Here is a 115343-nt window from a genome sequence, read left to right as displayed (position 1 = left end):
AATCATTATGTTTGGGTGGTGCTGCTGGTCACATTAGGCTTCGGGGCTATTGGCTGGGTCGACGATTATCGCAAGGTTGTTGAAAAGAACCCGCGTGGATTACCCGCTCGTTGGAAGTATTTCTGGCAGTCGGTGGTGGGTATTGGCGCTGCATTGGTGCTTTATCTCACGGCCGCGACACCGGCTGAAACTAGCTTATTGATCCCGATGTTTAAAGATGTCGCGTTGCCGCTTGGCGTGTTCTATATCGTGTTGACCTATTTTGTGATCGTTGGCAGCTCTAACGCAGTCAATCTCACGGATGGCCTTGATGGCCTGGCGATCATGCCCACTGTGCTGGTGGCGATGGGCTTGTCCGTATTTGCCTATGCAAGCGGGAATGCTGTGTTTGCCAACTATTTACATATTCCTTTTATTCATGGGACCGGCGAATTGGCTGTTTTCTGTGCCACTATTGCTGGTGCGGGCCTGGGCTTCTTATGGTTCAACACTTATCCCGCTCAAGTGTTTATGGGCGATGTAGGGGCGCTGGCGCTAGGTGCCGCACTAGGCGTTGTCGCCGTTATTGTGCGCCAAGAAATTGTGCTGTTTATTATGGGCGGTATCTTTGTACTTGAAACGGTCTCGGTGATTCTTCAAGTTGGCTCTTATAAGCTTACCGGTCGGCGTATTTTCCGTATGGCGCCGTTGCATCACCACTACGAGTTGAAAGGTTGGCCAGAGCCGCGGGTAATTGTGCGTTTCTGGATTATTACCGTCGTACTGGTGCTGTTAGGGTTGGCTACGCTTAAAGTTCGATGATTAGCAAAGTAATAGCGGCAGTGTTGCCACTATTAGCGTGATGCACAAAGGAGCCGGTCATCGTGCGAGTCGCAAATGGAATCACCGTTGTTATTGGCCTGGGAATTTCTGGGCAAGCTATTTGTCGGCATTTGGCGCGTCAAGGCGTGCCATTTATGGTGGCAGATACGCGAGCTGAACCTCCGGGGCTACACGCTTTTCAGAACGAAAACCCCAATGTTGAGGTTTATTGTGGTCCGTTAACGGCGCTTGATTTTACCGATGCCTACGAAGTGGTGGTCAGCCCTGGTGTCGATCCTCATTCGCCAGGGCTTGATGGCTTGCTAGAGCGTTATAATCCAGCAACGGGGGAGCCCGTACTGGTAGGTGAGATTGCTTTGTTTGTTCGCGCGGTGAATGCGCCGATCGCCGCTATTACTGGCTCTAATGCCAAGTCAACTGTTACGACATTACTCGGCGAGATGGCTAGAGTGGCTGGTGTTAAAGCTGCGGTGGGGGGAAATTTGGGTACGGCTGCATTGGATTTATTAGCTGAATACCCAGATGCCGAGCTTTACATCCTTGAACTCTCAAGCTTTCAGCTGGAAACAACGCCTCATTTGGGTGCTAAAGCGGCTGCTTTTTTAAACCTCTGTGAAGATCATTTAGATCGTCACGGAGATATGATGGGTTACCGCCGCGCTAAGCAGCGTATTTTTCGCGGTGCACAATCAGTCATTGTCAACGCGGATGACGCGCTCACTTGGCCAGAGTCGTCTGTGGATCATATAGAGCGTTTCACGGCCTTCGCACCCGCAGGTAATGACTGGGGGGTAGTTGAAAAAGGCGGCGAGTTAACGCTGTTCCAAGGTGATACTGCTTGGCTTAGCACAGCAGCTCTCAGCATGGCAGGGCGGCATAACTATGCCAATGCACTTGCAGCATTGGCAATGGGCAAGGCGTTGGGCTTTGCAAAAGCACCGATGTGCCAAGCATTAACTGCTTTTAAGGGGCTGCCCCATCGTAGTGAAGTCATCGCTCGTATCAATGACGTTATGTGGGTGAATGATTCAAAAGGTACTAACGTTGGCGCTACGCTGGCCGCCATTCAAGGCATCAGCGCATCGCTGACAGGGAAAGTAATATTATTGGCCGGTGGTGTCGGCAAAGGTGCTGACTTTACCCCTCTGGCGATGCCTCTGGCAGAGAGCGCTAAAACTGCGGTGCTATTTGGTGCTGACGCACGCCGTCTTGAGGCCGCTATCTCATCTGCTGTTCCAGTGCATCTAGTCAACGATTTAACTCAAGCGATGGAAGTGGCCTGGGAAATAGCTGAACCCGGCGACTGTGTATTGCTGTCACCCGCCTGCGCAAGCCTAGATCAGTTTGTCAATTACCAGGCGAGAGGCGATGCCTTTCGGGATTGGGTTGAGCAAAAGCATAAACAGCATAATCACTCAGGAGAGAGGTTATGAGTCGAGTGCAGCGTATCCGCGATACTTTGACAACGCGGCATTTACCCTCCGATGTGTGGTTGATCGTCGCCGCCGTAGCGTTAGCTGGGTTAGGCTGGGTGATGGTAAGTTCGGCATCGGTAGGTCTGCTTGAAAATACCTATCACTACTCTCGGCAGCATGGCATTTTTCTATTTCTGGCTATATTGGCTTGTTTTTTTATGCTGTGTGTTCCTTTGGAAGCATGGCGGCAAAACGCAGCGCTGATTTTGCTAGTGAGCATCATCATGCTAGTGCTGGTGCTCGTGGTTGGTCAGGAAGTTAACGGCAGTAAACGCTGGATTTCACTACCTGGTCCCTTGCCTAGCCTGCAAGTTTCCGAGCTTGGAAAAATCGGTTTGATTTTTTACATGGCGGCTTTCATGTCCCGCTTTACCTATGACCTACGCCAACGGGCATTCAGTATGTGGCGACCTTTAGCGGTGCTTGCCGTTCCGGCGGGGCTGCTTTTTCTTGCTCCCGATTTTGGCGGCATGGTGGTATATACCGTGTGCGTTATTGGTATGTTAATGATGAGCGGCGCTTCACTTACCTTACTATTTGGTAGTGGTGGCGTATTGGCTGTTGGCGCCGTCATGATGGTCGTTATGGAGCCTTACCGATTAGCGCGGTGGACGAGCTTTTTGGACCCATGGGCTGATCAGTTTGCCACTGGCTATCAGCTTACTCAGGCGCTGATTGCTTTCGGTCGTGGGCATGTGACCGGTACTGGTTTAGGTAATAGTGTTCAAAAACTTCACTACCTGCCTGAAGCTCACACCGACTTTATTTTTGCTGTCATCGCAGAAGAGCTCGGCATGATGGGGGCCATTCTCGTTGTGCTGCTATTTACCTTGCTCATTACCAGGGCAATGTTGATTGGTCGTCGTGCAGAATTGGCAGGCCATTTATTTGGTGCCTATGTCAGCTATGGCATAGGTTTCGTTATCGCAGCTCAGGCATTTATTAATATGGCGGTAAGCTCGGGGCTGTTGCCAACGAAAGGGCTAACATTGCCGTTGATTAGCTATGGCGGTTCAAGTTTATTGGTAACCGGTATGATGATTGGCTTGTTGTTGCGCGTAGATGCGGAGACGCGTCACCGTCCGCGTCGTGTATCGACACCCTATAAATCACGCCATGAACCTCGGTTACCGTAACTACTCAAGGAGTTGTTTGTGACGACGAACGCACGTCGACGCATTTTAATTATGGCCGGAGGTACCGGAGGTCATGTTATTCCGGCGCTTTCGCTAGCACGTTCGCTCAAAGCCCACAATGTCGACGTTGAGTGGCTGGGAAGCCCAAGAGGGATCGAAAATCGCCTAGTACCAGAAGCAGGTATTACGCTTCATACCATCGACATAAGCGGTCTGCGTGGCAACGGAGTAACTGGCTGGCTGAAGGCACCGCTGAACCTTTCCCAAGCCGTACTGCAAGCTCGAAAGGTAATTCGCCGCTTCAATCCTGATGTGGTGGTTGGGTTAGGCGGGTTTGCCAGTGGCCCAGGTGGGCTGGCAGCGTGGCTTTCCAGGGTGCCATTGGTGATACATGAACAAAATGCTATTGCTGGGCTGACCAATAAAGTGCTCTCAAAATTGGCGACTCGCACTTACGCGGCGTTTGCCGAGGCTTTTGGTGACAAGGCAGAAGTGATTGGCAATCCGGTGCGAGAAGATATTGCTGCACTGGGTGAGCATCCAAGGAGTGCGTCTGAACTGGCCGTTCGCCCGCTGCGGTTATTAGTTGTTGGTGGTTCGCTAGGAGCGGTCGCACTGAATGAGCGTTTACCGCCCGGGCTGGCGGGCTTGCCGCCAGAGCGACGCCCTGATGTTCGCCATCAAGCGGGCAAAGACCGAGATGTGGCGACGGCAAGCGCCTATGTCGAGCATGGCATTGTGGCAGATGTTACTCCCTTTATTGACGATATGGCGGCTGCGTATAAGTGGGCAGATTTAGTCGTTTGTCGTGCCGGAGCGCTAACAGTGGCAGAGCTTGCCGCAGCTGCAAAGCCCGCCTTGCTAGTGCCGTTTCCATTTGCTGTTGATGATCATCAGCGGGTCAATGCTGACGTTTTAGTAAAGGCCGGGGCAGCACTTTGTGTCACACAGTCTGAGCTGACCCCCGAGCGATTAACACACTATTTAGATGAGCTATTAGTCCCTAGCGTTTTGTCAGACATGGCTTCTAAAGCCCGCCAGGCGGCCTACTTAGAGGCGACTGAGCGTCTTACAAAGGGATGTTTAGCGCTGATTAAACAAGGAGAGACTGCGTGACCGACTCTATTAATAATGCGTTGCACTCGGGTGTCCGTCCAAGCGGCCCTGGTATGCGCCGTATTAAGCGTTTGCACTTTGTTGGCATCGGTGGCGCAGGTATGTGTGGAATCGCTGAAGTGCTCGCAAATCAGGGTTACAGCGTCAGCGGTAGCGATATGAAGGCATCGACTGTTGTTGAGCGCCTTCGACAGTGTGGCGTTAACGTTGCTATCGGTCATGCTGAAGAGAATGTGGTAGGCGCTGACGTCGTGGTTGTCTCCAGCGCCATTGATGCAACAAATCCTGAAATCCGTTGGGCTCATGAGCATCGTGTGCCCGTGGTTAGGCGTGCTGAAATGCTGGCCGAACTAATGCGCTTTCGCCATGGCATTGCTGTCGCAGGAACCCATGGAAAGACGACCACAACCAGTTTGACGGCAACGTTGCTGGCGGAAGGCGGATTGGATCCCACCTTTGTGATTGGTGGAAAACTTACCAGTGCTGGCGCTAACGCTCGGTTGGGTGAGGGTGATTATCTAGTCGCTGAGGCAGATGAATCGGATGCGTCGTTTCTTCATCTGCAGCCAATGGTCTCTATTGTGACGAACATAGATGCAGACCATATGGCGACCTATGGTGGGGATTTTGAGCGCTTAAAAAGCACATTCATCGAGTTTCTGCATAATTTGCCGTTTTACGGGCTGGCAGTGCTGTGTATTGATGACGCTAACATTCGGTCGATGCGTGACCAGGTAAAACGTCAGTTTGTCACCTACGGTTTCGATGAAGATGCTGACTACCGCATTGTGGACTTTACTCAGCAAGGCGGTGAAGTCTCGTTCACCGCAGTGCGTCCTGGGGAAGCTGCTCCATTGGCTATTCGGCTAGCAATGCCCGGTCGCCACAATGCGTTAAACGCGATGGCGGCGATTGTTGTAGCAACGGATGCTGGGGTAAGTGACGATGCCATTCTTCGTGGGCTGGCAAGTTTTGCCGGTGTAGGGCGCCGCTTTCAAGTGCATGGCCACTTCAGCGCCCCCAATGCTGATGGCGATATCATGTTAGTAGACGATTACGGACACCACCCCCGTGAAGTTGACATGGTTATCCAGGCAGTTCGTGCAGGTTGGCCCGAACGTCGATTGGTCATGTTGTACCAGCCGCATCGCTACAGTCGCACCCGCGATCTTTATGAAGATTTCGTTCGTGTGCTTTCTCAAGTGGATACGCTCGTTCTATTGGATGTTTATAGCGCTGGGGAAGCTGTGATTCCAGGCGCGGAGGGTCGCACCCTTGCTGGGTCTATTCGTCAGCGAGGAGAAGTCGATCCATTGTTCGTTGAGCATAAGCAGGAGCTACCTGCGCTGTTAAGCAAGCTGCTGCGTCCTGGGGATATTTTTATTACTCAAGGCGCTGGTGATGTGGGTGGTATTTCGCTTCGTTTCGCGCATGCCAAATTATCGCTAGATAAGGTAGAGCTATGAGTACAGCAATGTCATTGAATGACCCCTTGGCACGCGTTGTTGTTGTTTATGGTGGTACTTCAGCAGAGCGCGAAGTGTCGCTTAAAAGCGGTGCGGCTGTGCTTGACGCGTTAAAGCGTCAAGGTGTCGATGCCATTGGCTATGATCCAAAAGAAGAGGGTTTGGTAGGGTTAGAACGCCTTGCCCCAACGGCTATTTTTGTGGCTCTTCATGGTCGTGGTGGCGAAGATGGTACGCTGCAGGGAGCGCTAGAGCTTTTAGGGCTGCCTTACACTGGCAGTGGGGTGCTGGCGTCAGCGTTAGCAATGGATAAGCAGCGTACGAAGCAAGTCTGGCAAGCCGTAGGGTTACCCACCCCTCAAAGCATCATGCTCAGCGAGACATCTGATTGGTCTATGGTGGTGTCGCAATTAGGTTTACCAATGATGGTAAAGCCTGTTCACGAAGGTTCCACGCTGGGGATTAGTATCGTTAAAAGCCAGGAGGCACTAGAAGCGGCCTATCACGAGGCGGCGAACTATGACGCCCGTGTCATGGCTGAGCGGTTCATTGTAGGTGAAGAGTATACCGTTGCTCTGCTTGATAATGACGTGTTGCCGGCAATTCGTGTCGAAGTCCCAGGCGGTTTTTATGATTACGAAGCGAAATACATTGCTAACACTACTCAGTATCACCTGCCCAGTGGCTTAGCATCTAGTGACGAGCAGGCCTTGGCAGAACTATGCAAGAAAGCGTTTGATGCTGTAGGTGGCGAAGGCTGGGGGCGTGTAGATGTGATGCGCGATGCGATAGGCAAGTTTTGGCTGATTGAAGTTAATACTGTGCCAGGAATGACGGATCATAGTTTAGTGCCTCAAGCGGCGGCGCATGCGGGCATAGAGTTTGATCAGTTGGTGTTGCGTATACTGAATACTGCGGTTCAACGCAGCTGCTCATGAAGAAGCGTAATGCGTGGTTAGGCCTCATATTGCTGGCACTGTTACTAGGTGCTGGTGGGCGTGCCTTATGGCTATGGTTAGATAAGCCTATTGAGCGTGTGTCTATTCGTGGCGAGTGGGAATATGTGAGTGCTGATTACCTCCGTACTCAGCTAGCGCCACTCGTTCAAGAGGCAACTTGGCTCTCGGCAGATTTAGGTGAGCTACGTAGGCGTGCATTGAAAATTGGCTGGCTGGATGAAGTTAGAATTTCCAGAGAGTGGCCAAATGCACTTGTATTTGAGCTGGTAGAGCAAACGCCAGTGGCCCGCTGGAACGATGATTTTCTACTTAACCCCAAAGGTGAGTCGTTTGCGTTTGCGCCACTAGGTGTGCCTCAAGGGCTCCCTGATTTGGCTGGGCCGACGGGAAGTGGCGAAGAAGTGCTTACTTATTATCGCCGCTTAACGCCTCATTTCCAGGGATTATCGTTGTCACTTTCTCAATTACGCCTAGAGCCCCGTGGTGCATGGCGGCTCCAGTTAAGTAATGGTGCCTGGGTAATGTTAGGAAGACGTCAGCATGAAATCCGATTAGCTCGTTTGTCGGCATCGTGGCAGCGTGAGCTTGCTCAGGTTGGTGAGCATATTCGCTATATCGATTTGCGCTACCCCAATGGGGTTGCAGTTGCCTGGCACGGAGAAAGTGACTTTGCAGAAGAGGATGAGTAATAAGCGACTTACAATGTGCAAAAAGTAGGTAAATGTAAGTGGTTGCCAACAGCGAAAAGCCATGAATAGGGTTTAAATCGCACACAAAGGCGATTATCGTAGGCGTGCGCTAGTCGTATTGTCAGTATTGTTTCTATACTATGTTATAGCTGATGCTTTTTTATGGGCTTTTTTATTTAATCATGATCAGCATTTGGCTTGATATTACGGTAGCCGTCAATGTTATTCAGCGTGATTTTGTATCGCCGTTTTAACAATGTTGGCGCAGTTACGACTAACAAGTTTCTTTTAAAATTTTTCTAGGAGATTATCCGACTCATGGCAGGCTCACCCAACGCATCCAATATGGTTGTCGGGCTGGACATTGGAACGTCCAAAGTCGTCGCGATAGTCGGTCAACCCACCGATGACGGCGGGATTGAGATAGCGGGTATCGGCTCTCATCCATCACGCGGCATGAAGCGCGGTGTGGTCATTAATATCGAATCAACAGTGCAATCTATTCAGCGTGCTGTTGAAGAAGCGGAATTAATGGCTGGTTGTGATATTCATTCTGTCTATGTCGGCGTTGCTGGTAGCCATATCAGTTCAATGAACTCAGATGGTGTGGTTGCTATTAAAGAAAGGGAAGTCACACCATCCGATATCGAGCGCGTTATTGACTCAGCCCGCGCACGTGCGGTCTCGGAAGGGCAGCGTGTATTACATGTATTGCCCCAAGAGTTCTCAATCGATGCTCAAGGTGGTATCCGTGAACCTTTAGGAATGTCAGGCGTTCGTTTAGAGGCGCAGGTTCACCTTGTGACAGCGGCATTGAACGCCGTTCAAAATATTGAGAAATGTGTTAGGCGATGTGGTCTGGACGTTGACGCAATCATTCTTGAACAGCTAGCTTCTAGTATGGCGGTGCTTACCGAAGACGAGCGAGAATTAGGCGTTTGCATGGTGGATATTGGTGGGGGAACCACTGATATGGCCATTTTCAGTGAAGGTGCCATTCGCCATACTGCCGTTATACCGATAGCGGGCGACCAAGTCACTAATGACATAGCAATGGCATTGCGCACACCAACGCAGCATGCCGAAGAGATTAAAGTTAAATACGCTTGCGCACTGACACAGCTGGCGGCAAGCGATGAAATGATTAAAGTTCCCAGCGTAGGAGATCGTCCGGCTCGTGATTTATCGCGACAGGCACTTGCTGAAGTGGTTGAGCCGCGTTACGAGGAACTATTTACGTTGGTGAGAGACGAATTACGCCGTAGTGGCTATGAAGATATGGTGGCTGCTGGTGTTGTGCTCACTGGTGGCACCTCGCGTATGGAAGGGGTTAGCGAATTGGCAGAAGAGATTTTTCATATGCCTGTTCGTATTGCATGTCCGCAAAATGTCAAAGGGTTGGCTGATGTGGTACGCAATCCAATTTATGCAACAGGTGTGGGTTTACTGCATTATGCATTGCAAGAAGCGCGACATGGGCAAGGCCTAGAAAGCCACGGGGAAGTCGTTGCTGCGCATAAAGGACGCAACGAAGTCGTCAGGCGTGATATCAAGGAAGGTCAATCGGCGCTGGTAAGAATTAAAGGCTGGTTCAAAGGAAATTTCTGACAGGGCCGCAAGCGCGGTTCAGGAGACGGGGCTTATGTTCGAATTGGTAGATAACGCACCCTCGAGCAGTGCGGTCATCAAAGTGGTCGGTGTTGGCGGTGGCGGTGGCAACGCGGTCAACCACATGGTCGAAAGTAATATCGAAGGCGTTGAGTTTATCTGCGCTAACACCGACGCTCAAGCGCTTAAGCGAGTGTCTGCAAAAACAGTCTTGCAGCTTGGTGGTGAAATCACCAAGGGGCTTGGGGCCGGTGCCAATCCTGAAGTCGGCCGCCAAGCCGCCATGGAAGACCGTGACCGCATCGCTGAGTTATTAACCGGTGCAGATATGGTATTCATCACGGCTGGCATGGGTGGTGGTACAGGTACCGGCGGTGCGCCTGTTGTTGCTCAGGTTGCCAAAGAGTTAGGTATTTTGACGGTTGCCGTGGTAACTCGCCCCTTCCCGTTTGAAGGGCCGAAGCGCATGCGCGCCGCTGAAGAAGGTATGAAAGAGCTTTCTGAGCACGTTGATTCGTTGATCACTATTCCCAACGAAAAACTGCTTTCTGTGCTAGGTAAGAACGCCACGCTGCTAACCGCCTTCAGCGCTGCTAACGATGTGTTGTTGGGGGCCGTTCAAGGTATCGCAGAGCTGATTACCAGCCCAGGCATTATTAACGTCGATTTTGCTGATGTTCGCACCGTTATGTCCGAAATGGGCATGGCGATGATGGGTACCGGTGGAGCAACTGGCGAGAATCGTGCTCGCGAAGCGGCTGAAAAAGCCATTCGTAGCCCGCTACTTGAAGACATTGATCTGCACGGTGCTCGCGGTATTTTGGTTAATATTACTGCTGGCCCTGACTTGTCGATCGGTGAGTTCAATGACGTAGGTGCTACAGTTCAAGAGTTTGCTTCTCAGGAAGCAACTATTGTGGTGGGTACCTCTATCGACATGGAAATGTCCGATGAGCTACGTGTGACCGTGGTGGCTGCTGGGCTGGATGGTAACAAAGGCAAAGTTGCCTCACGTGAGCCAGTGCGTCGGTCTGCTGCTGAAGCGTCCTCAGATTACCGCAAGTTGCAACAGCCAACTGTCATGCGTCAGCAGGCAACGGCGCGTAAAGAAGCGCCTGAGCCCGCTGCAAAACCTCGGGCCGAGAAGCGTCGCGCCCCTGATGCAGATGACTATTTGGACATTCCCGCATTTTTACGCCGTCAGGCAGATTAACTGACGCTATCGGGGTCATTGAAACAGCAAACGAGAGTTTTATTGGTTAAAACGCTCGTTTGCTGTTAAAGTGAACACTGTTTCTTAACTTTCTTTCCCCTAGCGGTACTTGTCGGCACTTTTGCCGGTGACCGCCGTCATTAGAGTTCGACCACTGCCCATGATCAGACAACGCACATTACAAAACGTCATTCGCGCCACCGGAGTGGGTCTGCACTCTGGCAAAAAAGTCCACTTGGCTTTGCGCCCGGCGCCAGCTAATACCGGAATTGTATTTATCCGGACCGACCTGGAGCCTGTGGTTCACGTGCCGGCTCGTGCCGAATTGGTGGAAGACACCACATTATGCACCGCGCTTTCTTACCGCGGTGTGAAAGTCGCGACGGTCGAACATTTGATGTCGGCATTTGCTGGATTGGGCATTGATAATGCCTATGTCGATGTAAGTGCGCCTGAAGTGCCTATCATGGACGGCAGCGCCAGTCCATTTGTGTTCTTAATTCAGTCAGCGGGCATTTTAGAGCAAGATGCACCTAAGCAATTTATCCGCATTAAGCGCCGTGTTGCCGTCAGTGATGGCGACAAAGAAGCCGTCTTTTTGCCTCATCAAGGGTTTAAAGTCTCCTTTTCAATCGACTTTAATCACCCTGTATTTGAGCAACAAAAACAAACCGCGTTAATCGATTTTTCAACAACGTCGTTTGTGAAAGAGGTTTCTCGTGCACGTACCTTCGGGTTTATGCGCGATCTGGAATTTTTGCGATCCAATAATCTTGCGCTTGGCGGTAGCTTAGACAATGCCATTGTTGTCGATGATTACCGCATCGTTAACGAAGGTGGCTTGCGCTATGACGATGAGTTCGTCAAGCATAAAGTGCTGGATGCTATTGGTGATCTGTACCAACTTGGCCACAGTTTGATTGGTGAGTTCCAGGGGGTTAAATCAGGCCATGCGCTCAACAATCGGTTGTGCCGAGAGTTGTTAGCGCAGCCCGACGCCTATGAAATCGTCACCTTTGAAGAAGACAAAGCGGTTGCACCTATCTCTTACTCGGCACCTGCAATGGCATAGATTGCACGCTTGTTGGGCGGGTGAGTGGCATGTGGCAATAGTAAAAAGCACCGCTAAAGCGGTGCTTTTTTGCGTATTGGCGCTGGCAGTGCATGGCTATGAATGTTCGTCATCTGAATGATTGGGTGCATGCGCCGCAAGACGCTCCAGGGCGTTTCTAAGCGAGGGGTTGTCAGTGTCTTTAGCGCATTCAGTTAGCGTTTTTCCTGCGTTTTCTGAGAGGATGCGCGTGTAGCGCTTGGGGCTTTCAATCGGCCGAACGGGCCGCACTTTCAAAGTAAAGCCAGTAACGCTTTCAAACCCTGGCAACTGATGCAGTAGGGTTAGCAATCGCGGCTGTTCATAGCGTAACCACGTTAGCCAGCTTGCTTGGCCACTTATTAGCGTCAATCGTCCGTCCCGAAAGCCCCCGACGAAAATATGCTCACGCATTGCTTCAGGAAGGTGGGCGCGTAAATGGCGCTGAGCCTGATCAATTAAGCGGGACTGTCGCATAAGCTGTCCAGCGCTGCCCGACTTAGTCAGCAGTTGGGTAATGGGCTGTGCGCGGGATCGCTTAACCTTTATACTCATTAACTTGATTCCTGGAACGTTGCTGGCTGCGCCACACTCGCGGATGCGACCAGCGTTCTGTATTGTCTTTTAATTGATAGAGCCTAACACGCTCGGGAGCCAGTCCACAGCATGTCATCAACGCCAGATGTTTTGTCTGCTTCGCCGCGGCGGCAACGCCGAAACGGCCTAGCGCGTTGGTGGCTGGCAGGCCTCTTAGTGAGCTGTTTGTTACCTGCTAGTTTACATCCTTCAGATGCATTTCGTAGTGGTGAACGCGGCGTCATCATCTGTTTTTGGGTGCCCGCGATGCTGCGTGCCCAATCTGAATGGATCGCCAAGAAGCGCTGTGCGCTGCGCCGCTGGGTACGAAAAAAAGCGCGCATCCATCCTGTCGTCTTGCACGGTTCCCGCTATTTTCTTCATATCCCACGTCGATTGGTTGCCGCGATTGATGTGCTGACCCCTCGTGGTCCGCCAGCTCAGCTGTCTGTTTACTAAATTTACCCTTATTTGCCTTATATAAAAGGGCGTGCCTGAATGGGGCGCTCGTGAAGATTTGGAACTTTCATGATTAATAATTTGTTACGTAAAGTTGTTGGCTCTAAAAATGATCGCGACGTTAAACGCATGCAAAAAAGTGTGCTCAGTATTAACGTTTTAGAGCAGGCGCTTGAAGGGGTGAGTGACGCTGAGTTGCAGGAAAAAACAGGGCTGCTCCGTCAAAAATTAGCAGAAGGCGCGTCTGTTGATAGTTTGTTGCCTGAAGCATTTGCCGTCGTGCGAGAGGCCAGTAAGCGGGTAATGAAAATGCGCCACTTTGACGTCCAGATGGTCGGTGGCATGACGTTGCATCGTGGCCGTATTGCGGAAATGAAAACCGGTGAGGGTAAAACCCTGGTGGCGACGCTTGCCGTCTATTTAAATGCGCTGCCAAGCAAGGGTGTGCATGTTGTCACCGTGAACGACTACCTTGCTCGTCGTGATGCTGAGTGGATGCGGCCCTTGTATGAGTTCCTTGGGCTATCGGTAGGCGTTATCTATGCTGGTCAAACGGGTGAAGAGAAGCGCCATGCCTATCAGTGTGACATCACTTACGGTACTAACAATGAGTTTGGTTTCGACTATCTGCGCGACAACATGGCGTTCTCGCTTGAGGATAAAGTGCAGCGTGGCCTGCATTACGCCATTGTCGATGAAGTCGACTCTATTTTAATTGATGAGGCCCGTACGCCGTTAATTATCTCGGGCGCAGTGGATGAAAACACTGATTTGTATGGCATTGTGAATCGTCTGGCTCAACAGTTAGAGCAAGGTGAAGCCTCTGAAGACAGCGATGCGCCGGTTACGGGAGATTTCCTGCTTGATGAAAAACAAAAGCAGGTAGAGCTTACCGAGCAGGGACATAACAAAGTTGAAGAGCTAATGCGTGCCGAAGGGCTGTTGGGCGAGGGCGAATCGCTTTATGCCGCACAAAACCTAAACTTGCTTCAGCATATGCATTCCGCGCTGCGCGCACGGCATCTTTATCATTTAGACGTTGATTACATCGTGTCTGAAGGCCAGGTCGTCATCGTTGATGAGCATACTGGGCGTAGTATGCCGGGACGCCGTTGGTCAGAAGGGCTGCACCAAGCGGTTGAAGCGAAAGAAGGGGTGACGGTTCAGCGAGAGAGCCAGACACTGGCATCGACTACTTTCCAGAACTATTTCCGTTTGTATGAAAAGCTCGCAGGTATGACCGGTACCGCTGATACCGAAGCGTTCGAATTTCGGCAAATTTATGGCCTGGATGTGGTCGTCATTCCAACGAATCGACCGCTTGCTCGTAAAGATCTGAATGATTTGGTTTATTTGAGTGCGGAAGAGAAATACGAAGCGATTATTAAAGATGTGAGGGCCGAAACCGAGGCAGGGCGCCCCGTGCTCGTCGGTACGGCATCGATTGAAACCTCTGAGTACCTAGCTCGCCTTATGCGCGAAGCTGGCCTGGCGTTTAATGTGCTGAATGCTAAACAGCACCAAAGCGAAGCAGAAATCATCGCTCAAGCAGGTCGTCCTGGCGCCATTACTATTGCAACGAATATGGCGGGTCGTGGTACCGATATCGTTCTGGGGGGGAACTGGGAAGCAGAAGCAGCTAAGCTGCAGAATCCCACTCAAGAACAGATTGATGCTCTAAAGGCAGAGTGGCAGAAGCGTCATGATGGTGTTTTAGAAGCGGGTGGCTTGCATGTAATTGGTTCTGAGCGCCATGAGTCCCGTCGTATTGATAACCAGTTGCGTGGCCGTGCGGGACGTCAAGGTGACCCAGGCTCTACACGCTTCTTCCTCTCGTTAGAAGACAGTTTGATGCGCTTGTTTGGTTCTGACCGAGTGAAGCGCTTGATGCTGGCTCTTGGGCTAGAGCGCGGTGAGGCGATTGAGCACAAGATGGTGTCTAACGCTGTCGAGCGCGCCCAGAAAAAAGTAGAGGGGCGCAACTTTGATATCCGCAAGCAGTTGCTCGAATACGATGATGTCGCTAACGACCAGCGTCGAGTTATCTACGAACAGCGTAATGAAATTCTTTCCGCTGACGAGGTTTCCGACGCCGTTATCGGTATTCGTGAAGAAGTCATGGAAGATGCCATCAGTGATTATGTGCCACCTCAGAGCTTGGCTGAGCAGTGGGATTTGCCTGGGTTAGAGGCGCATCTTAAAACTGAATTCAATCTTGATGCTCCTGTTACGCAGTGGGCGGCAGAGGATGAGCGTTTCAGTGAAGAGAAGCTGCGTGAGCGTTTACAAACGATGCACCGCGATGCGTATCAAGCCAAAATTGAGGCTGCTGGTGCCACGTTGATTCGTCGTTTTGAAAAACAAGTCATGCTCCAGGTATTGGATACCCGTTGGAAAGAGCATCTTCAGTCGATGGATCACTTGCGTCGCGGTATTCATTTGCGTGGTTACGCCCAGAAGAACCCTAAGCAAGAGTACAAGCGAGAGTCCTTCGAGTTGTTCCAGCATCTGCTAACGAACATCAAAGCTGACGTTACGCGTATTTTAAGCCACGTTCAGGTTCGTCAGCCTGAAGAGGTTGATGCGTTAGAGCAAAAACGCCGCGAAGAGTCAGTGCGTGAACGTGCGACAGCAGCAAGCCGCCACGATGACCCTAGCGCCCAGCAGGACGATGTTTCACAGGACGCGCCAGGGGCTGATGGTCGTCCGCTGCGTCGTGAAGGACCGAAAGTAGGGCGCAATGATCCGTGCTCATGTGGGTCCGGTAAAAAATATAAGCAGTGCTGCGGAAAACTAAGCTAATCACGCGTGGCGAAATTCAGCGCAAAGGAGAAAAACATGGCGGTGGGAAATCTTGCTTTTCCGGAATTGCCACCCCTTAATGGGGTGCGCCTGGGTAGTGCAATGGCAGGTATTAAAAAGCCGGATCGCCGTGATGTTGTGGTGATTGAGCTACCTGAAACTGCCACGGTAGCTGGGGTTTTTACTCGTAATGCGTTTTGTGCTGCCCCAGTAGTCGTTGCGAAAGCGCATCTTGAAGCGTGTACAAGCGCAGGGCGTGTGCCTCGCTACTGGCTGGTAAATACTGGCAATGCCAATGCTGGTACTGGCGCATCAGGCTTGCAGGATGCTTATGCCAGCTGTGAAGCGCTTGCTAAGCAAATGGGCGTTGATAAAAGCCAGGTCTTGCCCTTTTCAACCGGCGTGATTGGCGAACCTCTGCCCATGACGCGCCTGCTTGCCGGTATGCCCCATGCGCTAAATTCCTTAACGGATACTAGCCTTGCATGGCAGCAAGCGGGTGAGGGAATTCTAACCACGGATACCCGTGCCAAGGGCGCAACGGCAACCGTTTCAATTGGCGATCAGCAGGTCACGATCAACGGTATTACCAAAGGTTCAGGCATGATTAAGCCTAATATGGCGACCATGTTGGGCTTTGTAGTAACAGATGCGGCAATTGCGCAGCCGTTGTTAGCAAGTTTGTTACGTGAAACGGTGGATCACTCCTTTAACTGCATCACTGTCGATAGCGATACATCAACCAACGATGCGTGCATGTTGGCAGCGACAGGTACCGGCGCTCGCATCGAAAACGAAGAGCAGGTGGCCATTTTCCGCAATGCGCTGCAATGCGTCATGACCGAGCTTGCTCAAGCGATTATTCGTGATGGCGAAGGGGCAACTAAGTTTGTGACGCTCCAGGTGGATGAAGCGACCACTCGGCAGGAAGCCTTGGATGTCGCTTTTACCGTTGCTCATTCGCCGCTGGTGAAGACTGCGCTCTACGCTTCTGATGCTAACTGGGGGCGTATTCTAGCCGCTGTTGGGCGCGCGCCGGTTGAGGCATTCGATGTTAACCAAGTCGTGATTGATTTGGGTGACGTTCGCTTGGTTGAACAGGGTGGCCGTGCCGACAGTTATACAGAGGCTGCGGGCAGTGCCGTCATGGCGCAGGAAGAGATCATCATTCGCATTAATTTGGGCCGTGGTGAAGAGAGTGCCACTGTGTGGACCTCGGACCTATCTCATGACTATGTGACTATCAACGCGGATTACCGTAGCTGAAGTGCACTGAAAAGTAGCCAAAAACAGTTGCAGTGACGTGCTAATGCAGCGAGATAGCGTCGTCTTTGGTTAGGGCGGCGCGCAAAAAGTGGGTAAAGACGTAATGAGTGTAATGGTAAAACGACGAGTTCATGTCGCGGCGGCTGCAATGATCAGCGCCGATCAGAAGCGGGTGCTGATTGCGCGTCGGCCCTCTAATGTCGATCAAGGGGGCCTATGGGAGTTTCCTGGGGGTAAGCTGGCGCCTTATGAAACAGGCTTGGAAGGTCTCAAGCGTGAGCTTCACGAAGAGCTTGGCGTCGAAATTGTACGGGCCCGGCCTCTTATCCGTGTTCATCATGAGTATCCTGATAAGCACATCCTGCTAGATGTTTGGCAAGTCCAAGAGTTTGCAGGTGAGCCGTTTGGCCGTGAGGGGCAGGCTGTGCGCTGGGTGCCTATGGAAGAGTTGGTGAACTATCCTTTCCCTGCCGCTAACTTGCCTATTTTGCGTGCGGTGATGTTGCCCACCGATTATCTGATTACCGGCGAAGAAGCTGACGAAGAGCGTTTCGATAGCTTGTTAGAAAGAGCGCTTAGTGAAGACGGTGTCAGACTCGTACAGCTACGGGCAAAAAATCTTGATGAAGCGGCATACATTGCTCGTGCTGAGCGCGCGCTGCGCCTTTGCCGTCAGTATGATGCAAAGCTGTTGCTGAATGGCGAGCCTGCATTGCTTGACGCTGTTGATGCTGACGGTATTCATTTAACCAGCGCACGGTTAATGGACCTTGAGCGTCGCCCGATCGCTGAAAATAAGTGGCTCTCAGCGTCGACTCACGATCAAAAGCAACTTTCTCAGGCTGCGGTTTTGGGTTGTGATTTTGTCACGCTGTCGCCGTTGCGCACTACGCCTTCTCATCCTGAAGTGGCGCCACTGGGGTGGCATGACTTCCAGCAGCTAGTGGAACGTGCTGGTATGCCGGTATTTGCACTGGGTGGTATGACACGTTTTGATGCTAACCATGCACGCGCTGTTGGCGCTCAGGGAATTGCGTCTATTCGTGATTTTTGGAAATAAAGCCAATCGCCACACGTTGGCTTTTTGAATGCTGCGCCTGCTCTCGATGAGAGCAGGCGTCTATGTTTTTATCAATCGCGATAGCGGCGTGTTAAGTCACCGTAAGCATCAATACGGCGGTCGCGCAAATAAGGCCAAATACGCCGAGTGTTCTCGCTACGCGCCATATCGATGTTGACGACTAATTGCTGCGTCTCTTCACCTGCATGCGCTAGCATTTCTCCCTGTGGGCCGCATACAAAGCTTCCTCCCCAAAACGCAATGCCGTTACCAACGCCAGAGTGGTCGGGTTCAAAGCCGACTCGGTTAGCGACCAGCACGGGCAGCCCGTTAGCGACGCCATGGGAGCGCTGTATAATTGTCCAAGCATCTTTCTGACGGGCTTTTTCAGCGTCATCATCACTTGGATCCCAGCCGATGGCCGTGGGATAGAGAAGCAGCTCCGCACCGCTTAGTGCCATTAAGCGTGCCGCTTCCGGGTACCATTGATCCCAACAAACCAGGATGCCTAGCCGCCCAACAGATGTGTCAATAGGCGTGAAGCCTTGGCCACGTCCGTCGTCAGAATCACCAGGGGTAAAGTAAAACTTTTCGTAAAAGGCCGGATCATCCGGGATATGCATTTTACGGTACTGTCCTACACGTCCTTTTGCGCGGTCATAAACGACGGCTGTATTGTGGTAAAGCCCTGCCGCCCGCTTTTCAAACAGCGACCCCACCAGCACAATATTCAGCTCCTTGGCTAGTTCGGCCAGGTGCTGACCAGTAGGGCCATCTAATGGTTCAGCCAAATCAAACAGTGCAGGGTCTTCGTACTGGCAAAAGTAGTGCGTGGCATGCAGCTCCTGAAGCAACACTAATTGTGCGCCTTGGCTAGCAACTGAGCGTATGCCTGCTTCGCTGGCAGCAAGACTACGTGCTTTATCTGGCCACGCGGGCTGTTGAACAACACCGACGGTTAAGCTGTTAGACATGATGGCTCCTTAGGATTGACTAAGCGCAGGGGCAAGGGTGCCTTTCGGTAGCTGCATGGTTAAGCAGTGAAGGCTGCCATGCTGGCGAATGACGCTATTACACTCGATAGGAATCAGGGTGTGTTCTGGAAAGGCAATACTTAACGCTTGCAGCGCGACCAGGTCGGCGGGATCGCCGTAAGTGGGCACCAGTACGGCATTATTGATAATTAAAAAATTCGCATAGGTAGCCGGGAGGCGATGACCATCTTCAGGATCAAAGCAGGCCTGTGGCCACGGCAAGGCGATTAACTGGTAGGGCTCACCGTTGCGCTGGCGAAACGCCATGAGCTCTTGTTCCATTGCGTTTAGCGCTGGATAGTGAGGATCAGTCGGGTCGTCGCAACGCACATACGCAATGGTAGAGGGATTGCAAAAACGCGCGAGCGTATCAACATGACTGTCAGTATCGTCACCTTCAAGATGCCCATTTGCTAACCATAGGACTCTATCGACGCCAAAATCTTCCGCTAACTGGGCTTCAACATCCGTACGCGAAAGTGACGGATTGCGGTTGGGGTTCAGTAAGCAGGCTTCAGTGGTTAGCAGCGTGCCCTCTCCGTCGGTTTCAATCGCGCCGCCTTCTAGCACCATGCTGCGTGGAGCGATGGGGCAGGTCCACACCCCTGCATCGTTCAGCCACTGAGTGAGGCGATTGTCATGCTCGGCAGGAAATTTACCGCCCCAGCCAGTAAACGTGTAATCCAGCATGAGTGGCTGCTGCGTTTCGTCCACCACGGTGATCGGCCCATGGTCTCGGGCCCAAGTATCATCCGTGGGAGCGACAATGAGCATCAGTTGTTGTTGGGCAATGCCATAGGCCTCAAACGTCGCAGCCAAGCGACGCTGGGTGGTGTCATCAGGAACGCTGATTAACACGCGCTGATACCGTGTCGTGGCAATCACGATACGCTCAAGTGTTGCTTCGATGCGCGATAACAGCGGTGCCCAGTCGCCGTCTGGGCGGGGCCAAGTCAGTTGCAAGCCGTCTTGGGGGGACCACTCGGGCAATAAACGGTAAGTCTTGTTAGCCAACGTCACGAATGCTCTTAATAGTCGAAAAAATCCTTGCCCTAAAGACAAGCAGAATGGGCGCAATTTAGGGGCTCGCTTAGCAACATGCAAGCGTTACCGTGCTTGAGGGAACGCTAGGCAGACTTGTTACTCTAACGCAGCGTTCGTACATGCACCCATGCTAAAAAAACCGTACCATGGACGCTTATTACTAAGGAATGATGCCATGCTTGATCGTTTGCCTTTTCTGGTGGGGCTGCGCTACGTGCGCGCTAAACGCCGGAACCACTTTATTTCATTTATTTCGCTAACTTCCATGTTGGGGTTAATGCTTGGCGTGGCAGTGCTCATTCTTGTGCTGTCGGTGATGAATGGTTTTGATCACGAACTCCGTACTCGAATTTTGGGCATGGTGCCTCACACTAAAATTGAATCACAAGCAGGGTTAGTTGAGTGGCAGGCGTTAGCAGAGCAGCTTGTTGAGCGGGAGCGAGTCATTGGTGCAGCGCCTTATGTTGAACAGCAAGGTATGTTTTCAGCGGGTGGCAGAAACCAAGGTGCTATGGTGAATGGCATTCACCCAGACTGGGAAGATCAAGTGTCGATTATTGGTGAGCATATGCGCCAAGGTCAGCTTTCTGATCTGGTGCCTGGTGAGTGGCACGTAGTGCTGGGGTCTATGCTGGCACGCCGCTTGGGCGTTGGGGTAGGTGATCGAGTCACGCTACTTGTTCCAGAGGCATCGATTACGCCCGCAGGGGTTTTCCCAAGACTCAAGCGATTTACTGTTAGCGGTATCTTTAGTGTAGGCGCTGATTTAGACGCTAATCTGGCCTATGCCAATATTGAAGATATGCAAACGTTAGCGCGTCTGGGCGACGCGGTGGGTGGCTTACGGCTGGAGCTAGATGACCTGTTCGTGGCTGGCAGTGAAACGCAAGCGATCGTTAACGAACTTGGCGCAGGGTACCGCGGTACGGATTGGACTGCTTCCCATGGCAGTCTATTTCAAGCGATACAGATGGAAAAGCGCATGATTGCATTGCTGCTGACGGTCATTATTGCCGTTGCCGCGTTTAATATAGTGTCTACGCTAGTGATGGTAGTGACCGATAAGCGAGCGGATATTGCCATTTTACGCACCATAGGCGCCACCCCACGTTCGATCATGGGGATTTTTATCGTGCAAGGGCTCACCATCGGTCTGATAGGTATTGCGATTGGCGTTACTGTGGGTGTTCTCCTGGCACTGACTGTCTCTGATTTGATCAGTTGGTTTGAAACAACTTTCGGTATTCAGTTCTTGGATGCCGGGGTTTACTTTATAAGTGACTTGCCCTCACAACTGCAGTGGGGTGATGTACGCGATATTGTCATCGCTGCCTTTGGTCTGACCTTCCTCTCGACGCTTTATCCCGCTTGGCGGGCCGCTCGGGTTCAGCCTGCCGATGTACTGCGTTATGAATAAGGAAGCAACGATGACCTCAAGTACCCAGCACTCAACCACAGTTATGTTGGAATGTAACAGCCTGACACGGGTATATAGTGAAGGCCCTCAAGATCTTACCGTATTAGATCAGCTTGAGCTTAAGGTACATGCTGGAGAGCGTGTTGCCATTGTAGGGAGTTCAGGCTCGGGTAAAACAACGCTGTTAAACCTGCTAGGAGGGCTTGATCGGCCTAGTGCTGGTAGCGTAGTGATTGCTGGCGAGACGTTGGCCGGTCTTAACGAAGCGGCACTAGGTCGTTTTCGGAACCGCTATATCGGCTTTGTCTACCAGTTTCATCACCTGCTAGCTGAATTCACTGCGCTAGAGAACGCCGCGCTGCCGTTAATTATTCGCGGCCAGTCTAAAAAGGCAGCGGAGCAGCGGGCTATGCAGTTGCTCGAACGGGTGGGCATGAAGGCGCGAGCAGATCATAAACCGGGCGAACTTTCAGGGGGGGAACGTCAGCGGGTGGCCATTGCCCGTGCATTAGTGACAGATCCCCGTCTTGTGCTAATGGATGAGCCTACCGGGAACCTTGATCAAACCACGGCAGGTACCATTTTAGCGCTGATGGATGAATTGGCTAAAGAGAGTGCCTGCGCGTTTGTTATTGTGACTCATGATGTCAGTTTGGCTGCCCATCAGGATCGGGTGTTAAGGCTGGATAGTGGGCAGTTAATTGAGCAGAACAGCGACTAATGCCCCAGGGGGTTAGTCGTCGAACTCTGATTCAATACAAGCCCGGCGCTGCCGTCTCTTCAGGCGGCGGCGCTTCCAGTGATGGGAAACATGCCAGCGCCAAATTAGCCGTATGACGATATTGGCAATCATGGCTAATAGTAAGGCAGAAATTAACGATCCAAGCATTAGCGGTGGCAGGATGTCGTGCATTTGTTCTGCAATCCAGCGCGTGGATATACGCGATGGCGCCTCTCTAACTGGTGCTTCTAACAGAAACGTGCCAATTCGATAATTAAAATAAAAAATGACCGGCATGGTAAGTGGATTGGTAATCCACACCAATCCTACTGAAAGTGCCAGGTTACAACGGCTAAATCTAGCTCCCAGTGCCGCAACTACCATTTGAAACGGTATAGGCAGCATGGCGCAAAAAAGCCCCACGCTGAATGCGTTTGCAACGCTTCGACGTGTTAAAAGCCATAACCCGGGGTCCGCAATTAACGGCGCAATAAAGCGTAGTGAGCGCTGTCGCCTTAATGTGTCGGGTTTGGGCATGTAGCGCTGCAGGAAACGGCGCGGCATGTCAGGTACTCTTTCAATTGGTACATCCTATTATCCATATAGCAGCGTGCTTCGGCTATGGCGTGGGTATGAATGACCCAGTTCCAAGGAGGGGATATGCAACTAGGCGCTGCACTACCGGCTGCCTTGGCAGTATTGATGGGGGCGCTAGCGGCGTGGATCAGCGGCCCCGAGGCGCGCCTGCAGGTTTTGTTGCCAGGTGTGCTTGTGGTGCTGCTTTGCTTGGTTGTATATCGGCGTAGCCTATTAATTTGGCTGGTTATTTCAAGCTGGGTTTTTATCAGCGTGCAGCAGGAGTGGGGACACCGTTTACCACCTGGGCTCAGTGGAGAAGATGTCACTCTGGAGGCCCGAGTAATCAATGTTCAAACGCAAGCGGAGTCGTCACGAGTGCGCTTGGCAGTGGAATCTTGCCGCTCTCCCGAGGGACTGCCAAGCTGTAGCGCACTACGTAGCGTGCGAGTAAGTGCCTATGGCAACCAGCGCTACCTCGTTGGTGAGCGCTGGCGGATGACGCTGCGGCTCCGCCCGCCCAGTGGCTTTTCTAATCCAAATACATTTGATTTTCAGCAATGGTTATGGCGTGAAGGCATACATGCGACGGGCTATGTGCGCCAGGAGCCTACGCCCGAACGCCTGTCGGGGGCTGCGCCGACACTTCGTCAGCGAGCAATGGCGACGCTGGCTAGCCAACCGTTGCAAGAGCGAACCCGGCGCTGGCTTGCGACGCTAACGCTGGGAGATAGTGAGCAGTTGACCCAAGATGATTGGACCTTGCTCAATGCAACGGGTACGACGCATTTAGTGGTCATTTCTGGGTTGCATGTTGGGCTTGTCGCTTCATTTGTGCTGTTGTTGGCACGTTTTACTGCCAGGCTGATAATGCCCACCAATTGGCGTCTGCGTGCTTGGCCCTGGTGGTTAGCAGGGGTGGCGGCTGTGGGTTACGCCATGTTAGCCGGACTAGCACCTCCTGCCATGCGCGCCATGATCATGACGCTGTTAGGCTTGTGGGTGCTTAGCGGACGCCATGCGCCAGGAGCTTGGCAAGCTTGGTGGCTTGCGCTCGGGATAGTGTTAGTGGTTGATCCGCTTGCACTGTGGAGGCCTGGTCTGTGGCTATCGTTTATTGCGGTAGGCTGGTTGATTATTATTTGGCAAGGCCGCCCCCGCCCACAGGGTCTAAAAGGGTGGTGCTGGGCGCTACTGCGTTCTCAACTACTCATTGCACCGCTGATGGCGGCTGCAGTGCTATTGGCTTTTGGAAGAGTAGCCCCTGCGGCCCCGCTGATTAATCTTGTTGCTGTACCTTGGGTAAGCTCCGTTATGGTGCCCAGTGCGCTATTGGGGTGGGTGCTTTCGCCACTGCCTGGAATAGGGCTTTTTGTGTGGTGGTGTTTTGAGCAGGCACTGCAGGTTTTTCATCAGTTACTCGTCATTGCCGTGCAGTGGGCACCGCTTTTGCAGCCACCGTCAATACTGGTGTTTCCGCTAGTAGGTGCACTGTTATTGATGTCGCTGTGTTGGGGGCTTCCCTATGTCCCAGGATGGTTGCGTGTTAGTGCGACATTACTGCTATTAAGCTTTCCGTGGTGGTCAGCGGACGAACAGTTTAACCAAGGTGAGCTGCGTGTCATTGTTTATGATGTCGGGCAAGGCCAGCTGATTGAATTACGTAGCGCCAACTATCGATTGCTATACGACACAGGACCTCGCTTTCGCAGTGGTTTTATGCCGCTGCAAACCCTTTGGCCCCCAGGTCAATCGTTCGATCACGTTATTATCAGCCATGCCGATACTGATCATGCCGGGGGAGTTAGTGCGCTTTTAAAAGACCATCAAGTAACGCAATGGTGGGTTCCCAGTGGAGAGCTTCTGCCTGTTGCGAGTACAGAGTGTGTTCAAGGGCAGCAGTGGCGACGTGATGGCATTGACTACCAGATACTATGGCCCCCAAAAGGGGAGAACGTGCTCTCCTCAAATGATCGCTCCTGTGTACTTCAAATAAGCGCGGGTGGGCAGCGTTTGTTGATCACGGGTGACGTTGGTAAGGACGTTGAAAGGAGAATCTTAGCGAATGTTATTACGCCGATTGAAGTGTTAGTGGCTGGGCATCATGGGAGTAATACAAGTTCGGGTGTTCAGTTCGTTCAAGTAAGTCGTCCTCAGCATGTTATTTTTAGTGCCGGGAAAGATAATCCCTTTGACCATCCGGTCGACGCGGTGGTGCGCCGCTTTCGACAACAACAGAGCTGCTTATGGAGTACCGCCCAGGATGGTGCTCTCGAATTTAGCCTCACAGCGACTCAGCCAATTCAGATCATTCCCATGCGAAAGCAACAGGGCGTTCGTAAGCGGTGTTGATGCGCGTCACCATAAGGTAGAATTCTCGCAACTGCACACTATGGCCGGGAGCGCGTGTGACTGATTCAGGTTGGGTTCTCTACAAGCGATTATTAACTTACGTCAAACCTCACTGGCGCGCATTCGCGTTAGCGATCGTTGGTTTTATCATTTATGCCGCCTCCAGTACGGCACTAGCTGAAATGATGAAACAACTGATTGATGGCATTCAAAACCCTGATGCTGCCTTCCGTTTACTGCTTCCTCTGTTTGTGGTGATCATGTTCGCTTCGCGTGGGCTGGGGACATTTTTAAGCACTTACTTTATGTCTTATGTCGGACGTTATGTGATTCACACGCTGCGCTGCGATGTATTTGCGCACTTGCTGCATTTGCCTGGGCGTTTTTTCGACCACCATTCCAGTGGCCATTTGGTATCTCGAGTAACGTATCACGTAGAGCAGGTCGCGGGTGCTGCCACGAAAGCGGTCACTATTATTCTGCGTGAAGGTCTGTTCGTTATCGGGCTGGTCGGTTATCTGTTCTGGACCAACTGGATGCTAACGCTGCTATTTCTGGGCGTAACGCCGGTGATTGCTGTTGTGGTGAGCTATGCCAGCAAACGTTTTCGGCGTATCTCTAAGCGTATTCAACACTCCATGGGGGATGTGACACACGTCGCTTCTGAAGCGCTCTCCGGCTATCGCGTCGTGCGCACGCATGGTGCTGAAGAGTATGAAAAACAACGTTTTGAACGGGTAAGTGAAGAAAATCGTCGTCAGAGTATGAAAGAGGCGATGACGCGTGCTGTGAGTTCACCAGTGATCTTGATGCTGGTGGCGATTTCCATGGCTATTCTGGTTTGGCTTGCCATGGCGCCTGCGCTTATGGAAAACATGACGCCGGGGGAGTTTGTTGCCTTTATTACCGCAGCAGCGCTAATGATCAAGCCTGTACGCCAGCTCACCGAAGTGAATAGTGAGATTCAAAAAGGTATTGCGGCGGCGTCTGAGCTATTTGGCTTGCTTGATTTGACCCCTGAGCAGGATGAAGGTAAGACCATTCCACGCCAGCTAACCGGCAGCGTGGTGATTGATAATGTCAGTTTCCGCTACGCTGATGACCAGCCTAATGTATTGCACGGTATTAATATTGGTGTTGCCCCTGGTGAGCTAGTGGCGATTGTTGGGCGCTCTGGTAGCGGTAAATCAACATTGGTCAGCCTGCTGCCGCGTTTTTATCGTCCTAGTGAAGGGCGCATTGTGATTGATGGGGTAAATGCCGATGATTATGCGTTGGGCCCTTTGCGTCAGCAAATTGCATTAGTATCGCAACAAGTCACGCTGTTTAATGCAACCATTGCTGACAACATTGGCTATGGCGTTACCAACCCAGACCCAGCCGCCATTGAAGCGGCCGCTCAGGCGGCTTACGCCAGTGAGTTTATTGAAAAGCTGCCTCAGGGCTATGCCACGCTAGTGGGTGAAAACGGCGTGATGTTATCCGGTGGGCAACGCCAGCGCTTAGCAATCGCTCGGGCGATTTTTAAAGATGCGCCGATTCTTATCTTGGACGAAGCGACATCGGCACTGGATACCGAATCTGAGCGCTATATCCAGAAAGCGCTGGAGCATGTGTGTGAAGGGCGTACCACATTGGTCATTGCCCACCGTCTATCCACCATTGAACGGGCTGACCGTATTTTGGTGATGGATCAAGGGCGCATTATTGAGCAGGGTACCCACCAAGCGTTGCTAGAAGCGGGAGGTGCCTATGCGGCGCTGCATCAGCTTCAGTTTCAGGAGAGTGAATGAGCCTGGAACAGCGCTGGCTTAAGGCGGCTTACCAGGGGAGCCGATGGCTAACGCCGCTGTATCCGTTGGGTGCTTTATACCGTTATCTTATGGCGCGCCATAGCTCTCACTATCACGCTGGTAAAAAGCTAGCTGTTAAAGCATCCGTACCCGTTATCGTGGTGGGTAATATCACTCTTGGTGGAACCGGTAAATCGCCGCTAGTTGCGTGGCTGGTCAACTGGCTGAGGAAGCAGGGGTGGTCGCCGGGTATTATTACCCGTGGTTACGGTGGTAAAGCATCGCACTATCCGTTACTGGTAACTGCAATCACTGATCCTGCGCAAAGCGGCGATGAGCCATTAATGTTGGCGCAACAAACGGGCTGCCCGGTCATGGCTGATCCGCGCCGCGCGCGAGGCGTTCAAGCCCTGGTTGATAGTGGGTGCGACATTATTGTCAGTGATGATGGGTTACAGCATCTGGCGTTAGGACGTGATATTGAATTAGTCGTTGTTGATGGCGCGCGAGGGCTAGGCAATGGACGTTGCTTACCTGCTGGGCCGCTGAGAGAATCGCCCGGTAGATTAGCTCAAGTTGATGCTGTGATTATTAATGGTGAGCAGCGTCGCCCTCTGCCTATAGAGGGAGTGGCGATGCAACTAGCGCCGCTCAGCTGGCGCCGAATGCAGGATGGTCAACGTGTGCCACTCACTCCTCTGCCATTTACGCTACCTGTGAATGCTGTGGCAGGTATTGGCCATCCTGAGCGTTTTTTTAATACGCTGCGAAGTTTAGGGGTGGAGGGCGAGATGCGTCCGCTAGCAGATCATCAGCGCTTTGATGACCAGACTTTCCGTTTTAGTCATCAGCGCCCCGTTGTAATGACCGCCAAAGACGCAGTGAAGTGCCAAGCGTTAGCGCCACCCGATAGCTGGGTGTTAGAGGTAGAAGCCGTGCTTCCGCCAGAGTTTGAACACTGGCTGGCAGCTAAATTGTCAGCGCTTTCTGAAAAGGGATACACCGATGGATAAAGAACTACTGGCAATGCTGGTTTGCCCGCTTTGCAATGGCAAGCTCAAGTATAATCGTGAAGCCCAGGAACTTTGCTGCCACTACGACGGTTTGGCGTACCCTATTCAAGCAGGCATCCCTGTGATGCTTCCTGAAGAGGCGCGCGCGATGGATGCCGATGAAAAGCTACCTATCTCGCCTGGTCGTACCGGAGAGGTGTAATGTCAGTCGCTAAGACCGAATTTATTGCCGTTGTTCCCGCGCGTTTTGGCTCGTCCCGCTTGCCGGGTAAGCCACTGCTGGATATCGCGGGTGAGCCTATGGTTGCCCATGTCTGGCGAAGAGCCTGTCAAAGCCAAGCAAGTCGTGTCGTGGTAGCCACTGACGATCCTCGTATACGTGATGCGATGTTGCCCTACGGTGCGGATGTCGTTATGACTCGCGCGGATCATCCTTCTGGTACGGACCGGCTGGCCGAAGTGGCAGAGCAGCTCGGGCTAAGCGACGACACTTTAGTGGTGAATGTGCAAGGCGATGAGCCGCTTATCCCCCCGGCCTTAATTGACCAAGTGGCGATGCGTTTAGCCGAAGATCGAGAAGCGGCCATTGCGACGCTTGCTGAGCCTATTACTGATGTTGAAACGTTATTTAACGCTAACGTCGTCAAAGTTGTTCGCTCCTTGCAGGGGCGTGCTCTGTACTTTTCTCGTGCTCCCATTCCTTGGGATCGAGAGCAATTTAAAGTCCAGCCCGCGCTTTTAGCCACCGATGCGTGGTTGCGTCATATTGGTATATACGCCTACCGTGCCAGTTTCCTTGCCGCTTATCGTGAGCTGGCGCCGTCGAGCCTTGAGCAGTTGGAGCAGCTAGAACAGCTGCGTGCGCTACAGCATGGCTATGCCATTCAAGTTGCGCTAGCCAGCACTATCAATCCTCCTGGTGTGGATACGCCGGAAGACTTAGCCAGGGTGAGAGCGCTTCTGGCGAGTGAAAGTGAAGGTGGAAGCGAATGAAGCGCGTCCTATTTGTCTGTTTGGGCAATATTTGTCGTTCGCCAACGGCCGAAGGCGTCTTTTGGCACGCTGTTGAAGAGGCTGGCTTAAGTCGTCATATCAACGTTGACTCTTGTGGTGTAGGTAGCTGGCATGTTGGAAAAGCGCCAGACAGCCGTGCCCAGGCAGCTGCTTTGCAGCGTGGTATCGATATTAGTCATTTGCGCGCTCGTCAGCTAAGCGCCAGTGACTTTCTTGAATTCGACTATGTGCTAGGCATGGATCGCGACAACCTCAAGGCAATGCGAGCGCTACAGCCGAGTACCAGTCGTGCCCATGTGGGGCTCTTGCTAGATTTTGCCGACTTGCCTGATGCTGAAGTGCCTGACCCTTATTACGGTGGTGATGAGGGCTTTGAACATGTCCTGAATTTAATTGAGGCGGCTTCTACAGGGCTAATTGCCCAGCTGAGAAATGACGGGCTGAGAAATGACAGGTTGTGAAATCACGAGTTGTGAAAGAACTGATAATGATTTGCTTAGTCGTTGCCAGTCAGTCGATTTAACCTCTGCGAACACGCTGCGTTTACCCTGTCAGGCGGAGCGGTATGTTGCCCCTAAAACGCTAAGTGCACTCCAGCATGTGGTGCGTGAAGCCGTTGCTAAGCAGTGGCACATTACGCTCTTGGGAGGTGGCAGTAATGTGCTGCTTCCCGCTAAGCTGAAAGGCATTGCGATTCGGCCTGCTATGCAGCAGTGGTGGCTAGAAAGTTGCGGAGAGTCTGTTGTTGCTCATGTGGGAGCAGGCGTTAATTGGCATTCGTTAGTAATGACGCTATCGGCTCGCGGCCTGTGGGGCATTGAAAACTTAGCGCTGATTCCTGGTGATTGCGGCGCAGCACCAGTACAGAACATTGGTGCATACGGTGTCGAGCTTAAAGACGTTCTGGTAGGGGTGCAGGTAGTAGAGTTGGCGTCGGGTAATGTACGTTGGTTAAGCGCCGATGCTTGCCAATTTGGTTACCGAGATAGCATCTTCAAAAAATCGCTAGCGGATAAAGTCGTCATTACTCAGTTGGCGCTTCGGCTATCAAAAACGCCGCTGCCAAGACTGGGTTATGGAGATTTAGCTGCCCGAGTAGCCGCTTCGGCGAGTTGCTTGGCGGTGGCTCAGGCAGTGTGTGCTATTCGTCAGGAAAAACTACCGGACCCTCAGGTGCTTGCAAATGCGGGTAGCTTCTTTAAAAACCCGCTAGTTAGCAGCGATCAGCTATCTCGCTTGTTACAGGCATACCCTAGCATGCCATATTTTCCGCAGGTTAACGGTCAATCCAAACTGGCAGCGGGGTGGTTAATTGATCAATGCGGGCTGAAAGGGATTCGGCAGGGGGCTTTCGGTGTTCACGCGCGGCAGGCCTTGGTGCTTGTGCATTTTGGCGGTGGCGATCGGTGTGAGCTACTGCAGTTTGCAGAGCATATTGCCCACCAGGTCTATGACCAATTTGGTGTTGAGTTAGAGCCTGAGCCACGCTTGGTACAAGCATAAAAAAACCCCGCTTAGCGGGGTTTTTAGTGCTAGTGTCGAGTACTAGCGATCACTCATTAGTCGTGTTCTGTGCTTGTTTACGCAGTTCACGAGGATCGTTATGAGCACGACGGCGGCGGCGTGGCTTAGGTGCCTCGTCTTGGGTAGAAGTAGCAGGCGCTTGCTTTGCTTCTTCAGGTGCCACTGTTTCAACGGGGGCCTCTGGTGAAGGCGTTTGAACCTCTTCATTAGTCGCCAATGTAGGCTGTGGCTCTGTGCTTTCTTGAGCAGCAGCGCTGTCATTCGCGGTTTCTGAAGCAGCGCTCGTGTCTGAAACAGTTGTATTGCTCACTGCGTCGCTGTCTAAAGAAGATGCTTCCGGCTGCTCAGCAAACTCTGGTGAGCTTGCTTCAATGCTAGCTGCTACGCTTTGCGACGGTGTCTGAGTGTTAGCGTCACTGTCGACAGTCTCAGCAGTCTCAGCAGTCTCAGCAGTCTCAGCAGTCTCAGCAGTCTCAGCAGTCTCAGCAGTCTCAGCAGCTTTCGGCGCTTCTGCATGTGTGTCGACGTCTGCGGGTGTCTCTTGTGCCGTCTCCTGAGGTTCTTGAGGCAATACAGGTTCCTGAGACTCAGAAGGTTCTTGAGGCTCAGCAGCTTGAGATAGCGACTGCTGGGGCTTGTCGGTCTCTTTTGCAGTTTCTTCGTCACGTGAGCTTACTGATTCGCTGTTGGCGGTATCAAGCTCTTTCACGTTTGAAGTGCTCTCTTCCTCCAGCTCTACTCCCGCATCAGCTTTCACGACCTCAGACGAACCGCTAGCCGCCTCTTGGGGCGCTTCTTGAGCAGTTGCATCATAAGTTGGCTGTTGAGGTTTGGCCTCAGCGCTTTTCTCTACACCTTCCTCTGCTTCAGGTTCCGCTTTCTCTGCCGCTTGCTGAGGTTGGCGACGCTGGCGCGTAGCCTTGCGTGCTTTCTCCGCCTTTTCGGCAGGGCGCTCAGCCGTTGTTCCATCGGCAGCTGCTGATTCCTCTACCGCTGGTTCAGGCGCTTCAGTGGCTACTTCAACGCTTGGTGTGGCAGCTGTGCTGGCCTCATCTTGTAAAGAGGGGCTGGCCGGCGTTGCTTTACTGCTGTTCACTTCAACAGCAGGCGCTTCTACCGCCGGTGATTCAACAGCAGCTTCAGCAGAAGGAGCGTCTGCAGAAGGAGCTTCAGCCGCTGCGGCTTGCAGTTTCAGCTGTTCCGCTTCGGCTTGAGGATTAACGGCCTGTTTACGCGTGCGGTTGCGCGGATTGTTACGCGTGCGTTTCGGCTTGCCGTCATCCTGTTTGTCGTCCGTTTGTGATGCAGGCTCACGGGCAGCTTCGTTTTTCGGCTTGGCATCACGTGGTTTATCGCGACGATTTTCTGGTTGAGCAGTAGGTTTAGCCGCCTCATCTTTAGATGACTCTTTGGCCGCTAGGTTTGTCTGCTGCTCTTTTTGACGACTGCTCTTTTGATCATTGTCCTGGAGCTTGGCCTCGTCTTGCTGAGGGTGGCGTCGACGGTTGCGAGTACGACTAGGACCGCTACGTTTATCGTTAGCGTCGTCGTTATTATCAGCGTTGCGCGGTTGGCTAGGCTGCTGGTTACTCGGCTGTTGATTGCTCGATTGCTGCTGACTGCGCTGCTCGTTTCTGCTGGCGCTTTCGCCACGTTCACGGGCAGGCTTTGGCTTGCTTTCGCTGCGCTGTGAGCGATTTTTGCTCGTTCTCTCAGGCTGCTTGCGGGCAACAGGAGCTTCCGGTTCGGGCTGGCTCGTGCTGGTATCTTCACCGCCTAGCAGTTTGGCAAAGCCTCTGATAAAGCGGCCAATCACACTGGGTTGCTCTTCAGTGACGGTGGGAGTCGCTGTAACGGCTTTATCTGCTTTGGCAGCTCTCTCTGCCTTTTCTTCAGTCTGAAGAGAGGCGGGCGCTGGTGCATTATGTACAACGCTTTTAACCGCTGCTTCAGCGCGCATGGCGGGCGGAGTGAAGCTAGGATCGGGTTCTTTGCCTACTTCAGTATCAGTCGAAAGTTCGAAGCTGGATAGCGTCAGGCTTTCATCATCGTCTAGGTGGTCATCACGTAGTCGCTGAACGTCGTAATGCGGCGTATCCATTTCGGGATTCGGCAGGAGAACTACGCGTACGCCTTGACGTGATTCGATGTCTGCCAGAACGCTGCGCTTTTCATTCAGCAAGTAGGTGGCGACAGGTACTGGAAGAATGGCGCGGATTTGTGCGCTGCGCTCTTTCATGGCTTCTTCTTCAATCAGGCGCATGATAGAGAGCGAAAGCGAGCGAACATCACGAATAGTGCCTTGGCCGTTACAGCGCGGACAAACAACGCCGCTGGTTTCGCCTAGCGAGGGGCGCAGCCGCTGGCGTGACATTTCCATCAAGCCAAAGCGAGAAATCCGACCAATCTGAACGCGTGCACGATCCAGCTTCAGGGCATCGCGCATGCGGTTTTCAACCTCACGCTGATTGCGCGCAGGGCCCATATCGATAAAGTCGATAACGACGAGACCACCGATATCACGCAGGCGCAACTGTCGCGCAATCTCATCGGCTGCTTCAGAGTTGGTTTGCAGCGCGGTTTCTTCAATATCGCTGCCGCGTGTGGCCCGGGCAGAGTTAATATCAATCGAGACTAGCGCTTCGGTATGATCGATAACAATAGAGCCACCAGAGGGAAGCTTTACTTCGCGCTGGTAAGCAGTTTCGATCTGCGACTCAATTTGGAAGCGCGAGAAAAGAGGGACTTCATCGGCGTAAAGTTTAATTTTCTGCTGATAAGAGGGCATTACCTGACGAATAAAGCCCAGCGCTTCTGCATGAATCTCGGGGCTGTCAATTAACACCTCGCCAATGTCTTGGCGCAGGTAATCGCGCATGGCGCGGATAATGACATTAGATTCGCGGTAAATCAGGAATGGGGCTGAGCGCTTGCCAGCTTCAGTGGTAATGGACTCCCACACTTGGACAAGGTAATCCAAGTCCCACTGCAGCTCTTCTGGGCTACGGCCGATACCGGCGGTGCGAACGATCAGGCCCATTTTGTCTGGCACTGTCAGTTGGCCCATGGCATCTTTCAGCTGGCTGCGGTCATCACCTTCAATGCGGCGTGAAATACCACCTGCACGGGGATTGTTCGGCATCAGAACAAGAAAGCGGCCCGCTAAGCTAATAAAGGTAGTCAGTGCTGCCCCTTTATTGCCACGCTCTTCTTTATCAACTTGGACGATGACTTCCTGGCCCTCTTTCAGCACCTCTTTGATGCTAGGGCGACCAGACACATCTTTGATAAAATATTCGCGGGAAATTTCTTTTAGTGGCAGGAAACCATGGCGTTCGGCGCCAAAATCAACAAAAGCGGCTTCAAGGGAAGGTTCTACCCGGGTGATTTTGCCCCGGTAAATATTGGCTTTCTTCTGTTCTCGAGCGCCAGATTCGATGTCTAAATCGTAAAGGCGTTGCCCGTCTACCAGCGCAACCCGCAGCTCTTCTGGCTGGGTTGCGTTAATCAGCATCCGTTTCATATTGTCTCACATAGCATTGCGAGCCGACGAGCCGTCTAGGCGTGGCGTAGACGAATCGCTGGGTGCTGCGTGCTTGTGCTCGGCGCATTGCTATGCTGACGCATTAAGCCGGGAAGGCAATCATGCCGACCCGGCCGAAAGGGCGTTGAGTACGTGGCGGAGGCAGAACATGTTTCGGTGGCTGTCACGTCCATCCGGCTCTGCTGACACCGCCAACACCTGGCATTCATCGATTCGTCAACGCCGGTCATCGGCACAGCGTTGAACTTGGCGCCCCAAGTCAAGCAGCACCTTGTGACGAACAGGATAGGCTGCTTGGGGCGTGACGTTTGTTAATTCAATTGCCTGCCATTGCGGGCGAAGCAAAAGTGTCTCTGCCGTCAAAAAGCATGCGACAGAGTAACTGTATATCCAGTACGTAAGGCGTGTGGGTAATGCGTACACTACGCCATTTTGCCTGTGCTCTGGCCTGCGTGTTTGTCGGGCAGGCGCTTGGCAAGAGTGGTAGTGCTCCCGTTACGACGTGTCTGTTTACGGGTAAGCCACACTTGGCCGCTGAACGTTTTGGAATATAACAGTAAAGACAACTACCAGCAATTGACGCAATGCGCATTGGTCTACGCTAGAATGCCGTTTTTAGCCTGTCGCTATTAGATCACACCAGGAGTGAGCGTTAATGTCCGAAGGGCGGGAAGTACAGTGGGTGGATATCGCCCCGGAACAAGCAGGTCAGCGAATCGATAATTTTCTGATGACGCGTTTAAAAGGCGCTCCTCGTGCATTGATTTATCGCATTGTGCGGAAAGGCGAAGTAAGGGTTAATAAAAAGCGCGTCAAAGTAGATTATCGACTTCAAGCGGGTGATCTAGTGCGTGTGCCGCCGCTGCGATTAGCACCGAGAGAAGCGGTTAAAGAGGTGAGTGACAACTTACGTGATTTATTAATTGGTAGCGTCATTATGGAAGGACCCGATTGGATGGTGATTAACAAACCATCCGGATTGGCCGTCCATGGAGGAAGTGGCGTCAAAATTGGCCTCATTGAAGCGCTTCGGCAAGTGCGCGATGACCTTACTTTTTTAGAGCTTGTCCACCGATTGGATCGTGATACATCGGGCTGCTTACTGTTGGCAAAATCTCGTGATGCGCTCGTCACACTTAACGAATCGCTGAAAAAGCATGCAATGGACAAGCGCTACTTGGCGTTAGTGGCTGGGCGCTGGCCTGCTCGGAAGAGCTATGTGAGTGCCCGCTTAGACCGCTTTGATGCGGGTAACGGTGAAAGGCGAGTGCGGGTAGATCCAAATGGCAAGGTTTCACGGACTCACTTTTCGGTAGTGGAAACCTTTGAAAAGGTCACGCTGATAGAGGCGGAGCCTGTGACAGGCCGCACCCACCAGATTCGTGTCCATGCGGCTCATGCTGGGCACGCCTTATTGGGCGACGACAAATACGGTACCCGCGAAAGTAATCATATGGCGCAGCGCCTTGGTTTGGGGCGTCTATTTCTTCATGCCCGTGCATTAACGTTTCCTGAGCCTGGCAATGGTCGACCCGTTACGGTGAAAGCACCGCTGCCTGAAGCATTGGAAGAAGCGTTAAAACGTGCTCGTAAATAAGGAAGCGACATGCGCTATGAGCTAATTATCTTTGATTGGGATGGCACATTGATGAACTCCGTGCCAAAAATTGTTGCCTGCATGCAGGCAGCCGCTTCTGATGCCGAGTGGAGTGAGTTAGACGTCAGTGCTATCGAGAATATTATTGGCTTGGGCCTGCCTGAGGCGATAGCGACGTTATGTCCTGGTATTGAAGCGGTTCAGGCCGAGCGCTTGCGTCAACGCTATGCCTACCATTTCGTTCATGGTGATTCGACGCCCATGCCTTTTTTTGAAGGCGTTAAAGAGCAAGTTGCCCGGCTGCGTGAACGTCCTTATCAGCGTTTAGCGGTGGCGACGGGGAAGAGCCGTCGTGGTCTAGATCGGGTTTTTGCCGAAACAGAGTCAGGTGGTTGGTTTAATGCCAGCCGAACAGCAGATGAAACGCGCTCTAAGCCTCATCCGCAGATGCTGCTTGAACTGCTCGAAGAGCTAAAAGTGCCCGTTGAGCGCGCTGTAATGGTGGGTGATACCGAGTATGACCTTGAAATGGCAAGGTCTATTAATATGGATCGTGTGGGCGTTACTTACGGTGTGCATGCCCCCGCTCGGTTGGCGGCTAGTCAGCCTGTGTGGCTGGCGGATGATGTAGATAGCCTGTTCGACTGGCTTCACGGTTAGCGGCGTTAGCAACCCCTGTGGGTAGTGGTTGTACGATCAAGCGAACACTAGGAATCGTATATGAGTGATGAGCAGCAGCGCGATGGAAGCGGTGATGGTAGAGGCGCTCAGGCGGGTGATGATTTTCCTGGCCAGGAGAGTGGTGACCGTTGGACCGATGGGCCGGAGGTTGTCCGGCAGGCCAAAAAGCAACCGCTCCCGGGAGCGGAGAGTGATGATGCCGAAACACTGCGCGAGCGCCAGCGCTTAGCGCAGTTGGAAATGATGGACCGCTGGGTTGGCGGTGTTTTAACGGAACAGCGCAGAACCCGGCGCTGGAAGCTGTTCTTTCGTTTGATGTTGCTAGCGATTGTATTGATATCGTTAACAGCAATGCTATACCGCGTGTTTCTCGCTGAGCCAACGGCCTCATTGCCCACCGAGAGCCACGTAGCACTGGTGGAAGTACATGGTGTGATTGCCAGTGATGCACCAGCAAATGCTGAACGCATCATTAAAGGGTTGAATCGTGCATGGTCATCAGAGAGCGCTGCTGCTGTTGTGTTGCACATTGATAGTCCTGGTGGAAGCCCTGTGCAATCGCAGCGTATTTACGACGAAATGATGCGGCTGCGTGATCAGGGCGACAAGCCCATTATTGCCGTGATAGAGGATATTGGTGCGAGCGGCGCTTACTACGTTGCTTCAGCTGCCGATAGCATCGTGGCGTCTCGTGCAAGCTTGGTTGGCTCTATTGGTGTTATCTATGCTGGCTTTGGCTTCCAGGAAGCGATCAACCAGATTGGCGTAGAGCGTCGCGTAATGACTGCCGGTGAAAACAAAGCCTTTTTGGATCCTTTTCAGCCGCTTGATGAAGAGGCTGCTGATTTCTGGCAGGGCGTTCTGACTCAAACCCATGAGCAGTTTATAGACGATGTGAAGGCAGGGCGTGGTGATCGTTTGAGCAACAGCCCTGAAATTTTCTCAGGGCTTATCTGGAGCGGTGAACAAGCGTTAGAGCTAGGTTTGATAGATGAGCTGGCCAGTCTTGAGCAAGTCGCTCGTGAGCAGGTAGGCGAGGCTGAATGGGAGAACTATACGCCCAGCTTAGACCCCTTCGAGCGTTTGACACGCCGCTTTACGCAAACAGCTGCCGAAGTGCTGGGGCTTCAGCATGCGCATGCTCCTTTGCGTTTTCAGGCTCAGTAACGACTAAGCGTCGCCGAGTGGGTTCATACCTGCTTGGCGAAGCATGTCGCATAGTGCGATGAGTGGGAGCCCTATGAGTGCGTTTGGGTCTCGGCCTTCGAGTTTTTCAAACAAGCTAATCCCCAGTCCTTCCATGCGGAAGCTGCCAGCGCTGTCTAAAGGTTGCTCAAGGGCAACATATCGTGCAATTTCTTGCTGGCTCAGTGAGCGAAAAACCACCTCAAACGGCTCGATATGGACGTGATGCCGTTGGTGGCGGGTATCAACTAATGCTAAGCCCGTCAAAAAAGTCACTTTTTGGCCAGAAAAGCGCGCCAGATTCTCCCGAGCGCGCTCTTCTGTATGAGGTTTGCCGAGAATGTCACCCTCAAACAGAGCTATTTGATCAGAGCCAATGATGCAATGATTGGGGAAGCGCTCAGCAACGGCGTTGGCTTTGCTGAGTGCCAGGCGGTGCACTAAGGCGTTGGGCGTCTCATTAGGATAGGGCGTTTCGTCGATGTCTGGAGAGCAGCACTGATAGGGCAGTAGTAGCTTGTCCAGTAGCGCTTGGCGGAAGCGAGAGCTTGATGCCAGGACAAGCGGCGCGTTATCGGTTTGAGGCACAGTGTTCTCCTTAATAGGCCTGGTTGAGCATTAAACGGCGTTCAAAGGAGTGTAACGAAACCTTGGTAGCCTGCCTATTTACGTGGTTTTGGGAGATAATCTCATAAGAATTGCACCGACAGCTTTGACAGCGGGGGGGCGAGTGCCTATCATTGCGCGCCTATGTTGACCTCACAAATCCCCAGCCGGGTTGAGCCTTATAAGCTTGCAGCCCGCCGCGAACGACTAGAAGGCATTGTGGCGCTGAACAAGCTGCCACGCCTAGCTGAAGAAGCAGGTGACCAAACCGGCGACTGTCATGTCGTACTCGAGTTTGGCGTTGATGCCCAAGGCCGTCGCGAAATTCGTGGCCATTTGCAAGCGACCCTGGCGTTGCCTTGTCGCCGTTGTCTAGTGCCGCTAAGCCAAGACGTTTCCAGTGATTTCTTATTAGGAATGATTGCAGACGAAGCTTTGGCTGCCGAGCTACCTGCTAGTCATGAGCCGGTGCTGGTGGAAAATGAACAGCTGGACTTGCTGACGGTAATAGAGGATGAACTTATCCTTAGCTTGCCGCAGGTGGTCTATCACGATGAGACCGAATGCCATGTCTCGGCGGAGCAGCTGGTCAGCAAGACCGAAGGCACGGCGGAAGACTCCGCTCCGGCCAAGAACCCTTTCGCAGTGCTTAATGCTTTGAAAAGCAGTGGCGCTTTGAAAGGCAAAAAGTAAGCATCACTTACCTTAATTACCTTGGAGTAAACACCCATGGCAGTTCAACAGAACCGTAAAACTCGTTCCAAGCGCGGTATGCGTCGTAGCCACGATGCGCTGAGCGCACCGACTCTGTCTCAGGACAAAGAAACCGGTACTACTCACCTGCGTCACCACGTTTCTCCCGACGGTTTCTACCGCGGTCGTAAAGTGGTCGAAGTTTAAGCCTTAGCGCTTTTATGAGCGGCAAAACAGGGTGGGTGCTGTGTGCGCCTAGCGATTGATGTAATGGGGGGTGACCAAGGCCCCCGTGCCATTATCGAAGGCTCCGCAAGGGCGGTTGTTGAACGCCCCGACCTAGCATTAACTCTGTTTGGTCCGCGTCAGCAGATTGATGCTGAACTTTCGCGTTTGCCGCAGCCTTTGGCTGCGGCAACGTCACGTTTGGTGGCAGCCGATGCTCCAGAAAGTGTTTCTCAAGCGGCAACTGCTGCCTGGGCAATGCGCCGCGGAGATGCTACCAGCATGGCGTGTATGCTGCGCAGCCTGTCTTCAGGTGAAGCAGTTGCAGGCGTGAGTGCGGGAAATACCGGAGCCTTGGTCGCTTTGGCGAGGCGCGAGCTTGGTATGTTGCCTGGTATCTCCAGGCCTGCAATCAGTACCGCAATCCCCGCGCGTGGAGGGCGACGCTGTTATTTGCTTGATTTAGGGGCAAATGTAGATTCGCCTGCATCCCGGCTGTTTGATTTTGCCATGATGGGTGCCGCCATGGCTCAGTGTATGGATCGCATTAAGCGGCCTCGTGTTGCCTTGTTGAATGTGGGCTCTGAAGCCACGAAAGGAAGTGCGAATGTGCGCGAAGCGGATCGTTTGCTGCGTGAAAGTGCCAGCGATTTAAGCTTTGACTACCTTGGTTATGCTGAGGGTGGGGATATTTTTCAGGGCGATCTTGACGTCGTGGTTTGCGATGGTTTTGTTGGTAATGTCACGTTGAAAGCCAGTGAAGGCTTGACTCGTATGTTGGTGGAGCGTGTACAAATGGCGTTTGAATCACGCCTGAGTGGGCGTTTGGCAAGTATACTGGCCAGGCCTGTACTGAAGAGGCTTAAGCGGGAGCTAGATCCTGTACGTTATAATGGGGCCAGTCTCTTGGGGTTGCAGGGTATTGTGGTGAAAAGCCACGGCAGCACCCAGGCGGATGGTTTTTATTATGCTATTCAGCGTGCATTGCAAGAAGTGGAGCATGATTTGCCTGTACGAATTGCAGCACGCTGGTCGCGTTCTTGAGCGCTATCAGCGTAGTAGATAATAAAACGTTATATTTTTTTGCGGGCTATTGGTGGTAGTAGAGTGTGCCAAAAACTGTTTTAGCAACGGCGCCAATAGCACGCTTATCGCTCAACTGAGCAAATGCCTACAAGAGCAAAGGTGAACGACATGTCTCAACCCCTTGCCCTCATTTTTCCCGGGCAAGGCTCTCAGCAGCTTGGAATGTTGCGAGAGCTAGCCGAGCGCTACAGTGTGGTGGGAACTACATTTGAGGAAGCGTCAGACGCTCTGGGCTACGATTTGTGGAAAGTCGTCCAGGAAGGTCCAGAAGACGCGTTGAATGCGACGGCATGCACTCAGCCGGCACTACTTGCCTCCAGTGTAGCTATCTGGCGTATCTGGCAAGAGTTGGAAGGGCCTCGCCCAAGTGTCATGGCCGGCCATAGTCTTGGTGAATATAGTGCTATGGTTTGCGCTGGAGTGATGGGGTTCGCTGAAGGCGTGCGCCTTGTTCGCCTGCGTGGTGAAGCCATGCAGGAAGCTGTCCCTGCAGGAGAAGGGGGCATGGCAGCGATCCTTGGGCTTGACGATAGCGCAGTTGAAGCAGCCTGTGCCCAAGCGGCTGAAGGAGAAGTGGTGTCTGCCGTTAATTACAACTCGCCTGGGCAGGTTGTTATCGCAGGTGGCAAAAATGCCGTGGAGCGTGCTATCGCAGCCTGTCAGGAAGCGGGCGCCAAGCGAGCGCTTTCACTGCCGGTGTCAGTACCCTCCCATTGTGCGTTAATGCGGCCAGCTGCTGAACGACTCTCCGACGCTATGCAAAAAATTGAGCTGCGTGCCCCTCGTTATGCGGTTATTCAAAACGTCGATGCGCAAGCTCATGCCGATATTGAGACATTGCGTACGCGCCTAATCGAACAGTTGTATCAGCCCGTTCGTTGGTCATCTTGCGTTGAAGCGATGGTCGAGCAAGGTGCTAATGTGTTCATTGAATGTGGGCCTGGTAAAGTGCTTACCGGATTGAATAAGCGCATTGTGCGTAGTGCCAAAGGGTTGGCGGTAAATGATCCTGATAGCCTGGATTCAGCCCTTGAGTTAGCACGTGAGGCGTCGGCGGGTGGTGCGTGAAAAATGGTGCGTGTTAAGTCGCTATTTTCCGCTACCCTTGCTTAGTTAGGTTGAAGGAAGAACGTTATGACTCAAGAACGAAGAGTTGCACTAGTCACTGGTGCTAGCCGAGGCATTGGGCGAGCCATTGCTCATGAGCTTGGGCGTCAAGGACGTATTGTGGTAGGAACTGCCACTAGCGAATCGGGCGCTGAAAAAATTGATGCTGATCTAAAAGAGCATGGTATTGAAGGTGCAGGTATGTGCCTTAATGTTACTGATCAGCAGAGTATTGATCAGGTGCTCAAAACAATTGGCGAACGTTTTGGTGCGCCCACGATTTTGGTCAATAATGCCGGCATTACCCGTGACAATTTGTTAATGCGCATGAAAGAAGATGAGTGGGACTCCGTGATGGATACCAATCTCAAATCTGTTTATCGCGTTAGCAAGGCGTGTCTGCGTGGTATGACAAAGGCACGCTTTGGGCGTATCGTGTCGATAAGTTCTGTAGTGGCAACGATGGGTAACCTAGGCCAAACTAACTACGCCGCCGCCAAAGCGGGAATGGAAGGCTTTAGCCGTGCTTTAGCGCGTGAAGTCGCGTCCCGTGCAATTACGGTTAATGCGGTTGCGCCTGGGTTTATTGCAACGGATATGACCGAAGCGTTGCCTGAAGCGCAGCATGAAATGCTGCTTAAGCAAATTCCTCTTTCGCGTTTAGGCGGGCCTGAGGAAATTGCCGCTGCCGTTGGATTTTTGACAAGTGATGCTGCAGGTTATATCACTGGCGAAACGCTACACGTGAACGGCGGCATGAATATGCGTTGATGGCCTTGGGTTTGGCGGTTGCGTCAGCTTAAGGGCGTCTATAAACTACCCCGCAGCTTTTGGCTTGCGGTTTCCAAATGGCTGGTTATCAAAAACGGCTAATGTGAACGACTGGAGTACGTTGATGAGTACTATTGAAGAGCGCGTTAAGAAAGTTGTGGCAGAGCGCCTGAACGTTAAAGAAGAAGATATCCAGAACAGCTCTTCTTTTACTGAAGACCTGGGTGCTGATTCTCTTGACACCGTTGAGCTGGTGATGGCGCTTGAAGAGGAATTTGATACTGAAATTCCTGACGAAGAAGCTGAAAAAATCACCACGGTTCAAGAAGCTATCGACTACGTAAACGCCCATCAGTAAGGGCTGAGTCGAAGCAGTGAGCCAGGGTGGGGTGCTTACCCACCCGTATAAAAAGCCGTCCTGAGTAGGGGCGGCTTTTTTGCTTTGCTGTCACAATGAATATAACGTTCAATCTCCGTTATACTAGTCACCAAATCTCTGCAGCAAATGACCCAGATGGGTCGTGTCACCATGGATGCCTGGAGGAAAGCTAATGGCGCGAAGAAGGGTAGTGGTAACTGGGTTAGGCCTGGTGACCCCAGTGGGTAACAGTGTTAATGAGTCGTGGGCAAATATTGTCGCCGGCAAAAGTGGCATAGCGCCGATTGAGCACTTTGATACAAGTGGCTTCAACACGCGTTTTGGAGGATCGGTTAAAAATTTCGATATTAGTCCCTATCTGAATCCTAAAGACGCACGCAAGATGGATTTGTTTATCCAGTACGGCATGGCGGCGGGAGCCCAGGCCGTTCAGGACTCGGGGCTTGAGTGTACCGAAGAGAATGCTGAGCGCATTGGGGTGGCTATTGGTTCAGGCATTGGTGGTTTGCCGATGATTGAACATAACCATAATGCGCTGAATAAGGGTGGCGCACGCCGCGTCTCGCCGTTTTTTGTGCCAGGTTCAATCATTAATATGATTTCTGGCAACATGGCGATTCAGCACGGCTTCAAAGGCCCGAATATCGCGATTACCACAGCGTGTACAACGGGTACCCATAATATTGGCTACAGTGCTCGCACGATTGCATACGGCGATGCCGATGTAATGATCTGTGGCGGTGCGGAAATGGCCACTACCCCATTAGGGTTGGGCGGGTTTTCGGCCGCGCGAGCGCTCTCTACTCGCAATGAAGACCCTCAGGCGGCGAGTCGCCCGTGGGATACTGATCGTGACGGCTTTGTGCTGTCAGACGGTGCGGGTGTGCTTGTTTTGGAAGAGTACGAGCACGCTAAAGCGCGTGGTGCCAACATCTACGCAGAGCTTGCAGGCTTTGGTATGAGTGATGATGCCTATCATATGACGGCGCCGCCGGAAGATGGGCGTGGTGCTGCACTTTCCATGAGCAATGCCATTAAAGATGCGCGTATTGATCCAGCGGATGTGCATTATATTAACGCGCATGGCACGTCTACCGCAGCGGGTGACTTAGCAGAAAGCCGGGCGATTGAAAAAGTGCTTGGTAGCGCAGCTCAGCAGGTTGCCGTGAGCTCTACCAAATCAATGATTGGCCACCTGTTAGGTGCTGCAGGAGCGGTTGAAGCGGTGTTTAGTATTCTGGCTATTCGCGACCAGATTGCGCCGCCGACCATTAACCTGGATAACCCACAGGAAGGCTGTAATCTTGATTACGTACCGCACACCGCGCGGAAGATGCCCATTGAAATAGCGCTCTCAAACTCGTTCGGGTTCGGTGGTACCAACGGCTCACTGTTGTTTAAAAAGGTATAGCACGCAATGCCAATGCCCCAGGTGCCGTTTGACGACCGAGGGCTTGCGTATGGTGACGGAGTATTTGAAACAGTGCTGCTGCGCGCTGGTGTCCCTGTGCTATGGGATTATCATTACGCGCGCTTACGGCTGGGCTGTCAGCGTTTGAATATTCCGTTGCCCTCCATGGAGCAGTTGGTCGCCACCTGGCAATCTCCGTCTAACGCCGAGCTTGAAATACTCAAACTAATCCTAACCCGAGGAAGTGGTGGGAGAGGGTATGCGACGCAGGATAGCTCTCAACCTCGCTTGCTTAGCCGTAGAACCCCTTTTGTGGTAAACGCTGACCGTTGGCATGAGGGGGTTAACGTACGGATTTGTCAGTTGCGTTTGGGACATCAGCCGCTTTTAGCAGGCATTAAACACCTTAATCGATTGGAAAATGTACTCGCGCGCCAGGAGTGGAATGACCCAGCCATAGCCGAGGGGTTGCTTGGAGATACTGATGGCCTGCTGGTGGAAGCCACCAGTATGAATGTCTTTTGGCAGCAAGCGGGGACATTCTTTACACCGCCATTATCGCAGTGCGGCGTGGCGGGTACGCTGCGAGCGGCATTATTGGATCATGGAGCAGTACAGGAAGCCCCTATTGCGCTGAACGCTACCCATGACGTTGAGCGTCTTTGGGTAGCTAACTCGGTACAAGGTGTATGGCCAGTGAATAAGCTGTTAAGTGAAACAGGTGTAGTCCTGAAGTCCTGGCCGCTGACAGGCCAAGATAGGTTGCAAACAATAGGCCATGACTTACTTGGCTATTCGCCGACATCCCGTTAGGCAGAATTTTATCAACAATATTGAGGTGTCATGGTGAAACGGTTTTTAGCTGCCGTAGGTGTCGTGGTCGTGGTTGGATTCGCAGCCGTTGTGGGCGGCTATGCTTACTGGCAGCAGCGCTTATCGGCACCGGTCACACTTGAGGAGCCAGCGCTTTACCAGGTTCCTGCGGGGGCTGGGTTCAATCAGGTCGTTCGAGATCTGGAAAGCCAGGGCTTTATTGAAGATGCTTGGGCATTTCAATTATTGGCGCGTGTTGAGCCTGAGCGTGTACCACGCTTGCGGGTGGGGGAGTATCAGCTAACCCCAGGCATGAGCGGTCTTGAACTGATTGCTCTCTTGGGCAGCAATAACGTTGTCACTTATCCGTTAACGATTCCCGAAGGCTGGACATTCCGCCAGATGCGCGAGCTATTGGACAGTGCGCCAAAACTTGAGAATCGGACGGCAGAGTTAAGTAACGACGAAATTATGTCGTTGCTGGATCGAGAGGGTGCTTTTCCTGAAGGCTGGTTTTTCCCTGATACCTACCGCTACCACCTGGGTATGAGTGACGTTGATATTCTACGTCAGTCGCTTTCCCGCATGGAGCAGATTCTAGAAGAGGTCTGGGACGAGCGTGATGATGACCTGACCATCGATACGCCTTACGAAGCGCTCATTATGGCATCGCTCATTGAGCGTGAAACAGGTGCGCCGGAAGAGCGTCGGGAGATCGCAGGTGTCTTCAAGCGTCGTATGGAACAGGGAATGCGTTTGCAAACAGATCCCACCGTCATTTATGGCATGGGCGAACGCTATGAAGGGAGGATCACGCGTGCAGATTTACGTGAGGCGACCCCCTATAACACCTATGTGATTGACGGCATGCCACCAACGCCGATTGCCTTACCCGGGCGCGCCTCCCTTGAAGCGGCTGTGAATCCGCTGCCTGGAGAAACGCTTTACTTCGTCTCGCGCGGTGACGGTACCCACCATTTTTCACGTACGTTACGTGAGCACAATAATGCGGTTAATCGCTATATTCGCAATCGCTAATTAGGTTAAGTCATTGTTTAAGTGCGATGTGTTTTTTTCGAATTTACTTAGTAAGGGGCTTCAATGAGCAAGCGCGGACGCTTCATCACCCTTGAGGGTGGTGAGGGAGTCGGAAAATCTACTAACGTGGCGTTTGTAGAGACATGGCTACAAGAGCGCGGGATAGAGGTTGTGCGAACCCGTGAGCCCGGGGGGACGCCGCGCGCTGAAGCGATTCGAGGATTGCTGCTTGATCCCTCTTTCGATGAGCCCTTGCACAGCGATGCCGAATTGCTATTAATGTTTGCCGCGCGAGCCCAGCATCTAGCGCAAAAAATAGTGCCCGCCCTTGAGCGCGGTGCCTGGGTGATCTGTGATCGTTTTACCGACGCTACCTTTGCTTACCAGGGCGGTGGCCGCGGTATTGAGACAGATCGGATTGCTCAACTGGAACAGTTCGTGCAAAAAGGTCTCTCCCCAGATTTAACCCTGTTACTCGATATGTCACCCGATGCTGCGAAAGAGCGTCTTGAAGGGCGTTTAAGAGACCAGCAAACGCAGCGTGATCGCTTTGAGCAAGAGCAAGTAACCTTTTTCGAAGCAGTGCGGCGGGCTTACTTAGCGCGCGCTGCTGCTGCCCCCCAGCGCTTCGCAATTGTTGATGCCGGGCAAGCGCTTGATCAAGTGCAGGCGTCTCTAGCTCAAGCGCTAGAAGAGCGAGTGGCTATATGGCAATAGCGGGAGTGCTGCCTTGGCATCAGTCTACGTGGCAGCAGTTGATTCGTCTCACCAATGAAGGACGACTGCCGCATGCACTGTTAATCAGCGGTGCTCACGGAGTTGGCAAGCAGCAGTTGGCGGAAGCGTTGATTGCTCGAACGTTATGCGCACAGCCTGGCGAGCTGGCCTGCGGCCACTGTCATAGCTGTGCCATGTTGGCTTCAGGCTACCACCCCGACTTGATGCGCATTTCTCCAGAAGAGGGTAAGCGTCAGATTCGCATTGACCCCATACGTGATGTAAACCGCTTTGTTTCGCAAACCGCGCAGCAGGGTGGGTATCGTGTGATCGTGATCTCTCCCGCGGAAGCAATGAATATTGCAGCGGCAAACGCACTGCTCAAAAGCCTTGAAGAGCCCGGCGATAAAACGCTATTTATTCTGCTGTCAGACGTGCCTTCGCGCACGCTGCCGACGATTCGCTCCCGCTGTCAGCAGTGGCCATTAGCTAGCGTTCCCTTTGAGGATTGCCGAGACTGGTTGACTGAAAAACTTGGCGGCGACGAAGCACATTTTTGGTGGCGAGTGTCGGGTGGTTTGCCGCTGCTTGCTGTGGAGTTGGCAACGCCTGAGGAGCGCGCACTTCGCCATCAAATTCATGACAGTTTCGAGCAGTTAGTGCGTGGTGCTGAGCCTGTTTCAGAGGCTGCTAGGCTTGATCGTCAGGCCATTGATGCCATCTTGTGGTACGGTATTGCTTGGCTTGAAGACTTGATCCGGCTGGGTTTGTCTGGCGAAACCTCGGTGCTGCATAACCCCGATTTAGAGCCGTTATACCGCCAAGCGATGAAAAATGGACGGGTGCAGGATTGGTTCCGGTTACTGGATTATGCCCGAGAGCAGCGCCGTTTATTTGCAGTCGGCGCTAACCCGAACCCTCAGCTAGTGCTTGAAGCCTGGCTGGTGCGCTGGTCGGCGCTGTTACGCTCCTAACGTTGTTGCCATAGGGTTGTTGCCAAGGAGGCTGTTATGACGGTTCAAAAAGCGCTTTCTTTGACAATGCCGGATATACCGACGTTACTTTCCGCGTATATGCCTTTTCTAGATAGAGGCGGTATTTTTGTCCCGACTAAAGCGCTTTATCGACTTGGACAGCAGGTTTATCTATTGCTGACCCTGCCAGGAGAGAGTGAACGTCTTTCTATCTCCGGCCATGTTGTTTGGATTTCTCCTGAGGGCGTGAGTGGACAGCGAATGCCAGGTATTGGGGTACATTTCAGCCAGCAGGACTACTCAGTACGTGATCGCATTGAAACGTTGTTGGCTGGCCAATTAGATAAAGCACCTCCGTCCTTTACGCTTTGATAGCCGCGAGTTAGCACCGCAATAACACTGAACAAAGCCTGCCCTTCACCTGTTTACGAGAATTTAAGAGAGCTGCATGTTTGTTGATTCCCACTGCCATTTAGACCGTTTATCTGAGCTAACCCACGACGGTGATATTGCCGCAACGCTGGCGGCTGCTCGTGCTGCTAATGTGAGCCAGTTCTTAGCTGTTGCGGTGACGCTTGAGGAGATGCCGGGGTTGGCGGCAATCGCTCGTGAGCACCACGACGTGGTTATTTCGGCGGGACTGCATCCGCTTCATCAGGCTCCGAAAGAGCCAAGCGTAAGCGATATTGTTGATGCTGCTGAACAGTACGGTGCCGTCGCCATCGGTGAAACAGGGTTGGATTATCACTATCAGGACAGCGTGCCTGTAGAGGTTCAGAGCGAGCGGTTTAAGCGCCATTTAATTGCAGCCAATGAGCTAGAGCTGCCGGTGATTATTCATACCCGTGAAGCGAAAGAAGACACGTTAGCGTTGCTGCGTGAGCACACGAATCCTGAGGTAGGCGGCGTATTACACTGCTTTACTGAAGATTTAGACATGGCGCGTGAAGCTGTGCGGCTTGGGTTCTATATCTCGCTATCGGGTATTATTACCTTCCGCAATGCTGCGTCGCTTAGAGAGCTGGCCAGAAAACTGCCGCTTGACCGGCTGCTGATTGAAACCGATAGCCCTTATTTGGCGCCTGTTCCTTATCGTGGCAAGCCCAACGAGCCCGCTTGGGTGGTTGAGGTGGCAGAGTGTATCGCTAAAGAACGCGGGATCAGCGTTGATGAAGTGGCGATGCAAACCACCGCCAATTTTTATCATCTGTTCCGCGCTGCCGTGCCCGATGCACCTGATAACGTAAAGCAAGCGTTGGCGCAGTCCGGTTTAGTGGTATAAGTGGCTGTAAGCACAGCCTGGGAGGTAAGCGATGAATATTGATCGGCTTATGCAGCAATTTAACGGTTCGGCGACGATTCCCCCCGTTGATCAGTGGCAGCCAGCACTTAGTGGCGATATTGATATCGTTATTCAGGCTGATGGCACGTGGCTGCATGAAGGAAAGCCGTTTGAGCGCCTTGCCATACCACGGTTGTTAGCGAGCCTATTACGCCGCGATGCCGATGGCTATTGCCTGGTAACGCCTGTTGAGCGTTGGCGTGTCACCGTGGTTGACTGCCCGTTCGTGGCGGTAGAAGCAGATTTTCACGATGATGCCTGGTGGCTGACGACCCAATTCGATGACGTTGTGCGTGTGGATGCAGAGCATCCGCTTAGTCTCTCCAAAACGCCTGAGGGTGTCCTTGCCCCTGAGTGTACCGTGCGCTTTGGGCTAGCGGCTCGTTTGCATCGCAATGTGTATTATCGATTGGTAGAGCAGGCCACGCTGAGCGAGGCAGACGACGGCGAATGCCAATGCCGACTCTACAGCGCAGGATCTTGGTATGTCTTAGGTCAGTTTAATGCCAATGATGCGATGCCAGGCGAGGTGACGTGAAGTTAACCGCTGAACAGCAAGCCGTTGTCCAGCATCGCGAGGGGCATGCCCGCGTAGCTGCTGTTGCAGGGGCGGGTAAGACCACCACCATGGCGGCAAGGGTGCTCCACCTGTTGGCGTCTGGTGTATCGCCGAAGCGTATGCTGGTGCTGATGTTTAACCGCTCAGCCCGAGACGATTTTCAACGCCGCCTGATCAGCATGGCGCCTCAAGGGCAACCATTGCCAGATGTGCGCACCTTTCACTCCCTTGGTCATCGGTTGACGCAGAGTCTGTGTCGCTGGGGGGCGCTTGCACCGAGGCGCCTGCTGTCTGCTGATTGGCAGCTAGAGCGCCTGTTACGTCAGGCAAGCCTGAATGTGCTTCACGATGCCGTTGAGCGTCGCGATGCGGCTATCGAAGGTGATCGATTAGAAGCGCTTGCTCACTTCTGTGGGCTGGTAAAAGCGGAAATGCTATCGGCCGATGTACTTTACAAGCGTCTTAATTACGAGCCGGATACTGACTACTTTCCCAGAGCATTTGATGAAGCTGAACGGCTGTTGCACGTTGAAGGCGTCATGACCTACGCTGACTTGCTCTATCGGCCCCTGCAAGTGTTAGAAGCCGAACAGACCTTGCGCAGTCGTGTGGAAGGTTTTCTTGATCATGTGATCATTGATGAATACCAGGATATTAATACTGCCCAGCAGCGGTTGCTGGCGGTGTTGGCGGGCTCCAGCGCCAATGTGATGGCGGTAGGTGATGCGAATCAGTGCATCTACGAATGGCGGGGCGCACGCCCTGACACCATGCTGGAAAACTTTACCGCCACGTTTGGCAGCGCCACAAACTACCCGCTCTCTATCACGTTTCGTCATGGCCACGCGCTGGCGCTGACCGCAAACCATGCCATCATGGCTAATCAGCGCCGACCAGACCAGCTCTGTTTGGCAGATGCTAATAATCCTGAGACCCATATATCTGTCGGCCAGGGCAGCCGACTGCTGCTTGATGCCTTAGTCGATTGGCAAGCGCAGGGGCGCGCGTTGAGCGATGTTAGTCTGCTGGTGCGTAGTTGGGCGCTTTCGGTGCCATTTCAGTTGGCGTTACTGCAGGCAGGTATTCCATTTCGTCTTCAACGAGAAGATCGTTTCGTTTTCCGACTCCCTCTCGTGCAGGCATTGGCTGGCTATTTGAAACTGTCTCGCCAGCCAGAGCTGCTGCACGACCCAGAGCAACTCTTGCTTTTGCTCTCTCAGCCAACGCCTTTTGTTGCCCGTGAGCGGCTTCAGCAGCTTGCCTATCAGCTGGCCGGCACCCAACGCTGGCCTGAGCGCCACGAACCGGTACTAACCTCTCTAAAGCCGCTGCAGCGCCGCACGCTCAAAAAACGCTGGGCGCTGCTATGTGAGCTGCCCAAATTAAGTGGTTGGCCGCCTGCAAAGCTGCTGAGTCATGTGGTGGAAACGATCGAAGCGGAAAAAACCTTAAAGCGAGCAGCGGCAAGGCGCGATAAGGGCGAAGAGGACGTTCGTCTATTGGATGTGCTTATCGAGCAGGCCGATAGCGTGAAAGATCCAGATGCGTTTATCGAACTGCTCGAGCGTCCAGTGGAGAACCAGGCTGGCGGTGTTCTGATTAGCACGGTTCACGGAGCGAAGGGTCTAGAGTGGCCGTTGGTCGCCGTTGCCGGGGTGAACGAAGAGGACTTTCCGCACTACAGTCGAGACAATCCGCTCAATGATGAGAGGTTAGAAGAAGAGCGACGACTGTTTTACGTGGCGATTACACGGGCTCAAGAGCAACTGCTGGTGTTGCATGATGGTGGTGTTCATCGGCCTAGTCGCTTTATTGCGGAAAGCGCCTGGCAGGATAGTTTGCGGGTAGCGTCATGTTTGTCGCGCCAAGATACACCCGCAACGGCTGTGCAGGTAACATCGCCGAGCTTGGTGAAGCGCTATCTTGAGCGCTTAGGGCGAACGGATATTGAGCTGGCAGCGCCGCAGATCAATGAGGCAGCGGCAGGTTATCAGGCTGATGCACACTTTTACCCAGGACAACGCTTGATACATGCCGTGTTTGGAGAAGGGGAGGTGGCCTCGGTAGAAGGTAACCCCTCCGATCCTGTCATCGATGTGCGCTTTGCACAGGCGGGTCGGCGTCGTCTCATTGCTCGACGCGCGCCGATTGAGTGCTTAGAGCCACCGGCGCAGCCAGCGTAACTGGCCGCGCCGTATGGCACTCTAGTGATGCGGATTACATAGTCGGATGGTTACATATTGGGATAGTTAGGCCCGCCGCCGCCTTCTGGTGCTACCCAGGTTATATTTTGGGCAGGGTCTTTAATATCGCAGGTTTTGCAGTGCACGCAGTTCTGAAAGTTGATCTGGAAGCGTGGCTTGCCTTGATCATCTTCCACCACTTCATAAACCCCCGCAGGGCAGTAGCGTTGGGCCGGTTCTGCATAGGTTGGCAGGTTGTCGCGAATCGGCAGCTCTGGATCTGCTAGGCGCAGATGGCAGGGCTGGTCTTCTTCGTGGTTGGTGTTGGACAAAAAGACGGAAGTCGATTTATCAAACGACAATTTGCCATCGGGCTTCGGATAAGTAATTTTTTCGAACTCAGCAGCAGGCTTCAGCACGCCGTGGTCGGTGGTGGTGTCATGAACATTGGGTAGCTTATTGCCCAGCAGTTGATTGACGAAGTTGTAAGCACCGCCGCCTACCGTGCCATATTTATGCATAGCAGGGCCAAAGCTCGCGCTCTCTTTCAGCTCTTCATAGGCCCAACTGGCTTGCCATTTCTCAGTGAAGCTACTTAGCTCCTGAGCACCTTCATCACCCCCCTTAATGGCTTCAAAGACGCTTTCTGCAGCGACCATGCCAGATTTCATCGCTGTGTGCAGGCCTTTGATTTTGGAAAAGTTCAGCGTGCCCGCATCGCAGCCAATCAACAGGCCACCCGGGAAAGTCATTTTCGGTAGGCAGTTAAAGCCGCCTTTGGTAATGGCGCGCGCACCATAAGCAACCCGTTTGCCGCCTTCTAAATATTGGCTAAGCACCGGGTGATGCTTCATACGCTGGAATTCATCAAAAGGTGACAGCCAGGGGTTCTTATAACCAAGATCCATAATGAGGCCAACGACGACCTGCTGATTTTCCGCGTGGTAAAGGAACCAGCCGCCGTGAGTGTCTTTTTCAAGCGGCCAGCCCGAGCCATGAAGCACAAGTCCGGGTTCGTGTTTGTCGGCGGGAACATCCCACAGTTCTTTCAAGCCAATCCCATAGTGCTGTGGGTCACGACCAGCATCTAGTGAGAACTCTTTGATTAACCGTTTACCCAAGTGGCCGCGGGCACCTTCGGCAAATAGTGTGTATTTCGCGCGCAGCTCCATGCCTGGCATATGGCCATCTTTAGGAGTGCCATCTGCGCTAACACCCATGTCACCAATGAGGATGCCGCGTACTGCATCATCTTCGATAATCACGTCCTGGGCAGCAAAACCAGGGAATATTTCCACCCCAAGGGACTCGGCTTGCTCTGCCAACCAGCGGCATAGGTTGCCTGCGCTAATCACATAGCGATTAAGCTCGCCGCCAGTGTTATGCATGCTTTTTGGCACTAGCGCATTAGGGATTTTTTGCGCTTTTTGAGCATCTTTTAATAGATAAACATCGTCACGAACGGCAGGTGTGTTAAGCGGTGCGCCGCGCTCTTCCCAATCAGGAAATAGCTCTGCCAGCGCGCGGGGCTCAAAGACAGCACCAGAAAGGATATGGGCGCCGACTTCGGAGCCTTTTTCGACGACACAAACCGTCAGCTCTTGTTCCGCTTGATTTGCCTGTTGCATCAGACGGCAAGCGGAAGCTAGACCAGAGGGGCCAGCCCCGACAATGACTACATCGAAGTCCATGACATCGCGTTCAACATTTTCCACCCGGCTTCTCCTTATTCTCATAAGAGCCATTATTTACCAAAACTAGCCTGTACAAACGTCAAATGAGCGTTATGAGAACTAGCTTATAAAAAGATGGCCTTAATTTTAAACGGTCGTTTGCTTCTGGTTATGCCCCATGATAGGCATAATACCCCTGTAAGGTCACCCCTACGATGGCAAAAGCACCATTTATCCATGGAGTTTGCATCGCTGCTACGACCAAGGCCGTAGTCAATCAGTGTTGTCGCTAGTCACTAGGTTGTGGCAAATTGATAGGGTTTTTCATTTACAGACCTATCAAACGCTTGCATGAATTTTTTAAGGTGGCGTATTTAAATACACGTCGCCCCTATTTTAGAAGCATCAGTTGGTACGATGCTGAGACAAGCTAACGGCTTCCATCACAAGCCAAGCGAGGAATCTATGAAAGTACTCGTCGCGGTTAAACGCGTCATCGACTATAACGTCAAAATCCGCGTGAAAGCGGACAACTCTGACGTTGATCTTACCAACGTCAAAATGGCGATGAACCCCTTCTGCGAAATTGCCGTAGAAGAAGCGGTGCGCCTCAAAGAGAAAGGTGTTGCGACAGAAGTCGTGGCCGTTACCGTTGGCCCCAAGGCGGCTCAAGAGCAGTTGCGCACCGCGCTAGCGCTTGGGGCAGACCGTGCTATTCATATTGAAACCGACGAGCGCGTTGAGTCGCTTGCGGTGGCTAAGTTGCTAGCTAAGGTTGTTGACGAAGAGCAACCTGGCTTAGTGATTCTTGGTAAGCAGGCCATCGATACCGACAACAATCAAACGGGGCAAATGCTGGCCGCGTTGACCAATCTACCCCAAGGTACTTTTGCCTCTGAGGTTGCTGTTGACGGTGACAAGGTGAATGTTACTCGCGAGATCGATGGTGGTCTGCAAACCGTAGCGCTCTCTCTGCCCGCTATCGTTACCACCGATTTGCGTTTGAACGAGCCGCGTTACGCGAAGCTGCCCGACATCATGAAGGCTAAGAAGAAGCCGCTGGATACCAAAACGCCCGCTGATTACGGGGTTGAAGTGGCCTCTAAGGTTAGCTTGCTCAAAGTGGAGTCCCCGGCAGAGCGCAAAGGTGGTGTTAAAGTCGCCTCGGTAGATGAATTGATCGACAAACTGAAAAACGAAGCCAAAGTGCTTTAATAGGAGCTGATCTCATGAGCATTCTGGTACTTGCCGACCTTCATGAAGGTCAGTTAGCGGGCGCAACCGCTCACGTAGTTGCTGCTGCCAAGGCGATTGGTGGTGACATTGACGTGCTGGTGGCCGGTGAAGGCGTTCAGGCGGCGGCTGATGCTGCTGCAAAGCTTGAAGGCGTCAATAAAGTTCGCGTTGCCGATAACGCTGTTTACGCCCATCAGCTTGCCGAGCCAATGGGCGCGCTATTGGTTGAATTGGCTGGCGACTATACCCACGTTTTGGCTAGCGCCTCTACCACCGGCAAAAACGTACTGCCGCGTTTGGCTGCCTTAAAAGATGTTAGCCAGCTGTCCGACGTGATTGGCGTTGAAAGTGCTGACACTTTCCTGCGTCCCATCTATGCGGGCAACGCCATCGCCACAGTAAAAAGCGACGACGCGCTGAAAGTGATGACCGTGCGTACCACCGCGTTTGATGCGGTCGAGAGCACGGGTAGCGCCTCTGTCGAAGCGGTAGACGTAGTGGTTGAAAATGGTCAGTCTAGCTTTGTTAAGCAAGAGCTGGCGCAATCCGACCGCCCTGAACTTGGCGGTGCTAAAGTCGTGGTGTCTGGTGGTCGTGGTATGGGCAACGGCGAAAACTTTAAGCTGCTTGACGGCATTGCTGACAAGCTGGGTGCTGCCATTGGTGCATCACGAGCGGCCGTAGACGCAGGCTTTGTGCCCAATGATATGCAGGTTGGCCAAACCGGTAAGATTGTGGCCCCTGAGCTGTATATTGCCGTGGGTATTTCTGGCGCTATTCAGCACTTGGCGGGCATGAAAGACTCCAAAGTCATTGTTGCGATCAACAAAGACGAAGAAGCGCCAATCTTCCAAGTCGCCGATTACGGCTTGGTGGGCGATCTCTTCGAGGTTCTGCCGGAGCTTGAAAGCAAGCTATAAGCCACTGAATCTAAACTGGCTAAAAGCCGACTTCACCAGAAGTCGGCTTTTTTATTGGCGACGAATTCGATAAACTGCCAATAGTTGACTAAGGTACTGGGGTATAAAACGTATCGGTTATCAATAATCGCTGCTCACGGTAATTAATTATAGCCGTGATGGTTGAAAAAGGTGGGGTAAGACCACACCTAGTTAAGTGAACGTAACAAAAGCCACTTAAGGAGAAGTTAGCATGGCACATACACTTCCAGAATTACCGTACGCTTATGACGCACTTGAGCCGCATATCGATGCGATGACGATGGAGATTCACCACTCTCGTCACCACAACACTTACGTCACTAGTTTGAATGCTGCGCTTGAAGGCACAGGCCTTGAAGACGTGCCGGTAGAAGAGCTGGTTGCCAATCTTGATCGTGTACCTGAAGAGAAGCGTCAAGCCGTTATTAATCACGGCGGCGGCCATGCCAACCACTCTATGTTCTGGCAAATGATGTCACCTAATGGCGGCGGCCAGCCTCAGGGTGATGTAGCAAAAGCGATTGAAGCCGAGCTAGGCGGTCTTGACGCGTTCAAGGAAGCGTTCAAGGCAGCAGCGCTGGGTCGCTTTGGTAGCGGTTGGGCATGGCTCTCCGTGACACCTGAGAAAAAGCTGGTTGTTGAAAACACCCTGAACCAAGACAGCCCGCTAATGCATGGCAACACGCCGGTATTGGGTCTGGACGTTTGGGAGCACGCATACTACCTGAAGTTCCAGAACAAGCGTCCTGATTACGTAGCAGCCTTTTTTAACGTCGTTAATTGGGAAGATGTTGAGCGTCGTTATCAGGCGGCTATCGCCTAAACTCACACGCTGTGAGAAAGGCGCCAAGCTAGTTGGCGCCTTGGAAAAAACCGCTTCCATTGGGAAGCGGTTTTTTTTGTTTTTGGGAGAAGGTTCAGCTGTTTCTGAAACAGCTCTTGTGATGACCCTAATGAGGGCTATTGAGAGCGTTCCTGGGGTGGTTCGGGGAAAGGCGTTTTAGGCGGCTATTGAGAGGCTGCTGGGTATGATATTGGGTACGAGCTGTCAATAACCTGTGGATGAAAAAATACCATATATGCTTGAATTGATTTTCTCATGGTCTATATATAGTATGCGTTGTGTCTTCCAGAGAGGGCGAGCACAAGATGTGCTCTACCCGAAAAACACCGCTATGAAAAGGAAAAAATAGCCATGGATATCCAAATTTATAGCAAGCCTGCTTGTGTTCAATGCACTGCTACCTACCGTGCACTGGATAAGCAGGGCCTAGAATATACCGTTATCGATATCACTGCTGAAAGCGGTGCCCAGGAAGAAGTGGAAGCGCTGGGTTATCGTCAGTTACCCGTCGTGGTTGCGGGTGAGGATCATTGGTCTGGTTTTCGTCCTGACCGCATTCAAGCACTAGCGTAAAACGTCGCTATGCAAAACGCTGATGTGGAAGCTGGGCGTAATCGTTCGTTAGTTTATTTTTCCACTAAGTCAGGCAATACCCACCGTTTTATACAAAAGCTTGGCTTAAGCGCCCAGCGGCTGCCACTAAACCGTGAAGAACCAACGCCACGCGTAGAGCAGCCCTACATATTAGTGACACCTACCTATGGTGGCGGCTATGCCGAAGGGGCAGTGCCGGGGCAGGTGATTCGATTTTTAAATGATGAGCACAATCGGCACCTCCTTAGAGGTGTTATTGCCGCTGGTAATACGAATTTTGGTGAGGCATACGGATTGGCAGGGCGAATTATTGCTCAAAAGTGCCAAGTGCCGCTGCTTTATCGATTTGAACTGTTTGGCACCGACGACGATGTCGCCAAGGTCCGCAAAGGAGTAGAAGAGTTTTGGAAACGTCAAGCTCAGTCTCTAGCAACGTAGCCGCTAACAATGGCGCTACAAAAAACTCGGCAGAAACAAAACGGCCTACTGCGGGGGTGTCCGAGGCGCGTACCCTGGATTACCATGCGCTGAACGCGATGTTGAATCTATACGGTGCCAACGGTGAATTGCAGCTCGATAAAGATCGCGAAGCCGCCCGCCAGTATTTCCTGCAGCACGTTAATCAAAACACCGTGTTCTTCCACTCGTTGGAAGAGAAGCTCGATTACCTAGTGGAAGAGCAGTACTACGAGGCAGAAATGCTGGCCCAGTACAGCTTTGCCTTTATTAAGGCGCTGTTTGAGCAGGCATACGCCTATAAATTCCGTTTTCCGAGCTTCTTGGGCGCTTTCAAGTATTACACCAGCTACACGCTGAAAACGTTCGACGGTAAGCGTTACCTTGAGCGTTATGAAGACCGTGTCTGCATGGTGGCGTTGACGCTGGCGCGTGGCGATGAGGCATTGGCCAAGTCACTGGTTGATGAAGTTATTAGCGGTCGTTTTCAGCCAGCTACGCCGACTTTCCTGAACTGCGGTAAACAGCAGCGCGGTGAGCTGGTTTCCTGCTTCCTACTGCGTATTGAAGACAACATGGAGTCGATTGGTCGCTCGATTAACTCCGCGTTGCAGCTCTCTAAGCGCGGCGGCGGTGTTGCCTTCTTGTTGACTAATATCCGTGAGTCCGGCGCACCCATTAAGCGTATCGAGAACCAGTCCTCGGGTATTATCCCGATTATGAAACTGCTGGAAGATGCCTTCTCCTACGCTAATCAGTTAGGTGCGCGCCAGGGCGCCGGTGCGGTTTATTTAAATGCTCACCACCCGGATATTCTGAGTTTTCTCGACACTAAGCGTGAAAATGCCGATGAAAAAATCCGCATTAAAACGCTGTCGCTGGGCGTAACGATTCCGGACATTACCTTTGAGCTGGCCAAGCGCAACGACGATATGTACCTGTTCTCGCCCTACGATGTTGAACGGGTTTATGGCGTGCCGTTTGGGGATATCAGCGTGACCGAGAAGTACCATGAAATGGTCGCGGATGCGCGTATTCGTAAGCACAAGATCAATGCGCGTGCATTCTTCCAAACCCTGGCCGAGCTACAGTTCGAATCGGGCTATCCGTACATCATGTTTGAAGATACGGTTAACCGTGCGAACCCGATTGCCGGTCGTATCAATATGAGCAACCTTTGCTCTGAAATTCTCCAGGTGAATACGCCCACCGAATATGATGACGATCTTGGCTATCGTCAGGTCGGTCAGGACATCTCCTGTAATCTTGGCTCGATGAACATCGCTAAAGTGATGGACTCAGGCGATATTGGCACCAGCGTTGAGATTGCCATTCGTGGTTTGACCGCGGTTTCTGAGATGAGCAACCTGCGCAGTGTACCTTCCATTGCTGAAGGTAACGCCAAGTCTCGCGCCATTGGCCTCGGGCAAATGAACCTGCACGGTTTCCTGGCGCGCGAACACATTTATTATGGTTCGGAAGAGGGCTTGGACTTTACCAATCTCTACTTCTACTGCGTGGCATTCCATGCGATTCGTGCGTCTAGCCAGCTGGCGATCGAACACAGTGAAGCTTTTGCAGGGTTTGAAGACTCCACCTACGCATCGGGCGCTTTCTTTGATAAGTACACCGATCAAGCGTGGCTGCCGAAAACTGAGAAAGTGCGTCATTTGTTCGAGCGTAGCGGTATTGCGCTGCCTACCCAGGAAGAGTGGCAGGCGCTAAAGGCATCGGTAATGGCGCACGGGCTGTATAACCGTAACCTGCAGGCGGTGCCGCCAACGGGTTCTATCTCATATATCAACCACTCCACCTCGAGTATTCACCCGGTGGCAGCGAGAATTGAGATCCGTAAAGAAGGCAAGCTGGGGCGTGTTTATTATCCGGCGCCATTCTTGAATGAGGCGAACTTCGATTATTTCCAGGATGCCTATGAAATTGGCCCTGAGAAAATTATCGATACCTATGCTGAAGCGTCTAAACACGTTGATCAGGGGCTGTCGTTGACGCTGTTCTTCCCTGATACCGCCACCACGCGGGATATCAACAAAGCGCAAATTTACGCGTGGCGTAAGGGCATCAAGACGCTTTACTACATCCGTTTACGCCAGAGCGCGCTTGAAGGTACGGAAGTAGAAGGCTGCGTCTCCTGCTCGCTGTAATCGTATATCGCTTTTATTAGATCATGTTGGTGAGAGAATTCTGATGACCACTATGCAACGCTTATCGCGGGTCGATGCGATCAACTGGAACCGCCTTCAGGATGATAAAGACCTGGAAGTGTGGAACCGTCTGACCAGCAATTTCTGGCTGCCAGAAAAAGTGCCGCTCTCCAACGATATTCAATCGTGGAATACGCTGACACAGCAGGAAAAACAGCTGACGATTCGTGTGTTCACTGGCCTGACGCTGCTCGATACGATCCAGAGCAGCGTGGGAGCGCCGGTATTAATGGAAGATGCACGCACGCCCCATGAAGAGGCGGTTTATACCAATATTGCCTTTATGGAGTCGGTGCATGCGCGCTCTTACAGCTCGATTTTCTCAACACTGTGCGCGACGCGGGATGTAGATGATGCGTTTCGCTGGAGTGAAGAAAACCCGACGCTGCAGGCGAAGTCTGAATTGATCCTTGAGCGTTACCGCTCCGACGATCCGTTAATGCGTAAAGTGGCTAGCGTCTTCCTTGAGTCATTTCTGTTCTACTCGGGTTTCTACCTGCCGATGTACTGGTCGAGCCACGCCAAGCTGACTAACACGGCTGATCTGATTCGTTTGATCATTCGCGATGAAGCCGTGCACGGCTACTACATTGGCTACAAGTTCCAGCAAGCGCTGGCAGAAGCCACGCCCGAGCGCCAGCAAGAAGTGAAAGATTACGCTTATGAGCTGCTGCTAGAACTTTACGACAACGAAGTGCGCTACACTGAATCGCTCTATGATGAGGTGGGCTTAACGGAAGACGTGAAGAAATTCCTTCACTACAACGCCAATAAAGCGCTGATGAACCTCGGGTTTGAACCGTTGTTCCCCAGCAGCGTCACCGACGTCGACCCAACCATTATGGCCGCGCTTTCTCCGAGTGCGGATGAAAACCACGACTTCTTCTCCGGTTCTGGTTCTTCCTATGTGATTGGTAAGGCTGTTGCCACCGAAGACGACGACTGGGCGTTTTAAGCTTATCGTTGGCGGCTTTTCAACGTCATTGATAGCTTGATGAGGCAAGGAGGGAGCAGTGCCGGGCAATACTGATAAGGCGCAGAATTTGCTGAAAATAGCAGCGGCAGTCGTGAGCGACTCTTCAGGGCGCTTGCTATTAGTACGCAAGCAGGGCACGCGATTTTTTATGCAGCCAGGCGGTAAAATTGAGCAGGGAGAGGAAGCCATAGCGGCACTCTGCCGTGAGTTAGAGGAAGAAATTAGCTTACGTATAACAGGTGATCAGCTACTTCCTTTGGGCATGCAGCGTGCTTTAGCAGCCAATGAGCCTGATACAGTTATTGAAGCGCAGTTGTTCAGTCTGATGATTGATCAGCCTGTCCATGCTGGGGCAGAGATTGCTGAAACGATTTGGGTAACCCGCGAAGAGGCATTAAAGCTGCCGTTGGCGCCGTTGACCAAGCAGCATGTTGTGGTTGCTGCTTAGAAACGCTTTTCCTGTATTTTTACTGAACCTGTGTTTTTACTGAAGGGCGCCACTTGGCGCCCTTTTTTATGGTGGAGTGACGGTCAGCAGCGAAACACCATTGAATGCTAATGATAAATATTGTCATTTATTCTATTAGTGTTAGGCTATGCACTGCTTAAACGAAACGCAAATCGTTCATTATACCTAATGAGTTTCTAGCGCGCCGTTAATGGCGACGTGCTAATCAGTAACGGAGACGTAACGTGCTGAAAAGGCCTTTCTTTGCCTTGCATGGAGGCTGGCTTGCCGGAGTGCTGGTCAGCGGTACGCTAATGGCAAGTGATGAGACAGTCGATCAAGCGGCCCAGAGTGTCGAGGCCCAGCAAGCGCAGTCCGCACTTCAGCAGCAAATTGATGAGGCTGATGACGCCACGCGTTCAGCGATTGAAGAGCTGCGCCGCCTAGAGCGGGAAACCCGCCAGATGGAAACATCCAATGCTGCTTTAAGTGGTCGTCTGGCCAGTGAAGCCGAGCGTCTGCAGCGCCTTGGCCAGGCGCTCGATACGTTGAGCGACACGCGCGCCGCTCTGCCTGCTGTTGAGCAGGACATGACTGAGCAGCTAATCAGTTGGATCGAGTCTGACCTGCCGTTTCTGAAAACCGAGCGTTTGGCGCGTGTTCAACCCACTGAGCAGCAACCGTCAGAAAGTGCGGCGCGGATTGCCAATTTGCTGGAAGCTTGGCGTGCCGAGTTAGCGTATGGCCGTGAAGTGGATAGCTGGCGTGGTCGTTTGCAATTAGCAGAAGGTAATCCGCGTGAAGTGGACTATTTGCGCATTGGCCGAATCGGCTTTTATTACCTAACCCCTGATGGTCGAGAAGGGGGCGTGTGGGATAAGGCGAGCGGTGAGTGGCAGGCGCTTGATGAAAGCGCCCGCCGCGAGGTGCGTAACGGTCTACGTATTGCTGACGATCAGCGCACGCCAGAGCTGCTGCGTCTACCGCTTTCCATTATTGCTAACGACCACGCAGGGGGCCAGCAATGAGTCTGTTAACACGCCAGCGAGGCGCGGCGCGCAGAAGCATAATCTGTTTTGCATTACTGGCAAGCCTTCTGGGCGGCAGTATGGCAATGGCGCAAACTGACAGCGTTGGTTCGTTGCGTGAAGCTCGCGAAGCCGCTGAGGCGCGTGACCAAGCGCGCTTGCAGTCGTTCCTTGAAGATCAAGAGGCACTGGATGAAGCGCTAGCAGAGGCGCGGGCTGAGCATCAAGCTGCAGAAGAACAGCAAGTCGCATTAGCTGCGCAACAGCAGGAACAAGCGCAGCAGGCTCAAGCGCTGGCCGCACGCCAGGAAGAGCAGGGCGAAGCGCTCACCTCGCTGTTGGCGGATCTGTCACGGCACAGCGAAGAGGTGCGTAACGAGCTAGGTGGTGACAGCTGGTTAACGCTGGATGCTGATGCATTACCACCGCGTCTCAATGAGATCGAGGTGCTGGAGCGTCAACAAATCGAAACTGTCGTGGACAGTTTAGCGATGCTAACGCTGAGCACTGGGCGTGCCGAGCGCCTTGAATTACCGGTGGCCGATGCCAGTGGCGAGATTGAATCGAGAAGCGTTGTGCGCTTGGGTGATTTTGCAGCGTTTACTGACACAGCGTTGCTCAGCAAAGGCCAAGATGATGGTGGCTTGGCGGAAGTGCCGCATACTCCTGCTGAAATCAGCGATGTGCTGGCGGCCTATCATCAAGGTGAAAGCCGTGTATTTGCCATTGATCCTACCCAAGGCAGCGTGCTGCAAGCTCTCGCTCAACAGCCAAGTCTTTGGGAGCGATTCCAACAGGGTGGTTATGTCGGTTACGTCGTGGTCGCGCTGGGTGGTTTTGGCCTATTAGTGGCATTGGCGCAGTATCTTTACCTGGTCGTCGTCAGTGCGCGGGTGCGACGTCAGCGTAAGACGCTGGATCAACCGAATGCTAATAACCCGCTGGGTCGCGTGCTTCAGCGTTTCCAGGAGTTGGATAAGCACCAAACACCGGAAGCACTGGAAGCGAGGTTAGATGAGTCAGTGTTGGCTGAACTGCCGCGTATCGAGCGTGGCCAGCCGATTGTTAAGCTGTTGGCAGCCGTTGCGCCGCTACTGGGTCTGCTGGGTACCGTGACCGGCATGATTGTCACCTTCCAGGCGATTACCGTGTTCGGTACCGGCGACCCGCAGCTAATGGCGGGTGGTATCAGCCAGGCGCTGGTAACAACGGTGCTGGGGCTTGTGACAGCAGTGCCGCTACTATTTGCTCAGACGGCCTTAGCGAGTCGCAGTCGCTTGATTACCCAGGCCATTGAAGGTGAAGCAAGTGCCACCTTAGCTGACCATCTTGAAGCGCAGTCGACGGCTAATGCGCAAGCGGTGACCTAATATGCCCACGTTACCTCTTTGGCTTGAGCCCGTTGAGCGGCTGCTTGATGCCGGTGGTGCCGTTTTAGTGGTGCTGGCATTCGTTGCCGTGTTGGTGTTTGGGATGGCAATTGAGCGCTGGTGGTATTACCGCTTTAGTTGGCGGCGTGCCCGTCGCCAACTGATTCGTCGCTGGGCGGCACGCAGTGATCACCGTAGCTGGAGTGCACGCACGCTACGCAATGTCTGGACAGAGGCGCTGGTTGCTAAGCTACGCCGCCCGTTGCCCTGGATCAAACTGCTTGTAGCGTTATGCCCACTGCTAGGCTTACTGGGTACTGTCACCGGTATGATTACCGTGTTCGATAGCCTTTCTCTTAGTGATACTCATCAGGCGCGAGCCATGGCCGACGGTGTTGCCCGTGCCACGCTGCCCACGCTAACCGGCATGGCAATTGCTGTGGTGGGGTTGCTGTTTATTAGTCGTTTAGAGCACGTGATTCGTCGCGAAGACCAGCGGTTACACGACCGCTTAGCCCGTGCCTTGGAGGAGAATGATGCGTAGACGCCGTTCCATAGACACCACGGCTGATAGTAATGAAGTTAACCTAACGCCGATGCTGGACGTTGTCTTTATCATGCTGATCTTCTTTATTGTGACGACCAGCTTCATTAAAGAGAGCGGTGTTGAGATTGAACGCCCCGAAGCGGCAGCAGCTAGCCCGCGCCCCGATGCACAGGTGCTGATTGCTGTGACGCCGGAGGGAGCTGTTTGGGTCGATGGAAAGCCAGTTGATGTGCATCGTATTGGCCAGCAGGTCGCCGGCATGTTGAGTGATGATGGCTCCGTTGTTATCCAGGCCGACCGGGAATCCACGACTGGCTTGTTGATTGAAGTGATGGATCGCCTCAAGCAGGCGGGTGTTGACCAGATCGCCGTGGCAGCGAGCCGGAGTGCACCATGATTCGTCATGTTCTCTCGATACTGGGCGGCATTGCCTTAGCCGTTGGTTTGTTCTGGATGTTAGCGCTACTGGTAACGCCCCCGGAGCGCTCGCCTGAGACGCCGATCATGACCATGTCGATGACCATGATAGAAGCGCCAGAGATGGCGCCAGAGCAGGAGGCGCCGCCTGCGCCTTCAGAGGCGGCGCCAGTAACACCGCCGCCGATGCCTATGCCAGCGCCGGCACCTATCGCTGAGAGTACGATTGCGTTACCTGAGGTAGAGCTTCCTGAAGAGCCAGTGGAACCGGTTGAGCTGGAAAGTGAGTTACCAGAGCTGACTGAGATTACTCCCGAGCCCACCCCACAGCCCGCGCCGAAGCCGTCTCCACGACCAGCGCCGCAACCTGACCCTGCGCCACAACCAGCAGAAACGGCAGCGCCTTCTCCTGCGCCATCGAATGAGCCTGTCAGTGTCGGGCAAGTTGCCCCGACCAGTCGCGTGAATCCTTCTTATCCGCCGCGTGCTCAGCGGCGGGGCATGGAGGGCTTTGTTGAGGTGGAGTTTGTTATTCGCCGAGATGGTAGTGTCGATAACGGCACGATTCGCGTCACGCGGGCGCAGCCGAGGCGAGTGTTTGAAGACGCAGCCCGCGAAGCGATCGCGCGCTGGCAGTTCGAACCCGGTCAGCAGCTTCGTCGCGCCACGCAGCGCATTGAGTTCCAGTTGAGATAGTTCGTTGAAATGGTTCGTTGAAATGGTTCGTTGGAGTGGTTCGTTGAGTCAGTCCATTGAAAATGCCAGTCGAGGAAAGAGTATGCAGCGTTGGGTGGGAATCGTCGTATTAAGCGCGCTAAGCGTAATGGCGCACGCGAACGAACCGCTGCCGGGTGACATTGTTCGCGATCTTAATGGGTTACAAAGCCAATTAGCTGAGCAGCCCAGCGGCGAGGCTGATAGCGATGTGCTCAACCGTATTACGCGACATGCGCGATCCCAGGCAGAGCGCCTCGCTGGCGGCAATCGTGCGGACCAGTGGGCAAGTGCGCTCTATCATCAGCTCGCTGCGAGTGCGTTGGTGCGTCAAGGTGATCACGTTGCGGCAGCTGATGAGTTAGCCAGCGCACGGCAGCGCCCTAGCGTGCCTAGCAGCCAAATTTTGCGCTGGCTGCGTGATGAGGCGTCGCTGCGTCGCGCAGGTAACCAGCGTACTGAAGCCATCACGCTATATGAGCAGTGGCTCACTCAATCCCAGGGCAGTCCTCACTACGATGAATCGGCATGGCGACTGATTCGCTTATTGGCGGAAGTGGAGCGCTGGGATGACGCCGCTGAATGGCTGTTCCCGCTACTGCAAAAAGGTGGATTGACTGACGCGCAGCAGGCACTAACCACGGTGGTGTTACGCAATGCGGGACAAAACGAGCAAGCTCTCGGTTGGCTAGTGGGTGATTTGAATGCGCAGAGCGAGCCTGATGCTTGGCGTCAGGCGGCAGGGCTTGCCCAGCAAGCAGGCCAGGCTGGTGTGGCGGCTGGCGTGTGGGAGATGGCATGGCAGTTGGGGAAGTTCACCACGACTGAAGATCGCTTAACGTTAATTCGTCTGCATTTAGCGGGTGGTACGCCAGCTAGGGCAGGCGAGCACTTGGAAGCGGCTATTCAAGAAGGTGTGTTGGAGCGTGATGAAGAAACGTTACGGCTGCTGGCGGGGGCGTGGCAGCAGGCTAGGCATGTTGATAAGGCGTTAAGCGCTTGGAGAGCGCTTGCTGAGAACACTCAGCAAGCGGAAGACTGGCGGCAGTATGGACAGCTGGCTTATCGCTGGGGGCAAGATGGTCAGGCCGAGGAAGCGCTTATCAAGGCGGCGAATCTTGGTGACGATCAGGCAGAGCAGTGGTTGGCGAATTTTGAAGAGTGAAGTGACAAGCTCTCGGTAAGGCGCCCCTCGAATAACGTAAGGGGCGTACGTGTGCTTGGCTTGTTTGTGCTTAGTCTGTCTGGGCAAGCGTCAGCGCAAAATCACTCCAGGTAGGAGCGTGATCGGAAGGCCGCTCCATGCCGCGCAGTTCATAATCGATGCCTGCGCCAGTGACGCATTCGGCAAGCGGTTTAGACACCAGGATGTAGTCAATGCGCAGGCCGCGTTTTGGCTCGCGGTCAAAACCTTTTGAGCGATAGTCAAACCAGCTGAACCACTCACTGTTATCTGGGTGGCACAGCCGATAGCTGTCGCTAAGGCCCCACGCTTTTATACCTTCAAGCCATTCTCGCTCGATAGGCTGAAAGCTGGCTTTGCCCTCGCGCAACCAGCGTTTGCGGCTCGGTTCACCAATGCCAATATCCTGATCTTCCGGCGATATGTTGAAATCCCCCATGATCGCCAGTTGCTCTTCAGGATGGTGCTGGTTTTGTAGCAGGCTTGCCAACTGCCGATAGAAGCGCGCTTTATGTGGGAATTTAGTTGGGTGTTCAACGTTTTCACCCTGGGGGAAGTAGCCATTCCAAACAGTGACCGGTTCACCATTATCGGCTAGTAACCGTACGCCAATCATCCGGCGTTGGGCGTCTTCCTCATCATCAGGGAAGCCATAAAATACCGCTTGGGGTTTTTGCCGACACATTAAGGCAACCCCGTAATGGCCTTTTTGACCGTAATAAAAAACGTGATAGCCCATGGCTTCAACGTCAGCCAGAGGAAACTCGCTGTCGTGTACTTTGGTTTCCTGTAGGCCAATGACGTCTGGCTGCTGCGTATCAATCAGCGCTTGAAGCTGATGAAGCCGTGCCCGAATGCCATTGATATTAAACGAGACCAAACGCATTACGAACGATCTCCTGAAGGGTTGTCTCCTTCTTTATCAGGATGGATGGCAATATTCTGTCCGTCTTGCTGGCGTGCCAGTTTACGCACGGCTTGAAGCTTGCGTTGTTGCTGCTTCTTAGCCACAAAGCGGCGTGAAGGAGCCACTTGGTCAGGGTTGTCATGGCGCCATTTTTTGTAATCTTTGCGGCGACCAGTGCGGATAGTTACCTTATCCGCTAGCGAACGAGTTTTTTTCTTACGCGTCATGTCGCGCTCCTTGGGTTAATTTATGCCTCATTCTAACAGGCAAGCGCACTCCTTCGACAGCAGGACGCGCTCTTATCGCCAACCCCTGGTACAATGCGCACTTCGTGATGCCTAACATCCACAGCAATGGACAGATACACAGCCTATGAGCGAGTCGGAACAGACCACAGCATCGGCCCAGAACCGCAAGCCTAAACGCCGCCGTCGGAAGCCGCGTCGTCGTCAATCGAACTGGGATCTTCGTCAGTTTCAGGTGCCCGCCGTTGCCGGCAAGTGGCGCTTCCATGACTTTGATTTGCCGCTGCCTTTAATGCGTGCCATTCATGCCCAAGGGTTTGAATACTGCACGCCTATTCAGTCAGAGGCACTGCGTCACACGTTGCTGGGTGGCGATATTGTCGGCAAGGCGCAGACAGGCACCGGAAAAACCGCCGCCTTTTTGATCTCGGTAATGGCTTATTTTCTGGAAGAGCCGACCCCTGATGGCCAAAAACAAGGCGCACCCCGTGCGTTGATTATTGCGCCTACCCGGGAGCTGGCACTGCAAATTGAAAAAGATGCTAAAGCGCTTGCTCGCTTCACGCAGCTCAATGTGGCCAGTGTTGTCGGCGGCATGGACTATCAAAAGCAGCGCGACAGCTTGGGTAAGAAGATCGATATTCTGGTGGCAACACCCGGTCGCTTACTGGATTTCCACCAGAAGCGCGATATCGACCTTTCCGAAGTTGAAGTGTTGGTATTGGATGAAGCGGATCGCATGCTTTCCATGGGCTTTATTCCCGATGTGAAGCGCATCATTCGCTATACGCCTAAAAAAGAGGAGCGCCAGACGTTTCTGTTCTCGGCAACCTTTACCGACGATATCTTGAACCTAGCGAGTCAATGGACGCTCGATCCTGCTCATGTAGAGATTGAAGTCACCGTTGAGAACCAGGCAGATATCGATCAGCGCGTTTATCTAGTCTCTGATGACGATAAGCAGCGACTGTTGGTGAATTTGCTGACGCAGGAGAGCTTCGAGCGCGTGATGGTGTTTGGTAACCGTCGTGATCTTGTGCGCAAGCTAGATGATTTGCTGAAAAAAGCAGGCGTCAGTGTCGCTATGCTGTCTGGCGATGTGCCGCAAAATCAGCGCATCAAAACCTTGGAAAGCTTCCGTGAGGGAGAAATCCAAGTGCTGGTGGCAACTGATGTCGCAGGGCGTGGCATTCATATTGAAGATGTCAGCCACGTGATCAACTACACGTTGCCGGAAGATCCAGAAGATTACGTTCATCGCATTGGACGTACCGGTCGTGCGGGTGCCAAAGGTGTCTCGATTAGTTTTGTTGGCGAAGAAGATGCGTTCTCGCTACCAGAGATTGAGCGCTACATTAACGGTAAGTTGCCCTGCGAACATCCGCCGGAAGGCATGCTGTAACGCGCATGCTCGATAATGCGCTGAAAAGCGATATTCAAGACGCCTATCGTCGCGTGGTGGAGAAGCTTGAGCTGACACCACGCTACGGCCAGCGTCTGATGATCGCAGAAATCGCCCGTACGCTAGGTGGCATTGAGCAGGATAGCGAAGGCAAGCGCACAAACGATAATCATGTATGTGTGCTGGAAGCGGGTACCGGAACCGGTAAAACGCTTGCCTATCTGATTGCCGCACTGCCGATTGCTAAGGCGCAGGGAAAGCGATTGATTGTTTCCACCGCGACGGTGGCGCTGCAGGAGCAGGTGCTTAATCAGGACTTGCCTTCGCTTGCCAGTCATAGCGGTATTGCCTTTCGTTACGCCTTGGCAAAAGGGCGCGGCAGGTACGTATGTGTTGCGCGCCTTGATCAGGCGTTAGAAGGCTCTGAGCCAAACCCAACACTGTCGCTGTTTGAGCAGTCACTTCAATCCCACAGTAGTGACTTTTCCCTATTAGCCACGGATCTGGCCGAAGCTTACGGAAAAGGTGAATGGGCAGGTGATCGCGATACGTGGTCGGCGTCAATCGACGACGGTCATTGGCGACAGCTAACGGTGGATCATCGTCAGTGCACCGGGCGTCGTTGTGGTCATTTCGGTGCCTGTGCCTTTTTCCGTTCCCGGCGTGATCTGGAAGATGCCGATATAATCGTGGCCAACCATGACTTGGTTCTTGCTGACCTAGCACTGGGTGGTGGGGCGATTCTACCCGATCCCGCTGACTGCATTTTTGTCTTTGATGAAGGCCACCACCTGCCGGATAAGGCACTTTCCCACTTTGCCCATCGCTTTGCGGTGCATGGCTGCCTGCGGTGGTTAAAAACACTGAAAAGCAGTCTAACCGATCTGCACCAAGGGTTAGCAGTTCAGCCGACGATTGCGCGTTTGCTCGCTGGGCTTCCTGAGCTGCTGCATAGCTTAGAGCCTGCTTTGGGCGATGTGTTTAGCATGGGGCATCAGCTGGCTGGGCGGGAAAACGGCTTGTCGGATGAAGAAGCTAATCATCAACTTCGTTTTGAAAAGGGTCAGGTACCAGAAGCGCTTCGCGAACAAGCTCAGCAACTACTGGTTATGTTCGCCACGCTGTCACGCAGTCTGGAGAGCATTAGCGATATCCTGCGCGAAAGCCTCGACCCTGATAAGCAAACAGGCTTGGATAGGGATCAAGCCGACACGTGGTTACCGCTGATTGCACTGCTGCATGGGCGTTCGCTCGATGCTCATTCACTATGGCAAGCATTCAGTGAGCAGGATGCTGCCAATGCGCCGCCCAGTGCTCGTTGGATTACGCTTAGTCGTGTGGCGGGAGAGCCGGAAATTGAGTTTTCGGCAAGCCCCGTATCCGCGGCGCATACCCTCGCGAAACATTTGTGGGGGCGCTGCCATGGCGCGGTCGTAACGTCAGCAACACTTACCGCGCTGGGGCGTTTTGAGCGAATCCAAGAGCGTGCTGGGCTAGCAAACCGCTATCGCTATCAGGCGTTGCCGAGCCCCTTTGATTACGCCAATGCCATTCTGCGCGTACCTAAGGAGGCGACCGATCCCAGTGATCGTGATGCCCATGAAAGCGCCATTGTTAATTTCGTGACCCAACTGGGAGACGACGAAGCTGCACTGGTGCTGTTTTCTTCCCGGGCGCAGTTGCGAGCAGTGGAAAAAGCCTTGCCTGCGGCGGCTAAGGGGCGCGTGTTAGCGCAGGATGCATTACCCAAGCATGAATTGCTTGAGCGTCATCGCGCGGCTGTCGACGATGGCAATGGGAGCATCATTTTTGGCTTGGCTAGTTTTGCTGAAGGTATCGACTTGCCTGGCGACTACCTCACCCATGTGGTGATTACCCGACTGCCATTTGCAGTGCCAGATGATCCTGTGGGGGCTACGCTTGCCGAATGGATTGAAAGCCAGGGCGGTAACCCGTTTATGCGGATTAGCGTTCCAGATGCGTCAATCAAGCTAGTGCAGGCCTGTGGGCGATTGATCCGTAAGGAGAGCGACCGCGGTGTCATCACGCTGTTGGACCGCCGGGTGATTACGCGTCGATATGGCCAGGCGTTGCTAGATGCACTGCCGCCGTTCAAACGAGAGATCATGCCGTAATAAAAGGTAGTATTAAAAGGCAGCAATAAAAACGCCCCGCTAAGGCGAATTACCTTGCGGGGCGCTTATGGTTGCTAGCCGTTTTTTACTGTGCGATGCGCTGGGCGAGCACTGGCGCAAGCTTGTCGTTCATGCGGGTAAAGGTCTCAACCGTTGTGTCCCAATCAATGCAGGCGTCGGTGATGGAAACGCCATAGGTTAGCTGGCTAAGGTCGGCAGGAACTTTCTGGTTGCCCCAGCCAATATTTGACTCGACCATCAGGCCAATAATGGACCTGTTGCCTTCTAGGATTTGGTTGGTGACGTTTTCGAGCACCAGCGGCTGTAGGCCAGCATCTTTGTTAGAGTTAGCGTGAGAGCAGTCGATCATAATGTTGGCTGAAAGATCAGCTTTCTTAAGCTCTTTTTCTGCCAGAGCAACGCTGACGCTATCGTAATTTGGCTTGCCATTACCACCGCGCAACACGACGTGGCCGTAAGCGTTACCCCGTGTACGGATAATGGCAACTTGGCCTGCGTTGTTGATACCCAGGAAGTTATGCGGGCTGGCAACAGACTGCAGGGCATTAATAGCGACGTCGAGGCTGCCGTCGGTGCCGTTTTTGAAGCCGACGGGGCAGGAGAGCCCTGATGCCATTTCACGATGGGTTTGCGATTCTGTGGTGCGTGCGCCGATTGCAGACCAGCTAATGCAGTCTTGCATATACTGGGGGGAGATCGGGTCTAACGCTTCCGTTGCGAGCGGCAGGCCAAGCTCAGCCAGATCGACAAGTAGCTTGCGCGCGATATGGAGGCCTTCATCAATTTCGAAAGAGTCGTTAAGATGAGGGTCGTTTATCAGCCCTTTCCAACCTACTGTGGTACGGGGTTTTTCGAAATAGACGCGCATGACAATGAACAGGCTGTCGCTCACTTGGTCTGCCAATTTACGCAGGCGGCGAGCATAGTCCAGTGCGGCATCGACATCATGGATGGAGCATGGACCTACAACGACGAGAAGCCGGTGATCTTTACCATCGAGGATGTTTTGGATGGTATGGCGACCCTCAATAACAGAGCGTTCCGCAGCTTCTGTTAGCGGAATAGTCTCTTTAAGGGCTTCGGGGGTGGTGAGAACATCCTGTGCAAGGACGTTAAGGTTACTAACCTGCTGATCTGACATCGTGCTACCTGTGCGTGCGCTATGGACTAAAAAGTGGCTCTACTATGGCGTGTCAGGCGGGTAAAAATCAATTGTTACGGAACTTGATCTAGACGAAAAGTGTCACGGTCAAGATTTTGTGGGGGCTGTGGGTCACGTTGAGAGGAATGAGGGGGGAGTGTGTGTAAGCGCTTGATGCCCCGCTAAGAACGCGTAACACTAAGTACCACTGAATACTTTTTAACACTGAATGTGGTAGGCGAATCATTCATTATTATCTGTCATCATTAAGATTAACCAATGCCCAAGGGACACTATGCTGCTTGCTGTGAAGGCCCACATGAAAGGGCGAAGAGAAATAGCGCTCGGCGTGCGTCGCACGAGCGGGAGGGGGGTGTGAATGGGCACTCGTGAAACAGACCAGCAGTTGGTTGAACGTGCCCAAAAAGGTGATACACGCGCTTTCGATCTACTGGTCAAAAAATACCAGCACAAAATTATTGGATTGATCGGACGTTATGTTCACGATCACTCCGAAGTACAAGACGTGGCGCAAGAAGCCTTTATCAAAGCGTATCGAGCACTGGGGAAATTTCGCTCGGAGAGTGCGTTTTACACATGGATGTACCGTATCGCGATTAACACTGCCAAAAATCATTTAGTGTCTCGGGGGCGTAGGCCGCCCGGCAGTGATCTGGATATTGTCGATGCTGAAATGGTTGACCAGAGCGGACGGTTGGCTGACGCTGAGTCGCCAGAGGCATCGATTGCTCGGGATCAGTTGGAAGCAGCCGTTTACGAAGCCATCGAAAATCTGCCAGATGATTTACGCACAGCGATCACGCTGCGTGAACTGGATGGTCTTGCGTATGAGGATATTGCCCAAGTGATGCAATGCCCCGTAGGAACCGTGCGTTCGCGTATTTTTCGCGCCCGTGAGGCGGTTGATGAGCATATACGCCCATTAGTGACAACGGCCCGGAACAGTCGTGATGAGTAAGGGACCGATAGGGGTAGGTTTAGAGCGCCAAATTCACATTTGATTACGTTTTTAGATTTTTTGTGAACTGTCTGGGAAGTGAAGCGTCATAGAACCTGACGATCTTAGTTGGGTCGAGTAAGCGCCAAGTGAACGTTCAATGTTCAGTAGTCAAATAGTTTAATCTGCTGATAATTAAGCGTTTAGGAATTGGCGATTTGAAACGAGGTCTTGGCCTGTGGAGTGGCTGTGGCGGTAAACACTGGGTAGCAGTGTCGCCGCAGCGCTTCTAATAACACAGTGTGAGGGTGTGAAGTATGAGTCATAACACACGGGAGTCGCTTTCAGCATTGATGGATAGCGAAAGTGATGAGCTTGAATTGCGCCGAGTGTTGAAGTCATTGCCTGACGATTCTGATGCGGCGGAGACATGGCGGCGCTACCATTTGGCGCGCAGCATGATGCAGCGTGAAAGAAATGTCGATGTGAGCATTGATCTTTCTGCTGGCATTATGGATCGATTGCGCGATGAACCTGCTCCAGCCCTTGAAGACGACACCGTGGTTATTCCCACTCGTTCTGGTGGACTTTCCTTTGCACGTGGTGCCGGGGTGGCGGCTGCCGTTTCACTGATGGTTATTACCGGGGTGCAGTTCTTTAACAACGGCAATACAACGTCTGGTAGCGCGCAGAATGCAGGCGATAGCATTGCTGCCCAGTCCGGCAGTGGTGTGCAGGTGCAGCCTGTTAATCTTGCAGCTTCTCAACCCGCTTCCATGACGCCATCAGAAATGCCGATGTTTGAACAAACGCCGTTTCGTGTGAATGGTCAGTCTGGACAAGGCGGCTTTATGAATGTCAGCGACGCTGGGTTCTCAACACCCCATGCGCCCCAGGGGGATATGGCCCAGCAGACACTGGCTATTGATGCTGACCAAATTCGCCTGCTTAAGACGTACCTTGAACAGCACGCGCAAGGTGCTGCCGGTGGAAGTGGTGATAGCTGGATGCCATTAATGCGCTCTTCTTCAGTAACGGAGCCTTTAGGACAACGTTAATATTAGGTGCGTTGGCCAACTTTTTTAACCAAGTGAGGGCCCGCGTGGCTGGAAACGTGATAGGTAAATATCTTTACGGGAGAGGTAGGCTTGCAGTTGGCCTGTGCGTATTGAGCACCTGTTTACTGCCTCTCCATTTGAAAGCTGATAGCTACCCATCGCTTTCCTGCGCAGATGCTCCTAGCCAAGCCCCTTTCACTACTGCTCATGAGTGGCTAGTGGCTAGTGTCTATGCTGGGCATTGCTTTGAGTTTCAAGCGCGTGCGGTTTCTATTGATGCAATAGGGGTTAGAACACTGGCGCTCTCCCATCGCATTCGAGATGGCATTCGCCAACAAGTTGTGCAACATCTGGACGGCCCGTCCGTTAGCGTTGAACGCCGTTCCATTGCTGGGCATTTAGCTTGGTTTCCAGCTGGCGAGTCTGACTCAGTATCTGCACCAGAGGCATGGGCAGAGCATGTCGCCGAGTACTATGACATAACGCTTCAGGATAAAACACGAGTAGCCGAGCGTGATGCTGTAGAGCTTCGCTTTTCGCCTATCGATAGTCAGCGATATCAACATACTTGGTGGATCGATCAAGCGACAGGGCTATTGCTTAAGCATGTGCTTAGCGATGCTCAAGGCCGTGTCCTTGAAACTTTTCAGGTCACCCAGCTTCACTCTCCTACCGCCTATAGTGGTGAAGTGCCCAGACCCAGCGATGAGCAGATGCTTGACCAACCTTGGCAAGTAACTTGGCTGCCTGAAGGATTTGTCGAGCAGCCCTTGGAGCCAGGGCAGCAAAGCGGCCAGCGTGTGTATAGCGACGGGTTAGCGGCGGTGAGCGTGTTTGTGTCGCCCGCCAGTCAGCCAGCGTTGGAGCAAGGTCTTCATCGAGTCGGTGTATCTAACGCTGCTGTGTCGTTGATTGATGTCAGAGATCAGAGCTGGCAATTAGTGGGCATCGGCGAGCTGCCCGTTGAATTGTTGCAGCGCATTGTTCAGTCAGTGCAATTTGAATAACCAGGTACATCGTTGTGAACACTACAGATTGCAATGCTATCGTACGTTCAGGCACCGTCATTGCTCACTCTGGAGCAGGATTAGTGGTCGATGTGTCGAGCAGTGTCGCTTGTCAGCAGTGTGCTGAAGGGCGTGGATGTGGCGCAGGGTTGTTAGCTCGCCGTCAACCACGCACCGTCATTGATCCGGGCGGTTTGCCCTCGCAATATTCAAGCCTTTATCCAATAGGTAGCTCAGTTTCGTTCACCGTTACTAAGAGTGATGTCAATATTCTGGCGCTGCTCGTTTATGGATTACCACTCCTATTTGCCATCATCATTTCTGGTACGGCGTCAGGAATGGGGGCGAGTGATGGGGTTTGTGCGATGCTATTTTTTAGTACCTTAATTGGCGCTGTCGTCATCCTGAAATATCTACTGCGCGGACGAGTGGAACGCTTCCGCCCGCGTCTGGTCAGTTAATACTCCTGTAACTCGCTGAGAGTTGCACTCCCTTGTGTTTAGTACGTAGTTAGTACTTTTGCTTGATTAGGAGCTGTTGCATGAAGCGCTTGGTTTTTCCTTCCGCACTTTGGTTGTGCTTTATTGTATTTTTGTTCGTTGGGCAGAATGCCCACGCGCAGAACTTGCCAGACTTTACCAAATTGGTAGAAGACGCTGCCCCTGGTGTGGTCAATATCTCTACTAGCAGGACGATTCAACGTAGCTCTGGGCCTTCTATTCAAGGGTTCGGTGGCCAGGATATCCCTGAAATATTCCGCCACTTTTTTGGCGATAGTTTTCCTACGCCTCCCCCTAGTCGAGGGCCGAACCGCAGTGAAGAGCGCCAGTCACTTGGTTCTGGTTTCGTCATTAGTGCGGATGGTTACGTGCTGACGAACGCTCACGTGGTTCAAGATGCTGATGAAATTCTTGTGCGATTAAACGATCGTCGAGAACTCACCGCAGAGCTAGTGGGTAGCGATACGCAAACAGATGTTGCGCTACTGAAGGTGGATGCCAACAATTTGCCAGTGCTTGATCTGGGCGACTCCGATGAATTAAAAGTCGGTGAGTGGGTGGCTGCCATAGGCTCACCCTTTGGTTTTGACCACTCTGTATCTGCTGGCATTGTGAGTGCTATTAACCGCACGCTGCCTCGTGATGTTTATGTACCCTTTATCCAAACCGACGTTGCTATTAATCCAGGTAATTCCGGTGGCCCCTTATTTAACCTTGAAGGGGAAGTCGTCGGTATTAACTCACAAATACTGACGCGTAGCGGTGGCTTCATGGGGCTCTCTTTTGCTATTCCCATTAATGTCGCCATGGACGTGGCTGACCAACTACGTGAAGACGGACATGTGAATCGTGGGTGGTTGGGCGTAATGATTCAGCCTGTGTCTCGTGATCTTGCTGAGTCGTTTGGCATGGAGGAAGCCATTGGAGCGCTGATTGCTGACCTCGATCCGGATGGGCCCGCGGCGCAAGGTGGTCTTCAAGCAGGGGATGTCATTATTGCGGTGAACGGTGAAGAGGTTGATCGTTCCAGCACGTTACCGCGTCTGATTGGTCGCGTTGCTCCTGGCAGTGATGTGGATTTAACACTGATGCGCGATGGCGAAGAGGTGACCGAAACGCTTGAACTGGGTAGCTGGCCTGATTCAGAAGCTGGTCATAGCGATAGTTCGAGCAGCAATAATCAGGTTCGTCTGGGTGTGGCCGTGGTAGAAGTTGATGAGGCAACCCGTGAGCGCCTAAATATTGGTGGTGGCGTGGAAGTGCGTCAGGTTGACCCCGACAGTGTTGCCTCGCAAGCGGGGCTGCGTGTGGGCGATATATTAGTCAGCATTGACCATCGCAGCGTTGCTTCGGCAGATGAGCTGTTGAGAATTGTTGAAGAACTGCCAGATGATCGCGCAATTCCATTGCGCTTGTATCGAGATGGACGCTCGCTATTTGTGGCTTTACGTCTAGAGTAATCCACTGATTGTCTCTCCAGTCCGGCGGTTCTCGCCGGACTGCTGTTCCTATCCCGCGCATATCGCTACAATAGCGCTTATCTTTTTGACGAACATTGGCAAAGTAGTCGTGCGGCAACCTTTATTGCCTGCGCATATTGGCTCTATAAAGCCAGCTACACCTTGCACACCCATAAGGCAGAACACACTCGATGTCTCAAGACGTTTCCAGCGGAAAGCTCAAGCACATACGCAACTTCTCCATCATTGCGCATATTGATCATGGTAAATCGACGCTATCAGATCGTTTGATTCAGACCTGCGGCGGTTTGACCGAGCGAGAGCTTAAGGAGCAAGTGCTCGACTCCATGGATATTGAGCGCGAGCGTGGTATTACCATCAAGGCGCAGTCCGTCACGCTTGACTACACGGCTGCAGACGGTGAAGTCTATCAACTCAACTTCATTGACACGCCTGGGCACGTGGACTTCTCTTACGAGGTGTCGCGTTCTCTTTACGCCTGTGAGGGAGCGCTGTTGGTGGTAGACGCCGCACAAGGTGTGGAGGCTCAATCGGTTGCCAACTGCTACACCGCAATTGAACAGGGCTTGGAAGTACTCCCAGTACTTAACAAGATTGATTTGCCCCAGGCTGACCCTGATCGTGTCGCACAGGAAGTCGAAGAAATTATCGGTTTGGATGCCACCGATGCCTGCCAAGTGTCGGCTAAAAGCGGGATCGGCATCGACGCCTTATTAGAGCGGTTAGTGCGGGATATTCCGCCTCCTAAGGGTGACCCAGAAGCACCTTTGCAAGCGCTTATTATCGACTCTTGGTTCGATAACTATCTTGGGGTTGTCTCGCTAGTGCGCTTATTCGACGGAACATTGCGCAAAGGCGACAAAATCCGCATCAAGTCCACAGGGCGTGACTGGGGGGCCACCGAAGTAGGGATCTTTACACCGCTTCGCAAAGAGACCAATATTTTGCGTGCTGGTGAAGTAGGCTTTATTGTCGCTGGCATCAAGGAGATCCACGGAGCACCGGTGGGCGATACAATTACCCACACCAAAACCCCTGATGTTCCCCGCTTGCCTGGTTTCCAAAAAGTGAAACCGCAGGTATATGCAGGTATGTTCCCGGTTAGTGCCGATGACTACGAAGACTTTCGGGATGCGCTTGAGAAGCTTGCGCTCAATGATGCTTCGCTTGAATATGAGCCGGAAAACTCGGATGCATTGGGCTTTGGTTTCCGCGTCGGCTTCCTGGGTACGCTGCATATGGAGATCATTCAAGAGCGCTTAGAGCGTGAATATGATCTTGATCTACTGACCACAGCGCCGACGGTGGTGTATGAGCTCGCCATGAAAAACGGCGAGATTCAATACGTATCGAACCCCTCGAAATTGCCTGATATGGCAGATGTTGATGAGATGCGTGAACCCATCGTGCGTGCCAGCATTCTGGTTCCTCAGGAGTATGTTGGTAACGTGATTGCTGAGTGTGAGCAGCGTCGCGGTACGCAATTAGATATGCAGTTCCTGGGGAATCAGATCCAGTTAACCTATGAGCTGCCCATGTCAGAAGTGGTCATGGATTTCTTTGATCGTTTGAAGTCTATTTCTCGTGGTTATGCATCACTTGAGTACAACTTCGAACGTTTTGAAGCGGCTAAGTTGGTTCGCCTGGACGTGCTGATCAATGGCGATAAAGTTGACGCACTGGCCGTCATTATCCACCGTGACCATGCGCATAACCGTGGTCGCCTGCTAGTGGAAAAAATGAAAGAGCTGATTCCGCGGCAAATGTTTGATGTGGCTATTCAAGCCGCTATTGGTGGCCAGGTTGTCGCGCGCTCAACAGTCAAAGCGCTGCGTAAAAACGTGACGGCCAAATGTTACGGCGGTGATGTAAGCCGTAAGAAGAAACTATTGGAAAAACAGAAGGCCGGTAAGAAACGGATGAAACAGGTGGGGCGTGTTGAAATTCCCCAGGATGCCTTCCTTGCTGTGCTCAAGGTAAACGACTAGGGATACTTACCCCACATGGATTTTTCATTATTACTGGTGATTGCCGTTGCACTTTCTGGGGCAATATATTTGCTGGATGTGCTTTGGCTGAGACCTAAGCGGCGTGAGCGATTGGCCGCTGCTGAAGCAGCTACCACGGAAGGCCTGGATGGAACGACTCGAGAGACGTTGCTCAAAGAGCCATGGCCGATTGACTACTCACGCTCATTTTTTCCAGTTCTGCTGGTGGTGTTGGTCGTACGTAGTTTTATTATTGAGCCGTTTCAAATTCCATCTGGATCAATGAAGCCGACGCTTGAAGTGGGTGACTTTATCTTGGTGAATAAGTTTGCCTATGGCCTGCGATTACCGGTGCTGCACAGCCGTTTTTTAGAAGTTGATGATCCCGAGCGCGGCGACGTGATGGTGTTCCGCTTTCCAGAGGAGCCGTCGGTCAACTTTATTAAACGTGTGGTTGGTTTGCCGGGTGACCGTATTCGCTATGAAGGAAAACAGCTGTATGTTAACGGTGAGCCAGTTACTAAAGCATTGATTGAAGAAGGCCCCGAACTTTCGCCGCAACAGCTATTATTGGAAGAGCAATTAGGTAGCGTTAGCCACTATATATATAATAACCCCCGTGATCCTGGGCCCCAGATGCGTGAAGTGGTTGTTCCGGATGGGCACTATTTCACGATGGGTGATAACCGTGATCACTCCAACGATAGCCGTTATTGGGGGTTTGTTCCTGAAGATAATATTGTTGGAAGAGCGTTTGCCGTTTGGATGCATTGGGACGGTGGCTTGCCTAGCTTTACCAGTGTGCGGCGTATTGAATGAAAAATAGTTTAGAAATTGTTAATGCTGTCATATTAGTTAACGTCAACGACGTAGGAGCACTGTGAGTAATTCCTTAATCGCTTTTTGCCGACGAATCGGCCATACCTTCGGTGACCCTACGCTGATGGAACTGGCCATGACCCATCGTAGCTACGGTGGTCGTAACAATGAGCGCCTGGAATTTCTGGGTGACTCTATCGTCAATTTTGTAATCGCTGAGGCGCTTTTCCAACGTTTTCCTCAGGCTAGGGAAGGACAGTTATCACGTCTTAGAGCGCGTTTGGTAAAAGGTCAGACATTGGCTGAGTTGGCTCGAGAAATGGAGTTTGGCGAATGCTTACGGCTTGGCTCAGGAGAAATGAAGAGCGGCGGGCATCGCCGCGAATCCATTTTGGCTGATGCAGTAGAAGCTGTGATTGGCGCTATTTATTTAGATGCGGGCATGGATGTCGTTCGTCAACGTGTGCTGGCATGGTACGCCGAGCGGCTTGAGAATATTTCGCTACAAGATACCCAGAAAGATCCCAAAACACGTTTGCAAGAATTTTTGCAATCGCGTCAGGCAGCGTTGCCACGCTATGAAGTAGTCTCTGTAAAGGGGGAGGCGCATGCCCAGACCTTTACCGTGGAGTGCTACATTGATTTGCTAACCGAGCATACCACTGGTAAAGGTCCCAGCCGCCGCCATGCTGAACAACAGGCAGCTGAAGAAGCGCTATTCCACCTTGAAAAAACACCTGGAGACAAGTCATGAGTCAAACCTGCGGCTTCGTGGCCATCGTTGGGCGGCCCAACGTAGGCAAATCAACCCTCATGAACCGGATTCTAGGGCAAAAAATCTCTATTACTTCGCGTCGCCCTCAAACCACGCGGCATCAGGTGATGGGCATTAAGACGGTAGAAGAGACACAGTTCATCTATGTTGATACGCCTGGCATGCACATCATGTCAAAAGACCGCAATAAAGCGATCAACCGCTTTATGAATCAAGCGGCAACACAGGCGTTGCGTGACGTTGACTGTGTGGTGTTTATTATCGACCGCACCCGTTGGACGGATGAAGACCAAGCCGTACTAAAGCGGCTTGAGCACGTGAAAGCACCGGTGATTCTAGCGGTCAACAAGGTAGATCGCTTAAACGATAAAGGTGACTTGTTACCCTGGTTAGCTGAAGTAGGTGCACGCCGTGAGTTTGCTGCGGTTGTGCCTATTTCTGCCAAACATGGCACCCAAGTTGATACGCTCGAACAGGAAGTTGCCAAATACTTGCCAGAGAGCGTTCACTTTTTCCCGGAAGATCAAATCACTGACAAGAGCTTGCGCTTCATGGCGGCTGAGTTGGTGCGTGAAAAAGTCATGCGTCAACTGGGTGATGAACTGCCGTATCAAATGACCGTGGAAATCGAAGAGTTCCGTGAAACCGAGCGTGTGACCCATATCAGTGCCTTAATCCTGGTCGAGCGTCAGGGGCAAAAGGTGATCTTGATCGGTGAGAATGGCGAGCGTATTAAAAGCATTGGTCGCGAAGCCCGCCTGGATATGGAGCGTGCCTTGGGTACCAAGGTAATGCTCAATCTATGGGTGAAAGTGAAGCGCGGCTGGTCTGATGACGAGCGGGCATTAAAGAGTTTGGGTTACGATCTCGATTGAGTGCTTCCATGTCGGCAGAGCCAGCGTTTTTACTGCATCGCAGGCCTTACCGTGAAACCAGTGCGCTGGTGGATTTGTTAACCCTTAACCATGGCCGTATCCGCGCCGTTGCCCATGGAGGGCAGCGGCCAGGTTCTAAGTCGCGTCAACGGCTGCAACCCTTTACCCCTTTGTTTGTGTCGTGGCGCGGCGAGCGTGAGCTAAAGCGATTAACGCTGATGGAGTCACGAGGCCAGACGGCATTGCTAGCCGGAGAAGGGTTGCTCTGCGGCTTATATGCCAATGAAATAGCCACGCGTCTACTGCCTTTGGAGCTTGCAGCACCAGAGGTTTTTGCATTTTATAGCGCGCTGTTAGAGGCATTGCCAACACCGGCGAACCGCGCCTTGGCGCTGCGACGTTTTGAATGGGCGCTGTTGGAGACGTTAGAGGCAACACCGCGTTTTTGTACTTACGATGGCGCTGCGCTCGATCCTCAAACGCGTTATCGATTTGATGCCGCAAGTCGTGCTTTTGTACCTGCTGAGCAGGGCATCGAAGGCCGCACGCTGCGCTATATTGATCAAGGCGATTGGCAGCCCGTTGGCTTAGCAAGTGCATTAAAAGCGGTGATGCGGGCAGCGCTGGCGCCTCATTTAGGCGCGACTGCTTTACGTTCCCGAGAACTAATGCTCGATTTGGCCCGCCGCCGACAGCGCTAGGTGGGCATTTTGATATCACTTATTGGAGACACGCGATGCATCCTCCGCGGATTTTATTAGGCGTTAACATCGATCACATTGCGACGCTACGCCAAGCGCGTGGTACTCGTTACCCTGATCCAGTTCAAGCGGCACTATTAGCAGAAGAAGCGGGCGCTGACGGCATCACGGTTCACCTGCGTGAAGATCGTCGCCATATTCAGCCAAGAGACGTTCGCCTATTGGCAGAAATGCTTAATACGCGCATGAATTTAGAGATGGCTGTCACTGAAGAAATGCTCGTACTGGCTGAGGAAATACGCCCGGCACACGTGTGTTTAGTACCAGAAAAGCGTGAAGAGCTAACCACCGAAGGTGGCTTGGACGTTGTGGGTGGCTTTGATCTTATTGCCAATGCCTGTGAGCGCTTAAGCGCAGCCGGTTGCGACGTGTCTTTGTTCATCGATCCTGATAACGCGCAAATTGATGCTGCCATTCGTGCAGGGGCACCAACGATTGAGCTGCATACAGGCGCCTATGCAGAAGCAAAACCTGGCAGTGAGGCGGCTATTGCTGAATATGAGCGCCTGAGTGCAGCGGCCATTCACGCTGTTTCTGCTGGCTTAGTGGTTAATGCTGGGCATGGCTTGCACTACCACAACGTTGAGGCGATTGCTGCGCTACCGGGTGTTAATGAGCTCAATATTGGTCACGCCATTATTGCTCGAGCTCTTTTTGTCGGCTTGAAAGATGCGATTCAAGAAATGAAACGCTTGATCATTGCTGGTCAGGAAGCTGGATTAATGGCGGCGTTAGATGCTCATGAGCATGAGCACGAGGATGAATACACGCATAGCGGTTGCTGTAGCCACTAAGATGATTGTCGGAATTGGGTCGGATATCGCCCGTGTCGAGCGCTTTGCTAAGGCAGTAAAACGTCATGGGCCACGCTTTGCCCAGCGAATTTTAGGCCCTGAAGAGCAGGCTGTGTGGCAGACAAAAGGTCAGCCCGTTAGCTATTTGGCAAAGCGTTTTGCAGCGAAAGAAGCGTATGTTAAAGCGCTTGGGCTTGGCCTGAGAAGTGGTATGCAATGGGGCGATATTCAGGTCCTCAATGATTCGCTGGGCAAGCCAAGCCTGCGGCTAAGTGGTGAGGCGCTTCGTCTATTTCAAGCTAGCGGCGCCTCGGCTACTCATATAACGCTCAGTGATGAAGCAGATTACGCGGTGGCATTTGTGGTACTTGAACGCTAGCGGGCTAGCGCTGATTTAAGGTGCTCCGCTGCTCCCTGAGGCGTTTGATGGCGGTATACAGCTTATCAAGTAAATTTTCAGCCTGTTCCAAGCCCCCGGTGCGTAAGCGTGTCTCCAACGTTTCGACCGTTAGCGCGAGCTCGGGTGCTCCGCAGTAACGGCTGGCACCATTGAGCGCATGAACATGATCGAGCAAGACCGTCAGGTTGTTTTCTTCGAAAGCGCTGCGAATTTGCTGTTCGCATTCACTTAGACTATCGATCAATCGCTTTAGCTGCTGTTTGGCGAACTCGGGGTTGCCGCCTGCTAGGCGCGTGCCGAGCTCAAGATCAATGACGGATAACGCAGCAGGTGTATATCCAAGAGCCGGTGTATACCCAAGAGCAGGGGCTTTTGGGGACGTCTGTAACAGCGGACTGATTGGCAGCGTAATGCCCAAGAAGCGTTGAAATTGCTGTTGCAGCTGAGTTTCATTGATAGGCTTCACCAATACGTCGTCTAAACCCTCCACAAGCCACTGCTGACGTTCATCGCTTAGCACGTGTGCGGTCACGGCAATAATTGGGCAGCGCGCCCAGCTATTATTAATGCGCCGCAAAGCCTGGGTGGTTTGAACACCGTCCATATCAGGCATACGAATATCCATTAGCACCATGTCTGCTTCGTTCTGACGCGCGTAATCCAACGCTTCCTGGCCGCTGGCAGCCAATACAATGTTGATATGCTCATTTTCGAGCATAGCCTTTAATAGCTCGCGGTTGGGCGCATTATCGTCAACGATCAGAACCGTGAATGTTGACGAAGGGAGCGCTTTAACCGTTTGTGCGCTGGCAGAAATAGTGGCTGCGACAGGTTCCAGTAGTTGTTTGAACGTGGCTATCAATTGAGTTCTGGTAAATGGTTTACATAGTATATCCCCCCCATTAGGAAGCTCCCAGTGAGGCAGTTCAAAGCTAGTGGCGTTTGCAAGGATGAGTGTTGGGCAGGGCGCTTGAGCAATTACTGACTGCCAATAGGTCTTTCGCTCACCGCTGAAGTCATCATGATCTAGGCTCAGCAGTAGCAGTTGCTCGTTGCCAGATTCAATGAAAGAGACGGCAGTTGCGCCCCAGCGTTCCATTAAGTGTTCCAACACATTGCGAGTGGGTAGATGGGGCTCATGTAAACGAATAATTGAGCCGTCGAGTGAGAGTTCCTGTGGCCGTTCCTTGGTCATGTCGGCAAGTAGCGGCAACGTAAATGAAAAGGTTGCACCTTCTCCAGGCTCGCTATCAACTGAAATCTCTCCACCCATTCGTTGAACTAATTGCCTGCAAATCGTCAGCCCTAAACCACTGCCGCCAAATTGTCTGGAGTGACTAGGATCTGCCTGGGAAAAGGCACTAAATAGCTGCTTTTGTTGTTGTTCGCTCAAGCCAATGCCTGTGTCACTAACGCTAATACGCAGCACAACATGCTGGCCCTCCTGGCTGTCCAGCATGACACGAATGATGACTTCTCCCTTCTGGGTAAACTTCAGGGCATTGCTGGTCAAATTATTGAGGACTTGATGGATGCGTAGCGGGTCGCCGCACAGCGCTGACGGCACATCGTCATAAACCATCGCCACTAAATGCAGTCGTTTGCGTTGAGCTTCAGGCGCATGAAGGCCAACAACCTCATCCATCAGCGACACAAGATCGATATCGACTTCTTCTAACGTTAGCCGGTCGGCTTCTAGTTTCGAGAAGTCCAGCACATCATTGACTAGCATCAACAGGTTATCGCACGCACGGTGCACATGTTCTAGCCATTCTTGCTGCCGAACGTCGAGAGAGGAGCGGCCTAATAAACGGCAAAAACCAATGATGCCATTTAAAGGGGTGCGGATTTCGTGGCTCATATTAGCCAGAAATTCAGACTTCACTGCATTCGCGCGTAGTGCGCTTCGATGAGCAAGATCGAGTTTGATATTTTGCTCTTCAATCGTCTCCATGGACTCTTGTAGTTCACTGGTCGCTTGCTCGATTTGGCTTTGCATATCATGCTGGGCTTGCCGAAAATGTTCCGCTAACCCATTGATATGCTCTGCCAGTTGGCGAAACTCGGTAGGGCGGGCAGCCGCCATATAAGGCCGGTAGTCCCCCCGGGATAGGCGATAAAGCGCTTGATTCGCCTCTTCAATTGGACGAGTAGCGTAGCGGCTGATCGCAAACGCGACTAAAAAAAGCAGCAGCCCAAGCAGCATGCCGCCTAAGCTAAGGCTAGCAATGAGCTTATAGCGCTCCAGTTTAAGCGTGCGTATGTCCATTTCGGCTTCAAGCCAGCCAGTATTAGCGAGATTAAATGGTTGGCCGTAAGACGTGGTTAGAGGTACCTGTAAACGCCAAATAGCTTCATCCATGGTGAGTGTCGTAGCATTGGGGGCATTTAGGCGAGGGGGGGGAGGTATCGAATGTCCCAGTACCAATAAGCGACTCCCTTGCTCGTCGAAAAGCGTCACCGCACGTAACCCTTTGTGCTCCAGGAGCTGTCTGGCAATGGCTTCCAAACGAGGCAAGTCGCCATCTATCATGGCGTTACCCAGGCTTGGTGCCAGTAATTCACCAGCGCTAACTAAGCGCTCTTCTAGCATGTCACGGCCGGTGGTCTCGCTTTGCACCACCAGCAATAGTGCCATGACGGCATAGACAAGAAGTGGAAGCCCGAGTAACGCAAAGAGTAAGCGCGTGTTTAAAGACATGAGAGAAGCTCGTTGATTCAATGAGGTTGCCTGTCAAGCTAACGGCAGCACCGATATAATGCAGCATAATGGTGATGATAAGGAATGTACGATGAATTATCCGACGCTCGAAGATGTGGTTGGCAATACGCCACTGGTTCGTTTAAAGCGCATAACGGCTGGTCGTAATAACACGCTTCTAGCCAAGCTAGAGGGCAATAACCCTGCTGGTTCGGTGAAAGACCGCCCGGCCCTCTCTATGTTAAGTGAAGCTGAAGCACGGGGCGATATTGTTCCAGGCGATACGCTGGTGGAAGCAACCTCGGGTAATACGGGTATTGCCTTGGCCATGGCCGCTGCGATCAAAGGCTACAAAATGACGCTAATCATGCCTGAAAACGCTTCTGAAGAGCGTAAGCAGGCTATGGCGGCTTACGGTGCCACATTGGTGTCAGCGAGCAAAGAAGGCGGGATGGAAGAGGCGCGAGATATTGCCGATGCGATGATTGCAAGAGGCGAAGGTAAACCGCTAAACCAATTTGCCAATCCAGATAACCCGCTTGCGCACTATCGCACAACGGGGCCCGAAGTGTGGCAGCAAACCGGCGGTGAAGTGACGCATTTTGTCAGTTCAATGGGGACCACGGGCACCATCATGGGGGTGTCTCGCTATCTTAAGGAACAAAATCCAGCGATCCAAATTGTCGGTTTACAACCGGCGGATGGTGCGAGCATACCGGGGATTCGTCGTTGGCCAAAAGAGTACCTGCCGTCGATTTTTGAAGCACCAAGGGTTGATATTACCCTTGATATCGCTCAGCAAGAAGCAGAAGCCCACATGCGCCGCTTGGCCCGTGAAGAAGGTATTTTTGCCGGGGTGTCGTCAGGTGGTAGCTTGGCTGGAGCACTGCGTATCGCAGAACAAACTGAGAACGCGGTCATTGTCTTCATCGTTTGTGACCGAGGCGATCGCTACCTTTCCACAGGCTTATTTGCCCCGGAGTTATAGATGGCCATGTTGGGTAAGCGGCGGCCATCTCGCCCCGCCTCGGGACACTCAGGGCTAGTTCGCCAACCAAGCCGTAAAACTGAGTCAAAAGACGATACTTCGACAACGCTGGTGGTTGAGCGTTTAGCGCATGATGGCCGTGGTGTAGCGCATAATGTCGAGGGAAAAACAGTCTTTATTGACCAAGCGCTTCCCGGTGAACATGTCGATGTGGCGATACACGTGACGCGTAAGCGGTATGACGAAGCGCATATAAAAAACCGGCTCACCTCTTCAGAACAGCGGGTTGAGCCACCCTGCACTTACTTTGGGCAGTGTGGAGGCTGTGATTTACAGCATCTTAATCTTACTGCACAACGCCAGCATAAGCGCGAAGTTGTTACCGAGCTAATGGCGCGTCAAGGCCTTACGCTAGGCCCTATTGCGGCGTTAGATGGTAGTAGCGAGCACTACCGACGTCGCGCCCGTTTGGGGGTTAGGGTAGATGGTCAGGGGAATGTTCTCCTGGGGTTTCGAGCACCCAACAGCCACCGACTAGTTGATATTGAGCAGTGCCATGTGCTGGTGCCAGCGCTGAACAAATTGATTCTTCCGTTACGGCAACTGCTGGCAACATTAGCCTCGCCCCGTCTCGTTGGCCATGTCGAATTACTGGCGACCGATGAGGCGACAGTAGTGCTAGTGCGTCAGTTAAAAGCCCATGATCAAGATAGGGCGCGCTGGCAGCAGTTTGCGGAACAGCAGCAGGTCTCGCTCGGCACTTGGTTAGGGCGGGAAACACCTGTTTTGCACTGGAATGGTGCGCATAGTGGCGCTACACCCGTTCTACAAGAAGTGCTTAATCTTGATGAACTCGGAATTCACAGAGCGAGTTCACCCACAAGTGAACACTGTTTGTCGGGTGATAAAGCATCCAGCCTAGTGACGTTACGTTTTTCACCAGGTGACTTTTTGCAGGTAAATGCTGAGGTTAACCAAAAGATGGTAGCCCAGGTGGTAGCATGGTTAAAGCCAGCGCCAGGGCAACAGCTCGTAGATCTCTTTGCTGGGATTGGTAACTTCAGTTTGCCGTTAGCCGCCGCAGGAGCAAAGGTGCTTGCTGTAGAGGGTAATCCAGCGATGGTCGAACGAATTACCGCTAACGCTAATGTTAACCTACTGGATGTGCATGCCCAGCAAGCAGACTTAAGCGACGCCAAAAAGGTGCAAACGCTATTGAGCGAGCATCAGCAAATTGATGCGATTGTGCTAGATCCGCCGCGCAGCGGTGCAGAAGCAGTTTGCCAAGTATTAGGTAGTTACAATGTACCTCGGGTGGCCTATATTTCTTGTGACCCGGCAACGCTTGCTCGCGATGCGGCACACCTTGTGCATGCAGGTTATCGCGTCAAGCAAGTAGCAGTGGCCGATATGTTTTTACACACTGCTCACCTGGAAACGCTGATGCTATTTGAATACGAGGGCTAGCCTGCCCATTGCATCAAGCCTCGGTGACGGAAAATGGCTAGCCGTCACCCTGAAAGGATGAATGATTGTCATGGTGAAAGTGCGTGAAGACCAGCCGCTTACCGAAAGCGGAAAGGTGGACATACAGCAGTGGTTAGCGCGCCTTCAAGAGGATGTGCGCCTACGCGACCCCGAACGACTATTGCAAGCATGCGAGCTTGCTGAACAGTTGGAACGAGAGGCGCCGCAAACCCACCGTGTGTGGCTCTCGCCAGGTTCAAGTTTTCGAATGGGGCTGGAAATGGCCGACATTCTGGCCGAGCTCAAGCTTGATCAAGCAACCCTTGAGGCTGCCGTGCTGTATCGCGCGGTTCGCGAAGGGCTGCTGAGTATAGACGCCGTTACCAAACGGTTTGGCGAAGAAGTCGCTAAGCTGATTGACGGCGTTTTGCAGATGGCAGCCATTAGCTACCCACTAGCGCCCAACCATGGTATGAGCCAGCACAATCAGCAGGAAAACCTGCGTAAAATGCTGGTTAACATGGTCGGAGATGTACGCGTTGCACTGATCAAAATTGCTGAACGCACCTGCGCCTTGCGCCAAGTAAAAGATGCGCCCCGTGAAAAGTGCTTACAAGTCGCGCGTGAAGTGGCTGATATTTATGCGCCGCTGGCTCATCGACTTGGGATAGGTCAAATCAAGTGGGAACTTGAAGACCTATCGTTTCGCTATCTGCATGAAGATGAGTACAAAGCGATTGCTAAGCTGCTGGCGGAAAAGCGTTTAGATCGTGATCGCTATATTCATGACGTGGTGGAAACCATTAAGAGCTTGATGGAAGCCCAGAATATTCACCACTACGACGTCGATGGGCGAGCCAAGCACATTTATTCAATCTGGCGCAAAATGAAGCGCAAACGGATTGATTTTTCCCAGGTGCACGACGTGCGCGCAGTGCGCATCTTGGTACCTGATGTGGCCGATTGCTACACCGTACTCGGAATTGTTCACTCTCGTTGGCACCATGTGCCCAACGAGTTTGATGACTATATTGCCAACCCGAAGAAGAACGGCTACCAATCGTTGCATACCGCGGTCATGGGGCCAGAAAACAAGGTGCTGGAAATCCAGATTCGCACCTTTGCTATGCACGACGAAGCAGAATTAGGTGTATGTGCACACTGGCGGTATAAAGGGCATGATACCAACGCCAAAAGCCGTAGCTATGAAGAAAAGATTGCCTGGTTGCGTCAAGTACTTGAGTGGCAGGATGAAGTGGGTGGCTTTGGCGACCTGCGCGAAGGTCTTTCCAGCGACGTTGCGCCAGACCGCATCTATGTTTTCACCCCCGATGGCCATGTCATCGACCTGCCGCGTATTGCGACCCCCATCGATTTCGCTTATCGCGTGCATACCGAAATTGGTCACCGCTGCCGTGGTGCCAAGATTAATGGTCGGATAGTACCGCTTACCTATAAGTTAAAAACCGGCCAGCAAGTCGAGATTTTAACGGCCACCAAAGGCGGCCCCAGCCGCGACTGGTTAAACCCCAGCTTGGGCTATGTGCGCACTTCACGCGCGCGGGCGAAGATTCAGGCGTGGTTTAAGTACCAAGCACGAGACCAGAACCTAGACGAAGGGCGGGCGTTGTTCGAGCGAGAGATGCGCCGCTTGGATGTTGAAGGGCTTGATCTTGCTAAGCTGGCTGCTGCTGTTAACTACCAAAACGCCGATGATATGTATGCAGCGCTCGGCGCGGGCGACCTGCGTATCGGGCAAGTGCTTCATCAGGCGCAACAGTTATTTGGTGAAACGGACGACCAAGAGCAGTTAGATCGGTTGCTGGCGAAGCCACGCCGTCAGCCAAGCAAAGCGACTCAAAGCGACATCACCGTGCTGGGGGTTGGCAACTTAAAAACCAGCATGGCGAATTGCTGTCGGCCAGTGCCTGGCGAACCAATTGTTGGCTTTATTACCCAAGGTCGCGGGGTCACCGTCCATCGCCAGGATTGCAGCAATATCCTGCAATTGCGCATGGAAGAGCCCCAGCGCATTATCGAAGTAGAGTGGGGCGAACGTGCCCTCACGCGTTACCCCGTCACTATTGAAATTCAAGCCTGGGATCGCTCCGGCTTACTGCGCGATGTGACCGGCCTGCTGGGCAACGAGAAGGTCAATGTGTTAGCAGTGAATACACTGACAGACACCGATGAGGGGATTGCGCGACTGCGCATCACGCTGGAAGTTGATGGTCTTGAATCACTAGGCCGTTTGTTTTCCCGTATCCAGCAATTGCCCAACGTGACGGAAGTGCGTCGTCTGCGCAATGCTGACCCAGAGAAAAACGTCCGTAAAGGAGGCGCCTGATGCGGTATAGCGTAGAGGATCTGCTGACATTGATGTCGGTGCTTCGCAACGCGGAACAGGGCTGTCCTTGGGATATTAAGCAAGATTGGGACAGCATTGTGCCCCATACACTGGAAGAAGCTTACGAAGTGGCTGATGCTATTGAGCGGCGCGCTTTTGATGAATTGCCCGGCGAGTTGGGTGATCTGCTGTTCCAAGTGGTCTATTACGCCCAGTTTGGTGCTGAAGAGCAGCGCTTCGACTTTCACGATATCGTTGATACATTGACTGCAAAGATGTTGCGCCGTCATCCGCATGTATTTCCTGATGGCACGCTAGCATCACGGCGTCCACCTGGGATGAGTGCCGAGGACGTACAAACCCAGCACGTTAATTCGCGCTGGGAAGCGCTTAAGGCCGATGAGCGTGCTGAGCGTTCGCAGCAAAGCACTCCCTCTGTGCTTGACGATGTGCCACGTACGCTGCCAGCGCTCAGTCGTGCCGCGAAACTCTCGAAACGTGCCGCCAGAGTCGGGTTCGATTGGCCGGATGCCAGCGGTGTGCTGGACAAAATCCGTGAAGAGCTCGCTGAAGTTGAAGAAGCCCTTGCCGAGGGTAATCGCCAGCACGCTCAAGAAGAAGTCGGTGACTTACTGTTTGCAGTGACTAATTTAGCTCGCACACTGGGTGCCGACCCTGAGCAATGCTTGCGTACCACAAACAGTAAATTTGAGCGCCGCTTTCGCTACGTAGAGCGCCAGCTTGCTGCTGATGCGCGTCCGTTAACCGACGCCTCGCTGGATGAAATGGAAAGCCACTGGCAAGCCGCTAAAGCACAAGAAAAAACGCTTACCCCTTAAAAACTGATTTTTAATAACTGACTTTTAACAACTAATGCGACCCCGTAAGGAGGCCATGCCAATGAGTCACGACCTACACGAATCGCTACGAGATAACGTACGTATTCTCGGTGATAGCCTGGGCCGTACGATTGCCGATGATTTAGGCCAGTCGTTTGTTGATAAAATTGAAACAATTCGTGCCCATGCCAAGCGGGGACGTCAGGGCGATTCATTGCAGCAACGTGAGCTTATTGAGTATCTACGCCAGTTGCCCGAACGCGACCTGCTGCCTGTGACGCGCGCGTTTAATCAGTTTTTGAACCTTGCCAATATTGCTGAGCAGCACTATCGAGCACGCTTTCGCCGCGTGGAAGACTACAAGCCAGGCACTCAGCCAGTGCTGGGTGAGCTGCTAAGCCGTGCACAGCAGGCGGGTAATTCGCCCCGTAAGTTAGTAGAAACCCTGGCCAGTATGCGTGTTGAACTAGTGCTGACTGCCCACCCCACAGAAGTTATTCGCCGCACGTTGATTCAGAAATATGACGCGATCGACGAGTGCCTAACCGCGATTGAAAGCTCTGAAGACTACCCCGAGCGCGGAGCCCGCGCCCAGGGGCGCTTGGAAGAGTTAATCAGTCAGGCGTGGCATACCGATGAGATTCGTCACGAGCGGCCAACCCCTGTTGATGAGGCCAAATGGGGTTTCGCGGTTATCGAAAACTCCTTATGGCAGGCGGTTCCAGACTTCCATCGCGATTTGGATAATTTACTCCTCGATACTGCCGGGGAACGCTTGCCGTTGGATGCCGCGCCCATTCGCTATGCTTCCTGGATGGGCGGTGACCGAGATGGCAATCCCAATGTCACCGCGCGGGTGACGCGAGAGGTGCTGTTATTAGGCCGTTGGATGGCCGCCGATCTCTATTTGCGCGATCTTGAGCAGCTGAAAACCGAGCTTTCAATGTGGAAAGCCAACAGCGCTTTGAAGGCAGAGGTAGGAGAAGTTGCTGAGCCTTACCGTGAGCTGCTCAAGCGTCTGCTGAATAAAATGGAAGCCACACGTGACTGGGCCAAAGCAGAGTTGGATGGCCGTAACTATGATGGCGGGCCAATTATTGAAACCCGCGACCAGCTCTACGCGCCGCTGCTGGCATGCTACCGCTCGCTGTGTGATGTCGGGCTGGACACCATTGCTAACGGTGCGCTGCTTGATACCTTGCGCCGCGTGGCGGTGTTCGGCGTCACACTGACCAAACTTGACCTACGCCAAGAGGCCAGCCGCCATGCCCAGGTAATGGAAGAACTCACCAGTGCACTAGGTTTGGGACACTATCAGGACTGGAACGAAGCACAGCGCCAAGAGTTTCTGCTTGCAGAGCTTGAATCAAGGCGGCCGCTAATTCCACGCCGTTGGGAGTGTTCGGCAGAATCCCGCGAAGTGCTCGATACCTTCAAAGTGATTGCTCAAGAGCATGCAGAAGCGTTGGGTACTTATATTATTTCAATGGCTGCCGAGCCTTCGGACGTATTAACCGTTGCGCTATTGATGAAAGAGGTGGGGGGGCAAGTCACACTGCCCATCGCGCCGCTGTTTGAAACCCTCAACGACCTTGACCATGCAGGCGATGTCATCGATCAATTGCTGGCGCTACCGGGTTACCGCGCTCTGGCGAAAGACCGCCAAGAGGTCATGATTGGCTATTCAGACTCGGCTAAAGATGCCGGTCAGCTTGCTGCTGCCTGGGCACAGTACCGTGCCCAAGAGTCGTTAGTCGATGTATGTGACAAGCATGGCGTAGATTTGACGCTGTTCCATGGCCGGGGTGGCACTGTTGGTCGTGGCGGCGGCCCTGCGCATGCGGCGATTCTCTCCCAGCCGCCTGGCTCGGTGAATGGCAGTCTTCGGGTGACCGAGCAAGGTGAGATGATTCGCTTTAAGTTTGGTCAGCCAGATATCGCGCTGCGCTCTATGGAAATTTACGCTTGCGCGGTGATGGAAGCGACGCTATTGCCACCGCCCGCACCTGAGCCTCAGTGGCGTGAAGAGATGGACCAGCTGGCGAAAGTGGCTCATGCCGCTTATGTTGGCGTAGTGCGTGAAGACCCCGATTTTGTCCCGTACTTCCGTGCTGTCACGCCGGAAGGGGCGCTGGGCAGGCTGCCGCTCGGTTCGCGGCCAACCAAGCGTCGCCAGGATGGTGGCGTGGAAACCTTACGAGCGATTCCGTGGATTTTTGCCTGGACGCAGATTCGCTTGATGCTACCCGCTTGGTTAGGCAGTGGTGAGGCGTTCTCTCGACGCCTAGAGCAGCCAGGTGGCCGTGAAGTGTTGCAAGAAATGCGCAGCCAGTGGCCATTTTTTGGCACCTATCTCGATATGTTAGAGATGCTGTTGGCCAAAGCGGACGTAGCGATTGCGGCCTACTATGAGCATCGCTTAGTCGATGAGCCTTCGCTGAAAGCGCTGGGCAAGAAGCTACGTGAGCGTTTTGAACGGCTTGAAAATGTCGTGCTGGATATTCTTCAGCAAGAGAAGCTGCTTGAAAACACCCCGCTTATTCGCCAAGCAATTGATGTGCGCAATCCTTACATCGACCCGTTGCATGGCTTGCAAGCGGAGCTTCTGCAGCGTAATCGGGACGCCGATGGTGCCATTAGCGCAGACCTTTCACGTGCGCTCATGGTGACCATGGCAGGTATTGCAGCAGGGTTACGCAATACAGGCTAACAAAGAGTGCGCCGCCACCGCGTGTGGCGGCGTCGTCATCACCTTACTAGGAATTGGGGGGCGCGATGATACAGGATGCTCAGTCAGTACTGTCGTTTTGGTTCAATGAATTGACGCCAGAGCAGTGGTTTAAAAAAGACACATCGATGGATCAGCAGATTACCCAGCGGTTTGGCTCATTGCTGACCAAAGCGGCCGCCTGTGAGTGTTATGAGTGGCGCAGTACCGCCCAGGGTAGGCTGGCTGAAATTATTGTGTTGGACCAGTTTTCTCGCAATATCTACCGTGACCACCCGCAAGCCTTTGCCAGTGACGCGTTAGCCTTAGCGCTTGCACAGGAAGCGGTTGCCTTAGCGGTGGATAACGAACTGGCTACCGTCGAGCGTAGTTTTTTATACATGCCGTATATGCACAGTGAGTCTGCCGCTATTCATAAGGTAGCAATGCAGCTGTTCGATCAGCCTGGGTTAGAAAATAATCTGGATTTCGAGATTCGCCACAAAGCGATCATTGACCGCTTTGGTCGTTATCCCCACCGCAACGACGTATTGGGTCGGGTATCTACGCCAGACGAAATAGAGTTTCTTAAACAGCCTGGCTCCGGGTTCTAGTTAGACTTTTAACGTTAGCGTTTGAATTTGCTTAATCACTTCACCACACTTTTGCCTATGGCGTTTTATGTCGTTACGAAAATCTACCCGCATCAATAAATACATCAGCGAAAGCGGTTTGTGTTCTCGCCGAGAGGCTGACCGCTATGTTGAGCAAGGCAACGTTTGGATTAATGGGCGTCGGGCAACGACAGGCGACCAAGTGGTGCCGGGTGATCTGGTTAAGGTCAACGGTCAAGAGATTGAGCCTCAGGAAGAAGAGGATTTGGTGCTAATTGCGCTGAATAAGCCGGTGGGAATAGTCAGTACCACTGAGTCCAGCGAAAAAGACAATATTGTTGAATTCGTGAAGCACGGCACGCGCATCTTTCCCATCGGGCGCCTGGATAAAGACTCCCAGGGACTGATCTTTCTAACCAATAATGGCGACTTGGTTAATAAGATCCTGCGCGCTAATAATAATCATGAAAAAGAGTATGTGGTGACGGTCAACAAGCCGATTACAGATGAATTTGTTGCCGGCATGCAAAAGGGTGTACCGATCCTTGGGCAGGTGACTAAAAAGTGTAAAGTGACCAAAGCGTCGACGTTTGTGTTCACTATTACGTTGGTGCAAGGGTTGAACCGCCAGATTCGCCGTATGTGCGAGTACTTTGGCTACGAGGTCACCCAGCTTGTTCGCACCCGGATAATGAATGTTTCCCTGCAAGGGTTGGCTCTGGGCGATTGGCGGGATCTAACTCCTAAAGAGATTGATACGATTGTTGCGCTGACAGAAAGCTCTGAGGCAGTGCCTGAAAAGCGTCAGACGGCACGGCCGGATTACAATTCGGGGGCAGGCGCTAACAAATCGAAAAAAACAGCCACCAAGGAGCGGCAGAAACAGGAGCGGCAGAAACAGGGGCGGCAGAAACCGGCTAAGCCGGGTGCTAAAACGGTTGGCAATAAACCGCCGCCCAAGGGTAAAAGAACCGCCAGCGGTAACGTGAGAACTGGCCCAAAAGCCAGTGCTTCGGGTAAACCACAGCCCAGGGGCAAAACCGCTGGCGCAGGAAAAAACGCTAAGGCTGGAGCCAAGCCGGTGGGTAAAGGCCGTGTTGGTCGCCCGAAAGGGAAGCGTTAGAGAGTAGGGCGGGCAGCTCTGAGTGCCCGCCGTTAGTCGCTAAGTTATTTCAACGCTAAGTTATTTCAACACTAAGTTATCTCAACGCTAAGCCTGATGGGTCAGGCAAATAAGAAGTTAGCAATGAGCTCTTTGCCACCTTCTGTGGCAAACGATTCGGGGTGAAACTGAATGCCGTGAATGGGGTAATCACGGTGCTTTACGCCCATCAATTCAAACTCACCTACTGCTTGCCAGTGGCTGCGTTGCTCAAACTTGTCAGCACCTAGCGCGCCCACTGTTGCGGTTACTTCCAGGCAGTCAGGCAGGGTGAACGCGTCGGCAATCAATGAGTGATAGCGCATCACCTCAAGCTGATCGGGGACGCCATTAAATACCGAGCGATTGTTGTGGTTGATCGGGCTGATTTTGCCGTGCATCGGCAGAGGCGCTTTCACCACTTTGCCGCCAAAGACGTGAACAATACCCTGCATGCCCAGGCACACGCCCAACAGTGGTATGGTTTTGCCGAGTTTCTCGATGACGTCGGCACAGACGCCAAAGTAACGCGGATCATCCGGCGAGCCTGGGCCCGGCGAGATAATAATCCGATCAGGCGCCATGGCTTCTATCGCTTTGAAGTCGATTTGATTGTTGCGCTTAACAATAATCTCGAAATGAGGCAGTTCGCCGCGGTTCTTCTCGGTGGTTAGAATCTCACCAATAAACTGATACAAGTTATAGGTGAAGGAGTCGTAGTTATCGATAATTAGCACCTTCATGCTTGGCTCTCCATGTCCATATCCGCGCTCATAAAAGGAGCAAGGGCTTTGCGGGTGCCTGCAAATTTGCGGCGTATTTCCTCGTACTCATCTTCGGCGTTACTATCAAACACGTTGCCGCCACAAGTTTGCACGTAAGCACTTTCACCGTTTACAAAAACCGTACGAATCGGAATCGCAAAGGTGCAATCGCCGTTAAATGAGAATTGACCAACCGCGCCGCCGTAAGGGCCGCGACCGTCAGTTTCCAAGTCATCGATAATTTTCATCGCTTCGATTTTTGGCGCGCCCGTCAGCGTACCCGCAGGGAAGTTGCTGGCAAGCGATGTAAACATGTCTTCGCCTTCGGCAATAATGCCAACAATTTCACTGGAGATATGCTGTACGTGGCTAAAGCGTTTGATGTCCATCAGGCTACGTACTTTCACCGTGCCAAATTGCGCCACTCGGCCAATATCGTTGCGGTGTAGGTCCACAATCATATTGTGCTCGGCAATCTCTTTTGGATCGTTGAGTAGCGCACGAGCTAGCTGCGTGTCTTCTTGCGGGGTTTTGCCTCGTGTAGTGGTGCCTGCCAGTGGGAAGGTCTCCATCTCGCCTTGGCGAAGCCTGAATAGAAGCTCGGGGCTTGCGCCAATCAGCTTCTGCTCGCCAAATTTTACGTAGTACATCTGTGGCGATGGGTTAATGGTGCGTAGCTGATCGTAGAGCGCTAGCGTATCGCCTTTAATACTAAAGCGTTTTTTAAAGCCGACTTCGCATTGGAAAACTTTACCGTCGATGATGTCTTGCTTCACCTTGGCCACCGCTTGGGCGTGCTCTTCGCGGCTCATGGTGTCGCCCAGCGCAGTAATATGCAACGCGCCTGGGGGAATATCATCGGCGTCGATCAAGGTTTGTAGAAATTCGTATCGACTGTTGTCGTAGTAAAAATAGGTCACTTCCCCGGTCATTTTGTCGAGGATCAAACCGTCTTTATAAAGGCCAAATCGAAACGTGTCGAAATCGTCGCTAGCTTTCAACGATAACGAAGGCTCAAAGTATTGCATGGCGTCATAACCAAGGTAACCGCTTAGTCCACCCGCATACTTACGAGAAATAATATTCTGCGGAATCAGGCTGCGCAGCAGCTCATAAGGGTTATCGCTTGGATAGTGGTTTGCATTACCGTCACGATCTTCAATAGTTAATAAGCCGCCATTGGCGTAAAGCGTGTACTCGGGGTCAAAGCCAATAATCGAGTGGCGCGCCATATGGCTATCTTCGCCTAGTGATTCCAGCATGTAACAGGTATCAAATTGGCGTTCAATTTTTTGAAACAGAGCAAAAAAGTCACAGTCCGCTGCCAGGGTGACGTAGTGAGGCTTGCGCGACAGCGTAAAAGGCTGTGGGCCTGATGAAGCAGGCGTAGTCGTCGTCATGATTAATCGGTCCGTGAAGTGGGTGACGGTAGTGATGAAGGTAACGTTGAAGAAGGTAGCGTGGTTAGAGCGCGCGAACCGCGGGATACCGTGGCAATACCGACGCCCAGGATTTCAGCGATTTTGCGGTGGGGGACTCCTTCGCGCAAAAGCTTAAAAATCTGTAGGCGCTTGCTGATTTCTTGGTACTCTGCAGGCGTTAACAAGCTGGCTAGTGCCTCGTCCATTGCTTCCGGCGAATCAATGGCAAGTAAATAGCGTACTAAATCAGCCTGATGGTCATCATCAAATGACATAAAGTGAGTTCACCGTATTGCCACAAAATTAAGGAAATAAGTTGCTGTACTAGCGTACTAGTACGGTATCCTATTGCGCAATGAAGTCAAGCCATTCGTGTTAATTTGAGGAAGCCCGATGACCGACTATTTTATTCAAGCGTTTATCTATCTCATTGCAGCGGTAATCGCCGTTCCCCTTGCCAAGCGGTTTGGACTTGGTTCGGTGCTCGGCTATTTGGTCGCTGGGGTGGTGATAGGGCCCATGCTGGGGCTAGTCGGCCAGGAAACTACAACGATTCAGCACTTCGCCGAGTTTGGTGTGGTGATGATGCTGTTTTTGGTCGGTATGGAGCTTGACCCAAAAGGGTTGTGGGCCATGCGGGTGAGCTTGATAGGAATGGGCGGTTTACAGGTGCTGATCACCGCCGCTGCAGGTACCGCTGTTGCTTTGTGGCTGGGACTTGCTTGGCAAACATCCTTGGCCATCGGTTTAATTTTTGCGCTTTCTTCAACGGCGATTGTGTTGCAAACCCTAAACGAAAAAGGACTCACGAAAACAGAGGGCGGACGTAGCGCGTTTTCGGTGCTGCTATTTCAGGATATCGCGGTGATCCTGATGCTGGCGTTGATCCCACTGTTGGCGCTTCCCGAACTAACGGAAGAAGGTGGTAGTTATGCTGAGCACAGTAGCCTAAGTCTTGTTGAGGATATGCCTGCATGGCTCCACGGGCTGGTGGTCGTTGGGGCTATCGGAGTCGTCATTATTAGTGGGCATTATCTTGGGCCGATGCTGTTTCGCTACGTCGTTTCCTCTGGCTTGAGAGAGGTGTTTACAGCTGCCGCTTTAATGCTGGTCATTGGCATTGCTGCGTTGATGGGGGTTGTCAATTTATCCCCAGCGCTTGGGGCGTTTCTAGCCGGTATCGTACTTGCTAACAGCGAATTCAAGCACGAAATTGAGGCCAACATCGAACCGTTTAAAGGACTTTTGCTTGGACTGTTTTTTATCACGGTTGGAGCTGGCATCGACTTTCAGGTATTCGCGGCGCAGTGGCCAACCGTATTGCTATTAGTGCTTGGCGTTATTGTCGTAAAGGGCACTATCCTGTTCGGGTTAGCTATGCTGTTCCGAGTTCGAAATAGCAATGGCTGGTTGTTTACGTTAAGCCTAGCGCAGGCAGGGGAATTTGGTTTTGTGCTGTTAACTTACAGCGTGCAGAGTAACGTTATTCCTGTTGATGTGTCGCAATTACTTTCGCTGGTTGTTGCGTTTTCCATGTTTGCGACGCCGCTGCTGTTTATTGCCTACGACCGCTTAGTGCTGCCGCGCTACCAAACAGCTAAAAATGCTACGCGGGATGCCGATAAGATCGAAGAACAAGCACCGGTGATTATCGCTGGTGTTGGTCGTTTTGGACAGATTGTATGTCGCTTGTTGCGCGCTAATAACATTCCCATCGTAGCGTTAGACCTCGAAATTGAGCAAATTGAACTCCTTCGCCATATTCGGATTAAAAGCTACTTTGGCGATGCCAGTCGTTCAGACCTTTTAGAAACAGCGGGCATTGCGAATGCGCGAGTGATGGTGGTTGCGATTGATGATCGCGATCGCGCTGTTGATATGGTGAAGCATGTTAAGCACTACTATCCCAACGTTTGGGTATTAGCGCGTGCCTTTGACCGTGGCCATGGATATCAGCTTCGCGAAGCAGGGGCTGACGATATAACCAGAGAGGTTTATCACTCTGCGCTAGAGCTTGGCGGCCATACGTTGACGGCTATGGGGGTACACCCAATGCGTGCCAAGCAGATGATCGACTCGTTTGAGCAACACGAAAATGCCCATGAAGATGAGCTGTTTGAAGCCTGGAAAGAGATTGAGGAGGGGATTAGCTTTAGTCCGCGTTACGGCGAACTGTTTATGAAACTGGAGGAAGCGCTGAGTCGATCAATGCGGCACGGCTGGGATGAGCCAAATCAAGCTGAAGAGCACGTATGGACGCCGCCGGAACAGGCAGCCGAAGAAAACCGCTAAAACGGCAGGTGCAGGGATGCGCTCAACATATTGAGGTGGCTGAGGGTAGGCGCGTCGATGCGCTCATACTCAACCCGGCTTACCAGGCGATTAATGGTCATGGTGGCGCCAAAACCTTGTAGGAAAGCGGTGCCGCCGTCGTCGGCCAGTGGCTGATCGGTTTCGCCACGCCACTCGGTAAGGCCAGACTTAGCGTAAATACTAAAGGCACCCATTCGCACGCCTGCGACAATGGCACCGCCTAAGCTGAGGGTGTCCATGATGAGGGGGGCAGCACTGGAAGCGATAGGGACTTCTTCACTTTCGCGGTAGGCAATTTCAGCACCAATATCCAGCTGTGGTAGTTGCAATGGGCTAAAACCTGCCGAGAAGCGGAAGCCTGTTGTGTAGCTATCGAGGCTGCTTAAGTCACTGCCTTCTAAAACGACACCGTTGCGCAGCGACATAAATTCGCTGTTGGGAGACGCATAGGCGAGGTCGGTGTCTACGTCGCTGGCTAAACAGCCCATCAATGGCAGCATGGAACCAGCAAAACTACACAACAGGGTGCTTGCCAAGCGTTTCATTGGCGTTCCTCGTATCCCTGGCTAAGGAAGTTATCTTAATCAGCCTAGCAACGGGCGCTGATTTCTACCACATTAATTGCGTTATTTGATAAGTTTTCTAGCAGATTTTTACCCATTTTCAAAAAGCGCTCGCCAAATACCCATTGGGGAGAGAGCACAGCGACGGTGTTAGTTTGCTCTTTTTGGCGCTGCCGCTGACGCCACTCAAGCGCGGTGCTGCTCCAATCCTCACTGTGCTGAAGCTGAAAGCCATTGGCTACCAGCAAGTTTGTCAGTTCTGTCATCGAAAGTAAGTGTGAATGCTCTGGCGATGCGGCCCAAGGAACCGGGTAGCGCAATTCGGCCAGGTTTTTACCACTAACGACTTCATGCATAACAAGCTTGCCACCTGGGCGAAGCACGCGTCGGCTTTCGGCAATAACGCGGGCGGGGTCGGGCATGTTCATCAGGCTGTGCTGAAATAGCACGGCATCAAACGTGCGCTCAGGAAAAGGTAGTGCGCAGGCATCTCCGGTAACCCAGCTAAGCGACGGATTTGTCGGAGAAGCCGCTAAGTTAGTCAGTGCCTGATTAAGTACGTTAAAGCGGTGAGTAATATCTAAACCGGTAAGTTGAAAACCAAGCGCTGCGCCTTGACGCATTAATCCGCCTAAGCCTGAGCCTATATCAAGCACCTTTGTATGTTGGGAAGGATCAAGCAGGTTAAGCAATTTTTTAGAGGCGGCAATGCCTCCGATATGCAGCTGGTCTAGCGGGGCAAGTTGGTGAAGCGTTGGGCCATCAGGGTAGTGGGTACGAATTTGGTTAAGGATAGCGTCATCGCGTAACCCTTGGTGGTAGTGCTCGGCTAGCCGCTGCTGTGTGGACATATCGGTGTCTCAATACCTTACAAAAATTAACGCCGACCACAGGCCGGCGTTGATTAAAGGGTTATTTTTGATCCTCAAGCCCAAGCTCTTGGATAGAAATTTCGCGCATTTTAAATTTCTGAATTTTACCGGTTACTGTCATCGGGAACTCATCAACAAATTTAAAGTAGCGGGGAATCTTAAAGTGAGTGATTTTGCCTTTGCAGTACTCGCGAAGGTCTTCTCCAGTGAGTTCTCCAGCGCTGCTGTTGACTTTCACCCAAGCAATTAGCTCTTCGCCATACTTCTTATCCGGAACACCGGTGACCTGTACTTCTGAAATCGCAGGGTGGGCGTATAAAAACTCCTCAATCTCTTTTGGGTATACGTTCTCCCCGCCGCGAATCACCATGTCTTTAATGCGGCCAACGATCTGGATGTAGCCTTCCTCGTCCATCGTGGCAAGGTCGCCTGTGTGCATCCAACCGGCTTCGTCAATGGCTTCAGCCGTGGCTTTGTCATTGTTCCAGTACTTGAGCATCACACTGTAGCCACGGGTGCATAGCTCACCGATTTCACCACGGGGCAGAATGCCGCCGTTGCCCGGATCGACGATCTTGCTTTCTAGGTGGGGTTGGGTACGGCCAACGGTAGAAACGCGCTTATCAATGGTGTCGTTAGCGCCGGTTTGGGTGGAAACCGGGCTGGTTTCTGTCATGCCGTAGGCGATCTGTACGCCTTTCATATTCATCTTTTCGATGACTTGCTTCATGATTTCTGCAGGACAAATAGAACCCGCCATAATGCCGGTGCGTAGCGTGGAAAAATCAGTCGTGGCAAAGTCGGGGTGCTCTAGTTCAGCGATGAACATAGTGGGTACGCCGTAAAGCGCGGTGGCTTTTTGCTCGTGTACCGCTTTTAGCACTTTACCGGGCTCGAACCCTTCATCCGGATAAATCATCGCCGCGCCATGGGTCATGCAACCCAGATTACCCATCACCATGCCGAAGCAGTGGTAGAGCGGTACGGGGATGACCAGGCGGTCTTCGCTGGTAAAGCCCATGCTTTCGGCAACAAAGAAGCCATTGTTGAGGATGTTATGGTGAGAGAGCGTCGCGCCTTTCGGAAAGCCCGTGGTACCCGAGGTGTATTGAATATTGATCGGGTCATCAAACTGTAGCGTCGCCTGCAAGTCATCAACATCCGTCTGGCTGATCTTGCTGGCTTCGTTAATGAAGTCTGCCCAGCGCCACATGCCACTCTGTTTGTCAGTGCTCAGATTAATGATGCACTCAAGATCAGGCAGCTTTTGTGATTTTAGCTGACCTTCTGTGCTGCTATTTAGTTCAGGCGCGAGCTCAAACAGCATGGCGGTGTAATCAGAGCTTTTGAATTGATCGGCAGTGACTAAAAAGCGCGCACCGGATTGATTCAGCGCGTAGTCCAGCTCATGAGTACGATAAGAGGGGTTAATGTTGACTAAAATCGCGCCAATCTTGGCGGTGGCAAATTGGGTTAGGGTCCATTCGCAGCAGTTTGGTGCCCAGATGGCAACTCGGTCGCCTTTTTTAACCCCAATGGCCAGCAACGCTCGGGCGCAGCGGTTAACTTCTTCCTGAAGCTGGCGGTAGCTCCAGTGAATGTTCTGATGAAGGGCGATTAGCGCGTCGTTGTCGGGATACTGTGCGGCGATTTGATCAAATTTATCGCCAATGGTCATGCCCAGCAGCGGCTTATCTGCGGTGCTGCTGGTGTAGCTAGGTAGGGTGTGTGCAGGTGATGCCATGGATGTCTCTCCGAACTGTTTTTTTTGTCTCAACGGGAAGAAAGCAGTTGGCTTCTATAGTTATTATTAGCTAACCGTGCTTTTGGCCAACGCGACTTTAGAACTGGGCTTGCGACCCAACTGCTGAGTGATCCAGACGCCCGTATCAATCACTGCCTGGAGGTCTATGCCGGTGTTAATGCCCAGCCCCTCCAACAGGTAAAGTACGTCTTCCGTGGCCACATTGCCGGATGCACCTTTGGCATAAGGGCAGCCACCAAGCCCTGCAGTCGCTGCGTCAATCACGCTCACGCCTTCTTCCATTACGGCATATAAGTTAGCTAGCGCCATGCCATAGGTATCATGGAAGTGGGCCGCTAAATGCTCGATGGGCAACTGCTGACGGGCAGCCTCAATCATCCGCTTAGCGGCTAGCGGCGTGCCGACACCGATGGTGTCACCCAGAGAGATTTCATAGCAGCCCATCTCATAAAGTGCGCTGGCTACCTCGGCAACTTTTTGCGGTGAAATAGCCCCTTCATAGGGGCAGCCCAGCACGCAGGACACATAGCCACGCACCCGCACACCTGCTTCGTTGGCTCGCGCAAGCACGGGCTCAAAGCGCGTCAGCGACTCAGCAATCGAGCAGTTGATGTTTTTCTGGGAAAACGCCTCAGAAGCGGCGCCAAATACCGCGACTTCCTCAACGCCGGCTGCCAGTGCGCCTTCCAAGCCTTTCAGGTTAGGCGTTAACGCCGAATAAACCACGCCGGGTTTGCGGGCAATACCGCGCATTACTTCGCTCGCATCGCCCATTTGTGGTACCCATTTTGGCGAGACAAAGCTGGCGGCCTCAATATGGCTGAGGCCAGCGTTCGCCAGCCGTTCGATCAGTTCGATTTTAGTGGCGGTGGGCACCAGGGTGCCCGGTTCGTTTTGCAGGCCATCGCGGGGGGCCATTTCAAACAGTTTAATAGACGTAGGCAGTGCCATCGGTTAGCTCCTATTCGTTGGGGGCAAAGTCGAGTAGCACGTCACCTTGACTCACGGTATCGCCCGACTGGAAGTGGAACGTCTCCACGCTACCATCGGCAGGCGCGGTCATGGTGTGCTCCATCTTCATCGCTTCCATGACCATCAACGGCATGCCTTTCTCGACCGCCGCGCCAGGCTCTACCAGCAGCGCGACAACGGTGCCATTCATGGGGGCGGTGAGCGTTGATTCGGCTTCATGGTGACCGTGGTCAATGGCATCAATGCGTCGCCAGAAGAGGCGTGTTTCGCCACTAGGTTCAGCCATCACCACGATATGGCCATCGCGGCGTGCCTGTAGACGACGGCGGTGGCCGTTTAGCGTGACGGCGACCGCATCACCTGTCAGCGATTGTAGGCTAGCGGTCAACGTTTGATCACCGATGGTCAGATTCCACAGCGATTCGCCGCTTTCGCGCTTACCTTCAACAATCACCACCGCTGCGTCGCTGTCGACTGCCTGTGCACTTGCCGGGTCACACAGCGCAATACGAATGGTATGGGGGGCATTCAAGCGGAAGCCGTCGTGGCGATCCCACGGAGAGTCACTTTCGCACTCTTTGGCCAGTTGGTTCAGGCCGATCAGCGCGGCGCTGGCATACGCTTCAGTAGAGTAGCTGCGCGGAGCAAACAGCGTGGCTTCGTTGCGTTCGATAAAACGCGTGTCTAGCTCGACGTTTTTAAAGCCGGGGTGATTTGCCAAGCGTTGCAGGAAAGCGCGGTTCGTTACCACGCCCTGTACATCCAGCGCCGCCAAAGCGCGGTTGAGAGTGGCTAGCGCCGCATCCCGGTCAGCGCCGTGAACAATCAGTTTGGCCAGCATGGGGTCGTAGTGCATGGAAACCACATCGCCACTTTCCACGCCGCTGTCTAAACGCACCCGATCGCTATCTAAGTCGGCACCTTCTAGGTCCAAGGCGAAGCGAGTCAACAAACCGGTGGCCGGTAGGAAGTCTTGCTCCGGGTCTTCGGCATACAGGCGCGCTTCAAAGCTATGGCCGGTGATGGTGAGCTCGTCTTGTGTGCAGGGGAGCGGTTCGCCCATCGCAACGCGCAGCTGCCATTCGACCAAATCCTGGCCGGTAATCATTTCAGTAACGGGATGCTCAACCTGCAGGCGCGTATTCATTTCCATAAAGTAGAACGAGCCGTCGGCATCGAGCAGAAACTCCACAGTACCTGCGCCGACATAGCCAATTTCTTTTGCCGCGCGAACGGCAGCATCGCCCATCGCACTGCGCAGTTCGGGCGTCATGCCAGGAGCGGGCGCTTCTTCTATGACTTTCTGATGGCGGCGCTGCACGCTGCAATCCCGCTCGAATAGGTACACGCCATTGCCGTAGCGGTCGCAGAATACCTGTACTTCGACGTGACGAGGCTGCACTAGGTATTTCTCAATCAGCATACGGTCGTCGCCGAAAGCGGCGCTGGATTCGCGCCGACAGCCATCAAGCGCTGCTTTAAATCCTTCGCCGCTTTCAACCACGCGCATGCCTTTACCACCGCCACCAGCGCTGGCTTTTAACATCACCGGATAACCGATTTTATCGGCTTCGCTGCGCAGCAGCGCATCATCCTGATCGTCACCATGATACCCAGGCACCAGTGGCACGCCCGCATTGGCCATACGCGCTTTCGCGGCAGATTTATCGCCCATTGCGGCAATCGCCGACGCAGGGGGACCAACAAAGATGATGCCCGCTTGCTCAAGGGCTTTAACAAACCCACCGTTTTCCGAAAGAAAGCCGTAGCCGGGGTGAATGGCGCCAGTGCCGGTGCGTTTGGCGGCATCGATAACCGCATCAACATTAAGGTAGCTTTCGCGGGCGGCGGCAGGGCCTAAGCGAATGGCTTCATCGGCCTCGCGTACATGGCGAGCCGTGGCATCGGCATCTGAATAAACGGCAACCGTTTTCAGCCCCATGCGGCGGGCGGTGCGCATTACTCGGCAGGCAATTTCACCGCGGTTGGCCACTAGCAACGTGTCGAATTTAGTAAGGTCAAGCGTCATGAGCGTGGCTCCGCAGCAGTGTTGGGTTCTTGAAGGCCAGACGGTTGCGTCCAGGCAGGGCGGCGCTTTTCAAAAAAGCTCGCTAAGCCCTCTTGACCCTCTTGGCTCACTCGCAGTTTGGAGATCACCTGGCAGGTGTGTTCTCGGGTGGCGTCACTGTTGGGTGCTTGAGCCACGCTTGCTAGCAGGGCTTTGGTTGCCCGTTGGGCTTGGGGGGAGCCGCCTAGAAGGGTGTCAAGCATAGCGTCTATGGCGCTATCCAAAGCATCGTGCTCCACCACTTGGTGAACCAAACCGAGCGCCATCGCCGTTGGCGCATCCATCACTTCAGCAGTGAGTGCGTAACGGCGCATTTGGCGTTCGCCAAGCGCACGCTGAACATAGGGGCTAATCACCGCGGGCGATAGGCCAATTTTTACTTCCGACAGGCAGAACTTAGCTTTATCTGAAGCGACGACCAGATCGCAACAGGCGGCTAGACCCACCGCGCCACCAAAGGCCGCCCCCTGAACTCGGCAAACGGTAGGGCAAGGCAGGGTGTCTAACCCGAACATAAGCGCTGACAGTTTGCGTGAGTCCGCTAGATTGTCTTCCAGGCCGTAATCGACCATACGCTTCATCCAGTTGAGATCAGCGCCCGCAGAAAAACTTTTACCTTCAGAGCCAAGCACCACCACCCGAACGTCACCGGCGTTGGCCAGCGCATGCAATTCGTCTAGATGGGCGTTTAGTTCAGCGATCAGGCTGTCGTCAAAGGCGTTATGCACCTCTGGGCGGTTTAACGTCAGGCGCGCCACGCCTTCTTCGATCAGTAGCGTTGAGTAAGCCATAGTGTTCGCCCTTACATCCGGAACACGCCGAAGCGTGTCTCTTCGACGTCAGCATTCATTGCAGCGGCTAGTGAAAGCCCTAATACGTCGCGGGTTTGAAGTGGATCAATGACGCCGTCATCCCATAGGCGGGCGCTAGCATAATAGGGGTGACCCTGGTGCTCATACTGGTCGCGAGTGGGCTGTTTAAAGGCCTCTTCTTCCTCTTTGGTCCACTCGCGGCCATCGCGCTCATACTGCTCACGTTTCACCTGCGAGAGCACGCCTGCCGCCTGCTCGCCGCCCATTACCGAAATACGCGCATTGGGCCACATGAACAGCAGGTTGGGGTCATAGGCGCGACCACACATTCCGTAGTTACCTGCGCCAAAACTGCCGCCAATCAAAACGGTGAACTTGGGTACTTTGGCGCATGCGACGGCAGTCACTAGCTTCGCACCGTGCTTAGCGATGCCTTCATGCTCGTACTTAGAGCCGACCATGAAGCCAGTAATGTTTTGCAGGAACACCAGCGGAATCTTGCGCTGAGCGCAAAGCTCGATAAAGTGCGCACCTTTTACCGCGCTCTCTGAAAACAGCACGCCGTTGTTGGCCACAATGCCAACCGGATAGCCGTGGATATGTGCAAAGCCGGTTACCAAAGTGTCGCCGTAGTAGCGCTTGAATTCGTCAAAGTCAGAGCTATCGACAATGCGACCAATCACTTCTCGAACGTCGTAAGGCTTTTTAAGGTCGGTGCCAACAATGCCGTAAAGTTCGCTGGGGTCGAGTTTGGGAGGTTGGGGCGCTTGCATGGCTAATTTTCCGCGCTTTTGCCAATTTAAACGGCACACACAAGCGCGCGCTAACTGCAGGGCGTGGGCATCATTTTCAGCGTAATGATCGGCTACGCCGCTGATTTTGGCGTGCACATCGGCACCGCCCAGGTCTTCTGCACTAATGCTTTCGCCCGTGGCCGCCTTCACTAACGGTGGGCCGCCCAGGAAAATCGTGCCCTGTTCTTTAACGATGATTGATTCATCCGCCATGGCGGGTACATAAGCACCGCCAGCCGTGCAGGAGCCCATGACCACCGCTATTTGCGGGATGCCCTCTGCCGACATCGTGGCTTGGTTATAGAAAATGCGCCCGAAGTGATCGCGATCGGGGAACACTTCATCCTGGCGGGGTAAGAATGCGCCGCCGGAATCGACTAAATAGATGCACGGTAGACGGTGCTTGCGGGCGATTTCTTGGGCGCGCAGGTGTTTTTTCACCGTTAGCGGGAAATAAGTGCCACCTTTTACTGTGGCATCGTTGGCCACAATCACGCACTCAACGCCAGATACCCGGCCAATGCCCGTTACCACGCCTGCCGCAGGCACGTCGCTATCGTAAACGTGATGGGCTGCCAGGGCGGAAAACTCTAAAAATGGCGAGCCTTCGTCAATTAAGTGATCGATACGATCACGCACAAATAGCTTGCCGCGGCTCTCGTGGCGTTCACGCGCCTTAGGGCCTCCGCCTTGGGCGACGGCAGCGGTCAATTCTCGTAGCTTGGAAACTTCCCCCAACATGGATGCTGCGTTGCTTTGAAAGACATCGCTGCGGGGATTGATCTGTGTAGAGAGTGTGCTCATGGCGCGGCCCTTACTTTGTTTCGGTGAAGAGTTCGCGGCCAATCAGCATCCGGCGAATTTCGCTGGTGCCCGCGCCAATTTCATACAGTTTGGCATCGCGCAGAAGGCGACCGGTGGGGTACTCGTTGATATAGCCGTTGCCGCCGAGCAGCTGAATGGCATCTAGGGCAACTTGGGTGGCTTTCTCTGCGCAGTAAAGAATCACGCCCGCTGCGTCTTTGCGCGAGGTCTGGCCGCGGTCGCAGGCTCCGGCAACGGCGTATAAGTAAGCGCGACAAGCGTTCAGCGTGGTGTACATATCCGCAACTTTGCCTTGCACCAACTGGAACTCGCCAATGGACTGGTTGAACTGCTTGCGCTCGTGGATATAGGGCATCACCACATCCATAGCGGCCTGCATAATGCCGATAGGGCCAGCAGCCAGTACGGTGCGCTCATAATCCAAACCGCTCATGAGAACACGAACCCCTTTACCGACCTCGCCCAGTACGTTTTCAACCGGTACTTTGCAGTCCTGGAAAACCAGTTCGCAGGTGTTAGAGCCGCGCATACCCAGCTTGTCGAGCTTCTGTGCCGTAGTGAAGCCAGGCATGCCTTTTTCAATAATGAACGCTGTAATACCTTTAGAGCCTGCTTCCGGGTCGGTTTTGGCGTACACCACTAATACGTCGGCGTCAGGACCGTTGGTGATCCACATTTTGTTACCGTTAAGGATGTAATGATCACCCTCTAACTTGGCTCGCAGCTGCATTGACACGACGTCAGACCCCGCACCTGGTTCTGACATTGCCAGTGCACCTACGTGGTCGCCGCTGATCAGCTTGGGCAGGTATTTCTCTTTTTGTGCAGCGCTGGCGTTGATCTTAAGCTGATTGACACACAGGTTCGAGTGCGCGCCATAGGAGAGGGCGACGGAGGCACTTGCCCGGGAAATTTCTTCCATTGCAATACAGTGGGCAAGATAGCCCATACCACTACCGCCATCCTCTTCAGATACGGTAATCCCCAACAGCCCCATGTCGCCAAACTTCTTCCACAGGTCATTTGGGAATTCGTTGTTGCGGTCGATTTCAGCGGCGCGTGGGGCAATTTCGCTAGCGGCAAAGGCATTGACCTGCTCGCGCAGCATGTTCAGTTCATCGTCGAGGCCGAAATTGAGTTCTGAATAGTGTGAAAACATGGTCAATCACCTTGTCATTGTTAATGGGGGCTTTTCGTCGTTAAAGAAGGTTTTTCATTGAGTTCTTCAAGAGCCTGGCGGCAGCGAATTTCAGCGCTTTCAAGTTCCAGCTGCACCATCGTGATGTCTTTCATTTGTTGTTCTAGAGCCGATTTACGCTCGCTGATTTTGCTTAGCATTAGATGCAACTGCTTTTCGCTGCCGCTGCGGGTCTCATCCCACAGCTCAAAGAGTTCGCGAATTTCTGCTAAGGAAAAACCGAGCCGTTTACCGCGTAGCGTTAATTTCAGGCGCACGCGATCTTTGCTGCTGTAGATGCGTGTTTGGCCACGGCGAGCAGGGTGGAGTAACTCCTGATCTTCATAAAAGCGAATACTTCGAGTGGTAACGTCGAACTCGCTGGCCAGTTCACTGATCGTGTAGGTTTTGCTCATGATCATTGTTCTCGTCGATAGGGGGATGTCCCTATGGAACACTGACCATGAGGCTAAAACAAGTTTACGTTAACGTAAAGCAGTAGTTGCGCTTGTGTGATTTCCTTGATTATTGGTTAATTGGTTGAAAAATAACTATTTTAATTATTATCGTGAAGAAACGTTAAAGAAGCGTAGACCAAAGTTGTAATTGTAATACCCCTCAAGTGATTGCTAGTTTGCACCTACACCTTACGTTCAGGTAAGGGTGTGTTGCCGGCTAACGAGTTTTGCTTGATGAAGCGGTTGGTGAAACGTCAGCACCCAACACCCGGATACAAGAACACCCGAACACAAGAACAAAAAGAGGCTTACCACTCCATGCGTGAAGACGATGTTCTTAATGGGCCAGTGCTCGAGACACGAGGGCTGACCAAAGAATTCCGCGGTTTTACCGCCGTGGATGACGTTAATCTTCAGGTTCAAGAAGGGCACATTCACGCCCTGATTGGCCCCAACGGTGCTGGAAAGACCACCGTTTTTAACTTGCTAACCAAGTTTTTGCCGCCTACACGTGGAGAAATCCTTTATCGCGGTAAGCCCATTACCAGCAAGAAATCCAATGAGATCGCACAGCTGGGTCTCGTGCGTTCATTTCAAATTTCAGCGGTGTTTGCGCACATGACAGCGCTGGAAAACGTTCGAGTAGCGCTACAGCGTCAATTAGGCACATCGTTTCACTTCTGGAAATCAGAAAAGTCGCTAGATCACCTTAATGAGCGTGCGTTAGAGCTGCTTGATGAGGTTGGCCTGCGTGAGTACGCCGACACACTAACGGTCGAAATGCCTTACGGGCGTAAGCGCGCCCTGGAAGTTGCCACCACGCTGGCGCTTGACCCTAAGATGATGCTGTTGGATGAGCCGACTCAGGGGATGGGGGCAGAGGACGTTGATCGTATCGTCGAGCTGATTAAGCGTGTCTCAAAAGGGCGCACCGTCTTAATGGTGGAGCACAACTTGAGCGTGGTTAGCAGGCTTTGTGACCGTATTACGGTATTAGCCCGCGGCGCGGTGTTGGCCGAAGGTAATTATGCAGAGGTTTCCCGCAATCCATTAGTGCGCGAGGCATATATGGGCAGTGAAGCTGCTGAAGAGGAGGCCGCCGTATGAATACCGCTGAGGCCTATGAAACCAATGAACTAGCCGATTCCCAATCGCTAGAAATGCTGAGAGTGCAAGACTTGCACGCTTTCTATGGTGAATCACACATACTTCACGGCGTGAACTTCGATGTTAAGCGTGGGGAGTTGGTTACCCTGCTGGGTCGCAACGGCGCGGGACGTAGTACTACCCTGAAGTCCATTATGAATATGGTCGGGCGTCGCACCGGCTCGATTGTGATTAATGGCAACGAAACGCTGAATATGAAGGCGCACCATATTCCAAGGCTTGGTATTGGTTACTGCCCCGAAGAGCGCGGTATTTTTGCCAGCCTGGATGTGCACGAAAATTTATTGCTTCCGCCCACGGTTCGCTCTGGCGGAATGAGCCTAGATGAAATCTATGGCATGTTTCCTAACCTTTACGAGCGCCGCAGAAGCCAGGGGACGCGGCTGTCTGGCGGTGAGCAGCAGATGCTTGCTATGGCACGCATTCTACGCACCGGTGCGCGGCTTTTACTGCTCGATGAAATTACCGAAGGCTTAGCCCCCGTTATTGTGCAAAAACTTGGCGAAGTGCTTATTCAACTGAAAGAGCGCGGTATGACCATTGTTCTGGTGGAGCAGAACTTCCGTTTTGCAGCGCCGCTGGCAGATCGTCATTTTGTAATGGATCACGGTCAGATTGTTGAAGAGATTAGCGCTGAGCAGCTTCCGTCACGTCGAGACCATCTCAACACCATGCTGGGGGTATAACGCCAATCTAGATCATAAACGCAGCATCAGCTTCGCAGTAGGTGCACTACAACACTAAACGCTCTATAAGCATTTCATTCGTACGTCGTAACACAACAACAAAGGCCTCAAGGGCCAGGAGACGAACATGACCTTTATGAAAAAAACGCTGACCGCCAGCATCGCCGTTGCCGCCGCTTCTACTATGGCAGTCTCAACCGCTCACGCCGAAATTAGCGATAATGAGGTACGCATTGGTTATTTGGCTGATATGTCAGGGACTTATCGTGACTTAGCTGGCCCAGGCGGCGAAACAGCCATGGAAATGGCGATTGCTGATTTTGGTGGCAGTGTTAACGGCTCACCCATTGTAATTTTTAGTGCTGATGATCGTAACAGTGCTGACGTCGGTGCTAACACAGTGCGTGAGTGGATCGATCAGCGTAACGTCGACATGGTGGGCGGCCTAGTGGCGTCCTCGGTGTCTATCGCCGTCACTAAAGTGCTTGAAGAAAACAATGGCCTGGGCATTGTGTCGGGTTCTGCGGCGTCAAGCATTACCAATGAACACTGCACGCCCAACCACATTCACTGGGTTTACGATACTTACCCGCTGGCGAACGGTACTGCAAAAGCAGTCGTAGAGCAGGGCGGCGACAGCTGGTTCTTGTTAACCGCTGATTATGCGTTCGGCCATGCGCTGGAAGCTGATGTGACCAACGTAGTTGAAGCCAATGGCGGCGAGATTGTTGGCGGCGTGCGTCACCCGTTCCCGACAAGCGACTTCTCCTCGTACATCCTTCAGGCCCAAGGGTCTGGCGCGAAGATTGTAGGTTTGGCTAACGCTGGTGCTGACACCGTGAACGCGATCACCACGGCTAGTCAGTTCGGTCTCACGCAGAGCGGCCAGCAGCTCGCAGGCCTATTGATTTTCCTCAACGATGTCCACGCGCTAGGCCTGGAGTCCACCCAAGGGCTGCTGCTAACCACTGGCTGGTACTGGAACATGGATGAAGAGGCGCGCGCTTGGTCAGGTCGTTATTTTGAAGAAGTTGGCCGTATGCCCACTATGGTTCAGGCGGGTATCTACTCAAGCACCATGCACTACCTGAAAGCCGTAGAAGCCGCGGGAACCGACGACCCTGAAGTTGTACGCGCCCAGATGGCTGATATGCCCATTGAAGACTTCTTTGCGCGTAACGGCTCTATTCGTGAAGATGGCCGCATGATTCATGACATGTACCTTGCCCAAGTGAAAACACCGGAAGAGTCTACCGGTGAGTGGGATCTGTATGAAATCCTCAGCACTATTCCTGCCGATGAAGCCTACCGTCCGCTCTCTGATAGCCAGTGCAAACTGGTTCAAAACTAAGTCGAATAACAACCGCAAGTGACGTTAGAACTGGTTGGTGGCAACTTGCCACCAACCGCTTGACGGCGAGGAGAGTCATACAATGACGATGATATTCGGCGTGCCATTAGCCGTTTTCATGGGCCAGCTAACGCTTGGGCTTGTGAATGGAGCCTTTTACGCACTGCTTAGCTTGGGCCTGGCGGTCATCTTCGGCCTACTGAAGATCGTCAACTTTGCCCATGGGGCGCAATACATGCTGGGAGCCTTCGCCGCACTGCTAGGCTTTCGCTATTTAGGCATCAACTATTGGCTGGCGCTGTTTCTGGTGCCGCTGGTGGTGGGTGGTTTCGGCATGTTAATGGAGCGCTTTTTACTGCGTCGCATTGCCCATTTAGACCATCTTTATGGACTGCTGCTCACCTTCGGGTTAGCACTAATTTTTGAAGGCACGCTGGTAAATTTCTTTGGCGTTTCGGGTGCGCGGTACGCGACGCCTGAAGCACTGCAAGGCGGCCTGAATCTAGGCTTCATGTTCCTGCCTACCTACCGTGCCTGGGTGCTGGTAGCGGCACTGGCCATGTGTCTATTTACCTGGTTTATGATTGAGCGCACCCGACTGGGGGCTTATCTGCGTGCAGGTACTGAAAACTCCCAACTGATGCAGGCGTTTGGGGTAAACGTGCCGCTATTGATTACGCTTACTTATGGCTTTGGCGTAGCGCTAGCCGCTTTTGCGGGGGTGTTGGCAGCGCCGCTATATCCTGTATCACCGACCATGGGGTCAAGCTTGCTGATTGTCGTGTTCGCGGTGGTCGTCATTGGTGGAATGGGATCTATTCTGGGTGCGATTCTTACTGGCCTGGGTATGGGGATCATCGAAGGCTTAACCAAAGTGTATTACCCCGAAGCCTCCAATACCGTGATCTTCCTGGTGATGATATTGGTGCTCATGTTACGCCCCGCTGGGCTGTTCGGTAAGGAGGCATAACCATGGCAGACTCTCAAGCACTCAATGCGCCATCAGCCGTACAAGAACGGCAGAGGCGGGCCAAAATGCGCCGTAACATGTTTTATATAGCGCTCTTGGCCATCGGGTTAGTCGCTCCTTTTTTGGCCTATCCCGTTTTTCTAATGAAAATTCTTTGCTTCGCGCTTTTTGCCTGCGCATTTAATTTGTTGCTGGGCTATGCGGGATTGCTCTCGTTCGGGCACGCGGCCTTTTTAGCCACCGGTGGTTATGTTACCGGCTACTTGTTGGCAAGCTATCCAGGGCTAACGCCAGAGATGGGGATTATTGCAGGCACCTTTATGGCAACCCTGTTAGGGCTGCTGTTCGGGGTGCTTTCGATCCGGCGTCAGGGCATTTACTTTGCCATGGTGACGTTGGCGCTTGCTCAGCTGATGTTTTTCGTCTTTGTTCAGTCATCGTTTACCGGTGGTGAGGATGGTCTGCACGGCGTGCCACGCGGTGACTTGTTTGGTGTGATCAGTCTAAGC

At 52.8% G+C, this 115343-nt stretch carries 106 protein-coding genes (2 of these 106 cut by a window edge); 83 read left to right on the top strand and 23 right to left on the bottom strand.

The genetic code is table 11. From position 1 onward, the window contains the following. From mraY to lpxC, 10 genes are all read left to right on the top strand, one after another. Positions 1-801 carry the 3' portion of a phospho-N-acetylmuramoyl-pentapeptide-transferase gene (gene mraY, locus NF683_RS19450; RefSeq protein WP_089037724.1) on the top strand. Its footprint begins 282 nt before the window's first position, so only the last 801 of its 1083 coding nucleotides appear in the window; the start codon falls outside the window, past its left edge; the stop codon is at positions 799-801. A 59-nt stretch (positions 802-860) separates the two neighbouring features. After that, the gene (gene murD, locus NF683_RS19445; protein ID WP_089037725.1) at positions 861-2255 is read left to right on the top strand and encodes a UDP-N-acetylmuramoyl-L-alanine--D-glutamate ligase; all 1395 of its coding nucleotides are present in this window, start codon (positions 861-863) and stop codon (positions 2253-2255) included. Next, a complete protein-coding gene (gene ftsW, locus NF683_RS19440; protein WP_089037726.1) occupies positions 2252-3433 on the top strand; it encodes a putative lipid II flippase FtsW in 1182 nt (393 codons plus the stop codon). The genes murD and ftsW overlap by 4 nt, the downstream gene beginning before the upstream one ends. A gap of 18 nt (positions 3434-3451) precedes the next feature. After that, positions 3452-4549 (top strand): undecaprenyldiphospho-muramoylpentapeptide beta-N-acetylglucosaminyltransferase, encoded by a 1098-nt coding sequence (gene murG, locus NF683_RS19435; RefSeq protein WP_253920762.1) that lies wholly within the window; start codon positions 3452-3454, stop codon positions 4547-4549. A gap of 53 nt (positions 4550-4602) precedes the next feature. Beyond that, the gene (gene murC / locus NF683_RS19430; RefSeq protein ID WP_193061386.1) at positions 4603-6015 is read left to right on the top strand and encodes a UDP-N-acetylmuramate--L-alanine ligase; all 1413 of its coding nucleotides are present in this window, start codon (positions 4603-4605) and stop codon (positions 6013-6015) included. Next, a complete protein-coding gene (locus NF683_RS19425; protein WP_193061309.1) occupies positions 6012-6953 on the top strand; it encodes a D-alanine--D-alanine ligase in 942 nt (313 codons plus the stop codon). Before murC ends, NF683_RS19425 begins: the two co-directional genes overlap by 4 nt. Further along, complete coding sequence (locus tag NF683_RS19420) at positions 6950-7663, top strand: cell division protein FtsQ/DivIB (protein WP_089037729.1); 714 nt, start codon at positions 6950-6952, stop codon at positions 7661-7663. Before NF683_RS19425 ends, NF683_RS19420 begins: the two co-directional genes overlap by 4 nt. Positions 7664-7981: 318 nt before the next feature. After that, on the top strand, positions 7982-9271 hold the full coding sequence (gene ftsA / locus NF683_RS19415; protein ID WP_089037730.1) for a cell division protein FtsA: 1290 nt from the start codon (positions 7982-7984) through the stop codon (positions 9269-9271). A 34-nt stretch (positions 9272-9305) separates the two neighbouring features. Next, positions 9306-10484: a cell division protein FtsZ gene (gene ftsZ, locus NF683_RS19410; RefSeq protein ID WP_089037731.1), complete on the top strand. Its 1179-nt coding sequence runs from the start codon at positions 9306-9308 to the stop codon at positions 10482-10484. A 160-nt stretch (positions 10485-10644) separates the two neighbouring features. Beyond that, positions 10645-11556 (top strand): UDP-3-O-acyl-N-acetylglucosamine deacetylase, encoded by a 912-nt coding sequence (lpxC, locus tag NF683_RS19405; protein WP_089037732.1) that lies wholly within the window; start codon positions 10645-10647, stop codon positions 11554-11556. A gap of 96 nt (positions 11557-11652) precedes the next feature. Here the strand turns inward: lpxC and NF683_RS19400 are convergent, their stop codons facing one another. After that, on the bottom strand, positions 11653-12129 hold the full coding sequence (locus tag NF683_RS19400; protein ID WP_253920761.1) for a DUF721 domain-containing protein: 477 nt from the start codon (positions 12127-12129) through the stop codon (positions 11653-11655). Between the two features lie 111 nt (positions 12130-12240). Here NF683_RS19400 and NF683_RS19395 point away from each other — a divergent pair, with 111 nt between their 5' ends. The 4 genes from NF683_RS19395 (at position 12241) to NF683_RS19380 (ending at position 17737) form a co-directional block, all read left to right on the top strand. Beyond that, on the top strand, positions 12241-12609 hold the full coding sequence (locus NF683_RS19395; protein WP_193061311.1) for a hypothetical protein: 369 nt from the start codon (positions 12241-12243) through the stop codon (positions 12607-12609). A 69-nt stretch (positions 12610-12678) separates the two neighbouring features. Next, positions 12679-15411 (top strand): preprotein translocase subunit SecA, encoded by a 2733-nt coding sequence (secA, locus tag NF683_RS19390; protein WP_193061312.1) that lies wholly within the window; start codon positions 12679-12681, stop codon positions 15409-15411. Between the two features lie 36 nt (positions 15412-15447). Then, on the top strand, positions 15448-16677 hold the full coding sequence (gene argJ, locus NF683_RS19385) for a bifunctional glutamate N-acetyltransferase/amino-acid acetyltransferase ArgJ (protein ID WP_253920760.1): 1230 nt from the start codon (positions 15448-15450) through the stop codon (positions 16675-16677). Positions 16678-16789: 112 nt separating this feature from the next. Beyond that, on the top strand, positions 16790-17737 hold the full coding sequence (locus tag NF683_RS19380) for a Nudix family hydrolase (RefSeq protein WP_038485369.1): 948 nt from the start codon (positions 16790-16792) through the stop codon (positions 17735-17737). A 71-nt stretch (positions 17738-17808) separates the two neighbouring features. Here NF683_RS19380 and NF683_RS19375 read toward each other — a convergent pair whose 3' ends face one another. Next, a complete protein-coding gene (locus NF683_RS19375) occupies positions 17809-18711 on the bottom strand; it encodes a carbon-nitrogen hydrolase (protein ID WP_038485366.1) in 903 nt (300 codons plus the stop codon). 9 nt (positions 18712-18720) lie between these two features. Further along, the gene (locus NF683_RS19370) at positions 18721-19791 is read right to left on the bottom strand and encodes an agmatine deiminase family protein (protein WP_253920759.1); all 1071 of its coding nucleotides are present in this window, start codon (positions 19789-19791) and stop codon (positions 18721-18723) included. A gap of 199 nt (positions 19792-19990) precedes the next feature. Here NF683_RS19370 and NF683_RS19365 point away from each other — a divergent pair, with 199 nt between their 5' ends. Continuing rightward, positions 19991-21232: a lipoprotein-releasing ABC transporter permease subunit gene (locus tag NF683_RS19365; protein ID WP_089037739.1), complete on the top strand. Its 1242-nt coding sequence runs from the start codon at positions 19991-19993 to the stop codon at positions 21230-21232. A gap of 10 nt (positions 21233-21242) precedes the next feature. Further along, positions 21243-21953: an ABC transporter ATP-binding protein gene (locus tag NF683_RS19360; protein WP_253920758.1), complete on the top strand. Its 711-nt coding sequence runs from the start codon at positions 21243-21245 to the stop codon at positions 21951-21953. A 12-nt stretch (positions 21954-21965) separates the two neighbouring features. On the opposite strand, the gene NF683_RS19355 is transcribed toward NF683_RS19360, so the two are convergent. Next, positions 21966-22517 (bottom strand): DUF2062 domain-containing protein, encoded by a 552-nt coding sequence (locus NF683_RS19355; protein WP_089037741.1) that lies wholly within the window; start codon positions 22515-22517, stop codon positions 21966-21968. Between the two features lie 96 nt (positions 22518-22613). Here NF683_RS19355 and NF683_RS19350 point away from each other — a divergent pair, with 96 nt between their 5' ends. Genes NF683_RS19350 through murB form a run of 7 tightly spaced genes read left to right on the top strand, consistent with a single transcriptional unit; the run spans position 22614 to position 30204 of the window. After that, positions 22614-24881: a DNA internalization-related competence protein ComEC/Rec2 gene (locus tag NF683_RS19350; RefSeq protein ID WP_253920757.1), complete on the top strand. Its 2268-nt coding sequence runs from the start codon at positions 22614-22616 to the stop codon at positions 24879-24881. Positions 24882-24937: 56 nt separating this feature from the next. Continuing rightward, complete coding sequence (gene msbA / locus NF683_RS19345) at positions 24938-26674, top strand: lipid A export permease/ATP-binding protein MsbA (RefSeq protein WP_253920756.1); 1737 nt, start codon at positions 24938-24940, stop codon at positions 26672-26674. Beyond that, positions 26671-27687, top strand: coding sequence for a tetraacyldisaccharide 4'-kinase (lpxK, locus tag NF683_RS19340; RefSeq protein ID WP_089037744.1), 1017 nt, complete (start codon positions 26671-26673; stop codon positions 27685-27687). The genes msbA and lpxK overlap by 4 nt, the downstream gene beginning before the upstream one ends. After that, positions 27680-27889 (top strand): Trm112 family protein, encoded by a 210-nt coding sequence (locus NF683_RS19335; RefSeq protein WP_089037745.1) that lies wholly within the window; start codon positions 27680-27682, stop codon positions 27887-27889. Before lpxK ends, NF683_RS19335 begins: the two co-directional genes overlap by 8 nt. After that, positions 27889-28680, top strand: coding sequence for a 3-deoxy-manno-octulosonate cytidylyltransferase (kdsB, locus tag NF683_RS19330; RefSeq protein WP_089037746.1), 792 nt, complete (start codon positions 27889-27891; stop codon positions 28678-28680). The genes NF683_RS19335 and kdsB overlap by 1 nt, the downstream gene beginning before the upstream one ends. Beyond that, the gene (locus tag NF683_RS19325; protein WP_089037747.1) at positions 28677-29162 is read left to right on the top strand and encodes a low molecular weight protein-tyrosine-phosphatase; all 486 of its coding nucleotides are present in this window, start codon (positions 28677-28679) and stop codon (positions 29160-29162) included. Before kdsB ends, NF683_RS19325 begins: the two co-directional genes overlap by 4 nt. A gap of 31 nt (positions 29163-29193) precedes the next feature. Then, positions 29194-30204, top strand: a complete 1011-nt coding sequence (gene murB, locus NF683_RS19320; protein ID WP_456362351.1) for a UDP-N-acetylmuramate dehydrogenase — start codon at positions 29194-29196, stop codon at positions 30202-30204. A 49-nt stretch (positions 30205-30253) separates the two neighbouring features. On the opposite strand, the gene rne is transcribed toward murB, so the two are convergent. Then, positions 30254-33748, bottom strand: a complete 3495-nt coding sequence (gene rne / locus NF683_RS19315) for a ribonuclease E (RefSeq protein WP_253920754.1) — start codon at positions 33746-33748, stop codon at positions 30254-30256. Between the two features lie 434 nt (positions 33749-34182). Between rne and NF683_RS19310 the strand changes: the two genes are divergently transcribed. The 4 genes from NF683_RS19310 to sppA all read left to right on the top strand — a co-directional run bounded on the left by NF683_RS19310 (position 34183) and on the right by sppA (position 37214). Continuing rightward, a complete protein-coding gene (locus tag NF683_RS19310) occupies positions 34183-34323 on the top strand; it encodes a hypothetical protein (RefSeq protein WP_157697981.1) in 141 nt (46 codons plus the stop codon). 101 nt (positions 34324-34424) lie between these two features. Further along, on the top strand, positions 34425-35366 hold the full coding sequence (locus tag NF683_RS19305) for an RluA family pseudouridine synthase (RefSeq protein ID WP_089037749.1): 942 nt from the start codon (positions 34425-34427) through the stop codon (positions 35364-35366). Positions 35367-35375: 9 nt separating this feature from the next. Beyond that, positions 35376-36026: an HAD-IA family hydrolase gene (locus NF683_RS19300; protein ID WP_089037750.1), complete on the top strand. Its 651-nt coding sequence runs from the start codon at positions 35376-35378 to the stop codon at positions 36024-36026. Positions 36027-36086: 60 nt separating this feature from the next. Further along, entirely contained in the window at positions 36087-37214 is a 1128-nt protein-coding gene (gene sppA / locus NF683_RS19295; RefSeq protein WP_089037751.1) for a signal peptide peptidase SppA, read from the top strand. A gap of 3 nt (positions 37215-37217) precedes the next feature. Here sppA and NF683_RS19290 read toward each other — a convergent pair whose 3' ends face one another. After that, positions 37218-37820 (bottom strand): Maf family protein, encoded by a 603-nt coding sequence (locus tag NF683_RS19290; RefSeq protein WP_089037752.1) that lies wholly within the window; start codon positions 37818-37820, stop codon positions 37218-37220. 162 nt (positions 37821-37982) lie between these two features. Here NF683_RS19290 and NF683_RS19285 point away from each other — a divergent pair, with 162 nt between their 5' ends. The 15 genes from NF683_RS19285 (at position 37983) to NF683_RS19215 (ending at position 51136) form a co-directional block, all read left to right on the top strand. Beyond that, a complete protein-coding gene (locus NF683_RS19285; protein WP_038485316.1) occupies positions 37983-38531 on the top strand; it encodes a YceD family protein in 549 nt (182 codons plus the stop codon). 36 nt (positions 38532-38567) lie between these two features. After that, on the top strand, positions 38568-38738 hold the full coding sequence (rpmF, locus tag NF683_RS19280; protein WP_009099300.1) for a 50S ribosomal protein L32: 171 nt from the start codon (positions 38568-38570) through the stop codon (positions 38736-38738). Between the two features lie 42 nt (positions 38739-38780). Beyond that, on the top strand, positions 38781-39800 hold the full coding sequence (gene plsX / locus NF683_RS19275) for a phosphate acyltransferase PlsX (RefSeq protein WP_089037753.1): 1020 nt from the start codon (positions 38781-38783) through the stop codon (positions 39798-39800). 150 nt (positions 39801-39950) lie between these two features. Then, positions 39951-40910 (top strand): ACP S-malonyltransferase, encoded by a 960-nt coding sequence (gene fabD / locus NF683_RS19270; RefSeq protein ID WP_089037754.1) that lies wholly within the window; start codon positions 39951-39953, stop codon positions 40908-40910. Positions 40911-40976: 66 nt separating this feature from the next. Further along, a complete protein-coding gene (gene fabG / locus NF683_RS19265; RefSeq protein WP_038485281.1) occupies positions 40977-41720 on the top strand; it encodes a 3-oxoacyl-ACP reductase FabG in 744 nt (247 codons plus the stop codon). A gap of 124 nt (positions 41721-41844) precedes the next feature. Further along, positions 41845-42078: an acyl carrier protein gene (gene acpP / locus NF683_RS19260; RefSeq protein WP_008956801.1), complete on the top strand. Its 234-nt coding sequence runs from the start codon at positions 41845-41847 to the stop codon at positions 42076-42078. 193 nt (positions 42079-42271) lie between these two features. Continuing rightward, a complete protein-coding gene (gene fabF / locus NF683_RS19255; protein WP_038485274.1) occupies positions 42272-43510 on the top strand; it encodes a beta-ketoacyl-ACP synthase II in 1239 nt (412 codons plus the stop codon). Positions 43511-43516: 6 nt separating this feature from the next. Continuing rightward, positions 43517-44323, top strand: coding sequence for an aminodeoxychorismate lyase (gene pabC / locus NF683_RS19250; RefSeq protein ID WP_253920753.1), 807 nt, complete (start codon positions 43517-43519; stop codon positions 44321-44323). A 30-nt stretch (positions 44324-44353) separates the two neighbouring features. Continuing rightward, positions 44354-45361 carry an endolytic transglycosylase MltG gene (gene mltG / locus NF683_RS19245; RefSeq protein WP_253920752.1) on the top strand — a complete coding sequence of 336 codons (1008 nt, stop codon included), beginning with the start codon at positions 44354-44356 and terminating at the stop codon, positions 45359-45361. A gap of 63 nt (positions 45362-45424) precedes the next feature. Then, positions 45425-46078 (top strand): dTMP kinase, encoded by a 654-nt coding sequence (gene tmk, locus NF683_RS19240; RefSeq protein ID WP_089037758.1) that lies wholly within the window; start codon positions 45425-45427, stop codon positions 46076-46078. Beyond that, positions 46069-47052, top strand: a complete 984-nt coding sequence (locus NF683_RS19235) for a DNA polymerase III subunit delta' (RefSeq protein ID WP_038485264.1) — start codon at positions 46069-46071, stop codon at positions 47050-47052. The genes tmk and NF683_RS19235 overlap by 10 nt, the downstream gene beginning before the upstream one ends. Positions 47053-47088: 36 nt before the next feature. Then, a complete protein-coding gene (locus NF683_RS19230; RefSeq protein ID WP_089037759.1) occupies positions 47089-47424 on the top strand; it encodes a PilZ domain-containing protein in 336 nt (111 codons plus the stop codon). A 76-nt stretch (positions 47425-47500) separates the two neighbouring features. Continuing rightward, positions 47501-48334, top strand: a complete 834-nt coding sequence (locus NF683_RS19225; RefSeq protein ID WP_089037760.1) for a TatD family hydrolase — start codon at positions 47501-47503, stop codon at positions 48332-48334. A 31-nt stretch (positions 48335-48365) separates the two neighbouring features. After that, on the top strand, positions 48366-48932 hold the full coding sequence (locus tag NF683_RS19220; RefSeq protein ID WP_089037761.1) for a DUF1285 domain-containing protein: 567 nt from the start codon (positions 48366-48368) through the stop codon (positions 48930-48932). Beyond that, entirely contained in the window at positions 48929-51136 is a 2208-nt protein-coding gene (locus NF683_RS19215) for an ATP-dependent helicase (protein ID WP_253920751.1), read from the top strand. The genes NF683_RS19220 and NF683_RS19215 overlap by 4 nt, the downstream gene beginning before the upstream one ends. Positions 51137-51186: 50 nt before the next feature. Here the strand turns inward: NF683_RS19215 and NF683_RS19210 are convergent, their stop codons facing one another. Next, positions 51187-52851: an electron transfer flavoprotein-ubiquinone oxidoreductase gene (locus NF683_RS19210; protein ID WP_089037763.1), complete on the bottom strand. Its 1665-nt coding sequence runs from the start codon at positions 52849-52851 to the stop codon at positions 51187-51189. A 423-nt stretch (positions 52852-53274) separates the two neighbouring features. Between NF683_RS19210 and NF683_RS19205 the strand changes: the two genes are divergently transcribed. From NF683_RS19205 to NF683_RS19140, 14 genes are all read left to right on the top strand, one after another. Continuing rightward, entirely contained in the window at positions 53275-54024 is a 750-nt protein-coding gene (locus tag NF683_RS19205) for an electron transfer flavoprotein subunit beta/FixA family protein (RefSeq protein WP_038485245.1), read from the top strand. 14 nt (positions 54025-54038) lie between these two features. Beyond that, positions 54039-54965, top strand: a complete 927-nt coding sequence (locus NF683_RS19200; RefSeq protein ID WP_089037764.1) for an electron transfer flavoprotein subunit alpha/FixB family protein — start codon at positions 54039-54041, stop codon at positions 54963-54965. A gap of 232 nt (positions 54966-55197) precedes the next feature. Continuing rightward, on the top strand, positions 55198-55809 hold the full coding sequence (locus tag NF683_RS19195) for a superoxide dismutase (protein WP_089037765.1): 612 nt from the start codon (positions 55198-55200) through the stop codon (positions 55807-55809). 372 nt (positions 55810-56181) lie between these two features. Beyond that, positions 56182-56403, top strand: a complete 222-nt coding sequence (nrdH, locus tag NF683_RS19190) for a glutaredoxin-like protein NrdH (RefSeq protein WP_009722061.1) — start codon at positions 56182-56184, stop codon at positions 56401-56403. Positions 56404-56412: 9 nt separating this feature from the next. Then, positions 56413-56862: a class Ib ribonucleoside-diphosphate reductase assembly flavoprotein NrdI gene (nrdI, locus tag NF683_RS19185; protein WP_089037766.1), complete on the top strand. Its 450-nt coding sequence runs from the start codon at positions 56413-56415 to the stop codon at positions 56860-56862. Between the two features lie 56 nt (positions 56863-56918). Further along, entirely contained in the window at positions 56919-59042 is a 2124-nt protein-coding gene (gene nrdE / locus NF683_RS19180) for a class 1b ribonucleoside-diphosphate reductase subunit alpha (RefSeq protein WP_342760378.1), read from the top strand. A gap of 43 nt (positions 59043-59085) precedes the next feature. Further along, the gene (gene nrdF / locus NF683_RS19175; protein WP_038485235.1) at positions 59086-60057 is read left to right on the top strand and encodes a class 1b ribonucleoside-diphosphate reductase subunit beta; all 972 of its coding nucleotides are present in this window, start codon (positions 59086-59088) and stop codon (positions 60055-60057) included. A gap of 58 nt (positions 60058-60115) precedes the next feature. Beyond that, on the top strand, positions 60116-60526 hold the full coding sequence (locus NF683_RS19170) for an NUDIX hydrolase (protein WP_253920749.1): 411 nt from the start codon (positions 60116-60118) through the stop codon (positions 60524-60526). A 245-nt stretch (positions 60527-60771) separates the two neighbouring features. Further along, positions 60772-61554 carry a DUF3450 domain-containing protein gene (locus NF683_RS19165; protein ID WP_089037768.1) on the top strand — a complete coding sequence of 261 codons (783 nt, stop codon included), beginning with the start codon at positions 60772-60774 and terminating at the stop codon, positions 61552-61554. Then, a complete protein-coding gene (locus NF683_RS19160) occupies positions 61551-62924 on the top strand; it encodes a MotA/TolQ/ExbB proton channel family protein (protein ID WP_253920748.1) in 1374 nt (457 codons plus the stop codon). Before NF683_RS19165 ends, NF683_RS19160 begins: the two co-directional genes overlap by 4 nt. A gap of 1 nt (position 62925) precedes the next feature. Further along, the gene (locus NF683_RS19155) at positions 62926-63468 is read left to right on the top strand and encodes a MotA/TolQ/ExbB proton channel family protein (RefSeq protein ID WP_089037770.1); all 543 of its coding nucleotides are present in this window, start codon (positions 62926-62928) and stop codon (positions 63466-63468) included. Continuing rightward, entirely contained in the window at positions 63461-63868 is a 408-nt protein-coding gene (locus NF683_RS19150; RefSeq protein ID WP_038485222.1) for an ExbD/TolR family protein, read from the top strand. The genes NF683_RS19155 and NF683_RS19150 overlap by 8 nt, the downstream gene beginning before the upstream one ends. Beyond that, entirely contained in the window at positions 63865-64584 is a 720-nt protein-coding gene (locus NF683_RS19145; protein ID WP_253920747.1) for an energy transducer TonB, read from the top strand. The genes NF683_RS19150 and NF683_RS19145 overlap by 4 nt, the downstream gene beginning before the upstream one ends. 43 nt (positions 64585-64627) lie before the next feature. Further along, the gene (locus NF683_RS19140; protein WP_342760366.1) at positions 64628-65767 is read left to right on the top strand and encodes a hypothetical protein; all 1140 of its coding nucleotides are present in this window, start codon (positions 64628-64630) and stop codon (positions 65765-65767) included. A 70-nt stretch (positions 65768-65837) separates the two neighbouring features. On the opposite strand, the gene xthA is transcribed toward NF683_RS19140, so the two are convergent. Together xthA and NF683_RS19130 are read right to left on the bottom strand one after the other, a co-directional pair. After that, positions 65838-66671, bottom strand: coding sequence for an exodeoxyribonuclease III (gene xthA / locus NF683_RS19135; RefSeq protein ID WP_089037773.1), 834 nt, complete (start codon positions 66669-66671; stop codon positions 65838-65840). Next, positions 66671-66919, bottom strand: coding sequence for a hypothetical protein (locus NF683_RS19130; RefSeq protein WP_038485210.1), 249 nt, complete (start codon positions 66917-66919; stop codon positions 66671-66673). Before NF683_RS19130 ends, xthA begins: the two co-directional genes overlap by 1 nt. 145 nt (positions 66920-67064) lie before the next feature. Between NF683_RS19130 and rhlB the strand changes: the two genes are divergently transcribed. Together rhlB and dinG are read left to right on the top strand one after the other, a co-directional pair. Next, positions 67065-68339, top strand: coding sequence for an ATP-dependent RNA helicase RhlB (gene rhlB / locus NF683_RS19125; RefSeq protein ID WP_089037774.1), 1275 nt, complete (start codon positions 67065-67067; stop codon positions 68337-68339). Between the two features lie 5 nt (positions 68340-68344). After that, positions 68345-70474, top strand: a complete 2130-nt coding sequence (gene dinG / locus NF683_RS19120) for an ATP-dependent DNA helicase DinG (protein ID WP_038485204.1) — start codon at positions 68345-68347, stop codon at positions 70472-70474. Between the two features lie 85 nt (positions 70475-70559). Here the strand turns inward: dinG and NF683_RS19115 are convergent, their stop codons facing one another. After that, positions 70560-71636, bottom strand: coding sequence for a 3-deoxy-7-phosphoheptulonate synthase (locus NF683_RS19115; RefSeq protein WP_089037775.1), 1077 nt, complete (start codon positions 71634-71636; stop codon positions 70560-70562). Positions 71637-72015: 379 nt separating this feature from the next. Here NF683_RS19115 and rpoE point away from each other — a divergent pair, with 379 nt between their 5' ends. The 12 genes from rpoE to acpS all read left to right on the top strand — a co-directional run bounded on the left by rpoE (position 72016) and on the right by acpS (position 83031). Continuing rightward, the gene (gene rpoE / locus NF683_RS19110; RefSeq protein WP_038485199.1) at positions 72016-72615 is read left to right on the top strand and encodes an RNA polymerase sigma factor RpoE; all 600 of its coding nucleotides are present in this window, start codon (positions 72016-72018) and stop codon (positions 72613-72615) included. Between the two features lie 296 nt (positions 72616-72911). Beyond that, positions 72912-73652 (top strand): sigma-E factor negative regulatory protein, encoded by a 741-nt coding sequence (locus NF683_RS19105; protein WP_089037776.1) that lies wholly within the window; start codon positions 72912-72914, stop codon positions 73650-73652. Between the two features lie 44 nt (positions 73653-73696). Next, positions 73697-74659 carry a MucB/RseB C-terminal domain-containing protein gene (locus NF683_RS19100; RefSeq protein ID WP_089040834.1) on the top strand — a complete coding sequence of 321 codons (963 nt, stop codon included), beginning with the start codon at positions 73697-73699 and terminating at the stop codon, positions 74657-74659. 14 nt (positions 74660-74673) lie between these two features. Then, positions 74674-75120, top strand: coding sequence for a SoxR reducing system RseC family protein (locus NF683_RS19095; protein WP_089037777.1), 447 nt, complete (start codon positions 74674-74676; stop codon positions 75118-75120). A gap of 80 nt (positions 75121-75200) precedes the next feature. Then, positions 75201-76619 (top strand): DegQ family serine endoprotease, encoded by a 1419-nt coding sequence (locus NF683_RS19090; RefSeq protein ID WP_038485193.1) that lies wholly within the window; start codon positions 75201-75203, stop codon positions 76617-76619. 191 nt (positions 76620-76810) lie between these two features. After that, positions 76811-78628, top strand: coding sequence for a translation elongation factor 4 (gene lepA / locus NF683_RS19085; protein WP_038485191.1), 1818 nt, complete (start codon positions 76811-76813; stop codon positions 78626-78628). A gap of 15 nt (positions 78629-78643) precedes the next feature. Beyond that, positions 78644-79447 carry a signal peptidase I gene (lepB, locus tag NF683_RS19080; protein ID WP_089037854.1) on the top strand — a complete coding sequence of 268 codons (804 nt, stop codon included), beginning with the start codon at positions 78644-78646 and terminating at the stop codon, positions 79445-79447. Positions 79448-79508: 61 nt separating this feature from the next. Next, positions 79509-80201: a ribonuclease III gene (gene rnc, locus NF683_RS19075; RefSeq protein WP_089037855.1), complete on the top strand. Its 693-nt coding sequence runs from the start codon at positions 79509-79511 to the stop codon at positions 80199-80201. Next, entirely contained in the window at positions 80198-81097 is a 900-nt protein-coding gene (era, locus tag NF683_RS19070; protein ID WP_038485185.1) for a GTPase Era, read from the top strand. Before rnc ends, era begins: the two co-directional genes overlap by 4 nt. 8 nt (positions 81098-81105) lie before the next feature. After that, entirely contained in the window at positions 81106-81798 is a 693-nt protein-coding gene (gene recO, locus NF683_RS19065) for a DNA repair protein RecO (RefSeq protein WP_089037856.1), read from the top strand. A 35-nt stretch (positions 81799-81833) separates the two neighbouring features. Next, the gene (gene pdxJ / locus NF683_RS19060; protein WP_253920746.1) at positions 81834-82652 is read left to right on the top strand and encodes a pyridoxine 5'-phosphate synthase; all 819 of its coding nucleotides are present in this window, start codon (positions 81834-81836) and stop codon (positions 82650-82652) included. 1 nt (position 82653) lies between these two features. Next, positions 82654-83031: a holo-ACP synthase gene (gene acpS, locus NF683_RS19055; protein ID WP_253921907.1), complete on the top strand. Its 378-nt coding sequence runs from the start codon at positions 82654-82656 to the stop codon at positions 83029-83031. Between the two features lie 4 nt (positions 83032-83035). Here the strand turns inward: acpS and NF683_RS19050 are convergent, their stop codons facing one another. Then, complete coding sequence (locus NF683_RS19050; protein ID WP_089037859.1) at positions 83036-85753, bottom strand: ATP-binding protein; 2718 nt, start codon at positions 85751-85753, stop codon at positions 83036-83038. Positions 85754-85844: 91 nt separating this feature from the next. On the opposite strand from NF683_RS19050, the gene cysM reads away from it, so the two are divergent. The 7 genes from cysM (at position 85845) to rluF (ending at position 95838) form a co-directional block, all read left to right on the top strand. Then, positions 85845-86741 (top strand): cysteine synthase CysM, encoded by an 897-nt coding sequence (gene cysM, locus NF683_RS19045; protein ID WP_089037860.1) that lies wholly within the window; start codon positions 85845-85847, stop codon positions 86739-86741. Then, complete coding sequence (rlmD, locus tag NF683_RS19040; protein WP_253920745.1) at positions 86742-88208, top strand: 23S rRNA (uracil(1939)-C(5))-methyltransferase RlmD; 1467 nt, start codon at positions 86742-86744, stop codon at positions 88206-88208. A gap of 70 nt (positions 88209-88278) precedes the next feature. Then, a complete protein-coding gene (gene relA, locus NF683_RS19035; RefSeq protein WP_253920744.1) occupies positions 88279-90555 on the top strand; it encodes a GTP diphosphokinase in 2277 nt (758 codons plus the stop codon). Further along, the gene (gene mazG / locus NF683_RS19030; RefSeq protein ID WP_172421040.1) at positions 90555-91394 is read left to right on the top strand and encodes a nucleoside triphosphate pyrophosphohydrolase; all 840 of its coding nucleotides are present in this window, start codon (positions 90555-90557) and stop codon (positions 91392-91394) included. Before relA ends, mazG begins: the two co-directional genes overlap by 1 nt. A gap of 61 nt (positions 91395-91455) precedes the next feature. Beyond that, positions 91456-94104: a phosphoenolpyruvate carboxylase gene (gene ppc, locus NF683_RS19025; RefSeq protein WP_206047673.1), complete on the top strand. Its 2649-nt coding sequence runs from the start codon at positions 91456-91458 to the stop codon at positions 94102-94104. Positions 94105-94169: 65 nt separating this feature from the next. Beyond that, positions 94170-94715, top strand: a complete 546-nt coding sequence (locus NF683_RS19020; protein WP_253920743.1) for a DUF924 family protein — start codon at positions 94170-94172, stop codon at positions 94713-94715. 67 nt (positions 94716-94782) lie between these two features. Continuing rightward, the gene (rluF, locus tag NF683_RS19015; protein WP_253920742.1) at positions 94783-95838 is read left to right on the top strand and encodes a 23S rRNA pseudouridine(2604) synthase RluF; all 1056 of its coding nucleotides are present in this window, start codon (positions 94783-94785) and stop codon (positions 95836-95838) included. A gap of 101 nt (positions 95839-95939) precedes the next feature. Here the strand turns inward: rluF and NF683_RS19010 are convergent, their stop codons facing one another. The 3 genes from NF683_RS19010 to NF683_RS19000 are packed head-to-tail and all read right to left on the bottom strand — an operon-like array spanning position 95940 to position 98316. Continuing rightward, entirely contained in the window at positions 95940-96599 is a 660-nt protein-coding gene (locus tag NF683_RS19010) for an anthranilate synthase component II (RefSeq protein ID WP_206047670.1), read from the bottom strand. Then, positions 96596-98020 carry an anthranilate synthase component I family protein gene (locus NF683_RS19005; protein WP_253920741.1) on the bottom strand — a complete coding sequence of 475 codons (1425 nt, stop codon included), beginning with the start codon at positions 98018-98020 and terminating at the stop codon, positions 96596-96598. The genes NF683_RS19010 and NF683_RS19005 overlap by 4 nt, the downstream gene beginning before the upstream one ends. Positions 98021-98022: 2 nt before the next feature. Continuing rightward, entirely contained in the window at positions 98023-98316 is a 294-nt protein-coding gene (locus NF683_RS19000; protein WP_125748844.1) for a Trp family transcriptional regulator, read from the bottom strand. Positions 98317-98434: 118 nt separating this feature from the next. Between NF683_RS19000 and NF683_RS18995 the strand changes: the two genes are divergently transcribed. Next, positions 98435-100333 (top strand): monovalent cation:proton antiporter-2 (CPA2) family protein, encoded by a 1899-nt coding sequence (locus tag NF683_RS18995; protein ID WP_253920740.1) that lies wholly within the window; start codon positions 98435-98437, stop codon positions 100331-100333. Here the strand turns inward: NF683_RS18995 and NF683_RS18990 are convergent. From NF683_RS18990 to NF683_RS18950, 9 genes are all read right to left on the bottom strand, one after another. Continuing rightward, a complete protein-coding gene (locus tag NF683_RS18990) occupies positions 100330-100899 on the bottom strand; it encodes a hypothetical protein (protein ID WP_253920739.1) in 570 nt (189 codons plus the stop codon). The genes NF683_RS18995 and NF683_RS18990 overlap by 4 nt on opposite strands. 44 nt (positions 100900-100943) lie before the next feature. After that, entirely contained in the window at positions 100944-101768 is an 825-nt protein-coding gene (locus NF683_RS18985; RefSeq protein WP_253920738.1) for a class I SAM-dependent methyltransferase, read from the bottom strand. 61 nt (positions 101769-101829) lie between these two features. Then, positions 101830-103533 (bottom strand): AMP-binding protein, encoded by a 1704-nt coding sequence (locus tag NF683_RS18980; protein WP_253920737.1) that lies wholly within the window; start codon positions 103531-103533, stop codon positions 101830-101832. A gap of 66 nt (positions 103534-103599) precedes the next feature. Continuing rightward, on the bottom strand, positions 103600-104505 hold the full coding sequence (locus tag NF683_RS18975) for a hydroxymethylglutaryl-CoA lyase (RefSeq protein ID WP_253920736.1): 906 nt from the start codon (positions 104503-104505) through the stop codon (positions 103600-103602). A gap of 10 nt (positions 104506-104515) precedes the next feature. Beyond that, positions 104516-106555, bottom strand: coding sequence for an acetyl/propionyl/methylcrotonyl-CoA carboxylase subunit alpha (locus NF683_RS18970; RefSeq protein WP_253920735.1), 2040 nt, complete (start codon positions 106553-106555; stop codon positions 104516-104518). Next, positions 106552-107385, bottom strand: coding sequence for an enoyl-CoA hydratase/isomerase family protein (locus tag NF683_RS18965; RefSeq protein ID WP_253920734.1), 834 nt, complete (start codon positions 107383-107385; stop codon positions 106552-106554). Before NF683_RS18965 ends, NF683_RS18970 begins: the two co-directional genes overlap by 4 nt. 11 nt (positions 107386-107396) lie before the next feature. Then, entirely contained in the window at positions 107397-109004 is a 1608-nt protein-coding gene (locus NF683_RS18960) for a carboxyl transferase domain-containing protein (protein ID WP_253920733.1), read from the bottom strand. A 10-nt stretch (positions 109005-109014) separates the two neighbouring features. Further along, positions 109015-110184 carry an isovaleryl-CoA dehydrogenase gene (locus NF683_RS18955; protein ID WP_089037876.1) on the bottom strand — a complete coding sequence of 390 codons (1170 nt, stop codon included), beginning with the start codon at positions 110182-110184 and terminating at the stop codon, positions 109015-109017. Positions 110185-110204: 20 nt separating this feature from the next. Then, positions 110205-110618 (bottom strand): MerR family transcriptional regulator, encoded by a 414-nt coding sequence (locus tag NF683_RS18950; RefSeq protein WP_089040839.1) that lies wholly within the window; start codon positions 110616-110618, stop codon positions 110205-110207. Positions 110619-110978: 360 nt separating this feature from the next. Here NF683_RS18950 and NF683_RS18945 point away from each other — a divergent pair, with 360 nt between their 5' ends. The 5 genes from NF683_RS18945 to NF683_RS18925 all read left to right on the top strand — a co-directional run. Beyond that, positions 110979-111767: an ABC transporter ATP-binding protein gene (locus NF683_RS18945; protein WP_089037877.1), complete on the top strand. Its 789-nt coding sequence runs from the start codon at positions 110979-110981 to the stop codon at positions 111765-111767. Beyond that, positions 111764-112513 carry an ABC transporter ATP-binding protein gene (locus tag NF683_RS18940; RefSeq protein ID WP_253920732.1) on the top strand — a complete coding sequence of 250 codons (750 nt, stop codon included), beginning with the start codon at positions 111764-111766 and terminating at the stop codon, positions 112511-112513. The genes NF683_RS18945 and NF683_RS18940 overlap by 4 nt, the downstream gene beginning before the upstream one ends. A gap of 127 nt (positions 112514-112640) precedes the next feature. Then, entirely contained in the window at positions 112641-113864 is a 1224-nt protein-coding gene (locus NF683_RS18935; protein ID WP_253920731.1) for an ABC transporter substrate-binding protein, read from the top strand. Positions 113865-113946: 82 nt separating this feature from the next. After that, positions 113947-114834 carry a branched-chain amino acid ABC transporter permease gene (locus NF683_RS18930; RefSeq protein WP_038485114.1) on the top strand — a complete coding sequence of 296 codons (888 nt, stop codon included), beginning with the start codon at positions 113947-113949 and terminating at the stop codon, positions 114832-114834. Positions 114835-114836: 2 nt separating this feature from the next. Further along, on the top strand, positions 114837-115343 hold the 5' portion of the coding sequence (locus tag NF683_RS18925) for a branched-chain amino acid ABC transporter permease (protein ID WP_253920730.1). The gene runs 486 nt beyond the window's last position; only the first 507 of its 993 coding nucleotides appear in the window; its start codon is at positions 114837-114839; its stop codon lies off the right edge, out of view.

It is taken from the genome of Halomonas sp. MS1 (assembly GCF_024182575.1).
Taxonomy (GTDB): domain Bacteria; phylum Pseudomonadota; class Gammaproteobacteria; order Pseudomonadales; family Halomonadaceae; genus Vreelandella.
This window is presented reverse-complemented; position numbering and strand designations above follow the sequence as displayed.

Bases quoted from the DNA above. Each gene is read 5' to 3' on its own strand.
- ftsW (WP_089037726.1), top strand. From the start codon at position 2,252: ATGAGTCGAGTGCAGCGTATCCGCGATACTTTGACAACGCGGCATTTA.
- murC (WP_193061386.1), top strand. From the start codon at position 4,603: ATGCGCCGTATTAAGCGTTTGCACTTTGTTGGCATCGGTGGCGCAGGT.
- NF683_RS19425 (WP_193061309.1), top strand. From the start codon at position 6,012: ATGAGTACAGCAATGTCATTGAATGACCCCTTGGCACGCGTTGTTGTT.
- NF683_RS19420 (WP_089037729.1), top strand. From the start codon at position 6,950: ATGAAGAAGCGTAATGCGTGGTTAGGCCTCATATTGCTGGCACTGTTA.
- ftsA (WP_089037730.1), top strand. From the start codon at position 7,982: ATGGCAGGCTCACCCAACGCATCCAATATGGTTGTCGGGCTGGACATT.
- ftsZ (WP_089037731.1), top strand. From the start codon at position 9,306: ATGTTCGAATTGGTAGATAACGCACCCTCGAGCAGTGCGGTCATCAAA.
- lpxC (WP_089037732.1), top strand. From the start codon at position 10,645: ATGATCAGACAACGCACATTACAAAACGTCATTCGCGCCACCGGAGTG.
- NF683_RS19400 (WP_253920761.1), bottom strand. From the start codon at position 12,129: ATGAGTATAAAGGTTAAGCGATCCCGCGCACAGCCCATTACCCAACTG.
- NF683_RS19395 (WP_193061311.1), top strand. From the start codon at position 12,241: ATGTCATCAACGCCAGATGTTTTGTCTGCTTCGCCGCGGCGGCAACGC.
- secA (WP_193061312.1), top strand. From the start codon at position 12,679: ATGATTAATAATTTGTTACGTAAAGTTGTTGGCTCTAAAAATGATCGC.
- argJ (WP_253920760.1), top strand. From the start codon at position 15,448: ATGGCGGTGGGAAATCTTGCTTTTCCGGAATTGCCACCCCTTAATGGG.
- NF683_RS19380 (WP_038485369.1), top strand. From the start codon at position 16,790: ATGGTAAAACGACGAGTTCATGTCGCGGCGGCTGCAATGATCAGCGCC.
- NF683_RS19375 (WP_038485366.1), bottom strand. From the start codon at position 18,711: ATGTCTAACAGCTTAACCGTCGGTGTTGTTCAACAGCCCGCGTGGCCA.
- NF683_RS19365 (WP_089037739.1), top strand. From the start codon at position 19,991: ATGCTTGATCGTTTGCCTTTTCTGGTGGGGCTGCGCTACGTGCGCGCT.
- NF683_RS19360 (WP_253920758.1), top strand. From the start codon at position 21,243: ATGACCTCAAGTACCCAGCACTCAACCACAGTTATGTTGGAATGTAAC.
- NF683_RS19355 (WP_089037741.1), bottom strand. From the start codon at position 22,517: ATGCCGCGCCGTTTCCTGCAGCGCTACATGCCCAAACCCGACACATTA.
- NF683_RS19350 (WP_253920757.1), top strand. From the start codon at position 22,614: ATGCAACTAGGCGCTGCACTACCGGCTGCCTTGGCAGTATTGATGGGG.
- lpxK (WP_089037744.1), top strand. From the start codon at position 26,671: ATGAGCCTGGAACAGCGCTGGCTTAAGGCGGCTTACCAGGGGAGCCGA.
- NF683_RS19335 (WP_089037745.1), top strand. From the start codon at position 27,680: ATGGATAAAGAACTACTGGCAATGCTGGTTTGCCCGCTTTGCAATGGC.
- kdsB (WP_089037746.1), top strand. From the start codon at position 27,889: ATGTCAGTCGCTAAGACCGAATTTATTGCCGTTGTTCCCGCGCGTTTT.
- NF683_RS19325 (WP_089037747.1), top strand. From the start codon at position 28,677: ATGAAGCGCGTCCTATTTGTCTGTTTGGGCAATATTTGTCGTTCGCCA.
- rne (WP_253920754.1), bottom strand. From the start codon at position 33,748: ATGAAACGGATGCTGATTAACGCAACCCAGCCAGAAGAGCTGCGGGTT.
- NF683_RS19310 (WP_157697981.1), top strand. From the start codon at position 34,183: ATGCGTACACTACGCCATTTTGCCTGTGCTCTGGCCTGCGTGTTTGTC.
- NF683_RS19305 (WP_089037749.1), top strand. From the start codon at position 34,425: ATGTCCGAAGGGCGGGAAGTACAGTGGGTGGATATCGCCCCGGAACAA.
- NF683_RS19300 (WP_089037750.1), top strand. From the start codon at position 35,376: ATGCGCTATGAGCTAATTATCTTTGATTGGGATGGCACATTGATGAAC.
- sppA (WP_089037751.1), top strand. From the start codon at position 36,087: ATGAGTGATGAGCAGCAGCGCGATGGAAGCGGTGATGGTAGAGGCGCT.
- NF683_RS19285 (WP_038485316.1), top strand. From the start codon at position 37,983: ATGTTGACCTCACAAATCCCCAGCCGGGTTGAGCCTTATAAGCTTGCA.
- rpmF (WP_009099300.1), top strand. From the start codon at position 38,568: ATGGCAGTTCAACAGAACCGTAAAACTCGTTCCAAGCGCGGTATGCGT.
- fabD (WP_089037754.1), top strand. From the start codon at position 39,951: ATGTCTCAACCCCTTGCCCTCATTTTTCCCGGGCAAGGCTCTCAGCAG.
- fabG (WP_038485281.1), top strand. From the start codon at position 40,977: ATGACTCAAGAACGAAGAGTTGCACTAGTCACTGGTGCTAGCCGAGGC.
- acpP (WP_008956801.1), top strand. From the start codon at position 41,845: ATGAGTACTATTGAAGAGCGCGTTAAGAAAGTTGTGGCAGAGCGCCTG.
- fabF (WP_038485274.1), top strand. From the start codon at position 42,272: ATGGCGCGAAGAAGGGTAGTGGTAACTGGGTTAGGCCTGGTGACCCCA.
- pabC (WP_253920753.1), top strand. From the start codon at position 43,517: ATGCCAATGCCCCAGGTGCCGTTTGACGACCGAGGGCTTGCGTATGGT.
- mltG (WP_253920752.1), top strand. From the start codon at position 44,354: ATGGTGAAACGGTTTTTAGCTGCCGTAGGTGTCGTGGTCGTGGTTGGA.
- tmk (WP_089037758.1), top strand. From the start codon at position 45,425: ATGAGCAAGCGCGGACGCTTCATCACCCTTGAGGGTGGTGAGGGAGTC.
- NF683_RS19235 (WP_038485264.1), top strand. From the start codon at position 46,069: ATGGCAATAGCGGGAGTGCTGCCTTGGCATCAGTCTACGTGGCAGCAG.
- NF683_RS19230 (WP_089037759.1), top strand. From the start codon at position 47,089: ATGACGGTTCAAAAAGCGCTTTCTTTGACAATGCCGGATATACCGACG.
- NF683_RS19225 (WP_089037760.1), top strand. From the start codon at position 47,501: ATGTTTGTTGATTCCCACTGCCATTTAGACCGTTTATCTGAGCTAACC.
- NF683_RS19220 (WP_089037761.1), top strand. From the start codon at position 48,366: ATGAATATTGATCGGCTTATGCAGCAATTTAACGGTTCGGCGACGATT.
- NF683_RS19205 (WP_038485245.1), top strand. From the start codon at position 53,275: ATGAAAGTACTCGTCGCGGTTAAACGCGTCATCGACTATAACGTCAAA.
- NF683_RS19200 (WP_089037764.1), top strand. From the start codon at position 54,039: ATGAGCATTCTGGTACTTGCCGACCTTCATGAAGGTCAGTTAGCGGGC.
- NF683_RS19195 (WP_089037765.1), top strand. From the start codon at position 55,198: ATGGCACATACACTTCCAGAATTACCGTACGCTTATGACGCACTTGAG.
- nrdH (WP_009722061.1), top strand. From the start codon at position 56,182: ATGGATATCCAAATTTATAGCAAGCCTGCTTGTGTTCAATGCACTGCT.
- nrdI (WP_089037766.1), top strand. From the start codon at position 56,413: ATGCAAAACGCTGATGTGGAAGCTGGGCGTAATCGTTCGTTAGTTTAT.
- nrdF (WP_038485235.1), top strand. From the start codon at position 59,086: ATGACCACTATGCAACGCTTATCGCGGGTCGATGCGATCAACTGGAAC.
- NF683_RS19160 (WP_253920748.1), top strand. From the start codon at position 61,551: ATGAGTCTGTTAACACGCCAGCGAGGCGCGGCGCGCAGAAGCATAATC.
- NF683_RS19155 (WP_089037770.1), top strand. From the start codon at position 62,926: ATGCCCACGTTACCTCTTTGGCTTGAGCCCGTTGAGCGGCTGCTTGAT.
- NF683_RS19150 (WP_038485222.1), top strand. From the start codon at position 63,461: ATGCGTAGACGCCGTTCCATAGACACCACGGCTGATAGTAATGAAGTT.
- NF683_RS19145 (WP_253920747.1), top strand. From the start codon at position 63,865: ATGATTCGTCATGTTCTCTCGATACTGGGCGGCATTGCCTTAGCCGTT.
- xthA (WP_089037773.1), bottom strand. From the start codon at position 66,671: ATGCGTTTGGTCTCGTTTAATATCAATGGCATTCGGGCACGGCTTCAT.
- NF683_RS19130 (WP_038485210.1), bottom strand. From the start codon at position 66,919: ATGACGCGTAAGAAAAAAACTCGTTCGCTAGCGGATAAGGTAACTATC.
- rhlB (WP_089037774.1), top strand. From the start codon at position 67,065: ATGAGCGAGTCGGAACAGACCACAGCATCGGCCCAGAACCGCAAGCCT.
- dinG (WP_038485204.1), top strand. From the start codon at position 68,345: ATGCTCGATAATGCGCTGAAAAGCGATATTCAAGACGCCTATCGTCGC.
- NF683_RS19115 (WP_089037775.1), bottom strand. From the start codon at position 71,636: ATGTCAGATCAGCAGGTTAGTAACCTTAACGTCCTTGCACAGGATGTT.
- rpoE (WP_038485199.1), top strand. From the start codon at position 72,016: ATGGGCACTCGTGAAACAGACCAGCAGTTGGTTGAACGTGCCCAAAAA.
- NF683_RS19105 (WP_089037776.1), top strand. From the start codon at position 72,912: ATGAGTCATAACACACGGGAGTCGCTTTCAGCATTGATGGATAGCGAA.
- NF683_RS19090 (WP_038485193.1), top strand. From the start codon at position 75,201: ATGAAGCGCTTGGTTTTTCCTTCCGCACTTTGGTTGTGCTTTATTGTA.
- lepA (WP_038485191.1), top strand. From the start codon at position 76,811: ATGTCTCAAGACGTTTCCAGCGGAAAGCTCAAGCACATACGCAACTTC.
- lepB (WP_089037854.1), top strand. From the start codon at position 78,644: ATGGATTTTTCATTATTACTGGTGATTGCCGTTGCACTTTCTGGGGCA.
- era (WP_038485185.1), top strand. From the start codon at position 80,198: ATGAGTCAAACCTGCGGCTTCGTGGCCATCGTTGGGCGGCCCAACGTA.
- recO (WP_089037856.1), top strand. From the start codon at position 81,106: ATGTCGGCAGAGCCAGCGTTTTTACTGCATCGCAGGCCTTACCGTGAA.
- pdxJ (WP_253920746.1), top strand. From the start codon at position 81,834: ATGCATCCTCCGCGGATTTTATTAGGCGTTAACATCGATCACATTGCG.
- acpS (WP_253921907.1), top strand. From the start codon at position 82,654: ATGATTGTCGGAATTGGGTCGGATATCGCCCGTGTCGAGCGCTTTGCT.
- NF683_RS19050 (WP_089037859.1), bottom strand. From the start codon at position 85,753: ATGTCTTTAAACACGCGCTTACTCTTTGCGTTACTCGGGCTTCCACTT.
- cysM (WP_089037860.1), top strand. From the start codon at position 85,845: ATGAATTATCCGACGCTCGAAGATGTGGTTGGCAATACGCCACTGGTT.
- rlmD (WP_253920745.1), top strand. From the start codon at position 86,742: ATGGCCATGTTGGGTAAGCGGCGGCCATCTCGCCCCGCCTCGGGACAC.
- relA (WP_253920744.1), top strand. From the start codon at position 88,279: ATGGTGAAAGTGCGTGAAGACCAGCCGCTTACCGAAAGCGGAAAGGTG.
- mazG (WP_172421040.1), top strand. From the start codon at position 90,555: ATGCGGTATAGCGTAGAGGATCTGCTGACATTGATGTCGGTGCTTCGC.
- ppc (WP_206047673.1), top strand. From the start codon at position 91,456: ATGAGTCACGACCTACACGAATCGCTACGAGATAACGTACGTATTCTC.
- NF683_RS19020 (WP_253920743.1), top strand. From the start codon at position 94,170: ATGATACAGGATGCTCAGTCAGTACTGTCGTTTTGGTTCAATGAATTG.
- rluF (WP_253920742.1), top strand. From the start codon at position 94,783: ATGTCGTTACGAAAATCTACCCGCATCAATAAATACATCAGCGAAAGC.
- NF683_RS19010 (WP_206047670.1), bottom strand. From the start codon at position 96,599: ATGAAGGTGCTAATTATCGATAACTACGACTCCTTCACCTATAACTTG.
- NF683_RS19005 (WP_253920741.1), bottom strand. From the start codon at position 98,020: ATGACGACGACTACGCCTGCTTCATCAGGCCCACAGCCTTTTACGCTG.
- NF683_RS19000 (WP_125748844.1), bottom strand. From the start codon at position 98,316: ATGTCATTTGATGATGACCATCAGGCTGATTTAGTACGCTATTTACTT.
- NF683_RS18995 (WP_253920740.1), top strand. From the start codon at position 98,435: ATGACCGACTATTTTATTCAAGCGTTTATCTATCTCATTGCAGCGGTA.
- NF683_RS18990 (WP_253920739.1), bottom strand. From the start codon at position 100,899: ATGAAACGCTTGGCAAGCACCCTGTTGTGTAGTTTTGCTGGTTCCATG.
- NF683_RS18985 (WP_253920738.1), bottom strand. From the start codon at position 101,768: ATGTCCACACAGCAGCGGCTAGCCGAGCACTACCACCAAGGGTTACGC.
- NF683_RS18980 (WP_253920737.1), bottom strand. From the start codon at position 103,533: ATGGCATCACCTGCACACACCCTACCTAGCTACACCAGCAGCACCGCA.
- NF683_RS18975 (WP_253920736.1), bottom strand. From the start codon at position 104,505: ATGGCACTGCCTACGTCTATTAAACTGTTTGAAATGGCCCCCCGCGAT.
- NF683_RS18970 (WP_253920735.1), bottom strand. From the start codon at position 106,555: ATGACGCTTGACCTTACTAAATTCGACACGTTGCTAGTGGCCAACCGC.
- NF683_RS18965 (WP_253920734.1), bottom strand. From the start codon at position 107,385: ATGGCTTACTCAACGCTACTGATCGAAGAAGGCGTGGCGCGCCTGACG.
- NF683_RS18960 (WP_253920733.1), bottom strand. From the start codon at position 109,004: ATGAGCACACTCTCTACACAGATCAATCCCCGCAGCGATGTCTTTCAA.
- NF683_RS18955 (WP_089037876.1), bottom strand. From the start codon at position 110,184: ATGTTTTCACACTATTCAGAACTCAATTTCGGCCTCGACGATGAACTG.
- NF683_RS18950 (WP_089040839.1), bottom strand. From the start codon at position 110,618: ATGAGCAAAACCTACACGATCAGTGAACTGGCCAGCGAGTTCGACGTT.
- NF683_RS18945 (WP_089037877.1), top strand. From the start codon at position 110,979: ATGCGTGAAGACGATGTTCTTAATGGGCCAGTGCTCGAGACACGAGGG.
- NF683_RS18940 (WP_253920732.1), top strand. From the start codon at position 111,764: ATGAATACCGCTGAGGCCTATGAAACCAATGAACTAGCCGATTCCCAA.
- NF683_RS18935 (WP_253920731.1), top strand. From the start codon at position 112,641: ATGACCTTTATGAAAAAAACGCTGACCGCCAGCATCGCCGTTGCCGCC.
- NF683_RS18930 (WP_038485114.1), top strand. From the start codon at position 113,947: ATGACGATGATATTCGGCGTGCCATTAGCCGTTTTCATGGGCCAGCTA.